The 115343-nt window shown below is 43.6% G+C and carries 89 protein-coding genes and 1 tRNA gene (1 of these 90 running past the window's edge); 10 read left to right on the plus strand and 80 right to left on the minus strand.

The genetic code is table 11. The annotated features are described in order from the left end of the window. The 8 genes from EBB54_RS12690 to EBB54_RS12725 form a co-directional block, all read right to left on the minus strand. Positions 1 to 845: the 5' portion of a GGGtGRT protein gene (locus EBB54_RS12690; protein WP_004081047.1), read on the minus strand. The gene continues 166 nt to the left of window position 1, outside the view; 845 of the gene's 1011 nt are visible here — the first part of the coding sequence; it begins with the start codon at positions 843 to 845; its stop codon lies beyond the left edge, outside the window. Between the two features lie 47 nt (positions 846 to 892). Further along, the gene (locus EBB54_RS12695; protein WP_004081053.1) at positions 893 to 1585 is read right to left on the minus strand and encodes an iron-sulfur cluster assembly scaffold protein; all 693 of its coding nucleotides are present in this window, start codon (positions 1583 to 1585) and stop codon (positions 893 to 895) included. Positions 1586 to 1821: 236 nt separating this feature from the next. Further along, positions 1822 to 2313, minus strand: coding sequence for a CinA family protein (locus tag EBB54_RS12700; RefSeq protein WP_004081054.1), 492 nt, complete (start codon positions 2311 to 2313; stop codon positions 1822 to 1824). Position 2314: 1 nt separating this feature from the next. Continuing rightward, complete coding sequence (pgsA, locus tag EBB54_RS12705) at positions 2315 to 2857, minus strand: CDP-diacylglycerol--glycerol-3-phosphate 3-phosphatidyltransferase (protein ID WP_004081055.1); 543 nt, start codon at positions 2855 to 2857, stop codon at positions 2315 to 2317. Further along, complete coding sequence (gene rimO, locus EBB54_RS12710) at positions 2854 to 4179, minus strand: 30S ribosomal protein S12 methylthiotransferase RimO (RefSeq protein ID WP_125127683.1); 1326 nt, start codon at positions 4177 to 4179, stop codon at positions 2854 to 2856. Before rimO ends, pgsA begins: the two co-directional genes overlap by 4 nt. 256 nt (positions 4180 to 4435) lie before the next feature. Then, positions 4436 to 4738 (minus strand): DNA-directed RNA polymerase subunit omega, encoded by a 303-nt coding sequence (gene rpoZ / locus EBB54_RS12715; protein ID WP_004081058.1) that lies wholly within the window; start codon positions 4736 to 4738, stop codon positions 4436 to 4438. Between the two features lie 5 nt (positions 4739 to 4743). Then, entirely contained in the window at positions 4744 to 5376 is a 633-nt protein-coding gene (gene gmk / locus EBB54_RS12720; RefSeq protein WP_044990963.1) for a guanylate kinase, read from the minus strand. Between the two features lie 75 nt (positions 5377 to 5451). Beyond that, on the minus strand, positions 5452 to 6330 hold the full coding sequence (locus EBB54_RS12725) for a YicC/YloC family endoribonuclease (RefSeq protein ID WP_125127684.1): 879 nt from the start codon (positions 6328 to 6330) through the stop codon (positions 5452 to 5454). Positions 6331 to 6521: 191 nt separating this feature from the next. Between EBB54_RS12725 and EBB54_RS12730 the strand changes: the two genes are divergently transcribed. From EBB54_RS12730 to EBB54_RS12740, 3 genes are all read left to right on the plus strand, one after another. Further along, positions 6522 to 6596: transfer RNA gene (locus EBB54_RS12730), tRNA-Pro, on the plus strand. Between the two features lie 544 nt (positions 6597 to 7140). Continuing rightward, on the plus strand, positions 7141 to 8190 hold the full coding sequence (locus tag EBB54_RS12735) for a site-specific integrase (protein ID WP_125127685.1): 1050 nt from the start codon (positions 7141 to 7143) through the stop codon (positions 8188 to 8190). Between the two features lie 38 nt (positions 8191 to 8228). Further along, entirely contained in the window at positions 8229 to 8984 is a 756-nt protein-coding gene (locus EBB54_RS12740; protein ID WP_243127649.1) for a hypothetical protein, read from the plus strand. 512 nt (positions 8985 to 9496) lie between these two features. Here the strand turns inward: EBB54_RS12740 and EBB54_RS12745 are convergent. Further along, positions 9497 to 10228 carry a hypothetical protein gene (locus EBB54_RS12745; protein WP_125130770.1) on the minus strand — a complete coding sequence of 244 codons (732 nt, stop codon included), beginning with the start codon at positions 10226 to 10228 and terminating at the stop codon, positions 9497 to 9499. 272 nt (positions 10229 to 10500) lie between these two features. On the opposite strand from EBB54_RS12745, the gene EBB54_RS12750 reads away from it, so the two are divergent. Together EBB54_RS12750 and EBB54_RS12755 are read left to right on the plus strand one after the other, a co-directional pair. Next, positions 10501 to 12084 carry an AAA family ATPase gene (locus EBB54_RS12750; protein ID WP_125127686.1) on the plus strand — a complete coding sequence of 528 codons (1584 nt, stop codon included), beginning with the start codon at positions 10501 to 10503 and terminating at the stop codon, positions 12082 to 12084. Between the two features lie 235 nt (positions 12085 to 12319). Next, positions 12320 to 12709: a helix-turn-helix transcriptional regulator gene (locus tag EBB54_RS12755; protein ID WP_004081089.1), complete on the plus strand. Its 390-nt coding sequence runs from the start codon at positions 12320 to 12322 to the stop codon at positions 12707 to 12709. A 36-nt stretch (positions 12710 to 12745) separates the two neighbouring features. Here EBB54_RS12755 and EBB54_RS12760 read toward each other — a convergent pair whose 3' ends face one another. Continuing rightward, positions 12746 to 14353, minus strand: a complete 1608-nt coding sequence (locus tag EBB54_RS12760; protein WP_125127687.1) for an AAA-like domain-containing protein — start codon at positions 14351 to 14353, stop codon at positions 12746 to 12748. 287 nt (positions 14354 to 14640) lie between these two features. On the opposite strand from EBB54_RS12760, the gene EBB54_RS12765 reads away from it, so the two are divergent. Further along, positions 14641 to 15399, plus strand: a complete 759-nt coding sequence (locus tag EBB54_RS12765) for a hypothetical protein (protein WP_243127651.1) — start codon at positions 14641 to 14643, stop codon at positions 15397 to 15399. 514 nt (positions 15400 to 15913) lie between these two features. Here EBB54_RS12765 and EBB54_RS12770 read toward each other — a convergent pair. The 3 genes from EBB54_RS12770 to EBB54_RS12785 form a co-directional block, all read right to left on the minus strand. Beyond that, positions 15914 to 16639 (minus strand): hypothetical protein, encoded by a 726-nt coding sequence (locus tag EBB54_RS12770; RefSeq protein ID WP_125127688.1) that lies wholly within the window; start codon positions 16637 to 16639, stop codon positions 15914 to 15916. A gap of 120 nt (positions 16640 to 16759) precedes the next feature. Beyond that, positions 16760 to 18232 (minus strand): RNA-binding domain-containing protein, encoded by a 1473-nt coding sequence (locus EBB54_RS12775; RefSeq protein ID WP_004081075.1) that lies wholly within the window; start codon positions 18230 to 18232, stop codon positions 16760 to 16762. Between the two features lie 256 nt (positions 18233 to 18488). Next, a complete protein-coding gene (locus EBB54_RS12785) occupies positions 18489 to 20045 on the minus strand; it encodes an AAA family ATPase (RefSeq protein WP_125127689.1) in 1557 nt (518 codons plus the stop codon). Between the two features lie 464 nt (positions 20046 to 20509). Here EBB54_RS12785 and EBB54_RS12790 point away from each other — a divergent pair, with 464 nt between their 5' ends. Further along, entirely contained in the window at positions 20510 to 21235 is a 726-nt protein-coding gene (locus EBB54_RS12790; protein WP_125127690.1) for a hypothetical protein, read from the plus strand. Positions 21236 to 21562: 327 nt separating this feature from the next. Here the strand turns inward: EBB54_RS12790 and EBB54_RS30165 are convergent, their stop codons facing one another. From EBB54_RS30165 to EBB54_RS30170, 7 genes are all read right to left on the minus strand, one after another. Beyond that, positions 21563 to 23410, minus strand: a complete 1848-nt coding sequence (locus tag EBB54_RS30165) for a hypothetical protein (protein ID WP_154677790.1) — start codon at positions 23408 to 23410, stop codon at positions 21563 to 21565. Positions 23411 to 23624: 214 nt separating this feature from the next. Further along, positions 23625 to 24377 carry a hypothetical protein gene (locus EBB54_RS12800; RefSeq protein ID WP_243127654.1) on the minus strand — a complete coding sequence of 251 codons (753 nt, stop codon included), beginning with the start codon at positions 24375 to 24377 and terminating at the stop codon, positions 23625 to 23627. Positions 24378 to 24440: 63 nt separating this feature from the next. After that, positions 24441 to 25217: a class B sortase gene (srtB, locus tag EBB54_RS12805; RefSeq protein WP_125127691.1), complete on the minus strand. Its 777-nt coding sequence runs from the start codon at positions 25215 to 25217 to the stop codon at positions 24441 to 24443. A 29-nt stretch (positions 25218 to 25246) separates the two neighbouring features. Next, the gene (locus tag EBB54_RS12810; RefSeq protein WP_162307126.1) at positions 25247 to 26368 is read right to left on the minus strand and encodes an LCP family protein; all 1122 of its coding nucleotides are present in this window, start codon (positions 26366 to 26368) and stop codon (positions 25247 to 25249) included. Between the two features lie 510 nt (positions 26369 to 26878). Next, positions 26879 to 28117, minus strand: a complete 1239-nt coding sequence (locus EBB54_RS12815) for a nucleotide sugar dehydrogenase (protein ID WP_004081100.1) — start codon at positions 28115 to 28117, stop codon at positions 26879 to 26881. A gap of 114 nt (positions 28118 to 28231) precedes the next feature. After that, complete coding sequence (locus EBB54_RS12820; protein WP_125127693.1) at positions 28232 to 29692, minus strand: hypothetical protein; 1461 nt, start codon at positions 29690 to 29692, stop codon at positions 28232 to 28234. Continuing rightward, positions 29685 to 29846, minus strand: coding sequence for a hypothetical protein (locus tag EBB54_RS30170; RefSeq protein WP_154677791.1), 162 nt, complete (start codon positions 29844 to 29846; stop codon positions 29685 to 29687). The genes EBB54_RS12820 and EBB54_RS30170 overlap by 8 nt, the downstream gene beginning before the upstream one ends. A 228-nt stretch (positions 29847 to 30074) precedes the next feature. Here EBB54_RS30170 and EBB54_RS12825 point away from each other — a divergent pair, with 228 nt between their 5' ends. Further along, positions 30075 to 31934, plus strand: a complete 1860-nt coding sequence (locus EBB54_RS12825) for an IS1634 family transposase (protein ID WP_125127523.1) — start codon at positions 30075 to 30077, stop codon at positions 31932 to 31934. 591 nt (positions 31935 to 32525) lie between these two features. Here the strand turns inward: EBB54_RS12825 and EBB54_RS12830 are convergent. From EBB54_RS12830 to EBB54_RS12955, 26 genes are all read right to left on the minus strand, one after another. Continuing rightward, a complete protein-coding gene (locus tag EBB54_RS12830) occupies positions 32526 to 33740 on the minus strand; it encodes a formyltransferase family protein (protein ID WP_125127694.1) in 1215 nt (404 codons plus the stop codon). A 173-nt stretch (positions 33741 to 33913) separates the two neighbouring features. Further along, positions 33914 to 34984, minus strand: a complete 1071-nt coding sequence (locus tag EBB54_RS12835) for a DegT/DnrJ/EryC1/StrS family aminotransferase (protein ID WP_330554506.1) — start codon at positions 34982 to 34984, stop codon at positions 33914 to 33916. A gap of 34 nt (positions 34985 to 35018) precedes the next feature. After that, positions 35019 to 35450 (minus strand): sugar 3,4-ketoisomerase, encoded by a 432-nt coding sequence (locus tag EBB54_RS12840; protein WP_330554507.1) that lies wholly within the window; start codon positions 35448 to 35450, stop codon positions 35019 to 35021. Between the two features lie 159 nt (positions 35451 to 35609). Beyond that, complete coding sequence (locus EBB54_RS12845) at positions 35610 to 37058, minus strand: lipopolysaccharide biosynthesis protein (protein ID WP_125127696.1); 1449 nt, start codon at positions 37056 to 37058, stop codon at positions 35610 to 35612. A gap of 2 nt (positions 37059 to 37060) precedes the next feature. Further along, complete coding sequence (locus tag EBB54_RS12850; protein WP_162307127.1) at positions 37061 to 38065, minus strand: glycosyltransferase family 2 protein; 1005 nt, start codon at positions 38063 to 38065, stop codon at positions 37061 to 37063. Between the two features lie 53 nt (positions 38066 to 38118). After that, positions 38119 to 39378 (minus strand): hypothetical protein, encoded by a 1260-nt coding sequence (locus tag EBB54_RS12855; RefSeq protein WP_125127698.1) that lies wholly within the window; start codon positions 39376 to 39378, stop codon positions 38119 to 38121. 50 nt (positions 39379 to 39428) lie between these two features. Continuing rightward, complete coding sequence (locus EBB54_RS12860; protein WP_004081140.1) at positions 39429 to 40898, minus strand: DUF362 domain-containing protein; 1470 nt, start codon at positions 40896 to 40898, stop codon at positions 39429 to 39431. A 17-nt stretch (positions 40899 to 40915) separates the two neighbouring features. Continuing rightward, positions 40916 to 42298, minus strand: coding sequence for a phenylacetate--CoA ligase family protein (locus EBB54_RS12865; protein ID WP_148099357.1), 1383 nt, complete (start codon positions 42296 to 42298; stop codon positions 40916 to 40918). A gap of 58 nt (positions 42299 to 42356) precedes the next feature. Then, positions 42357 to 43451: a glycosyltransferase gene (locus tag EBB54_RS12870; RefSeq protein ID WP_004081145.1), complete on the minus strand. Its 1095-nt coding sequence runs from the start codon at positions 43449 to 43451 to the stop codon at positions 42357 to 42359. 126 nt (positions 43452 to 43577) lie between these two features. Continuing rightward, on the minus strand, positions 43578 to 44570 hold the full coding sequence (locus tag EBB54_RS12875) for an SDR family oxidoreductase (protein WP_125127699.1): 993 nt from the start codon (positions 44568 to 44570) through the stop codon (positions 43578 to 43580). 1 nt (position 44571) lies between these two features. Then, a complete protein-coding gene (locus EBB54_RS12880; RefSeq protein WP_004081149.1) occupies positions 44572 to 45882 on the minus strand; it encodes a nucleotide sugar dehydrogenase in 1311 nt (436 codons plus the stop codon). A gap of 49 nt (positions 45883 to 45931) precedes the next feature. Continuing rightward, on the minus strand, positions 45932 to 47041 hold the full coding sequence (locus EBB54_RS12885) for a glycosyltransferase family 4 protein (protein WP_125127700.1): 1110 nt from the start codon (positions 47039 to 47041) through the stop codon (positions 45932 to 45934). 13 nt (positions 47042 to 47054) lie between these two features. Continuing rightward, positions 47055 to 47669: an acetyltransferase gene (locus tag EBB54_RS12890; protein ID WP_125127701.1), complete on the minus strand. Its 615-nt coding sequence runs from the start codon at positions 47667 to 47669 to the stop codon at positions 47055 to 47057. 57 nt (positions 47670 to 47726) lie between these two features. After that, positions 47727 to 48461, minus strand: coding sequence for a sugar transferase (locus EBB54_RS12895; RefSeq protein ID WP_279229965.1), 735 nt, complete (start codon positions 48459 to 48461; stop codon positions 47727 to 47729). 50 nt (positions 48462 to 48511) lie between these two features. Next, on the minus strand, positions 48512 to 49717 hold the full coding sequence (locus EBB54_RS12900; RefSeq protein ID WP_193554357.1) for a DegT/DnrJ/EryC1/StrS family aminotransferase: 1206 nt from the start codon (positions 49715 to 49717) through the stop codon (positions 48512 to 48514). A 318-nt stretch (positions 49718 to 50035) separates the two neighbouring features. Next, positions 50036 to 50542, minus strand: coding sequence for an antiterminator LoaP (gene loaP / locus EBB54_RS12905; protein ID WP_004081171.1), 507 nt, complete (start codon positions 50540 to 50542; stop codon positions 50036 to 50038). 527 nt (positions 50543 to 51069) lie between these two features. After that, the gene (locus tag EBB54_RS12910; protein ID WP_125127702.1) at positions 51070 to 52911 is read right to left on the minus strand and encodes a hypothetical protein; all 1842 of its coding nucleotides are present in this window, start codon (positions 52909 to 52911) and stop codon (positions 51070 to 51072) included. Positions 52912 to 53134: 223 nt separating this feature from the next. Continuing rightward, on the minus strand, positions 53135 to 55249 hold the full coding sequence (locus EBB54_RS12915) for a polysaccharide biosynthesis protein (RefSeq protein ID WP_125127703.1): 2115 nt from the start codon (positions 55247 to 55249) through the stop codon (positions 53135 to 53137). 14 nt (positions 55250 to 55263) lie between these two features. Beyond that, the gene (locus EBB54_RS12920) at positions 55264 to 55680 is read right to left on the minus strand and encodes a GtrA family protein (RefSeq protein WP_004081177.1); all 417 of its coding nucleotides are present in this window, start codon (positions 55678 to 55680) and stop codon (positions 55264 to 55266) included. A 5-nt stretch (positions 55681 to 55685) separates the two neighbouring features. Continuing rightward, complete coding sequence (gene glf, locus EBB54_RS12925) at positions 55686 to 56783, minus strand: UDP-galactopyranose mutase (RefSeq protein ID WP_125127704.1); 1098 nt, start codon at positions 56781 to 56783, stop codon at positions 55686 to 55688. 165 nt (positions 56784 to 56948) lie between these two features. After that, the gene (locus tag EBB54_RS12930) at positions 56949 to 58769 is read right to left on the minus strand and encodes a sulfatase-like hydrolase/transferase (RefSeq protein ID WP_170178092.1); all 1821 of its coding nucleotides are present in this window, start codon (positions 58767 to 58769) and stop codon (positions 56949 to 56951) included. 91 nt (positions 58770 to 58860) lie between these two features. After that, entirely contained in the window at positions 58861 to 60687 is a 1827-nt protein-coding gene (gene glmS, locus EBB54_RS12935) for a glutamine--fructose-6-phosphate transaminase (isomerizing) (RefSeq protein ID WP_125127706.1), read from the minus strand. 73 nt (positions 60688 to 60760) lie between these two features. After that, a complete protein-coding gene (locus tag EBB54_RS12940) occupies positions 60761 to 62197 on the minus strand; it encodes a cohesin domain-containing protein (RefSeq protein ID WP_125127707.1) in 1437 nt (478 codons plus the stop codon). A gap of 58 nt (positions 62198 to 62255) precedes the next feature. After that, entirely contained in the window at positions 62256 to 63770 is a 1515-nt protein-coding gene (locus tag EBB54_RS12945; protein WP_125127708.1) for an LCP family protein, read from the minus strand. A gap of 153 nt (positions 63771 to 63923) precedes the next feature. Beyond that, positions 63924 to 64865, minus strand: a complete 942-nt coding sequence (locus tag EBB54_RS12950; RefSeq protein WP_125127709.1) for a glycosyltransferase family 2 protein — start codon at positions 64863 to 64865, stop codon at positions 63924 to 63926. A gap of 201 nt (positions 64866 to 65066) precedes the next feature. Then, entirely contained in the window at positions 65067 to 66158 is a 1092-nt protein-coding gene (locus tag EBB54_RS12955; RefSeq protein WP_243127656.1) for an acyltransferase family protein, read from the minus strand. 190 nt (positions 66159 to 66348) lie between these two features. On the opposite strand from EBB54_RS12955, the gene EBB54_RS12960 reads away from it, so the two are divergent. Further along, positions 66349 to 67329: a glycosyltransferase family 2 protein gene (locus EBB54_RS12960; protein WP_125127711.1), complete on the plus strand. Its 981-nt coding sequence runs from the start codon at positions 66349 to 66351 to the stop codon at positions 67327 to 67329. A 224-nt stretch (positions 67330 to 67553) separates the two neighbouring features. Here the strand turns inward: EBB54_RS12960 and EBB54_RS12965 are convergent, their stop codons facing one another. The 12 genes from EBB54_RS12965 to EBB54_RS13020 all read right to left on the minus strand — a co-directional run bounded on the left by EBB54_RS12965 (position 67554) and on the right by EBB54_RS13020 (position 80523). Beyond that, entirely contained in the window at positions 67554 to 68162 is a 609-nt protein-coding gene (locus tag EBB54_RS12965) for a GerMN domain-containing protein (RefSeq protein WP_125127712.1), read from the minus strand. A gap of 39 nt (positions 68163 to 68201) precedes the next feature. Then, positions 68202 to 69047 (minus strand): dTDP-4-dehydrorhamnose reductase, encoded by an 846-nt coding sequence (gene rfbD / locus EBB54_RS12970; protein WP_004081195.1) that lies wholly within the window; start codon positions 69045 to 69047, stop codon positions 68202 to 68204. Between the two features lie 50 nt (positions 69048 to 69097). Then, entirely contained in the window at positions 69098 to 71566 is a 2469-nt protein-coding gene (locus tag EBB54_RS12975; RefSeq protein ID WP_004081197.1) for a glycosyltransferase family 2 protein, read from the minus strand. 19 nt (positions 71567 to 71585) lie between these two features. Beyond that, positions 71586 to 72191: a hypothetical protein gene (locus EBB54_RS12980; RefSeq protein ID WP_004081199.1), complete on the minus strand. Its 606-nt coding sequence runs from the start codon at positions 72189 to 72191 to the stop codon at positions 71586 to 71588. Between the two features lie 65 nt (positions 72192 to 72256). Continuing rightward, positions 72257 to 72991, minus strand: a complete 735-nt coding sequence (locus EBB54_RS12985; protein WP_125127713.1) for an ABC transporter ATP-binding protein — start codon at positions 72989 to 72991, stop codon at positions 72257 to 72259. A 13-nt stretch (positions 72992 to 73004) separates the two neighbouring features. Then, positions 73005 to 73781 (minus strand): ABC transporter permease, encoded by a 777-nt coding sequence (locus tag EBB54_RS12990; protein ID WP_125127714.1) that lies wholly within the window; start codon positions 73779 to 73781, stop codon positions 73005 to 73007. A gap of 18 nt (positions 73782 to 73799) precedes the next feature. After that, positions 73800 to 74345 (minus strand): dTDP-4-dehydrorhamnose 3,5-epimerase, encoded by a 546-nt coding sequence (gene rfbC, locus EBB54_RS12995; RefSeq protein WP_125127715.1) that lies wholly within the window; start codon positions 74343 to 74345, stop codon positions 73800 to 73802. A 66-nt stretch (positions 74346 to 74411) separates the two neighbouring features. Next, on the minus strand, positions 74412 to 75296 hold the full coding sequence (gene rfbA / locus EBB54_RS13000; RefSeq protein ID WP_004081205.1) for a glucose-1-phosphate thymidylyltransferase RfbA: 885 nt from the start codon (positions 75294 to 75296) through the stop codon (positions 74412 to 74414). Positions 75297 to 75318: 22 nt separating this feature from the next. Next, positions 75319 to 76542: a glycosyltransferase family 2 protein gene (locus EBB54_RS13005; protein WP_125127716.1), complete on the minus strand. Its 1224-nt coding sequence runs from the start codon at positions 76540 to 76542 to the stop codon at positions 75319 to 75321. Then, entirely contained in the window at positions 76535 to 77614 is a 1080-nt protein-coding gene (gene rfbB / locus EBB54_RS13010) for a dTDP-glucose 4,6-dehydratase (RefSeq protein WP_004081208.1), read from the minus strand. Before rfbB ends, EBB54_RS13005 begins: the two co-directional genes overlap by 8 nt. A gap of 123 nt (positions 77615 to 77737) precedes the next feature. Next, a complete protein-coding gene (locus tag EBB54_RS13015; RefSeq protein ID WP_125127717.1) occupies positions 77738 to 78682 on the minus strand; it encodes a glycosyltransferase family 2 protein in 945 nt (314 codons plus the stop codon). Beyond that, a complete protein-coding gene (locus EBB54_RS13020) occupies positions 78670 to 80523 on the minus strand; it encodes a hypothetical protein (RefSeq protein ID WP_148099358.1) in 1854 nt (617 codons plus the stop codon). The genes EBB54_RS13015 and EBB54_RS13020 overlap by 13 nt, the downstream gene beginning before the upstream one ends. Before the next feature lie 466 nt (positions 80524 to 80989). Here EBB54_RS13020 and EBB54_RS13025 point away from each other — a divergent pair, with 466 nt between their 5' ends. Continuing rightward, positions 80990 to 82885, plus strand: coding sequence for an LTA synthase family protein (locus EBB54_RS13025; protein ID WP_162307128.1), 1896 nt, complete (start codon positions 80990 to 80992; stop codon positions 82883 to 82885). A 95-nt stretch (positions 82886 to 82980) separates the two neighbouring features. On the opposite strand, the gene EBB54_RS13030 is transcribed toward EBB54_RS13025, so the two are convergent. The 22 genes from EBB54_RS13030 to EBB54_RS13140 form a co-directional block, all read right to left on the minus strand. Further along, positions 82981 to 84165: a glycosyltransferase gene (locus EBB54_RS13030; protein ID WP_125127720.1), complete on the minus strand. Its 1185-nt coding sequence runs from the start codon at positions 84163 to 84165 to the stop codon at positions 82981 to 82983. Between the two features lie 129 nt (positions 84166 to 84294). Beyond that, complete coding sequence (locus EBB54_RS13035) at positions 84295 to 85596, minus strand: O-antigen polymerase (RefSeq protein WP_125127721.1); 1302 nt, start codon at positions 85594 to 85596, stop codon at positions 84295 to 84297. A gap of 45 nt (positions 85597 to 85641) precedes the next feature. Then, positions 85642 to 87045 carry an undecaprenyl-phosphate glucose phosphotransferase gene (locus EBB54_RS13040; RefSeq protein ID WP_125127722.1) on the minus strand — a complete coding sequence of 468 codons (1404 nt, stop codon included), beginning with the start codon at positions 87043 to 87045 and terminating at the stop codon, positions 85642 to 85644. Positions 87046 to 87301: 256 nt separating this feature from the next. Then, the gene (locus EBB54_RS13045) at positions 87302 to 90790 is read right to left on the minus strand and encodes an N-acetylmuramoyl-L-alanine amidase (protein WP_125127723.1); all 3489 of its coding nucleotides are present in this window, start codon (positions 90788 to 90790) and stop codon (positions 87302 to 87304) included. A 557-nt stretch (positions 90791 to 91347) separates the two neighbouring features. Next, positions 91348 to 92262 carry a nucleotidyltransferase family protein gene (locus EBB54_RS13050; protein WP_125127724.1) on the minus strand — a complete coding sequence of 305 codons (915 nt, stop codon included), beginning with the start codon at positions 92260 to 92262 and terminating at the stop codon, positions 91348 to 91350. Positions 92263 to 92343: 81 nt separating this feature from the next. Continuing rightward, entirely contained in the window at positions 92344 to 92619 is a 276-nt protein-coding gene (locus EBB54_RS13055; protein ID WP_125130782.1) for an HPr family phosphocarrier protein, read from the minus strand. Positions 92620 to 92634: 15 nt separating this feature from the next. After that, positions 92635 to 93897 carry a CdaR family protein gene (locus EBB54_RS13060; protein WP_125127725.1) on the minus strand — a complete coding sequence of 421 codons (1263 nt, stop codon included), beginning with the start codon at positions 93895 to 93897 and terminating at the stop codon, positions 92635 to 92637. After that, positions 93887 to 94756, minus strand: a complete 870-nt coding sequence (gene cdaA, locus EBB54_RS13065; protein WP_125127726.1) for a diadenylate cyclase CdaA — start codon at positions 94754 to 94756, stop codon at positions 93887 to 93889. Before cdaA ends, EBB54_RS13060 begins: the two co-directional genes overlap by 11 nt. Positions 94757 to 94820: 64 nt before the next feature. Further along, positions 94821 to 95912, minus strand: coding sequence for a hypothetical protein (locus EBB54_RS13070; RefSeq protein ID WP_125127727.1), 1092 nt, complete (start codon positions 95910 to 95912; stop codon positions 94821 to 94823). Next, positions 95909 to 96310, minus strand: coding sequence for a hypothetical protein (locus EBB54_RS13075; RefSeq protein ID WP_004073914.1), 402 nt, complete (start codon positions 96308 to 96310; stop codon positions 95909 to 95911). Before EBB54_RS13075 ends, EBB54_RS13070 begins: the two co-directional genes overlap by 4 nt. Positions 96311 to 96401: 91 nt before the next feature. Beyond that, positions 96402 to 97091 carry a ComF family protein gene (locus EBB54_RS13080; protein WP_125127728.1) on the minus strand — a complete coding sequence of 230 codons (690 nt, stop codon included), beginning with the start codon at positions 97089 to 97091 and terminating at the stop codon, positions 96402 to 96404. Positions 97092 to 97096: 5 nt separating this feature from the next. Beyond that, positions 97097 to 99307 carry an SF1B family DNA helicase RecD2 gene (recD2, locus tag EBB54_RS13085; RefSeq protein WP_125127729.1) on the minus strand — a complete coding sequence of 737 codons (2211 nt, stop codon included), beginning with the start codon at positions 99305 to 99307 and terminating at the stop codon, positions 97097 to 97099. Positions 99308 to 99482: 175 nt separating this feature from the next. After that, entirely contained in the window at positions 99483 to 100472 is a 990-nt protein-coding gene (gene mreB / locus EBB54_RS13090) for a rod shape-determining protein (RefSeq protein ID WP_004073908.1), read from the minus strand. Positions 100473 to 100816: 344 nt separating this feature from the next. Then, complete coding sequence (gene uvrA / locus EBB54_RS13095; protein ID WP_004073906.1) at positions 100817 to 103663, minus strand: excinuclease ABC subunit UvrA; 2847 nt, start codon at positions 103661 to 103663, stop codon at positions 100817 to 100819. A 74-nt stretch (positions 103664 to 103737) separates the two neighbouring features. Then, positions 103738 to 105735 (minus strand): excinuclease ABC subunit UvrB, encoded by a 1998-nt coding sequence (gene uvrB / locus EBB54_RS13100; protein WP_193554358.1) that lies wholly within the window; start codon positions 105733 to 105735, stop codon positions 103738 to 103740. A gap of 319 nt (positions 105736 to 106054) precedes the next feature. After that, positions 106055 to 107377 carry a tyrosine-type recombinase/integrase gene (locus tag EBB54_RS13105; RefSeq protein WP_125127730.1) on the minus strand — a complete coding sequence of 441 codons (1323 nt, stop codon included), beginning with the start codon at positions 107375 to 107377 and terminating at the stop codon, positions 106055 to 106057. Next, positions 107377 to 108552, minus strand: a complete 1176-nt coding sequence (locus EBB54_RS13110; protein ID WP_125127731.1) for a site-specific integrase — start codon at positions 108550 to 108552, stop codon at positions 107377 to 107379. Before EBB54_RS13110 ends, EBB54_RS13105 begins: the two co-directional genes overlap by 1 nt. 406 nt (positions 108553 to 108958) lie before the next feature. Beyond that, complete coding sequence (locus EBB54_RS13120; RefSeq protein ID WP_125127733.1) at positions 108959 to 110005, minus strand: ATP-binding protein; 1047 nt, start codon at positions 110003 to 110005, stop codon at positions 108959 to 108961. Next, positions 109987 to 111102 carry a hypothetical protein gene (locus EBB54_RS13125; RefSeq protein ID WP_125127734.1) on the minus strand — a complete coding sequence of 372 codons (1116 nt, stop codon included), beginning with the start codon at positions 111100 to 111102 and terminating at the stop codon, positions 109987 to 109989. The genes EBB54_RS13120 and EBB54_RS13125 overlap by 19 nt, the downstream gene beginning before the upstream one ends. Beyond that, complete coding sequence (locus EBB54_RS13130) at positions 111072 to 111689, minus strand: hypothetical protein (RefSeq protein WP_125127735.1); 618 nt, start codon at positions 111687 to 111689, stop codon at positions 111072 to 111074. The genes EBB54_RS13125 and EBB54_RS13130 overlap by 31 nt, the downstream gene beginning before the upstream one ends. Before the next feature lie 335 nt (positions 111690 to 112024). After that, positions 112025 to 113740 (minus strand): hypothetical protein, encoded by a 1716-nt coding sequence (locus EBB54_RS13135; RefSeq protein WP_162307130.1) that lies wholly within the window; start codon positions 113738 to 113740, stop codon positions 112025 to 112027. A 40-nt stretch (positions 113741 to 113780) separates the two neighbouring features. Beyond that, positions 113781 to 115142: an AAA family ATPase gene (locus EBB54_RS13140; protein ID WP_125127737.1), complete on the minus strand. Its 1362-nt coding sequence runs from the start codon at positions 115140 to 115142 to the stop codon at positions 113781 to 113783. Positions 115143 to 115343 lie beyond the last annotated feature (201 nt).

A 115343-nucleotide genomic window follows, 5' to 3' on the forward strand; every position in this document is an offset into this window, starting at 1 on the left:
TCTGTCATACCATAGGAAGCCGGGCCTGCCGCCATGTTGTCCGGATGCAGTGTACGTCCTGTGCCGCCGCCGGATGCCACAGAGAAGTACTTCTTGCCCTGCTCCACGCATTCTTTCTTGTAAGTACCTGCTACCGGATGCTGGAAACGGGTCGGGTTGGTGGAATTTCCGGTGATGGAAACGTCTACACCTTCCTTGTGCATGATCGCAACGCCCTCGCGCACGTCGTTGGCGCCGTAGCAGTTTACCTTGGAACGAAGTCCGTCTGAGTATGCGATTCTCTGTACTTCCTTGAGTTCTCCTGTGAAGTAGTCATAATCTGTCTCTACATAGGTAAATCCGTTGATCCTGGAAATGATCTTCGCAGCGTCTTTTCCAAGTCCGTTCAGGATAACACGCAGTGGTTTTTTACGAACCTTGTTTGCTTTCTCAGCGATACCGATCGCGCCTTCTGCTGCCGCAAAGGACTCGTGGCCTGCCAAAAACGCGAAGCAGTCTGTCTCGTCTTCCAGAAGCATCTTGCCCAGGTTGCCGTGTCCCAAGCCTACCTTACGCTGATCCGCAACAGATCCCGGAATACAGAAAGCCTGAAGACCCTCTCCGATTGCTGCCGCCGCATCCGCCGCAGACTTGCATCCCTTTTTGATCGCGATTGCCGCGCCTACTGTGTATGCCCAGCATGCATTTTCAAAACAGATCGGCTGAATGCCCTTTACCTGGTTGTAAACGTCAAGCCCGGCATCCTTCGTGATCTTTTCTGCCTCTTCGATAGAAGCAATGCCATAGCTGTTTAAAACTTCATTGATTTTATCAATTCTTCTCTCATATGATTCAAATAAAGCCATCTCATTATCCTCCTGAATTATTTTAGAAACCTTTGACAGGCATGTGACTATTCTTTACGCGGGTCGATGATCTTAGCAGCGTCCGCAACACGTCCGTACTGTCCTTTTGCCTTCTCCCATGCTTCATTCGGCTCATCGCCTGCTTTGATGAAATCCGTAAACTTTCCGAGGTTGACAAACTGGTATCCGATGATCTCATCATTGCCGTCCAAAGCGATTCCTGTTACATAGCCTTCTGCCATCTCCAGATAACGAGGCCCTTTTGCCAGTGTTCCATACATAGTACCAACCTGAGAGCGAAGTCCCTTTCCAAGGTCCTCAAGTCCTGCGCCGATGGCAAGCCCGTCCTCTGAAAATGCGCTCTGGGTTCTTCCGTAAACAATCTGAAGGAATAATTCTCTCATTGCCGTATTGATGGCATCACATACAAGATCCGTATTCAATGCTTCAAGAATAGTCTTGCCCGGAAGGATCTCAGATGCCATAGCTGCGGAATGGGTCATTCCGGAACATCCGAGTGTCTCAACAAGCGCTTCCTGGATGATACCGTCCTTTACGTTGAGTGTCAGCTTACATGCACCCTGCTGCGGAGCACACCAGCCAACGCCATGTGTAAAGCCGGAAATATCTTTTACTTCTTTTGCTTTTACCCATTTTGCTTCTTCCGGGATCGGAGCTGGTCCGTGATTCGCACCCTGGGCTACCGGACACATCATTTCTACTTCATGTGAATAAATCATGTTAATACTCCTTTCAAATATGTATGATTTTTCTCTCGTATAATGCCGGATACCTTATAGAGCATCTACATTCCATAAAGTATGTTAAATTAACATCACACTACAGTTATTTTCGCACAAATTTTTCTGTACGTCAATTGTTAGTTTGTACAAGATTTTCCTATTTTTTTGTCTATATTATCGATTCAGACAGGCATCTGAGGAACATTCACAAAACCTCAGAAATCCCGGGCTTCTCAGCCGCCCAGCATCTCTGCCGCAAACCGGAGCGCTTCTTCCACCGTGCGGGTCCGGTTCTCCATCCTGCTGCCATAAAAACGCAGTTTACGAACCTGTACGCTGCCCTGTACACAGCAGCCGATATAGACCAGTCCCACCGGCTTTTGGGGCGTGCCCCCTCCCGGGCCTGCAATCCCGGTAGAGCTTAAGGCCACGTCCGCGCCTGCAGCACGGGCCGCGCCTGCAGCCATCTCCCAGGCGGTCTGCTCACTGACCGCGCCGAACTGCTCCAGCGTTTCCGTCCGAACCCCCACCAGGCGCTGCTTGGCCTCGTTGGAATAGGTCACATAGGATTCGCCGAATACGTCTGAGGCGCCGGCCACATTGACCAGCGCCCCGGCAATCATACCGCCGGTACAGGATTCTGCCGCGGTGATCCGCAGATTTTTCTCCTTCAGAAGGCGGACCACCCGCTCCTCCGGTGTCTCTTTTTGATTCCCGGCTTCCATCCTACATTCCCCCCTGGGTCAGAACCTGCCGGTTTTTCGCCACATAGTCCACCAGTGAAATGATGGTCAGAGCCAGGGAGATCCAGATCAGCGCCTCACAGACCAGATCGAACGCACCTCCGAAATCCGCAATCAGCAGGATCACCATTGCCATCTGGGAAACGGTCTTGAATTTCCCCCAGTAGCTGGCCGCAATCACCACCCCGTTGTCGGAAGCCACCAGCCGAAAGCCGCTGATGATAAACTCCCTGGCAATGATGATGATCACAAACGCTGCCGAAAGCTGGCCGGATTCAATCATACAGATCATCGCGGAGCAAACCAGCAGCTTGTCCGCCAGGGGATCCATAAATTTTCCGAAATTCGTGACCAGGTTGTATTTTCTGGCGATCTTGCCGTCCAGCAGATCTGTCAGGCTGGCTATACAGAACAGCACAAGGGCGATCCATTTATTAGCCGCTCCCCCTGTATCCGTCAGCATAAAAAACACAAAAAATGGCACCATAATAATCCTCAAAACCGTCAGTTTATTTGGTAAATTCATTCTACAAGTCCTCCTATCAAATCATATTCCAACGCTCCGGTGACTTTCACCCGGGCAAAATCGCCGGAGAGCAGCAGTTCTCCCGTCTCTACAAAAATCATTCCGTCCACACCGGGGGCATCCCGGTAAGTCCGCCCTACATAGGCATTTTCATCCGCTACCCGGCCCTCAATCAGAACCAGTACTTCCCTGCCTACCATCGCTTCCGCGTTTTCAAAGGCTATCTCCTGCTGCAGCTCCATGATCTCGGCCTGCCTCTCCTGCTTTACTTCTTCCTCGATCTGATCCGGCAGATCTGCCGCCGGCGTATCCTCCTCCGGCGAATAGGTAAACACGCCCAGCCGGTCAAATTCCATCTGATCCACAAAATCAACCAGTTCCTCGTGCTCCTCTGCAGTCTCCCCGGGGAATCCGGTGATCAGCGTCGTCCGAAGACAGATATCCGGAATCTCCCTGCGCAGCTTTTCCACCATCTCTGTCAACTGCTGTTTCGTCGTCCTGCGTCCCATCCGCTTTAATATCCTGTCATTGGCATGCTGGATCGGCAGATCCAGATAATGGCAGATCTTCGGCTCTTCTTTCATCACCCGGATCAGCTCGTCCGTGATCTCCTCCGGATAACAGTACAGGATGCGGACCCATCGAAGCCCCTGAATCCTGCAGAGCCGGCGCAGAAGTTCCGGAAGCTTTTTTTCTCCGTAAATGTCTTTTCCGTACAGGGTAGTCTCCTGGGCTACCAGGATCAGCTCCCTGACCCCCTCCTCTGCCAGTTCCTCCGCTTCGTCCAGAAGCCGTTCCATGGGCACGCTGCGGTAGTTCCCCCGAATCCGGGGAATGATGCAGTAGGTACAGTGCTTGTCACAGCCCTCGGCGATCTTTAAATATGCATAATGCCCTCCCGTCGTCACCAGCCGTTTTGTCTCCACCGCCGGAAGGGCCTGCAGATCTGCAAGCCGCACCTCCGGTTTTCCCGCAAGTGCCGCATCCATCGCTTCCAGGATCTGGTCATAAGCTGTGGTGCCAAGCACCGCGTCCACCTCCGGGATCTCGTCCAGAATCTCCTGCCGGTAACGCTGGGCCAGGCATCCGGTTACGATCAACGCTTTCAGGCTTCCCTTCTTTTTATATTCTGCCATCTCCAGGATGTTTTGGATGCTCTCCTCCTTGGCATCGTGGATAAAGCAGCAGGTATTGATGATGATCACCTCCGCCTTTGCTTCATCGTCCGTCATCTCATGGCCGCGGGATGCCAAAAGCCCCAGCATCACCTCCGTGTCCACAAGATTCTTGTCGCACCCCAGAGAGATCAATAAAATTTTCATATTCATTTCTCCATTCAGAATCACCTGATTGTAACGAAATACGGCTATCACCTATGCAAAAAGATAGGGATAGCCTTCCTAATACATCGTATGCCGAAAGGCTGCCGGCGGCTGGCTTTCTGTCTTAACTTCCTCTGCAGAACGTATGCCTACGGCTGGCCTTCTGTCTCAGCTTCCACTGCGGAACTTATGCCGGCGGCAAGCCTTCTGTCTTAACTTCCTCTGCGGAAAGCATACCGGCAACCGGCCTTCTGTCTTATTCCGCAGCCGCAGCTTCCTCCGTCAGAACCTCCGCTTCCGCTTCGATTTCCGTTTCCTCGGCGCCCGCATTTTCAGCGATGATCTTTAATTTTCCTTCGTTCAGCTCCTGGATCGCCAGAGAGAGGGGTTTTGCCTCGCCTCTTACATTGACCATCGGCAGCTCGCCGTCGATGATCTGTCTGGCCCTTTTAGACGTCGCAAGCACAATGGAATACCGGCTGTTGACGATCTTAGTCTCACCCTCTTCCACATCCTTGTTTACCACTTTCATCAAATCTGTATATGACGGATGCAACATACTTCTTACTCTCCTTTCAGTCTCTGCAAATCCTGCTTGATTCTCTCCATAAACTCCGTATTCCGGAAGCTCCGGCGGTGTTCTCCCTGGATGATATCATGCAGCTCCCTTGTGCATATCTCCAGGTCATCGTTGACGACCAGATAATCGTACCGGTCCATACCGTCCGCTTCCTCCACAGCGCGCCGGAGCCTGGAATCAATCACAGCCTCCGACTCCGTCCCCCTGCCCGTCAGCCGGTTTTTCAGCTCACATGCTGTCGGCGGAGTGACGAACAAAAGCACGGTCTCCGGAAATGCCTCCTTCACCTTCATGGCGCCCTGGATCTCGATCTCCAGGATGACATCCTTTCCTTCCTCCAGCTTCTGCTCCACATAGGCGCGGGGCGTCCCATAGTAATTGTCTACGTATCTAGCATACTCTATCAACTGATCTTCCGCAATCATTTTTTCAAATTCTTCTTTTGTAATGAAAAAATACTCTCTTCCGTGCGCTTCTCCGTCACGCGGCTGCCTTGTAGTCGCAGAAATCGACAAGGTATACTGCCCCGGATAATTTTTTAAAAGCTCCTTCATCAGCGTACCTTTTCCCGCTCCGGAAAACCCGGATACAACGATCAAAATCCCTTTGGAATCCATCATGTGCCTCACCTCATCCGAATCAATCTGTCATGGATTCAGCCCGCTTTTTCAATTTGCTGCTGTTCCGAACCGTTACTCAATATTCTGAATCTGTTCCCGTATCTTCTCGATCTCAGTCTTTAAGCTGATCGCCAGGTTCGAGATCTCCTGGTCGTTGGCCTTGGACAGGATCGTGTTGGCCTCCCGGTTCATCTCCTGTGCGATAAAATCCAGCTTCCGCCCGATCCCCTCGGACTCCTCCAGCGTATCGCGCATATGGGAAATGTGGCTCTTCAGGCGCACCACCTCTTCGTCCGTGCAGATCTTGTCCGCAAACAGGATGACCTCCGCCGCAATCCGGCTTTCCTCCAACTGCACGTCTCCCAGAAGCTCCCGCACCTTTTCCTCCAGCTTCGCCCGGTACTGCACCGCAATTTCCGGAGAATGCTCTTCGATCCCCGCGATCACGACCTCCATTCCGGAAAGCTTTGCAAGGATATCTTTTTTCAAGTTCTCCCCTTCGGTTGTTCTTGCCGATACAAACTGCGCAAATGCTCCTTCCAGGACGGTCCGTAAGCCCTTCCAGAGCTCCTCTTCATCCACGGACTGCTCTTCCATCGTCAGGACATCCGGACAGCGCGCCAGCGTAGTCAAACTCAAATGGTCATCCAGGCCAAATTCCTCCGCCATCTGCCGGAGATACTTCACATACTCTCCCGCAAGAGCCGCATTGTACTTTAAGCTCCCCTGCGCTTCGGATACATCTTCATACATGATGAAAATGTCAATCTTCCCGCGGCTTGCATAGTTCTTCAGCAGCGTCCGGATCGCGCCGTCAAAAAAATTCAGCTTCTTCGGCATCCGGATATTCACATCCAGATACCGATGGTTTACGCTCTTCAATTCGGCCGTAAACTTCCGGGAATCCTGCTGATACTCGCACCTTCCAAAACCCGTCATGCTTCTTATCATGATTCTCGCCCTCTATAGTCTGTCATATTTTACACTTATCAAATTCATGTATGCCCGTCTATTATAACCCTGAAATGATGATCCGGTCAACTCTTTGATCTTAACTTTTGCCGTAACTTTTCCAAATCTTGAAATTTTTTCAAATTTCTCTTTACATTTCCGCTCTTATCCAATATAATAGTATTCGTTGGCGGGGTGTGGCTCAGTTTGGTTAGAGCGCACGGCTGGGGGCCGTGAGGTCGCAGGTTCGAATCCTGTCACCCCGATTCGCTTTTACAGCAAAACCTGCCGCATCATATCCAATCAAAAACCTACAAGGCGGTTTCTTGATATATAATGTGGCCGGTACACTAATTTTTGTATTATATTGGTTATTCAGTTGATAGTATAGCATTTCATGTTATACTATTTTTTTGTGTTTAAGCGCGGCGTTCTCTCTGTCAGTCTGTTCCAGCGATTATTTTTTGAATCCCTGAACACAAAAAATGTGTGATCATGAACCTATTTCTCATATATGTGTATAAAAAAGATACAGATCTGGTAGTGGTATTTCTTTTTTAGATATGATATGCTGAAAAAGTCTATCAATAAGACTTCTCACTTCCTGAAACCTGGCATATGCATTTTTCTTAAAATAAACGTGTCTGGCAATTTCATATCTTTTGTATAAAAACATGTGTTTTTTCCTTCTTTGGAGTCAAAACATCGTCAAATTCATTTGTAATTACGTTTCTGATACAAACCACGCAGTAAATATGTTGTTCCGAACATGGACTGCGAACCTTTACCAGACAGGAGGGAAATGATCACATGACTTACAAAGACGAAAAACGAGGCACATGGTACTGCAAATTTTATTATATTGACTGGACCGGCATACGCCGTCAGAAAATGAAACGCGGCTTTAAGCTGCAGCGCGAAGCAAAGGAATGGGAACGTATTTTTCTTGAAAAACAATCTGGAAGTCCGAATATGACCTTCCAGGCGCTTTATCAATTATATCTGGAGGATATTCAATCACGTTTGAAGCGTTCTTCCGTAAATTCCAAAAGCCAATGCGTGGAAAGCCGGGTGCTTCCTTTTTTCAAGGACAAGCCCATCAACCAGATCACCGCGGCCGATGTGCGGAAATGGCAGAACCGTCTGATTGAGGACGGCTTAAAGCCTACCACTCAGCGCAATATCAACGGACAGTTGAACGCCATATTGAATTTTGCGGTGAAATATTACGGCCTTCCCCAGAATCCCTGCAAGGTAGCCGGCCTGATCGGGAGCAGCAAACCCAAGAGGATGCAGTTCTGGACTCATGAAGAATTTAAAACGCTGATTGCCTGTGTAAAAAATCCGACCCACCACATACTGTACAGTATCCTCTATTATGCAGGACTGCGCTGCGGTGAAGCCCTGGCCCTCACCCCGGCGGATATTGACCTGGAAAAGAAAGTCATACATGTGACAAAGACATTTCACAGGATTCACGGGGAGGATGTCATCACCTCCCCCAAAACTACCAACAGCATCCGGACCGTTCCAATCCCGGATTTTTTGTGTGACCAGATCCGGGTATACATCCAGGAAACCTATGGCCTGAAAAAATCGGACCGGCTGATCCCTCTGGTCAATACCTCCATCCGTATCCCCCTCAACAACGTTTGCGACCGCGCAGGGGTCAAACAGATCCGTGTACATGACATCCGCCACTCCCATGTTTCCCTGCTGATCGAGATGGGATTTCCTGCAATTCTGATCGCGGAACGGATCGGAGATACGGTCGATATGGTCAATAATATTTACGGCCATTTGTACCCAAATCGACACGAAGAAGTGGCGGATATGCTGCAGGCTTTAGTATCAAAATAGTTTCATGTGGGGATGGCGGATGGATGAGGAGGTACATTATGTATGGGCTTTCTGAGGATGGGCTAACATCAAAGAAGATTGTTGCAGTCGCTTTGACAGCAGCAATGTGCTTAGGATTAAGCATGACAGCTTTCGCAGCTAAGAGTGCAGGATGGAGCAATGATGATCTTTGGAGTCCGGATGTTCTTAATGACTTAGGACCTAGCGAAGACGGTGATTGGGTTTTAGGACCGAATGGTTATGAGAGTGCTTTTATTAGCGCAAAAGATGCTAAGGGTCATAGAGTAGATATTTCATGGAGAGAGCTTAGTGCTAAGACATTAAAGTCTATCGATGAAGAAGGAAAAGTTGCAGATATCTTCAAGAAGAATGGTTTTGAAGTTCCTGATGATACAGATTTTATTCCGCTTTTGACTGGTAATATTACCTTTGATGAAGGTGTACCGGCAAATGGTGGTACAGTATCTTTCCAGTTAGCAGATTTAGGTATTGATTCTGAAGGTGTTAAGCCTGGCGAAACTGTATATGTAATGCAGGAGACAAATCCGGGATCTGGCGTATGGGAAATCTATGCGGCTACAGTAGGTCAGGATCTTGATATCGTTGTTACTCTTCCGCGCAATGGCGCACTTGTTCTTGTTAAGACTTTATCTGATGGTACTGTTGTAACATTGAACAAAACTACTGGCGAAGTTGTTGATCGTAAGCCTGCAGATAATGTAGCTAACAACAATGCTAAGGGTACATCCACAAACGCTAGTGGAGCAACTTCTCCGAAGACAGGTGAATTCTAATTCATCCTATTAGGATAAGTTAAAGAAATAAGAAACACTCAAATTAATAAAATAATGTAATTTCAATAATATACGTTATTTTGTGTGATAGGTAGTTTTAGAGCCGTCTTCCTGGTAGTCAGGAAGGCGGTTCTTATTTTATTGATAAGGTATATATTTTAAGTATCAAATGCGTATCACGTAAATTTGTATACAATGCACAAATATAAATTCTTATTTTTGTGCATTGTATACAACAATAAGGCTTTGTTGTAGTATTTTCTTTCTTGTTAGGTAAAGTAATGTGAAATTGGGATAAATACCACATAGTTAATAACTTATAGAGACAGATGCATATTGAATAGCTAAAAGTTTTTAATACAAACTGTTAAGCATATAACAAGAACCGCCTTTCTATCACCAGAAAAGCGGTTCTTTAGCTACCTATCACACAAAATAACGTATATTATTGAAATTACATTATTTTATAAAATTGAATGTTTCTTACTTCTTTAACTTATCCTAAGGATGAATTAAAATTCACCTGTCTTCGGAGAAGTTGCTCCATTTGCATTAGTGGAAGTACCTTTTCCAGCATTGTCATTAGCTACATTATCTGCCGGCTTACGATCAATAACTTCACCAGTTGTCTGATCTAAAGTAATAACAGTACCGTCAGATAAAGTCTTAACAAGAACAATTGATCCATTGCGCGGAAGCGTAACTACGATATCAAGATTCTGTCCTACTGTAGCTGCATAAACTTCCCATACGCCAGATCCCGGAGCTGTTTCCTGCATAACATAAACAGTATCGCCAGCCTGAACGCCTTCAGAATTAACACCTAAGTCTGCCAACTGGAATGTTAATGTGCCGCCACCTGCCGGTACACCCTCATCAAATGTAATGTTGCCATTCATAATCGGAATAAAATCTGTATCATCAGGCACATTATAGCCATTTTTCTTGAAAATTTCAGCAACTTTTCCTTCTTCGTCAATAGACTTTAATGTCTTAGCACTAAGCTCTCTCCAAGAGATATCTACTTTATGTCCCTTAGCATCTCTTGCATCAACAAACTGGTTGGCATATACATGATACACATTGCCTGCTGAATCTGTCCAATATAAAATATTACCATCTGCGTCAGTTGCCGGAACCCATCCCAATCCTCCTGGACCGCCAGGTCCCTGCTCTTTTAACACATCCGGACTCCAAAGGTCGTCCTTACTCCATCCTTCATTCTTAGCTGCAAAAGCTGTCATGCTTAATCCTAAGCACATTGCTGCTGTCAAAGCGACTGCAACAATCTTCTTTTTTCTTTTAGCCCCTTTTTTCACCCTTTCATCAGCCTCCTTTGAAGGCGAATTTCCTGCTGAAATCCCCCCTCAAATCTTGAAATTATTACCGTTTATGAGTATACTAAAAATATAAGAAACAGGATCAAAATATAGGCTATTTAAACAACTCTCACGTATAATAAAAATCAGCCAAATCACACATTCAATTTTAGATACACAAAAAAGGAGTACAGCATATGGGAAGATTTTTGAATCCGGATAACAGTGCATTCCAGGTCGCACTAAATTCGGAGATCTATGTTGATAAAACCGGTTTACTCGAATACACGAACAAAGTAATGGATACGAATCAGGCATGGATATGCAACAGCAGACCGCGTCGTTTTGGAAAATCAATCACTGCAAATATGTTAACAGCATATTACAGCAAAGGCTGTGACTCTGAGCAGATGTTCGCTGCAAAGGCTATTGGAAACAGCAAGTTTTTTCGGCAGCATCTCAACAAATATGATGTGATCCATTTTGATGTACAGTGGTGCTTATCTCCTGCAAAATCTGCCAATGCAGTAGTATCCTACATCGAAAAAAGCGTCATTCAGGAGTTGGAGTCCGCATTCCCTGATATTGACCTTCAAGCTGTGAAATCTTTAGCGGAGGCTTTATCCTGCATCAACAATATAGCCGGCAGGAAATTTATTATTATCATAGATGAATGGGATGTGCTGATCCGTGACGAAGCTGCCAATACTGCAGTTCAGGAAGAATATATCAATTTTTTAAGCGGGCTGTTTAAAGGAACAGAACCCACAAAATTTCTTCATCTTGCATATCTTACCGGAATTTTACCAATCAAGAAATTGAGGACTCAGTCTGCATTGAATAATTTTGATGAGTTCACCATGCTGAATGCCAGCATACTTGCCCCCTATGTAGGTTTCACAGAAATTGAAGTAAAAGAATTGTGTGAAAAATATAAAAAAGATTTTGAAGAAACAGCACACTGGTACGATGGATATTTACTTTCCGATTGCCATGTATATAATCCAAAAGCGGTTGTAAGCGCATTGATACGAGGCGATTTTCAAAGCTATTGGTCACAGACAGGTACTTACGAATCGATCCTTCCGTTGATAAACATGGATTTTGATGGTTTAAAAACGTCAGTCCTGCAAATGATTGCCGGAGAATCCGTAAAGGTGAAAACAACATCATATCAGAATGATATGGTCACCTTTAAGAATAAAGATGACGTGCTTACTTTACTAATACATCTGGGATATTTCGCTTATGATGAAAAAAATAAAACTGCGTTTGTTCCGAATGAAGAAATCCGAAGCGAGCTTATAGATGCGGCAGAAGATACTCAATGGAATGAATTTGTGGAGCTGCGGTATAAGTCAGACGAGCTGGTTCGGGCTACTTTGGATATGGATTGCGCTGCTGTTGCGGAGATCGTAGAAGAAATACATTCCGGATATGCGTCTGCAATTGCTTATAATAATGAGAACTCACTGAGCAGTGTACTGAGTATTGCATATCTCGGTGCAATGCAGTATTATTTCAAGCCGGTTCGCGAATATCCTACGGGGCGAGGTTTTGCCGACCTGGTATTCCTTCCCAAAAAAGAATATACGAATATCCCGGCATTGATCATCGAACTCAAATGGAATGAATCTGCGAAAACAGCGCTCCAGCAAATTAAGGACAAAAACTATGTTGCTTCTATTAAAAACTATACAGGGGAAATTTTATTTGTTGGAATAAATTACAATAAGAAAAATAAAGTACATGAATGTTTAATTGAGAAGTTTATTAAATAAGATAATTTGATGTTCTTTCGGTTATCAACCTGCTGGAAAATACTGGCTTCACTTTTGCTTTTTTAAGCATCTTCAATTAAACGATGCATTTTTAATCAAAAAATATACTTTCTACAATATGTTGCATAATATACCATACATGGAAATAAATGTTATAATTTTATAAAAATATTACATTTTTTGACAGATATATCAAAATTTCCAGGAGTGTTGTCCTTATATACGGAGGTACATTATGGCGAACATACAGCTTACGTACAATTTGAAAAGATATCGAGAAGCCTACAATTTTACCCAGCAGAAATTAGCAGACAAAATCAGCATCTCCCGCCAGGCATATTCTAATTATGAGGTTGGAAAAAGGGCTCCGGATCTGGATTTACTGACAAAGCTGTGTGACGTATATTCTATCACGCTGGATCAATTGGTACGTCAGCCATTCTCTCATGATGAGTATAAGGAAAATCGGATTCCCTATCATATTTGCTACAGGCACAACATGGAGGATATTCTTTACCTGACAGATAAAGAGATTCAATTTGTGTTGGAATACCGTGGTGCCGAATGGGAAAAGCAGCATTTGATCGCATATGTGCTGAATCAGGTAAAAAGGCAGGACAGATGATCTCTGTCACCTGTTCTGCCTTTCTTACCAAATATTTTATACGACTGCTTCAATGATTTGTTTACTGCCGATCTTCCTGTCGAACACACCGGTCTCTTTTTTCTTGTTAAAGTTAAAGCTCAGCATATAACCTGTTTGTTTATGGTAAATATCCAAATACTCTGTAAGTTGGGCTTCTCCGCGTTCATGATATTCTTTTCCGTGCCATATCTTCATTTCGATTAAAAATTGCTCTCCTCGATAATCCACGATCACATCAGTACGCTTTTTATCTCGTGTCTGTGATTCAATATAATAATTTCCAGTTCCGTTAATGATTGGTCTGAGATATAACAGGAAAAATCTTCTGCCGTATTCCTCCACAAACTTTTGATCTTTATCCCCATATAATTCTTGAAAATGTAGAACAAATTTTTCGAGAATTTTTCTTAAATTCAGATGTCCATCTACCACAAAACCGCTCTTATCTAAAAAGGATGCTTGAGTAATACGATCTTCTTTCCATTCTTCAGAAGTCAGAAATCTGTTATAGAGGCGTGTCTCAAAAATGCGATTTGCAATCACAACAACAGCCTCTTCACGTTTTGCAAACCCAAACATGACAGCAATATCAATTTCTTCCAGATCAGGATTATATACAATCTTGTCACCATTAAACAGCAGCTTACAGATTGCTCTTTTCAATTCGGGATAGTCTTCTAACTTATGGTTCAGCGAATCAAATAACGTGTTTTTTTCCAGGAGCAGCATTCTAACTGCGGCAAGAAAACCTTCTCTATTCCAAGTATTAGCAGGATGATGTAAGGCTAATGTCCCTGGCAGTTCTTCGTCCATTATTTTACATAAACGGCATACCAGAAATGGATATCCGGATGTTTCATCATAAATCAGTCCTGCCATTTGGTCAATATCCATTCCTGTATGCACATCTGACTCGTATTCCTGCAGCATCCCGGCAATCTCAGTTTTTGAAAAACTCATGTCCATTTTAAAATCCACCGCAATGTTCCATGGGCTGTTCAACTTGTGTACTTCTTCCGGCCTTAGTTTTCTTTTCAGATTTTTTATATCATAAACGCCTGCCAATATAACAGAATGAAAAGTAACGGTTCCCTTCCGTTCTCTTTGAAGATAATAGTTCCGTAATTGAGAGAGGAAGTCTAAAAAGACCTGATTATTCGCAGCAGTGTCAACTTCATCAATCATAAGGACAATGGGTTTATCTGACAGCTCACATATGGCTGTCAAATGGCGAAAAAGCTGCATCAGATAAAACTCTTCCTGAAATTCGACGGATCTTTTAAGATCTAGTATCGCATTTTCTATGGATTCTGATCTGTTTTTATATTCTATATCGAACTCACTTAAAAAACAGTCTGCAAATGCACGGGAAAATGAATCTTCGTTTTCGTACATTGCACTCCCTATAATCTGAAAATCCAAAAATATCACTCTATATTCATTTTTCAAAAAATCTGCCAAGGCGGCAAGCATTGTTGTTTTCCCATACTGCCTTGCACGATTTACCGCAAAATAGCTCCCTTTATCTATCATCTTTTTCAGATGTTCCAGACGGCTGTTTAAGTTGACCATATAGTGTTTTTTGGGTACACATAACCCTGTAATATTAAATTCCTTCCGCATCCTTACCTGCCTTTCTGAACAATGGTTATTTGATGCTTTTTTATATTTGACACGCTAGCCCTAGATTAAAACCTAGAAATCGAACCTGAAATGTAATTCCTTTGGAATCATATCCCCTTTCTATGTTACTTTTCGAAAGGTATATATCTATTATACATAGAAAAGAAATATATATCAACGAAACAATGGTCTGTTTTTGGGGAATATTATTTTTAATCTTACGCGGGATTGTTCCGTAATATATCTTGTAAATATTTCAAATTTGAGGATAAAAAAAGTGTAGTCAGATGGTGAAATATACGCCTGAAAAAGCCGCTAAAAGAAAAAAGAAGATTGTTGCAGTCGCTTTGACAGCAGCAATGTGCTTAGGATTAAGCATGACAGCTTTTGCAGCTAGAAACGGATGGAGCAATGATGATCTTTGGAGCCCGGATACACTTAAGGCAGATGGACCTCACGATGGTGGTTACTGGGATGAAACACCTAATGGTATTGTTGGTTACTTTGCAAGTGCAAAGGATGCTAAAGGCCATAAAGTAGATATTTCCTGGAGACAGCTTAGCAATAAGACATTAGAGTCTATTAATAAAGAAGGCAAAGTAGCTGAAATCTTCGAGAAAAATGGTTACAATGTACCTGATGATACAGATTTTATTCCACTTTTGAATGGTGACATCGTATTTGATGAAGGTGTACCGGCAGGTGGCGGCACAGTTACGTTCCAGTTAATTGATCTTGGTGTTGATTCTACAGAAGTTAAGCCTGGTGATACACTGTATGTTATGCAGGAAACAAGACCTGGTTCAGGTGTATGGGAAGTTTATGCAGCTACAGTAGGACAGGGTCTTGACATTGTAGTTACTCTTCCGCGTAATGGAGCTCTTGTTCTTGTTAAGACTTTATCTGATGGTACAGTAATATCATTAGATAAGACAACTGGTGAAGTCATTGATCGTAAGCCTGCAGATAATGTAGCTAACAACAATGCTAAGGGTACATCCACAAACGCTAGTGGAGCAACTTCTCCGAAGACAGGTGAATTCTAATTCATCCTATTAGGATAAGTTAAAGAAATAAGAAACACTCAAATTAATAAAATAATGTAATTTCAATAATATACGTTATTTTGTGTGATAGGTAGTTTTAGAGCCGTCTTTCTGGTAGTCAGGAAGGCGGTTCTTATTTTATTGATAAGGTATATATTTTAAGTATCAAATGCGTATCACATAAATTTGTGTGTTATTTACAAATATAATCTCTTATTTTTGTGTATTATATACAATAATATTAAGTTTTTATTGTAGTATTTTCTTTCTTGTTAGGTAAAGTAATGTAAAATTGGGACAATACCACATAATTAATAACTTATAAAGACAGACGCATATTGAAAATTAAAATTTTTCACCATAAATTATTAAGCTTATAACAAGAACCGCTTTTCTATTACCAGAAAAGCGGTTCTATAGCTACCTATCACACAAAATAACGTATATTATTGAAATTACATTATTTTATAAAATTGAATGTTTCTTAACTACTTTAACTTATCCTAAGGATGAATTAGAATTCACCTGTTTTCGGAGAAGTTGCTCCACTTGCATTAGTGGAAGTACCTTTTCCAGCGTTGTCATTAGCTACATTATCTGCAGGCTTACGATCAATAACTTCACCGGTTGTCTGATCTAAAGAAATAACAGTACCATCAGATAAAGTCTTAACAAGAACGATTGATCCATTACGCGGAAGCGTAACTACGATATCAAGATTCTGTCCTACTGTAGCTGCATATACTTCCCATACGCCAGATCCCGGAGCTGTTTCCTGCATAACATAAATAGTATCGCCAGCCTGAACACCTTCAGAATTAACACCTAAATCTGCCATCTGGAATGTTAATGTGCCGCCACCTGCCGGTACACCTTCATCAAATGTAATATTACCATTCATAATCGGGATAAAATCTGTATCATCCGGTACATTATAGCCATTCTTCTTGAAAATTTCAGCAACTTTTCCTTCTTCATCAATAGACTTTAATGTCTTAGCGCTGAGCTCTCTCCAAGAAATATCTACTTTATGCCCCTTGGCATCTCTTGCATCAATAAACTCATTGGCATAAGTATAATGCTTATTGCCTTCTGCATCTGTCCAATATAAAATATTACCGTCTGCATCAGTTGCTGGAACCCATCCTAATCCTGCTGCAGGTCCCTGCGATTTCAGAACATTTGGGCTCCAAAGCTCATCCTTGCTCCATCCTTCATTCTTAGCTGCAAAAGCTGTCATGCTTAATCCTAAGCACATTGCTGCTGTCAAAGCGACTGCAACAATCTTCTTTTTTCTTTTAGCGGCTTTTTCTACCTCTCATATAGATGAATTTTGTGCTGAAATCTTAAGATAGAAAGTTTAAACTTTGATATATTTCTGCTTAGGACTATTTGGTTTTTCAGGGATTGTCCGCTTCAATATATTAAATTTTAACAAGGGTTTAATAATTTGCTCACGGAAATATTTTTCGGTTTTGATTTCACAAAATTCCTGCATTTCTGCGCGTGAGCGAGGACTTTTACAAAATTCCAATAAGGCCCCCAGCATTTCTGTATTTAGCTTAACTTCAGTACTAGCTTCGGTACTAACTTCAGTACTAGCTTCGGTTGTAGACTTCGTATCTGAAATTGTTGAGATTGGGCCGACAGTAGCCGTTGCAGCTTCGATCAACGGGATCATTGTTTTAAATATATCTCCCTCAATAAATTGAGGCTCTGTGCCAGAATATAGCCGAGTATATTTATAGGTATTTCTCATGCCGGAACCAAGCTCATCAGCAAGACCGATTTCACGAAACACCTTGGAGATAGGAGGATTTTTGGGGTACGGTTCAAATGATGCAAGTTCTAAATTGCCAAAACCATGTGAACGGTTGCTGTTTTCAGCATAAATTTGTTCTTTTTCAATTACCATTTTTGCAACATATGCACTTGAAAAGTCTCGATGTGCCAATATATTTGAAACAATTTCGCGAAGAATTTTGTCTCTTGCACTGACACTGATTATTCCATCCATAACGAATATATCGTTCAAGTGTTTCTTACCAAAATCAATCAATCGGTCATAGCTGTCTAAAAGGTTTGTCAGTATAACGTCTCGATCATCGTAGCGATCAAGATTAAATACACGAAAAATGGCATCTGTCTTATGATGAGCAAGCACAGAAAAAATCAAATCATCTGGGCCAAACAGCAGAATTGCCGCAAGCGTGATTCCTGGCTTTCCTGTATCGCTGTCACGCAAAAGCAGATTAGTGCTGCGCAGGAGTTCTTCATCAGACATACCTCTCCAAGGATGGTTCTGTCCGCGTACTTTAGTCATCTCACGAACACGCTCTATCAGGTCGTGACGTAAATCAGTAACCTTGAAGACAGGAAATACTTTATTTACATAATAGGCACCTTGTTTCCTGGCATAAAGTTGATAAACAAGGTTTTCATTATTGGTGATGTTAATATCTGCTTCATGATTCCGATCATATATTCTTCCATTGCAACGACATACATTTGGATGCTGCGGTACATGTATATAGATAATATATTTGCCATCTTCTTCATAGACAGAAGGTGTAAGGTAGAGAGGAGGGTATATTTTGTTTCCATTGTTTACCGAAGTTACAAAATCTTTTTTCATCTGTTCAATACAGTCTGGCTTTATACCTTGGATTATTCCATTGTCATTTATACCTAGAAATATATGTCCTCCATCTCGATTAGAAAAAGCACATACGCTTTCATAGACATCTTTGGTAATATTTGTTGTAGATTTTTTAAATTCTACGATATGATTTTCACCAATAGAAATTAAATTGAGCAACTCTTGTGGAATCATGTTCCTTGTCTCCTTCCCTTAATGAATGCATATAGCCATTATACATAAGATATATATATCAATGAAGCATTTCTAACTGTACGGTTGCTAATCCGAAGCCGCATTTTCATTGCAATAAATTGCATAAAAATGTGACTCTAATGAGTACAGACGACTCCTGCTCCCACATTTATATCTTATTGAAAGGGCGGCTCCAGGGCATTGAGGAGCGGGATTGTAAGATGTTATAGCGTCCTCCCTTTCAAGAAACGTTTCTCTACAATTTCTCAATTACACACTGATGTTCCTTACTGTGGGTATCATAACTGATTCCCACAGCAAGAATATTTTTGACATTTTCTTTCTTCAGTTTTTCATAATACTCTTTATTCCGAATCTGTGCAATAGCAGACTCTGGTGTATCATCAGCCTTTAATTCAAGAATAAGCCCTGCGAGATTTCTCCGAATTGGGTGAAAGATAAAATCCGCAAAACCTTTTCCGCTCTTTTCTTCCCGCTCCATTCTATATTTATTGCGGGCAGAAAGATAAGCCAGCGTCACCACACAGGACAAGCTGTTTTCATCATTGTATTTCAGAATAGGAAGCTCGCTGTTATGGATATTGTGAAGATATGCTGCGACAGCGTCTCCATTCATATCCAAAGTGGCATTCAAAATTTCTCCGGAATTGTGGACAAGTTCTGCCACATACCCGAAGTCCTCATCCTCCAGTGACGCTTCAAATTCCAGCATCAGTTCTTTATTTGGTATGCATAAGCTTCCATCATGATAGGATAGCAGGCCATAGATGATCATTGCGGAGTAAATTTCTTTTTTGTTATCCGGTTTTTCCTGTCCGGCTGAAAATTCTTTTTCAATCTCAATTCTGACAGGGATGCTATTTACCATTTTCACCACGTCATCCCGCACTTCACCGATATTATATTTCAGGAAAAATAACACTTCATCCATCTTACCGGTCCGTGTCCAGTAGCTTTGACATACCGCATCCTCCAATGCACATACGACAGACCTTGGATTGTACAGCTGAACCCCGCTTCTTGTCTGATAACCGTTGTACCAGTCCCTGATCTCGTCCATCGTCAATGCGGACTGCTTATCACATAGCGCTTTTACCTCATCTTCCGTAAACCCAAAATATTCCTCAAAAAAGGGGTCTTTGAGCATGGTATATTCTTTAAACATATTCAGCGCAGAACCCGTACTGTATTTTTTAATGGGAAGAACCCCTGTCATATAGGCAAGCGCCACATAGGGCCGGTCTTTGAGCAGATTCCTCAAAAATTCCAGGAAGTCGCTGTGATGTTCCGGAAACAGTTCATGACTGAATATATAATCCCATTCGTCAATGATAAAAATAAATTGATCCTTTGTAGCGGTCAGCAGATCTGATATATTGCGGAATTGCTTTTCTTTCAGTTCGGGATAAGCCGCTTTTATATCCTCCGTTATGGATGCCTTTATGAGACCGATATAGTCTTCATAAGTGTTTCCGGCATCTGGCAGATCATTTAGGCACAGATAGATTACATTATATTGATTTAAATGCGCAGCATATGATTCACTTTTACTGATCTTCAAATCCCCGAAAAGTGATTCTGAATGATATGATCTTCCATAATATGCCCCAAGCATGTTCGCGATCGAAGTCTTCCCGAAGCGGCGGGGTTTTGTGATACAGATATACCGGTTCATGGTATTGATCCTTGCATTCATTATCTCAATCATACCGCTCTTATCCACATAATATTTGTCATGAGCGAGTATATGAAACATTCTGTTTGCGGAATCCGTATTTAAACATACTGCCATTGCCGTCCTCCTTGTGCCAGATTCAGTGGTAAACCAATGTCCTTTTTTTCATTCTATCATGGTGCTGCAGGGATTTCCAGTATCTTTTGGAACTTGACTTGAACAAATTGAGTTTTTGCTACTGTTCACACGATCCGTTTCGACCGAGGAACATGATATTGCGCCTTCTTCTTTTCAAGAATATAAGTATAAATCAGAAAGTTTGTATTCCGGCTTTTATACGGAAAAAACAACAGCCCTCTCCTACCACAAAACGATAACAGAAAAAGGCTGTTAAAAAATTTTTATTTAATTCAAAAGCTATTTTTTTATCATAATTACAGCAATGTATCCTATAAAAACATTAGTATTTATAAGCAAAAAAATACAATTAGTAATGGAAATTTACACCTGAAAAAGCCTCTAAAAGAAAAAAGAAGATTGTTGCAGTCGCTTTGACAGCAGCAATGTGCTTAGGATTAAGCATGACAGCTTTTGCAGCTAAAGGAGGATGGACTAAGAATGACCTTTGGAGTCCTGATGTGTTGAAAGAGCAGGGACCTGGCGGCCCAGGAGGATTGGGATGGGTTCCAGCAACTGACGCAGATGGCAATATTTTATATTGGACAGACTCAGAAGGCAATAAGCATTATTCTTATATCAATGAGTTTGTTGATGCAAGAGATGCTAAGGGTCATAAAGTAGATATCTCTTGGAGAGAGCTTAGTGCTAAGACATTAAAGTCTATTGATGAAGAAGGAAAAGTTGCTGAAATTTTCAAGAAGAATGGCTATAATGTACCTGATGATACAGATTTTATCCCGATTATGAATGGTAATATTACATTCGATGAAGGTGTACCGGCAGGTGGCGGCACATTAACATTCCAGATGGCAGATTTAGGTGTTAACTCTGAAGGTGTTCAGGCTGGCGATACTATTTATGTTATGCAGGAAACAGCTCCGGGATCTGGTGTATGGGAAGTTTATGCAGCTAAAGTAGGTCAGAATCTTGATATCGTAGTTACGCTTCCGCGTAATGGATCAATCGTTCTTGTTAAGACTTTATCTGATGGTACTGTTATTTCTTTAGATCAGACAACTGGTGAAGTTATTGATCGTAAGCCTGCAGATAATGTAGCTAACAATAATGCAAAAGGTACTTCCACAAATGCAAGTGGAGCAACTTCTCCGAAGACAGGTGAATTTTAATTCATCCATAGGATAAGTTAAAGAAATTAGAAACACTCAAATTTATAAAATAATGTAATTTCATAATATACGTTATTTTGTGTGATAGGTAGTTTTAGAGCCGTCTTTCTGGTAGTCAGGAAGGCGGTTCTTCTTTTTTCATGCTTATAATCAGGTGATCATTATAAGTATCAAATAAGTATCACATGATTATTGATTCAAATAACTACCTGAAAAGCCCTAGAAATGGCGAATTTAAAGGCTTTTTCTATGCGTAAGTCCCATCACCGCTAACTGTTTTTCAAAAGAGGAGGGCGAATTTCCGCCCTCCTGTAATGGCATTAAAGCCTAATTTCTTTTCTGACGAACAACGTAGATACTCCCAACGGTACCCAGTGCTAAAAGCATAAGTACCATATAGAACATAATCGCATTGTGGTCACCTGTCTTAGGTGATGCGTTTGATGCCTGTGTACTTGATGTAGTTCCAGTGCCGTTGGAGGAGACATTGTTATTATCGGTATTTCCTGTGTTGTTTCCATTGTTTACACCCGTATTAACACCGCCATTTACCGCTCCACTGTTTGCATCGTCTGTAGAGGAACTTCCGCTGTTGTTCCTATCTGAGCTGACCGAACCAGATCCACTGGGAGTTAAGTTCTCATCAGTCCAATTAGGATCCATATCAGTATCTGGATTTGGATTTGAATCAGGGTTCATCCAATCAGGATTTAAATCATCACCAGGTAATGGTTTTCCATTCCAATCAGGATCTTTGTCCGGGCCCGGGCCCGGATCCGGGTTCGGAGTTGGAGTCGGATTCGGTTTTGGTGTTTCCGGTTTTGTGGTTGGAGGTGTGTTAGACAGTTTTAAAATAGAACTGTCTTTACCATATAATTTTAAAGTGTCGTCGTCATATTTGTAGAAAATAGTGTTTCCATTCGGAAGTTTAAATGTATATCCTTCTTCAACACTGCCGCTTGTCGGTATTGCCAGGAACAACGGTGTTGATCCGTTATTATATTCCGGGTCACCGGCAGAGCCTGCATCAGAATTTGTAACATCTACCAGATAACTCTTTCCATCAATTACGACAATATTCCACATATGTCCGCCAGCACCAATTCCACCGCTCATGGTTCCTGTTACCGTATAGCATTTTGTGTTTGACGGTAAATTTGACTTATCGCAAAGATACTGGAATGCTTTGGAATATCCTTCACATACAACTTCTGTATCCGCATTCTTATCAAATACATACAATGGCTGCCATGCATTCAGATCGAGAGTCGGATCTTTTGCATTTGCGTTATACTTATCTCTTTCAGCATGATTATAGGAGGTTAAATTGCAGATCTCTTCCTGATATGCTTTTAACATATCTTTTATATCCTTATTTTCATTGTCCTGTACAATAACATCCACATTTTTCTTTGATTCTGTAGCAGCTATAACTTTGTCCCTGTTCACCCTTGTAGGATCATTCTTATCCTTATATTCATCAGCAATAGCAAATGTAAATGTTATAGATCCATCTCCATTGCTACTAATGCCAAAAGCATTAGTAGCTTCTTGATCATTCCAGAATAAGTCATATGGGCAGTCCCTCAATACTGTCTGATAGACCAACTTAAACAACTCATCATCTAAATCTCCTAGATCTTTTATATCCAATTCCTTTAGATCTATGGTAATAGCTGCTGTTCCGATGTTATTTGTTATTTCTTCTATTATTTTCTTGGAAATACGTTGTTCCAGGCTATCTGCTTCTAATACATCCTCAACAATTGACAATAACGCAATTCCAGCATTTGCATTTTCTGGTATCTCCAGATCTACTATTTCATCATTTGCCTGCTTAGGATCTTCAATCTCGTTGATTTCACTTTCATCCAAATCAATCTCTGGCTCATCAATCTGATTCCAGGGTGCTCTATCCGAATCATTGTCGCTGGCTACGGTATTACCTCCTGTAGAGAATACCGGCTTTTGATCAGATTCTGTAACATTCTGTTCATCATTGGAATTATTCCATCCGGCAACCCCCTCGGAAGTAACAGTGGGATTAAATGCATCATCCTGCTTCACATCTGCAGCCAACACAGACATACCAGAAAGATTCATTCCGCTGCTAAACAAAGCAAGAGATAACGCTAATGCCACCCCCTCCCTAATCATACCTTTCCTTTTTCCCATAGTTTTCCTGCCCCTTTCTAAAAGTAATTATTCCCGTCAATATTCAGAACTATATATTTTGTCCTTTACATATTGACAAGAATCACTTTTCTAAACAACAGAAAAGTGATTCTTAACATTCCTATCACACAAAATAACGTATATTATTGATATTACATTATTTTATAAAATTAACATGTTTCTTAATAACTGCTTATCCTTTTACAAGTATGTCTTAAAACTCACCTGTCTTCGGAGAAGTTCCAGCAGATGTGGAAGCATTTGTTGATGTGCCGGTTGATCCGCTAGGATTTGTATTTGTATTTCCAGTATTGTTTCCGCCCGGTACACGGTCAACTACATTGCCTGTTGTCTTGTCTACTGTGATAACATCACCATTAGACATAACCTTAACGAGAACAAGAGAACCATTTCTTGAGACATTTACTGCGATATCATAATTCTCACCTACTTTAGCCGCATATACTTCCCATACGCCTGAACCAGGTTTTGTTTCCTGCATCAGATAAACTGTATCGCCAGGTTCGATTCCCTCAGAATCAACACCCAGAGAATTTAATGCGAAAGTAACAACACCGCCGCCTGCAGGTACACCGTCTTCAAATGTAATGCTTCCATCTAACAACGGGATAAAATCCATCTTATCTGTTACATCGTAACCATTCTTTTCGAAGATCTCTTTTACCTTCTTCTCACTGCTGATAGACTCAAGAGCACCTTTGCTCAGCTCTTTCCAGGTAATATCTACAACATGGCCTTCCTGATCCATAGCTCTTGTGTACATAGCCATGTTGCTTGCGAACTGTCCCTGATGGCTGGTAGGTCCAACGGATTTCAGATAATCAGGACTCCAAAGAGCATCGTTACTCCATGGTTCACCCTCTCTTGCTGCAAAAGTTGTCATGCTTAATCCTAAGCACATTGCTGCAGCTAACGCAACTGCAACAATCTTCTTTAATTTAATCATTTTACTGTTTCCTCCTGAACTTCATTATTTTGTGTGATTATATATTAAAACCCTAAAAGAGTTTTAATACCATTCTTCATCGACCAACACGGCATTTACAAGCCAACGCTGATCCGGATACTCATCAATGCAGGTAGATAATGTGATGATTTTCTGTCCAAAAGAAACATCTATACTCTCATCCACATTTCCTTCCATGCATGCCTTCAATTCTGAAATGTACTTGTTAAAATCTTCATCATATGTAAAAGCATAATTGCCCATCAGGTAGCGGTCATCAAATGCTACCGCTGCAAAAATCTGATATTTCTTTCTTCCTCCCGGAAGCTGGATATAAATATCTCTGTTCTCATCGAAGAACTCTTTATCTTTATACTTCTTCAATTCACTGAACATTGTTCCATCATGTAAAGTATGTCCATAAATCACCGTAACCGGATCTGTAAAACCTGTTGTATTATACTTTTCAGTATAAATAGATCCCGGCAATCCTGTCTGTCCATCCATTGTCCGATTCAGATAATAATCATCTGCTTCTTCTGCATTCTGCAAAATCGGATAATCTATATTTGTTCCAGGAATCCTGATCCAAGCATATACATCTTCGTTAGTTGCCTGAAGTCCTTCAAAATCTACCTTTGTATCATAAGGATCATCTGCTTCTTTAACATTTTTCTCCTTAGCCTCGTCATACGCTTTACCGGCAGTTTCCGCATATTCCTGCGTCGAATTTGAACTATTCTTGCCCTTATTGCCATTAAAAGCTAAGAAGCCGCCGACCCCTCCAACAACAAGCAACGCTGCAACGCCGATTATAATCAGCAACTTTTTATTATTCATCCTCTAGTTTCCTCACTTTCTTTTGCAATCTATTTTTTTGCCTTATCTACTTCTTCATAGAAAGTGCTTATGATCATTTCTTTCATTGCATTCGCATCGACATGAAATTCCACAAATTCTTCTCCCAAAGCACTTTCACCCGGCAACATCTCTATAATATCTTCTGAAAGAGACATCTCCAGAAGTTCCGGCACAAGATATGTGATATCTGCTATCGAAATATTGGTACTCATATTTTCCTGCAGGCTCTGAAATATTGTAACTGGTAATGTCATATCTTCAGCAACAACTGTTTTTGCTTTTTCCAGGAAAGCCAAAGCATATTGCTTCTGACGTTGTGTTCTCAACACAGTTGTGTCTACCAAATGCTTATTCCGCTTTCTCACATATTGAAGAGCAAGTTCTCCTTCCAGATGTACCTCGTTCCCGACAACAAACTCCGGTATCTCAGACGAAAAATCCTCCTGAACCACGAGATCCACACCGCCTATTGCATCATTCACTATCGGCAATGCTGTGAAATTAATTGCACAATACTTTTGGATCGGCACATTATATAACAACTTTGAAACCGTCTCCATGGTTAACTCACCGCTTTGCTCAGCACGTGTTCCATATGCATATTGATAGCAAAGCTGCATTCTTTCTTTCTCGGTCACCTCACCGGTCTCAGATGTCATTGTTACATCTGTCATAGTGTCACGTGGAATCGCAATTATCTTTAATGTATCTTTCTTTGTATCAATGCTGACGAGCAATATTGCGTCACACATTCCCAAGATTTGACGACGGTCTATTTTCTTTTCCATCGCCTCGCCTTTGTCAATTCCAAGACACAAAATATTAATTACATCTTCCCGGTACTGATACTCTTTTCCATTATATGTAATGCGATTCTCACTTGCTTCCGCTTTCAGGCTTTTTTCTCCAACAGTGCGAAAACCAAAATATAAACCAACACCACATACCAAGAGTACACACAATGTCGCAGCAACACCTATAAGTACCTTCTGCCAAGTCGGCAATCTTTTCTTTCTTCTTCTCTTCTTTCTTTTTTTCTTTACAGGGGCGGGTTCTTCATCGTACAAATCTTCTATTGATAAAACCTCTATATCATCTTCAAATTTTTTTAAGTTTTTTATATCATTCATAACTCTTTCTCTCGCTTTAATTGAGTTACGCAAGTTCCTGTAAGATGTTCTTCTACACTTCCTTGCAGATATCATTCTCAGTCAATTATGTATAGATTTATCAACCGATACTCAGTCTGAAAACTATGCTTCGACATCCTATTATATCTTCTGCATATCATCCATTCCCTGCATCTCTCTGACGCACAATCCCCCTCCATGCAAAGTCATTCTACTCTTATCTTTTTGAATTGTCAATACTTTTTACACAATTTAAAAATAAATTTTCAATAAAAATATGTGTCTGCAAGTTTATAAATCCAAAAATGATCTTCTAAATCTGGTAGCATGACGCAATAAAGTCGCACGACATGTTGTATTCATTTTTTTAATACTCCTGCCGAACTATAATTATCATACCACATCCGACAGAATATAACAATACCTTTTTTAACATTTTTGTAATATTTAGCTTTTACACTTTCATTTCCGGCGCGATAAAGGCAACTCCGTATTTTGTTACGAAAACCCTTAGTCCCTCCGGAACAGATCCCGGGTATATACTTTGGCTTCCACATCGTCCAGGCTTGAATCATAGCGGTTTGCTATGATAGCATCTGACTGTGCTTTAAATTCCTCCAGATCATTGACTACAAGGGAGCCGAAAAAGGTGCTGCCATTCTCCAAGGACGGCTCATACACAACCACTTCTGCCCCTTTTGCCTTAATCCGCTTCATAACCCCCTGAATTGAGGATTGACGGAAGTTATCCGAATTAGACTTCATGGTGAGACGATAAATGCCGATCACGCAGTGCCTCTCTTTTTCCGCACTATAATCTCCCTTATTATAATAGTCATAATATCCGGCCATATTCAACACCCGGTCTGCAATGAAATCCTTACGGGTACGGTTGCTTTCTACGATCGCTTCAATCAGATTTTCCGGTACATCTGCATAATTTGCCAAAAGCTGCTTCGTATCCTTCGGCAGACAATAACCGCCGTATCCGAAAGACGGATTATTGTAATGGTTCCCAATACGCGGATCAAGGCATACCCCATTGATGATTGCCTGCGTATCCAGCCCTTTCATTTCTGCATAGGTGTCCAGTTCATTAAAATAACTGACGCGGAGTGCCAGAAATGTATTTGCAAACAATTTCACAGCTTCTGCTTCGGTAAAGCCCATATACAAGGTATCAATTTCCTCCTTGAGGGCCCCCTCCTGCAGAAGCGACGCAAACATACGGGCTGCTTTTACCAGTCTCTCATCCTTCGGATCTGTCCCTACGATAATCCGGGACGGATACAAATTATCATACAGCGCTTTCGATTCCCTAAGAAACTCCGGGCTGAAAAGAATATTTCTGCTTCCGGTCTTTTTTCGGATATTCTCTGTAAAGCCTACCGGGATCGTAGATTTAATGACCATGATCGCTTCCGAATTATATTCCATTACCAGCCGGATCACTGCCTCTACTGCCGATGTATCAAAAAAATTCTTTCTGCTGTCGTAATTGGTTGGCGCGGCAATGACTACAAAGTCCGCATCCTGATATGCTGCTTTTGCATCCAGCGTGGCAGTCAGATCCAACTCCTTTTCTGCCAGATATTGTTCGATGTAGTCATCCTGGATCGGTGATTTTTTCTGATTGATCAGATCCACCTTCTCCGGAATTATATCTACAGCCGTCACCTGGTTATGCTGTGCCAGCAATGTAGCCATCGACAATCCAACGTATCCTGTTCCTGCAACTGCAATCTTCATAAATGTGTTTTCTCCTATTTTATATGTATCTTACTCCTTTTCAGTCAAATACCCCGCAGATGTCTGCGAGGTATCTATCCATATCCCTGTCAATCCTATTCCGGCAATGAGGAATCAATATAACACAATTGCTCCCAGTACGGTTACATTTCTATCGGAAGCGGACTTTCTCTCCTGCTGGATCATGGCCGAACTGGATGCCCCTTTCTTTTCCAGGAAAAGAACTCCGTCATAATTCTCCAGCTCCTTCAGCGCCGATGACTGATAAACGATCTGCATATAAGGCGACAAAGAAATCCCCTGCAGCTCCGAAGACAGCTTCGCACACAAAGCTGCTGCATCTTTCTCCGCCATAGTTCCAGCCAGCATGACCTTCTGCATTTCTTGATCCGAAGACATTCTGGCAATAGCCGCCTGGACATTGGACGCAGCCATCTTGATCTGTTCTTCAAATCCGATAGATGCGTAAGATCCTTCTTTCAGGCGGAACACCCAATTGTCAATAAAACCGAATAGCTTTTTCTTTTTCCCGGAATCCCGTACTACTCCGAGAAGCGGCATTCCAAACTCCATCTTGAAGTTATCCGTATTCTGCAGCTTACCGCCCATCATATACAGAAGCATCAATACGAAGCAGACTACAAACGCGCCAAGCACCAGACCGACTACCGCATATTTTACTGCTGCTGATTTCGGGTCTGCCAATACTACGGCGCCTGTCTCATCCGGCTCCTCAGGTATCTCTGCCGTGTTCCGTAAAGTCTCTAACTCCGTGCGCAACGCCTGCAGATTTCTGACAGCAGTCAGATAAGCTGTCCGAGTGTTGTCCTGATAGTTTTTGATATCCGTGTCCATCATATCCGACTGGGTGGAAGACAACAGCGTCAATTTGTGCTCTCCCACCTCCGACTGCAGCTTAGCCGAATAGGATACCAACGCCTCGTCTGCAGACTTCAGATATGCCCTGCAGGAAGTTTCCTCAGGCATCCGGATCTCAATCTGGAAAACTGTACTTTCCGGCGCTGCGGTTCTGATCGTCTGATTACTTGTCACCTGATAGATTGCATCAAAACTGTTTGAAAAGGATGTCAGATATCTCAGATCCTCCACAGAAACCGTGGCATCTGCACTGTGCATCCTCTCTGCCAGCCTTCCGTCAGATACATATGCGCCAAATGCTGCAAGAAGGCTGTCCACATGCTCTCCACCCTCTAAATAATAGCTCAGTGTTCCCGTCGAAATATGGTAGGAATCCATATCCATCACAACCGAATTTTCCAGATATTCCTTCTGTCTTTCCAAGGCATTCGTATTCTCCGCAATGGCCTGCTCATAGTAGGAAACGGACTGAAGGTCAACCTTGACGATATTTACCTCATCCTCATCTTCCTCCGCGGAAATAGCAGCCTCCTGCTTGGCCTGATTCTCCTTCACCACGCCCCTGTACTTGTACGCTCCTGCTGCAACTGCCAGGATCAGCATAAATGCTACGATCCATCTCCACTTCTCCAGACAGTAAAATATCAGATCCATCAAGTTGATCTCTTCCTGTCTAAATTCCTGATTTTCATCCATTGTAAAATCTCCTCTCAACTGCTTGTCCCAAAAAGAATGCTTCCATTGCAGCCTCCCCAACCAAGTATAGGCTGTAATATCCTGCACGCTCTATCATTGTATAAAACCCTGCCGGAAATGTCAATAAAATTTTGGAGCTTCCAAAGTTTTTCACAAATTTTTAGTGGGCAAAATTTGATATATACTCTCTTTCGTTTTCTCTGGCTCAGATTACGATATTATAGGTGTAGTGTGTCATTATTGCCCCCGGGTTTTCGACAGTTTCAAGTATGAAAAATTGTTCTAAAGCCTTATGGTAGGCGTATTTTTTTGTCAAATTTTTCTTGTTTTTATGTTGTATGTGCTGTATGTTTGTGATATAATGTTTTTGAGGTGATGTTCTATGAAGCTTTACTTTGATAAACGTCTCAAGGATCCTACCTATTACGCACAGCAGGGAATCCGAAATGGGAAAAAAACTACCACTCGAAATGTCAAAAACTTCGGGAAGCATTCTGAACTTCTCAAAATAACAGACGATCCGGAAGCATATGTCAGAGAAGAAATCAGAAAAATGAATGAAGAGTACCGCGTTGGTAAAGTCACTTTTAATCTGACTGCCGATTTTAACGAAAAGGTGAAATCTACAGAGCTTGAAGCCTCTTCCTCCAACTGGGTCAACATCGGATATTTCTTTCTTCAGAATATTATGAAACATCTCAGCCTTAAAGAATTCTTTCGCCAGAAAACGGACACCCGGAGAGTTACATATGACTGTTTTACAATCTCACGTTTCCTTACCTACGCGAGAATCCTGGATCCCAGCTCTAAGCTTGCCACCTGGAACCGCCGGGATTCCTACTACGAGCAGCCGGATTTCGATTACCAGCACATCCTCCGGTTTATGGATCTTTTAGAAAATAATTATGACGATTACCTGATGTGGCTTTTTAAGTATAGCAATTCGATCGTCAAACGTGATACTTCTGTCCTTTATTATGACTGTACGAATTTCTACTTCGAGTGCGAACAGCCCGACGAAGATATCGTGGATGAAGTGACCGGTGAGGTGATCCATGGATTGAGAAAATATGGCCTGAGCAAAGAACACCGCCCGAACCCGATTGTAGAGATGGGACTTTTCATGGACAGCAGGGGCATTCCCATCACCATGTGCCTCCATTCCGGTAATACCAGTGAACAGCTTACGGCAATCCCTTTAGAAAAAGAAGTCCTTAAAATGATAGATGGTTCCAAATTCATTTATTGTGCGGATGCCGGCCTGGGTTCCTATAACATCCGCAAATTTAACAGTATGGGGGGCCGGGCCTTTATTGTGACCCAGTCCATCAAAAAACTTAGTAATGCACTCAAACAGGCGGTATTCAATGACTGCGATTACCGGCTGCTGTCCAACGACACCTTGATAAAAATAGAAGATATGAAGGGCTTTGACAGACACAAGAAAGAAAACCTGAAACTATATAATGATTTCGCGTATAAGGTAGTCCTTGCAGATAAGGTCATTGATCTTGGGCTGTACGAAGAAAAAATATTAAAAAATGGCAAAGTCAAACGCGTGAAAGCAACCGGCACTCTCAAACAGCGCCTGATCATAACGTTTTCAAGAAAAATGATGGAATATCAGAGAACTGTACGTGACCGCCAAATCGAACGTGCACGAAAGCTGTTAGAGAAAAAAGATCCGGAAGAAATAAAAAAAGGGCCAAATGATGTAAAACGATTTTTGAAGCGGGTCGCTCATACAAAATCTGGCGAAAAAGCAACCATTGAATATGTTCTCGACGAATCGAAGATTGCAGAAGAAGAGAAATATGACGGATATTATGCCGCAGCAACAAACCTTTGTGACCCGGCCAAGGAAATTCTGGCAGTTTCACACAAGAGATATCAGATAGAGGATTGTTTCAGGATCATGAAAACGAATTTCACCGGGAGACCTGTAAACCATCGATTGCCGAATCGTATCAGGGCGCACTTTCTGATATGCTATACGGCATTGCTGGTATATCGCTTGCTTGAGGCCAGGCTGGATGATCAGGGGACACATGTCACTCCGGAGAATCTGATCACCACATTGAAAAACATGAATGTAACGAATATACATGATGTCGAGTATATGGCACTCTACAATGGCAGCAAAGCACTTGATGCACTGAACCAATTAACATCTTTAGATTTGGATAGACTTCATTACAAACCAACGGAACTGAATAAAAAAATAAAAAAAATTTTAGGATAGCGATTACATACAACATTTTTTGCCAAAGAAAACTCCGGCAATCCCAGTATTTATAAGGATTATCGGAGTTTTTAAATTTTCAAAGTGTCGAAAACGGGATCATTGTATAAAACCCTGCCGGAAATGTCAATAAAATTTTGGAGCTTCCAAAGTTTTTCACAAATTTTTAGTGGGCAAAATTTGATATATACTCTCTTTCGTTTTCTCTGGCTCAGATTACGATATTATAGGTGTAGTGTGTCATTATTGCCCCCTGTCAAAAGCATACTGGCTTATCTGTGGATAAAATCTTGATATGGTGAAAAATAAATAGAGAAGTAGATGAAAAATACTGAAAAGAAAGAAACAGATTATAATAAGGAAGGATTCCCGACGTGAAGAACGTGATTAGAATGTAATTGGAGCATCTGGAAAGGCGGAATTTGGATTTATTTAAGGATGACATGTATGACGGATATCCCTTTCACAGGGAAGCATCCGTCTACAAATCTAATTTCTGTTATGCAAGAAGAAAAAGAAGAAATGATCTGTTATAGAAGTTACCATGACGGCTCATTTTTGCAATACGGTTTCTTTTGCATCGCTTACGTATTAAAATACCGTATATTTTTGCAATAACAGCTTAACCTTATCAGGTATTTTTTGCATATTACATTTATCTATATCATCACTCAAATGCTTACCTGAATAATCCGTATCCTTAATGGATAATCCACTATCAAGCAATTTATAAAATATAGACCAATCGCCTGTTCTGATCCCTGTATCTTTTGCATACATTAGCAAAGTTGTTCCGTTATTATTTAAGATATGTATATCAAGTCCTTTATTTATTAAATAGTCAACCATTAGCTTGTTATTATTGTATACTGCAACTGTTAGAGCTGACCAGCCATGTTCTTCAACCGAATTAATCACTTTACTTGATACGCTTAATTTTTTTGCCAAATCATTATTACCACTACTTATTGCTTCAATTAATTTGCTCAAAACATCCTTATACAAAATTATATCGTAATCTATAGTAGCGATTTTCGTATAAGTTTCTACATCCTTGATTATTTTACCGGGCTTATATATTGAAATTTCGTCAGTAATTTCACATTCAATATAAGCATTTCCATTCCAGTGTAAAAGTTGATATGGTCTAAATGAAAAAGCTCTAATTTGATTTCTTATTTCCCATGCTGTCTTATTAGTATCAAGCTTCAAATTTTTATAATCAATTGTTGCCAATGAATAGTACGTAGATTTATCCTTTGACTGTTGGTGAAGCGTTACTTTTCCGCTTAATAAAGCTTCTAAATTTTTAATCACAATTTTAGTACCCGCTTGAATCAACTTTTTATATAAATCCAATGAACTGTCATTTTCTTCAATTATTATTTTTTCCTGATCTATTATTTCCCCTGTGTCAATTCCAGCGCGAATTTTGTGTAATGTAACACCGGTTTCTTTCTCGCCATAAAGTATGGGAAGTACAGATGTGTGACAGCCTTTATATTGGGGAAGTAATGAAAAATGAATATTATATAATTTTTCACTTTGAAATTTACTAGGATTAATAATTTGATCAAATTCAATTGATAAAAACAGTAAATCTTTAATAAAATATATATCTTTCAGTGAAATAATATCAATATTATTCTTTCTTGCAAACCATTCTAATGATTTTTGCCAATCATTAACACCCTTTTCAGTTCTATTTGTAATACAAACCATTTTACAATTCTTATAATTCTCTATACAAAACAATAAAATATCTACTGCAATACTATTTTTTCCGGCAATACATATCGTTTTCATAACATCCTTCCTTCATTAAAAATCTAATCTGTAAATAAAAATTTAAAGACTAGATAAAGAACTTTATTCATTTTTAAAAAGACTCTTTCTATGTATTTTATGATAAAATTCACTTTGTAATATAAGAAATAAACTTTGTAATTGCTCCTCGTATTTGTCCAAATCTGCCTTTCTTAGACAGTGAATTCATTTATTGTATTAATGACATACTTTATTTCTAAATCAGTCATTCCATAATATATTGGAATACTTAGTTCTGTAGCACTAATTTCTTCAGCGATCGGAAGCGTCCCCTGCCGAACCTCTAAGTCCTTATAGCACTCCTGCATATGTATAGGTATCGGATAATGTTTATTAGTTTCAATTCCTTTATCATTCAAGTGTTTTTCTAAAGCATCCCTTTTATCACATCTAATTCCATAAATATGCCAAACAGGCATACACTCATCTAAAACCATGGGAGTTATTACTTTAGAATTTATAATTCCTTCTGTATATAAACGGGCTATTCTGCGTCTCTCCGCATTCATCTTTTCAAGATACGGAAGTTTTACAGTTAAAAATGCAGCCTGCATCTCATCTAACCTACTATTCTTCCCCTTATAAATATGATGATATTTATAATCAGATCCATAGTTGCTTAATGCTCTAATTTTATCAGCTAATTCTTTCTTACTTGTCACAGTAGCCCCTGCATCACCAAGTGCTCCAAGATTTTTTCCTGGATAAAAACTGAATCCGGCTGCATCACCAAAAGAACCAACTTTCTTACCTTTATACGTTGCTCCATGTGCCTGTGCACAGTCCTCAACAATATAGAGATTGTACTTTTTGGCAATTTTCAAGATTGAATCCATATCGCAGGATTGACCATAAAGATGTACTGGCATAACAGCCTTTGTTTTACAAGAAATCTTCTTTTCAATGAGATCTGGGTTCATATTAAATGTATTAATATCTGGCTCTACAAATACAGGCGTTGCACCGACATAACTAACTGCGAGTGCTGTAGCGATATATGTATTAGAAGGAACTAGTACTTCATCCCCCTTACCAACACCAAGTGCTTTTAAAGCAAGCATAAGTGCATCTAAACCATTACCGGTTCCAACACAATAATCGATTCCACAATACTCGGCAAATTTTTTTTCAAAAGTTTGGTCTTCACTTCCCTCTATATACCAAGATCTAGACAATACACGATCAAAAGCCTCTCTCAGCTCATAATTCAGTTCTTTCTCCATTGGAAGAAACGAAACGAAAGGTATTTTCATAACCTTATTCTCCATCTAACGCCGTAATTTTTCCACATTTTTTCACATGTTCAAGGAACTCATCATAGTTACGTATATAATCTGACTCATCATATAAATCAGAAGCTAAAACCATCAATACTGCGTCCGGAGAAAACTCAAACATTTCTCTCCACATAGCATTAGGGACATAAAGTCCCTCATATGGTTTTTCTAGTGGTATAACCTTCTTTTCTTTTCCGTTATCTAGTCGTATCTTACAACTTCCGTGAATACAGACAAGTATCTGTTGGAGTGATTTATGTGCATGAAACCCTCTTGTGACATTTGATACTGTATCATACATATAATAAACACGCCTAATGCTAAACGGAATATCCTTAAATTCCTCTAATGCCACGAGCTGCCCTCTATCGTCTCCATGTGGTTGAAAAACATACTTTATAACTCGCATCATAAATACTCCTTTAGAATTTATAATAATAAGCAACTCAAACTTCCTATATTAAAATAGGAAGTTCATGTATAAATTTAAAATAATATATTAAAATAAATTTACATTGCATAAAAATACAAGTACGCCAAAGTCCTTGAAAATTTTTTATCTTTTGGCTTTCTATTCTTTTGCATTCTTTTCTTCAATTATCATCATTCTTGTCATTATAAAAAACTTTCTTATATCATTCCTATATAAACTAGAAAACAAGCCAATCGCCAAAAAAGCCATTATAATTCCCCAAACTATCATCTCATATAGAAATAATCTCCATATAACAAAATATACCACAGTTCCTATAGTGACTATAACAAATCTTTTATAAATCACAATTTTATGAATTTTTAAAAGAACTATTAAGCATATAATATCTGCAAACAAATATCCTATTAATGTTCCTATAGCAGCTCCTTCAATTCCAATTTGAGGTATCAATGAAAAGTTAAGTACAATATTTGCAACTGCACCAAATGACAAAATAAGAACATTTGGCCATGATTTTTTCATAATTATAAATTGATTTCCTGCAACTTGAAAAAGCATTTGTAATAACGGAGCAAGAAAAAGATATGGAGCAATTATATATCCTGCTAAATATTCATCTGTAAATACAGACTTATATATCAAATAGGAAAATGCACATATTAAAACAAATACTGAAAATGAAATAATTCCTAAATATTCAAATATTCTGGAATTATTTTCCACCTGTCTTTCTTCTTTCATCGTAGAAAACGAAAAATATAACCATCCACCAGTAAATGCTGTATAAATCAAGTTGCTCACCTGACCTAGTTTGGAAGCAATAGCATAAAGTCCTACATCTTGAGTGCCTAATAAGTGTTGTATTATCAATCGATCTGCCGAATTATATATCCAATATACAAGAAAACTGGGCATTAATGGAACTGCAATTTTTAATAATGGTTTTATAAAATTCCAGTTAATATTACAGAAAGAAAACCATATTTTATTTCGACAAACAAAAAAAACTTCTATCATAATTGAAGTAATCAGGCTTGCTAAAGGCAAGGCTATAGCATAAAATCCAGATAATAACAACGGAATTGCTATGAAATATGCTATAATAGGTGATATTGTATTTACTAAAATAAAAATTATACTTTCATTTTTTATTTTAGTTGGTGCGGCAACTATATTATTCGTAGAACCTATCAATACAGAAAATGCAGCTAAATATACAAGATATCTATATTGAATATTATTATAAATCACGGTTGCTAGAATCTCATTAAATCCAATAATAAATACAAAAACGATTATACTAGTTATCGAAGTAATCAAAAGAGCGGTAGAGCATATCTGTTTCCGATATTTTTCATCTTCTCTATCAAAAAACAACCGAAACATAGCATCATACATACCGAAAACTGACGTTGCTTGTCCAACTGATATTAAAGTCGTACTTAAATCATTAAGACCATAATAACTTGAATCAGGCATCATTCGAGTTATTATAGGAAGCATAATAAAAGGAATCATTTTTCCAATAATACTTCCAAATCCATATATAAAAATATTATCAATGAAAATCTTAAATTTTTTCATCCTTATATTTCCTGTTCAATCTCTTTCAAAAATTTCATTGCATATTGATCAATCATCTCTAAATATTGAAGAGACCTTGTTGCATCATCTATTATCGCTTTTTTATAATACTGTCTTATTCTCTTACTGAAAAATTTTTGTCTAATTACCAGAAAATGATTAGTAGGTAAAAAAAAGGCAATCCAACGATTTCCATTAATCATCTGTTTTCTAAGCCACGCAAGATACTTATAAAACCAATTTTTTTCATTAAAATAATATGTACATAATTTTTCTAAGTCTTTTTTTGCTGCAGATTTAATAATCAAATTATTTGTATGCGATATAGAATTTGGATTAATCCTATATATCACATATGTATAATCCAAATATTTCATCTTAATTTTATATTTTTTAAAAAGTTGATATATCATTGGTTGATCTTCTATCAGCTTAAATTGATACACAAAATCTAATATCTCTTTGTCTAATAATTCCTTTCGAAAAACTGTCGATGGTGCTTCTGTCAAACAGCCAGTAATTGTAAATGCCCGTCGCATAAACCATGGACACAGTCCATTAGATATATTAGTTTTATATTTATTATAATCTTTTTCAATATGATAACCGGATTCATAATTATCATAAAACGCCAAACAAGGTGCCGTGACTAACTCATATTGACTAAGCTCTTTAATAACTTTTTTTAAACTCCTAAAACCGTATACATCGTCTCCAGCAAGCCAAAAAAAACGATCCGTTTTTAAATGTTTAAATGCATTCACAATATTTTTGCAAGTTCCTCTATTTTTACTATCTCCTAAAATAGACATCTCTGCAAAAAGTCCTCTATTTTTCTCTAACCATTTTTTGCATAAAGGCACCGTCTTATCTGATGACCCATCGTCAGAAATAATTATTGCAACCTTAATTCCTTTAAAATGATTATAAATCTGATATTTAATACTTTCCAAATGTAAGATTATAAACTGCTCATGATTATAAGTACACGTTATAAATGTAAACACAAAATTTTTAATACCACCTTTCTATAATAAGAATATATACCGATACTCAAATTCTAAAATATATCTGCACATTTTCTCCTAGAATACACGTGTCGAGTATCTTGCTTTACTTCTATCATCAACATGCAGGATAAAATAATAGTAAGTGGAGTTTTTGCCAAAAAAGGCTCTTTCATTTCTCCAATTATTATGACAACTAAAAAGAGTCGATAAATCCATTTACTATTTCTTGATTTTACCTTATTAATTAATGAAAGATAAAAACTATAAATCAAGCTATAGTATAATAAACATCCCAAAACTCCTATTGATGTATATAACTGTATATATCCTGCATCATGGCTAATTATCAATCCGGACTTTGTTATTCCTCTTCTAAGTCCTGTACCCAAAAAAGTCTCAATTGTAAGCGGCGGGATGTTCATATTTCTAATGGCATTTATAGTATTATCTTTACCAAACAAATCCCCTATCTCAGTAACCCATTGTACCCATCTCTGAAGCCCCCATGAATCAGGTGATATGTATATGTAAATGAGAACTGATATGAAAATAATCACACCACCTAGCACTATATAATATATTGTCTTATCTAATCTTCGAATCATATCTGCTATTACTATAAGTAATACAGCTCCACCGAAATATAGACCCGTTCTACCCATAAACAGAAGTGCAGATATAATGACCATCCACCCGATAATAATATTCTTCTTTTCCTTTTTTTCGTCCATATGATAGTAAAGATATATACCGCATATCAATCCTGCAAAAAGCACCATAGATCCTGCCGCTCCAGAAAGATCCACACCGATTGAACGCACGCCGCTATACACACCTTCATATAATCGGCCATCTCCATATGAGAAGTGCTCGAAAACATACATCCTTACTGGAAGACTCGCTCGTCCAATAATTGTAATCGCCGCCTGAAGCAAAATCACTCTCCACTGACAGCAAATAAATTCATCGACAGTCTCAAACATCCGCATCAAAAGAACTGGAAACCAAATCATATCAAGGAACAGAAACAACGGCTCTTTGATATTATATATTCCATCTGGCAATGAAGCATGTCCACCAAACCTTAGATTCAAAACAAACATCGCATATAGAAATAATATGCCTATTGCAGTCGTAACTAAATAGATATTTTTTAATATTCTTATTCTAATACCAGTGTGAATAAACAAAATAAATAACAACACAAACGCTATTTTTCGTAGAGATATAATTCCTACAATTGGAACATTAAACTCCATACCAAAAAGTAAAAGAAATTGCAGATATTTATTATTTTTTTTTAATTTCATCTACATTTCCATCCATTCCTCATTCAATCTAGCTTCATATTGCCCACCGTTTATGTATCCCTCTCAATATGACCTTTCCATCCCAATGTTGGTTCGAATTTCAAAAAATCTCCCCATATAATATCAGATACTTTCTTTTTATTAAAATCTATTTTATTCGATTTCAATATAATGTCTTCTGGATTCGTATTACCAATGGAATATAAATGTTTTTCATTTTTAATAACACATTGTAATGTTGGAATCTTGCGTGGTTCAAACCCCATTAACTCACATACTACATAATCAAGATAGATTGGATTTTGACTTGCAATAATCATTCCAACCTCCTTGGGAGATGGAGCAACAGGTCCCTCTTTTTCACCCGAAATAATCATATCCGCAACATTCAGAATTTTTCTTTGTTCTGTCTTCTGCATTTTTCCTTCTTTATCTGCATATAAAACAATCTTATTTAAATCAGTTATTGTACGACTGATAGTATGATTTCCATACCAACTTCCTTCTGAATAATTACTTTTCTTCCGAAGTAATCTACAGACCGATACACCTATATCAAAAAATCTTGAATATCTATAATTATGTTCACTTATCGCCATATTTTTTTTATCAAGCAAAATTCCTTCTATCTTTTGTACCGATGAATATTTCCTATACTCATCCCCTCCGTGAGCAGAATCTCCTTCTGTATGATGCGGCAAATACTCTTTTCTAACATTGATACCCACAAAATTCTTTAAAGCCGCTGTGAAGCCCGCTTTTCTATGAGTTTTAGGTTTTGGCATGTTAATTATCACATCTGCATTTAACACAGTTTTTGAAATAAAATATTCTTGAACAGCTCCATTATGATGTTGTGGAAGAATTCTTGGATCATAGCTGGTAACACGTAAACGTTGAGAAGTGTTCTCATCAATCCCATAAAATTCACTATTGATCCCCAGATCCACCACACATCCTATAGAACTATCAATTATTTTTTCCTCTCTGATCCCTTTTCTCTGTGTTGAAATCAATCCTCTAAAATCCACAAGTGAAATGTCAATATCTTTTTTTTGATAATACCGTATCATATCATCATATCCGCTGTCTTTACACAGCTTCGTAAAATCACATGACTGCATCGGTGCATCCCCGATTACAATTTTTCCTGTTCCATTTAAAGCAATGCATATATAATCAACAATAGCTGCAACCACACTCGGCTGTGTATAAAGGCATAAAGTCCCCCCTGTATTATTATGATTGATGTCCATCACCATATTCGGTTTGATTAAAACATTATCTCCCTGGTGTATGATATCACCTAATGGATTCCAATTTTTGCTGCCATACTGATCAACATCTAATTCAAGCATATACAAGGTATTTCGAACAGCATCGTAAATCTCATTGCTTTTTTTAGATATTTCCGAAAATGGATATTCCGGGTAAAACTGAGATGGACGAAATAGTGTACTTGAATCTGGATACGTTATTTTTTTTACATGACTGATTGTAACTATATTACTATTTATCAATGCCTATTCCTCTTCTTTCAGATTTCTGATATTGTATAAATAAATTTCCCAGATGGAGAGGGTTCGATATTTTGTTCATAGAAAAATTCTACATTACAATCTTCTCCCATAACAAGTTGTATACACTTTTCAATTTCTACAATATCTTCCTTATTTTTTTCTACATCTCTACTCACTATATGTATCTCTATTCTATTAAAACTTTTCTGAACTACTTGAAATTTTTTAATCCATTCCTTTCCATAGAATAGATGTGTAAAATACTCTCCATCCACTTTCTTTCCAGATGCAGTTTTGAATATATTGACAGTTCTTCCTGTCACATTCTTCAAAGTCGTAGTATGTCTTTTACATGAACAGTTTATATTTTCTCCAAGAGTCCCCATATCCCCAATCTGATATCTAATGATTGGCATTGCACGATCTAATAAATTTGTAACGATAATTTGGCCCTCTTCTCCCTTTTCAGTCTGTTCATAATTATCATCTAATATTTCTACATAATTGGAGAACATATTTATATGTAAGGTTCCCTCTTCTTTGCAGCCAATAGCAATCCCTCCTACTTCCCTTGAACCATATTGGTTGCAAACAGGACAGTGAAAAACTTTTTCAATATACTCTTTCCAATCACTATATAAAGTTCCTGCGCTTACGATTATTCCTGTTGGTGAAAAAATGTTTATTCGATTTCGTTCAATATATTGAGCTATTTCATAAATAGACTGTACATATGCTCGGATAACCTTTGGTTTCCATGTATTAATAATCTCGACACATTTTTTGAAATCGTTTTCATCCATTGAAAATGAGTTAATCATCCTGTATCTCAGGGCATATTTGCCCACAAGTGCTTTTATTCCTTGGCTGCCTTGTATTATATCTCTTTCTGAGCCCCATATTATTAAATACTTATCTCCTAAATCATATCCTGCATATGTCATAAAATATGCTGAATCGTCGAATTGTAAGCGTCTCTTGTCCTGTCGAAAGGCTACCGGCTCACCCGTAGACCCCCCCGATGTGTTGATATAGTAAGGAGTCTGTTCGTCACTATATAGCAGGCTGCCCTTTGTTCGAATAATATCCTTTGTGAGAATAGGAAATTGTATTATATCTTGTTCTACAGTTTCTTCGCTCAGATGAATATCCTTGGCTAATTCTTTATAAAACGGAACATGATTCAATGCGTACAAAAGTGTTTCATACAATAAATGATTTCTTTCCTTGATATTATGATCATAGTTTTTGAATGTTTTTTTTATCCTATCTTCATATATATTTTTATACGACAGTCCCCTCCCTTGTATCATTCTAACTATAGGAATTGTTCCATATTTGCATATTCCCTTAATTATGTCCATATTTTTCACCACCACACATATTAATACCTTTGGCATAGTTAATATTTCTGTATTCACTATGTTCTGTTTATAATCAGTATCTATATAACTGTCCCTAGATTTTCATGTCCTTGCCTTCTTTGTATATCTCACGGGCATACATTAAATAATCATCCACGATTTTATCTTCGGAGTATATTTCGGTAATCTTTCTTGCTTCCTGCATTATTTTCATTCTCATCTCCTTGTTATTTATTAATTCTAAAATCCGATCCGCCATAATTACATCATTACTAACTGGAACGAGATATCCGTTATATCCGTCCTGAATCAAATCAGAAGGTCCAAATCTGCAATCTGTTGCCACACAAGCTAATCCTCCCGCCATGGCTTCTATGAGTGCATTAGGCATCCCTTCTGCCTTACTGGAGAAAACAAAGATATCGTACTTATTTAATTCTTCTGAAATATTGGTCACAAATCCTTCAAATATAATATTGTCTTTTACATTCAGCATTTCTGCCAATGTGATCAGCGCAGTTTTCCTCGGCCCTTCTCCATAGATATGTAGTTTTACTTCTGGCTTATTACGCAAAATCCTAGCCATAGCTTTAATGACTGTCTCAAAATCTTTATCCTCATGCAATCTCCCTACCGAACATATATCCATCTGATCTATGTTTGCTTCATGTATGCCACAATTATCAGGTGCGATATTCCCTATGACTACACTTTTTCGTTTTAACCATTCCGGATAACAATCTCTGGCTCCTTTTGTTTGAAACACAAAACCGTCGCACATACGTAAAAAAGGATTAACAATCGCCCTATAATGCCACGGAATATTTCCAGGATTTGTTCTCTGAGAACCAATGATTTTGCAGCTATGTCCCAATCCAATATTTGCTATGATAGCGAATGGCAAGGTAGTTATTATATAGCAGAATACCACATCCGGATGATTGTTTTTAATATACTTTCGAATCGCCAAAATCTGAACTAGTTTCCGAACCTGTTTGCCCTTAATATCTCCATAACAAAAATCATGAATGCTAACCCTTTCATCAATATCGTAGGATATATTTGTACTATCAAATAGGAGTAGGATATCAACGCTCACTCCCTTATTAACAAAAGCGTTTGATAATCTTGATACCATCCTCTCTGCGCCACCGCCTCTTAAACTGAAGATAACAAATGCAATTTTCATACCAGCACTCTTTCCCCTTCTGTCTCTTGCAGCAAGAAGACAATCTTTGTTTTCTACTTGACCGCAATATCAAAAATGACATTGTGGCAATGTTCTTCCTAGATGCCCATTGTACATCCATGTCGTTTACAGCTTCTCCCTGTACCAGTCAATAGCCGCCTTTATTCCTCTTTCAAATGACCATTCCGGATCGTATCCAAGCATTTCCTTTGCTTTTGATATATCTGCATTAGAATGCTTAATATCCCCCGCCCGATCTGGTCCAAAGTTCGGTTCAAGGTGTTTGCTTTCTTTGTCCTTGATTCCCAATGCATCTACTAACCCGTAATAGATGTCCAGTAAATATTCTCTGCCCCCATATGCAATGTTATAGGCTTCGCCTGCAGCTTTATGTTCCGCAAGACATGCCTTCAAATTTGCCTCAATCACATTCTCTATATATGTGAAGTCCCGGCTCTGCTTACCATCTCCATTTATGGTTGGAGTTTCTCCGTTTATAAGCTGCTTGATAAACTTTGGAATAACTGCAGCATATGCTCCATCGGGGTCTTGCCGACGTCCAAATACATTAAAATACCGCAATCCATATGTATCTAATCCATAGTGTTTTGTGTATTGCTTTGCCCATTCTTCATCGGTCCGTTTACTTACTGCATAAGGAGACAGCAGATTCCCCTCTCGTCCCTCTCTCTTGGGGAGGTTCGGCTCATCGCCGTAAACACTGGAGCTTGACGCATAAACAAATTTCTTCACACCATTTTGTCTTGACGCCTCCAGCATATTCAATGTTCCTGTAATATTATTGGCGCAATAAAAAAGCGGCATTTCAATCGATCTCGGCACCGATCCCCATGCTGCTTGATTTAATACATAATTCACACCTCTGCACGCATCCATGCATGTTTGAAAGTCTTTGATGTCGCCTTTCATAAATTCATAATTCGGATTATCGAAAAATAAATCTACATTCTCCTGCTTTCCTGTGGACAGGTCATCCAGACATCTGACCTTATATCCAAGATTGAGAACAGCTTCACAAAGGTTAGAACCAATGAATCCTGCTCCTCCGGTTACAAGGAAAAGGCTATTGTCAGGAAATTTCAGATTACTATAACTCATTTTATAATCTCCAATACTCATATCCAGTAGTTTCGTACTCTTTACGGTTTAAAACACCCTTAATATCAAGCAGAACTTTCTTTCCTCTGCCAAACAGCTTATCGATACTGTCCATTTGCAAATTCTCAAATTCTTTGTGGGCTACTGCAAGGATAACTGCATCCATATCTTTGATACAACTGATCTCTGTAAATTCCACGCCATAAAGCTTCTTTGCCTCTTCCGCATCAGCTTCAGGGTCTGCAATCACCGGATCAATACCGTATTCTTTCAGTTCATGAACAATATCAATGATCTTCGTATTTCTTGTATCCGGGCAATTTTCTTTGAATGTAAAACCTAAAATTGCAATTTTAGCATTTCTCACAGCCTTATCGACCTTAATCAGGTTCTTCACACAATTTTCGGCTACATATTTCCCCATATCATCATTAATACGGCGGCCAGAAAGGATAATCTGACTGTGATAACCGAGTTCTTCTGCTTTATAGGTTAAATAATATGGATCAACACCGATACAATGGCCGCCGACAAGTCCCGGATAGAAGTTTAAAAAATTCCATTTAGTACCTGCAGCGTTAAGTACTGCCTGCGTATCAATCCCCATTTTATTAAATATTATGGATAATTCATTCATGAAAGCTATATTGATATCACGCTGGGAGTTTTCTATAACCTTGGCTGCTTCTGCGACCTTGATGCTCTCTGCCCTGTGTACGCCTGCTTCAACAACGAGCTCATATACTTTTGCAACCGTATCCAGCGTTTCTTCATCCATACCAGACACAATCTTTTTTATTGTTTCAAGCCTATGTATCCTGTCGCCAGGATTGATACGCTCCGGGCTATATCCAATTTTAAAATCCACACCACATTTTAGACCTGATTCCTTTTCCAAAATCGGCACGCATACTTCTTCCGTAACACCTGGATAAACTGTACTTTCAAATACAACCACAGATCCTTTTACGAGATTCCTCCCAAGAATAGACGATGCTCCTTTTACTGGGGAGAGATCCGGTGTGTGATCCTCGTTGACCGGTGTCGGAACCGCTACAATATGGAATTTTGCCTCACGAAGCTCCGATTCATTTGATGTGAAATGGACCGTCGTATTTTGTATCGCCTCATCTCCAACTTCTTTTGTGGGATCAACACCACTTTTATATAAATCAATCTTTGCCGTATTTAAGTCAAAACCAATAACCTCTATTTTCTTTGCAAAAGCAACTGCTATAGGCATTCCAACATATCCGAGTCCAATTAATGACAGCTTTTCTTCACGATTTACAATTTTTTCATACAATCCCATACCCTTATGCTCCTTTAGTTTTGTCAAAATATATTTGCTGCTTTTGACATCAAATTTTATAATATGTACAGCTTTTCTTGATTTCGGTCATATATTTATCAATTACAATTTTACGGTCAAATTCTTGAACCATCTTCTTCCGACCTGCTCTCCCCATCTCCACTTTTTCTTCCTGTGATAATGATAAAAATTTCTCCACCGCTCTTATCAAGCTGTCTGTATTCTTTGGTTCAAAAGGTATTCCCGTTATATCCGGTTCAAAAGTTTCAATGCAGCCATGCACATTCGTAGCGATTACAGGTCTTCCTGTAGATGCAGCTTCCAGCAGAACATTACTCATCCCCTCATGATATGACGCATGAATCATCGCATGACTGTCAGCCACAAAGGAATGTATATCTTTCTGGAATCCCAGATACTCTATTATTCCTTTCTTCTGCAGCCCTTTTACCTTATTCTCATATTCCTCATCAAAATCACCGATAAGGCGGAAGACAACCTTCGGATGCCTTTCCTTTATCTCACTCGCTGCATTCAGCAGCTCATCAATTCCTTTGTCCCTCATAATTCGGCCTATTGTAGTGAATACAATTTTTTTATCACTTTCCGGATACGGTTCATAGCCATGCTGATCTGTATTTACTCCGGAACCTGGAAGTATATCTATCTTAGTGTTATTTACAGCCTTGTGTCTGAACATATATTTGAAATTCTCTTCATTTTGGAAAAAAATCCTTTGTGCTTTCCTCAATCCCATTCTATAAAGCAGCAGTGTTAATACCTGCAATGCTCCTCCATTCTGAATTGATGTTCCCAACCCGGTTATATTGGCTATATATGGTATCCCCATCATTCCACATAAGCAGCCTCCATATATATTAGGTTTTATCGTATATGTCAGAACCACATCCGGCCTGATTTTTCTAATTAACCACCGATAATAATTCAGCAATATTAAATCATGAATCGGATTCGTTCCTCTGCGCTCCATATATTTATTATGGATAACCACTATACCGATATTTTTCAGTTCCTGTGTAAATTCATCTTTCGGAACTGATACATATACCTTGTACTTCTCTGCCATCATGGCTTCGAGTAATTCCTTCCGGAATTTATAAAGTCCAAGCTGGTGATTTGTCAAAATAAGTATCTTCATACGTCATCAATGCCTAACTGCTTTTCCTTGCTGGAATTCCTATGTATGTCCCCGGTTCTATTATATCTTTAACCACTACTGCTCCTGCTCCGATCATGCAGCCGCTGCAGATTTTAATGTTATTATTTACAGATACCCCTGCCCCAATCCAACTTCCCTCTCCAACGAACACACCTCCGCACAGGTGAGAACCTACAGCAACATGGCTATATGGACCCACAATACAATCATGATCTATGGAACTGGATGTATTGACTATGGTTCCTTCACCGACAGACGTACCCGGATTGATGACTGCTCCTGCCATTATTACTGTACCGGCACCAATCTCCACATCCCTGCTCACAATTGCTTCCGGATGAACTAATGTAGCAATATTCCCCCCGGAAGATTTTATCCGTTCCTGTATCCTCTGACGAACTTTACAGTTGCCTATACTAATAAAAAAATCAGTAGTACTATCTACAAACTTCCTGAAATCATCTTCCACTCCAATAACTCTATGTCCGCCGCATCCCGTCAGTTCTTTATTGTCGTCCAAAAATAATATAGTATCATACCTCGTCAGTTCCGCAATCTCAGCACACACTTTACCATGTCCAGAGGCTCCAACAAAAAAGATTCTCATTCCGTCCTCCCATTTTTGTACAATATCACATCTGCTATTTTATTGTGTTTCTATTATTCATTCGTGATTCCCCATAAACAGTTCCATTGTCGCTGATGTTTTCGAGTTGATTCCTGTTCTGCAGAATACAACTGCAATTGTCTTCAATATGATTCTGAAATCCCTAAAAAATGTAATCTTCTCTATGTACTTTACATCCTCCTCTAGTTTCTCATTCCAGGATAAATTATTCCGTCCCGATATCTGTGCCAAACCGGTAAGTCCCGGCCGGACATCATGACGAGTTTTCTGTCGCTCATCATATCTTGGCAAATATTCTACGAGTAATGGTCTGGGACCTACGATTGCCATATCGCCCTTTATTATATTTATTAATTCAGGAAGTTCATCCAAGGACGTACTTCTGAGCACTTTTCCAAAACTCGTCAGTCTTTTTTCATCTGGGAGCAGCTCGCCATCCTCTCCCCTCTGGTCAGTCATCGTACGATATTTAAAAATGGTAAAAATTTTTCCATTCAATCCTGGACGCGGCTGCCTGAATAGTAACGGACTTCCAAGTTTAACCCTTACCATTACAGCCACAATCGCCATAACAGGGCTGAGCAGTATGAATGCCAGTAATGCCAATATTAAATCAAGAGGTCTTTTGATGGCTGCTTCATATATTCCATAAGGAATATGAGTGGATGTTTTTCTTGCTTTTTCCTGTTTTTTATCTGTAGTTCTATATACCGCGGCACGTATGAATACTCCAATAATTGCAGAAATAACAATAATTACTCTTTTTTTCATAGATTCCTCCAGATAAACCTCCAAAATTCCTTTAGAAAAACAGTTTCTTCCTATTTAAAACACCTATGTACAATCTCAATCACCACATCCTGTTCCCCCGCCGTCATCTTATTATCACTGGGCAGGCACAGTCCTCTCTCGAATATATCCGCCCCCACATCCCCATTCACAGCCACAAATGGATTCATCCGGTAAATCGGCTGAAGATGCATCGGCTTCCAGATCGGCCGTCCTTCAGCGTTATACTTGGCCAGTGTTTCCAGAATTTCCGTCGGGCAGCTCTTTCCGGGCTCGCTTACGTAGAGCACGTCCTTCTCGCTGCGCACCTGGCGGCACATTGCCTCTGAATCAATCAACAGGCAGCTCAGCCAGAAGTTGGGCTCCATGCTGTCCGGCTGGTAGGGATTCATCGTAACAGGCAGCCCCTTCAAGCCTTCTTTATAGCGCATATAGATTGCCTTCTTCTGAGCAATATGCTCTTCCAGGTGCAGCAGCTGCCCCCGGCCGATGCCGCCAATGATATTGCTCATGCGGTAATTGTATCCAAGCTCTTCGTGCTGATACCAGGGAGCGTTTTCACGGCTTTGTGTAGACCACTTGCGGACCTTGTCAGCCGCCGCTTTGTCATCCGTCAGCAGCATTCCTCCGCTGGAGGCTGTGACGATTTTGTTTCCGTTCAGGCTGATCACATTGTAGTCTCCAAAAGTACCGGTCTGAATATGTTTGTAGGTCGCTCCCAGGGATTCGGCCGCATCCTCGATCAATATTGCATGATGCTTTCTGCAGATCTGTGAGATCTGATCCAGCTTGGCCGGGGTGCCGTAGAGGTTTGCGATAATCACGGCCCTCACATCCGGATATAAATCAAACGCTCTTTCCAGGGCGTCCGGATCCATATTCCAGGTATCACGCTCGGAATCAATGAATATCTGCTCGCCTTTTTCGTAGGCTACAGGATTGACTGTTGCGTCAAATGTCATGTCTGAGCAGAATACTCTGTCTCCCGGTCGGATTCCGGCCAGTTTGACCGCCATATGCAGGGCCGCCGTTCCGCTGGAAAGGGCCACCGCATATTGGCAGCCCACTCTCCTGCAGATCTCCTTTTCCAGTTGGTTCAAATTTTCTCCCACTGTGGAAACCCAGTTTGTATCAAAAGCCTCCTGAACGAATTTCTGTTCATCCCCGTGCATTGTGGGTGAAGACAGCCACAATTTTCTTGTAAATGGTTTGATCTCCTTGTACTCCATAGTTTCCATAATCTGCACAATTCCTTATTTATTATTCTATAGTTAATTTATATTTAAAAAATATCATGCCAAATTCATCATGACATACAATAGAGTATTTTCAGAAAAGCAGCAGACACAGGATCTGTATCTCCTCTGAAATATGCTATAGGAATCATGATAGAATTTGGCATGATCTTTCAATTGAATTTAAAATTTCTTAAAATATCCGCCTGCACATCTGTAAAATTTGTACGGCTGCTCTCCTTCGTTTTCTGAAGCAGCCGTATTTTACCGATGAATGAGCAGGTCTTCAATCTGGCAGGATGTATCTCTTCCTGACCCAGATCATGTTTTTGATACAATCTCCAGCCCCACCTGTATCCTCTGTATTCTGCCGAACATCGGAAGTTCCAGATATGCTTTTCGCTTATGCCGGTCGATTTTTTTTATATACCCCTCTTTTCCGGTAAGGGGACCTGACATGACGATCACTTTGGAATTTTCTATAATTCCTTCCGAGATCGGAACTACCTGGTCTTCTCCTCCGAAACTTGTGAGAAATTCAACCTCTTCCTCCGTAAGCGGGACTACGTCATCACCGATTCCAAGGAGTTTTGTAAGGCCCGACACTTGTTTCAGGTTCATAAACAGACGTTCCCATTCTTCAGAATCCAGAAATACATATCCGGGAAACAGGATTTTTTTCAGAGTCCTCCACTCCCCCTTCAAATGTTTTCTTTCTTCATAATATGGGATAAAACAATCCTTTAGGATATTCGTCGAAATATTCTTTTCACACTGCAGCCGGATATTATCCTCCGAACCTGTACGCACCTGTATGACGTACCACATATATAAACTCCTTAAAATTTATTTTTACGAGTATGGTTGCCCCCCCCCTGTGAAAATGGAACAAAGGAGTTTCGTCTGCGAAACTCGCGCCTGCGACGGTCACATTGCGACATCTGCCTTGTATGCCGGAGCGGGGCTGCAACAACAGTCATTTTCCTTATACGCGCAGTGCGCATCCCCAGGAGGATTTTTGTTCTATAGGAAAATTCGGAAATTTTCTTATAGAATAAAAAAATGCGTGCTTCGCCATTCCGTCTTTCTATAGGCGGACTGACACACGCAATATCACAACTGAAACTCCCAAACGCGGCGAAGCGACGATTTGGAAGCTTTAGAATTTTTCTTTTATATACTCACTTATTATAAAATACTCTATCCAATTAGATTTGTCAAGATATTTCAGAATTTGGCATTTCTGGTTATAATCCATTACCAGTCCCCTCCCAGCCATAGAACATACAGACACCGGCTTCCGTCCTCCTGCCGCGAAGCCGCCCAACAGAGTCCGAAAGCCGTCATGATACCTTTTACTTCGTAAGCGTTACCGCATATCCCGACAAAATTTCTGCATACAGCGCCAATTCCGGCTCCCTTACCGCAACCTCAATCCCGCATCCTCCGGAGCTGCCGAATACATTTTCTCCAAATGAGAGGGCGCTGCACTCCCGGAGATCCAGCCTGTATATAGATGTCCCGTCAAATGCTCTGTCCGCAATCCTTGTCACATATGAAGGAACAGAATAAATGTCCATCCATGCGGGCGGAAATGCCAGCAGAACCGACATCGTGCTGTCGAACAGAACTCCGCTGTCACTGACGCAGCCGGAGTTTCCGCTTTCTACGTCAATCCATTCCAGAGACACCAGGTCAGCGAGGGCTCCTTCCTCAATCGTAACTGCGCCTGCAGGAATATATAATTCCAGGATTCCTGCACCGCACCCGGAAAATGCGCCTCTTCGGATTCCGGTGCACTCTGCCGGAAGTGTCAGACATCCATCCGGAATCTCGGCATATTCAGGAAGAAATCCGTAGAGCATTCCCATTTCATCCAGTAAGAAGCAGGAAACCGAAGGCTGCTCCTCCTTATCTCCTTCCCCGGTATCCGGTACTGAAGGGTCTGCTGCCGTCCCGCCTCCGGACGGATTTTCAGGCACTGACGGCTCTACAATCCCTCCTGCGATTGGTCCCTCCGGCTCCGCCGGATCTACAACTGTTCCATCTCCAGAAGGATTCCCCGGGACTGACGGTTCTACTACCGTTCCCCCTTCCGATGGAATATCCGGCACTGTCGGTTCCATTACTGTTCCGTCTCCTGACGGATTCCCTGGCACTGAAGGCTCTACTGCTGTTCCCCCTCCTGACGGGTTTTCCGGTACTGTCGGTTCCATTACTGTTCCGTCTCCTGACGGATTCCCTGGCACTGAAGGCTCTACTACCGTTCCCCCTCCTGATGGATTCTCCGGCACTGTCGGTTCCACTGTCGCTCCCCCTCCTACAGAATTCCCCGGCACTGTCGGCTCTACCAGTGGTCCGTCTCCGGAAGTTTTCCCTGGCACTGAAGGCTCCGCTGCCGCTCCTCCTCCTACAGAGTTCCCTGGCACTGTCGGCTCTACCAAGGTTCCATCTCCCGAAGGACTCCCTGGCACTGACGGTTCCACTGCCGCTCCCCCTCCTACAGAGTTCCCTGGCACTGTCGGTTCTACCAGGGTTCCGTCTCCAGACGGTTTCCCTGGAACAACCGGTTCCACTGCCGCTCCCCCTCCTACAGAGTTCCCTGGCACTGTCGGCTCTACCAGGGTTCCGCCTCCAGAAGGATTCCCCGGTATCACCGGCTCCGCCGCATTGCCGATGCCTGACGGATTTCCCGGTACAACCGGCTCCGCCAATGTACCGCTATCCGAAGGATTTCCAGGCTCACCCGGTTTCCACACGTACTGATTCCCATATGACCTGTCCTTTATACCCGGCTCCTGCTCCACAATATCAGGTATCGCCGGAGGGCAGGTTCCCGCATCCCACACGTTTCCCTCTGATACATCCGGGAGAACCAGCGTCTGTTCCGGCACTGCCCTTTCTGTAAGGCACAGCTTCGGCGCGGAGCGCTCCTCCAAAAGCAGCTTTTTCAAGATCAGATATTCTCCATCCCCCGCGGCTCCGTTACTGCCGTCCGGATTCCATGCATGAATCTTGCTGCCGACGATATCCACATTTCTGAACTGCTCCTCTCCCATACGGTTCTCCGGCATGCTTGAAAACACCTGGCTTATAAGCAAAGCAACTCCAAGCAGAATTACCAGAATCCCTTCTGCCGCCTGCTTCGTAAGCAGCCATCCGGCTCCGCCGGATTCTGTCCTGATTGTCTCTTCCATCAATAGGTCACCTGTCCTTTCTCATAATCAAAAACCGACACTTTCCACTAACATTTCCATTGTACACCCAAAAAAAGGAATGCCGCAATTCAATGCAACATTCCTTTGCAACTTTTTCTGTTACAACTCACAGCCTGACCGGCCGTAAATTGTAATACATCCATCCCATTGCACAATTGCCTGACGGCAAGGTGCCGTAGATGCCTGTAGCCGTTGTTTTTTCTCATTTTCCAACCGCCTGCGCCCTCCGTTTGGGCTCTGCCTTTTTCACATCGTCAATCATATACACCTGACGGTGCGTATTCTCCGGCTGTCCCGGCTGGTTTTGATCTGTTTTGGACTCTGCGTTTCCCTGGTTTACGTCCATATCCGCAATTCCCCGGTTCAGGAACGCGTCGGGGAGATTGGAGCTGGTATCCTGGAAATCCTTTTTCCACTCGGACTGGATCTTTTTGTCCCGGATGATATCTGCCTTGCGCAGGTTGTACGTGGGCACTAGCTTCTTCACGATCTTCTTCATATGGTCTGTCTCCGCATAGGCGGACTGATACAATTCCTCCAGATCCTTCAAAAACTCCTCTTCGTTCATTTCAATCGGACGTCCGATATGAATCCGTTCATTTTCCGTACTGCGCAGTCCTTCCTCTTCCATGAGCAGCTCTTCGTACAGCTTCTCACCCGGACGGAGTCCGGTATACTTAATCTCAATATCCACACCCGCTTCAAAACCAGACAGTTGGATCAGGTTCTTTGCCAGATCCGCGATCTTCACAGGCTGTCCCATGTCCAGCACAAAGATCTCGCCGCCGTCCGCGCTGGCGCCTGCCTGGAGCACCAGAGATACCGCCTCGGGAATCGTCATAAAGTAACGGACAATATCCGGGTGGGTCACGGTGACAGGACCGCCTGCCGCAATCTGCTTTTTAAAGAGCGGAATGACGCTCCCGTTGCTCCCAAGCACATTTCCAAAGCGAACCGCCACATATTCCGTGTCGGAGCGGTTGTTGAACACCTGAATGATCATTTCACAGATCCGTTTGGAGGCTCCCATAATATTGGTGGGATTGACCGCTTTGTCCGTAGAGATCAGCACGAACTTCTTGGCGCCGTATTTATCCGCAGCCAGTGCAACCTTGTATGTACCGAATACATTGTTTTTGATCGCTTCGTTGGGGCTGTCCTCCATCAGAGGCACATGCTTATGCGCCGCCGCATGATATACGATATCCGGCCTGTAGCGTGAAAACACGCTGTTGACCTTGCGTCCGTTGCGCACGGAGCCGATCAGCACCACCAGATCCAGATACGGGTATTTCCGCTTCAATTCCTGCTGGATATCGTATGCATTGTTTTCATAAATGTCAAATATAATCAACTGTCTCGGACCGTTCGCCGCAATCTGCCGGCAGAGCTCGCTTCCGATGCTTCCGCCGCCTCCGGTCACCAGCACCACTTTGTCCGATACATAGCGTCCGATCTTTTTCGTCATGACCCGGATGGGCTCCCGGCCCAGCAGATCCTCAATCTCTACATTGCGCAGCTTGGATACACTCACCTCGCCCTTCACAAGCTGGTATACCCCCGGCAGGATCTTAAACTCACAGTTGGGCACATTCTGGCAGATCGACAGGATCTTACGCTGCTCCTTTTTGCTTGCGCTTGGAATGGCCATAATGATCTCGTTGATCGCGTATTTCTGGGCGTAGTCCAGGATTCGATCCCGGCCGCCCACGACCCGGATACCATGGATATAGGTGCCGTGCTTTCTTGTATCGTCATCAATGATACAGCAGATATTGGCGTCAAGCTCCTTGCTCATCTCCAGTTCCCGCATGACTACATTGCATGCCTCCCCGGCGCCGATGATCATGGTATTGCGCATATGGCTCCCGTGAACCTGCCCCCGGTACAAAAGCTTGATCAGCCGGTAGGAAAACCGGGTTGCACAGGTCAGCAAAAACAGGGCGGTTCCGTACAGCAGGAAATAGCTCCTGAAAATTTTCTTATATGTGAAAAAGTAATACAGCGCGTTGAATGTCGTGGAAGCCAGACACCCTTCCAGTATATACACCAGCTCCTTCATGCTTGCAAACCGCCACAGGCTGGAATAGAGACGCACCCCCGCGAAGATCAGCACGGTAACCACCGTATTAAGCGGGATCATGTCCACCACAGAATTCATATACGGAAAATCCACATTGGCCAGATCATTGAACCTGAGCCAGAGCGCAAGATAGGAACTCAGATTAATACATGCAATATCCAGCGCTACGAAGAACAGCTTGGACATAAGAGAAAACATCTGCTTCTCCTTCACTCCATCTACTATACGCTTCATACCTATATCCTCCCTTATGCCTTTTTAAAAATGACCCATTTACTGAACAGATAGTTCACGATGATCACAAAGATCCCTGCAATGATCTTGATGATCGAATCGGAATACCCCATCATGTCCACCAAAACAAGAAGCATGAGCGTCTCTGCCGCGCCGGAAAAAACACGCGCCGCCACAAACTGCCAGATTTCTTTTAGAAGTGTCCTCCTGCTCCAATCCAGGGAAGCGAACACAAACACCTTATTTACCAGATAGGCAAATATCACCGAAAAAATCCATGCTATGACATTACTTACAAGATAATGGATCGAAAATATTTTCGTACAGGCAAAATATATCGCATAGTTTACTACGGTTGTCAGAACACCGCAGATGATATACACGATCGGTTCTTTATACTGCATCAGCAGCCGCTGCATAAGCTTTTTCATTCTGATCACCCAATCTCCCGGACTTTCTGGAGAGCCGCCTCCACGACCTTGTCCATATCATAATACTGGTAATTGCCCAGCCGTCCTCCGAAGATCACATTCCCTTCTGCCTCTGCAAGCTTTTTATATTCCTCGTACAGCCTGCTGTTTTTCGCGTCATTGACCGGATAGTAGGGCTCCATCCCCACCTTCCACTCCGAGGAATATTCTCTGGAGATGACCGTCTTCTCCTGGGTTCCAAATTCAAAGTGCTTATGTTCAATGATTCTCGTAAAGGGAACTTCCTTTTCCGTATAGTTTACCACCGCGTTGCCCTGATAGTTATCACAGTCCAGCACCTCTGTCTCAAACCGTACGGAACGATACTGCAGTGCTCCCAGCCGGTAGCCGAAATATTCGTCGATCATTCCCGTAAAGATGATCTTCTTTGCAATGTCCGGGTGCTCCTTCTTATACGCGAAATAATCCGTATTCGTCCGAACCTCGATCCCCTCCAGCATCCGCTCCACAACAGCCGTATATCCGCCGATGGGAATCCCCTGATAACGGTCATTGAAGTAGTTATTGTCATAGGTGAACCGAACCGGCAGGCGCCGGATGATAAAGGCCGGAAGGTCCCTGCAGTCCCTTCCCCACTGCTTTTCCGTATATCCTTTCACCAGCTTTTCAAAGACGTCCCTGCCCACCAGGGAAAGGCACTGCTCCTCCAGGTTTCCTGGCTCTCCGATGCCTGCCTCCTGAACCTGCTTCGCGATCATATCCCGGGCCTCCTTCGGCGTGCGGATTCCCCACATCCTGCTGAAGGTATTCATATTGAAAGGCAGGTTGTACAGCTCATCTTTGTACACCGCCACCGGCGAATTGATATAATGGTTGAACTCCGCAAACTGGTTCATATAGTCCCAGACCTGCCTGTTGGATGTATGGAAAATATGCGCGCCGTATTTGTGCACATGGATTCCCTCCATATCCTCACAGTAAATATTTCCTGCGATGTGGTTCCGCCGGTCGATGACCAGGCAGCTTTTTCCCCTTTTATGCAGTTCATGTGCCATAACCGCACCATACAGCCCTGCCCCTACGATCAGATAATCATATTTCATAGCTTATCTCCATATTTTGTAAAATTAAGATGCATCCATACATCCTTTGCCCAATATATTGTATTCCTTAAACTCCATTTTAACCTTTATGCAATACTTTTGTCAATATTTGTTCACACTTTAACAAAACTTGCTATCTTTATCTGACTGGAAATAGTAACAGCTTTATTCGATTTCCATAGAAATTCCTGTCAAAAATTGCGAGCTTCCGTCTTCCAGAATCGCATATACATCAATCCGGTAATTCTCCTTCCTGTAACCAAAGCTGGCAATATTGATATCCATCGTATAATCCCCTTCCGGATTTTGCGCAGCCTGCATCCACTGGAGGTCTTCCTGACCCGGCAATGTCCATACGGCAACATTCATCCCCATAATTTTTTGATCCACATTTTTGATATCCGTAATCACCAGCGGCAGGATTCCGGCGGCAGCATCAAATTCCCGCAATAAGAGCCTTGCTTCTGGAAGCTCCGTATTAATATAAGAAGTAAGGTCTTCCATAAATTTGGATTTTCTATTTAGCTCTGCCGCCATCCTCTCACGCTGGTAGCGCTCTGACAATGTCAATTCACCGGAAAACAGATTTGTGCCCAGGCCAAGCCTGTTTCCCTCAATCTGAGCTCCTAAGCTGGCCAGCGTAGTCGGAAAGTGGTCAAACGTGGTATAGTCCCTGTACAGCTCCGGCTTTTCCGGCTGTACGGCAGAGTTGATGAAAGCCGTATACACCTTCCGCGTATAGTCCAGCGGCACCTCATTGCAGAAATCGCTGTCCATCGTAGGATGGTCTCCTGCAATCACAATGGTCGTATTCTCATAAAAGTCCTGTCTCTGAACCCATTCGATGAACTCGGAGACTTTCCTGCTGGAACATGCAACCACATTGGCATACTGGTCGTCTCCATACTGGTTTTCGCAGTCTACACAGACATAGCCGTCTTCCTTGTGGGTGTCCACCGTAAGGATTGTCAGGTTGAAGGGCTCCTCCTGCCGCGACAGGGTGCGCAGTTCCCTCTTGGCAAATTCAAACAGCCGTTTATCTTCATATCCCCACCATACCCGGTATCCTTCCGGAATCAAGCCCTCCTCGGCCGCATAATTATAATCATGAATTGTAAAATCTCCATGACCTGAAAACAGCAGCCTGCGCCCTCCAAAAGTTGCGTCCGATCCGATCAGCAGCGTCTGTGAGTACCCTTCCCTCTGCAGGATATCCCCCAACGCATTGGTTCCGTAAAAGAAAGAATCCTGCGTGTTCATCTCATTATTTTCCAGTGGAATCGACAGCGGAAGTCCCGCCGACTGGGCAAACATAGCCGCAACGGTCCAGGTCGTCTGGGGCATGGAATATCCCCCGTTGAGTACCGTCTCCGAACCGGAAAAATCTTCATTCTCCTGTGCAATCTTCGTCAGCTCCGGAATGTAGCTGATTTCAAAAGCGCCTCCGTTCTCCACATCTGCATAGGTAATTTCCATGGATTCCAGGAAAATATAGATCAGGTTTCTCTTTTTCCCCGGAAAACGGATCATCACATCATCCGCGTTTACATAATTATCATCAATAAATGTTGAATACGTACTCTTGTTCTCCGAATAATTCGCAATATCCAGCCGAACCCATGTCATATTCACGTAATAGCCTGCAAGCGCAATGGAACACACCAGGATTCCCGCCATGACAGTGTGATAGATCCATTTCCTCTTGCGCAGGACAATGATCAGAATGAAAATAAGCAGCAGCGTCAAAACCGCCGCAGGAACACAATACTCCACATATTCCAGGATGATCTCTTTACTGGTCCCTTCCATGGGAGAATTTAGAAGATACACCACTTCATCCATGGTCAGATAGCTCCATGTCTCAAACATCCATCTGACGCTGTTGCTCAAAAGGACTGAGGCAACGCCCAGCACAATGACAATCAATGCCTCTAAAAAATATAAAATACCCTTGATCGTTTTAACAAACACACTCTTCGTATTCATCTTTTCTCTCAATTTCTACCTATTTGTATTTTTTGTAAACATACAGAACAGCAGACGGATCTGCGGTCTTGGGATTTCATTCTCATACATACTACTCCACTGTCACAGATTTTGCCAGATTCCTCGGCTTATCCACATCGCAGCCTTTGCCTACAGATATATAATACCCAAATAACTGCAAGGGTATAATCGCAAGGGAATTGGTAAAATATGGATTTGTTTCCGGGATGTAGATCACATAGTCTGCCGCCCGTTTGACCTCCCCGTTGCCTTCATTGGTCACGGCCAGCACAAACGCGCCCCTTGTCCTGACCTCCACCATGTTGCTGATCATCTTCTGATACAGCTTTTCCTGCGTCAGGACGGCCGCCACCAAAGTTCCCTCCTCAATCAGGGATATTGTTCCGTGCTTTAGCTCTCCCGCCGCATAAGCTTCAGAATGGATATAGGAAATCTCTTTGAGCTTTAAGGAGCCTTCCAGAGAAATGGCGTAGTCGATTCCCCGGCCGATGAAAAAGACGTCCCGCGCCGCCAAATACCGTGTGGCAAACTTCTGAATACGGTTTTTGTTGTTCAAAAGCATCTCCACCTGCTCCGGAATCCGCTTCAAGTCTTCAATGTATCCTTCCAGCTCTTGGTCAGTGACGGTCCCCCGTACCTTTGCAAACTTCATGGCAAGCAGGTACAGTGCGATCAACTGGCAGGAATACGCCTTCGTCGTGGCCACCGCAATCTCCGGGCCTGCCCATGTATACATCACATTGTCCGCTTCCCTGGCAATGGAGCTTCCTACTACATTCACGATCCCAAGCACTTTTGCCCCCCTGCTCCTGGAATCCCGCAGCGCAGCAAGGGAATCTGCCGTTTCCCCGGACTGGCTGATGATGATCATCAGAGTGCCTTCCTCGATGAGCGGATCGCGGTACCTGTATTCCGAAGCCAGATCCACCTCCACCGGAATCCGGGCCATTCCTTCCAGGACATATTTTCCCGTGACCCCTGCATGGTACGCAGACCCACAGGCTACGATCATCATCTTTTTCACGCTGAGTATATCCTCATCCGACATCCCCAGTTCCTCAATCACAATCTCTTTCCCTTTCAGCCGCGGAGAGAATGTATCCGTGATCGCCTTGGGCTGCTCATACATTTCTTTCAGCATAAAATGCTCGCAGCCGCCCTTTTCCGCCGCATCCACATCCCAGTCGATGTGAGTGGATTCCTTTTCAATGGATTCCTCGTCCACATTGAAAAACTCCATGGAGTCCTGTTTCATACGGACGATCTCTTCATTTTCAATGAAATATACATCCCTGGTATACTTCAATACCGCAGGCACATCCGACGCGATGATGCATCCGTCCTTTGTGTGCCCGACGATCAGCGGGCTGTCCTTGCGGACCGCATAGAGCTCCTTTGGATGATCTTTGAACATAATCCCAAGGGCATAAGACCCCTCCATACGATGCATGATCTTGATAATCGCCTGAAGGGGATTGCCCTGATAATAGTGATCCAGAAGATGGGCGATCACTTCCGTGTCCGTATCCGACACAAACTCATATCCCTTCGCCGTCAGCTTCTTTTTCAGCTTCAGATAATTTTCGATAATTCCGTTATGTACTACGACAATGCTTTGATCCGCGTTAAAATGCGGATGTGCATTCACATCCGAAGGCTCCCCGTGTGTTGCCCAGCGGGTATGGCCGATTCCCATATGCCCCGGAAATATCTCCCCGTCATGGGTCAATTCACTGAGTACTTTTAGCCTGCCCTTGGACTTTTTCATCTGGATCCTCTCACCGTCATATACTGCAATCCCGGCTGAATCATATCCCCGGTATTCCAGCTTTCCCAGGCCATCCAATAAGATCGGGGCTGCCGGCCTTTCCCCCACATATCCAACTATTCCGCACATAAAATTCTCCTTTTACCAAAAAAATCCCGGACAGCAAAGCAAGCTTTGCTGTCCCGGTATACATCATTGTCTATCAGATATCTATAAAGTCAACATCTTCATAGGAATCTTTTTTTTCAGAGAAGTCCTTTTTTCCCGGAGTATATTCTTTGATGTCATCGTCATCCTCATAATCGTCATCATAATACTCGTCGTCATCATCAAACCCGTCATCATAATGATCGTCAGAATCTGAAAATTCATCGTCAAAGTCGGAATCATCAAAGTCATCTTCCAGATAGTCGTCATCGTCATCATCGTCGTCATCATCATATCCTACAAACTGCTGACGGGATTTCTTTTTCACGTTTGGTTTGTTCTCACCCTCGTCCCCCATATACATGTCCTCCAGCTCCGCATTGCGCCGTCCAAGCTTGACGGACAAAATCAGGATGATGATAAACAGGATCACTACGATCACCGCAACCGCAGCCGCAAGAATCAGCAGGTTATCGGTAATGATCTTCTCCACCTTGCCCAGAGCTGAATCATCCTCTTCCTCTTCCGGCTCAACGGCAGTATCGGTCTGAGCCATATATCTCTGATAGGTTCCGTCTACGGAATCATACTGGTAAAACCCTTCCACACCTGTGCTGCTCAGGGCATAGATCAGATAGAACTCCATGGAATCCATATTCTGCCATGCCGGATAGCTCATATCACGCAGGGACAGCGACGTCTCCACAAATTGCTCCGGAAGTGTGCTGCCGTCTCCCGACGACAGGATAAAAATGTAAAAGTTCTCCGACACATCTACCCGTTCTGCCCGCATGAATGTACTGTCACTTTCATTGTACAGTACCATGATCGGATCTGATTCCCCGGAAATCATAAACAAAAATACCTTTCCGGAGCTGTCCTGCCGTACCGCGGAATGCTCCGCCCCCGCATACTGTACGGTACTTCTGGTAAATCCGGCCGGAATCAGCGCATCCGTAAAGTTCTCATAGATATTGTAATACACGCCGCCGATGTCAATACTCTCCTGTCCCAGAACACGCTCCGTCGGTTCCGCTGAACCTGCGGTGCCGTCTCCGGGTTCGATGGTCACGGCCGCCTCCCCTGCTGACAGATTAAGCGTCTCGTCCGAAAACAGATACGCCGTAGACTCTGTCACCTGGATTGCCGCCGTTCCCTCTGCCAGTCCTTTGAATGACAGTTCAAACGCCAGCTCTGTCTCCGTCCCTGTACCGGACCCCGACAGCGTAACCGTCCCTTCGCCGCCCTGTGCATTGGTCCCGCTTACAAATTCCAGCATGGCCGGATCATAGGACAACGTCACATTGGCATCGCCGATGGGCTGGCCGCCGGCATCTATCCTGACAGTAACTGGAATCTCTGCCCCTACGCTTCCCGTAGGGTCTGAAAGCATCAGTGTTCCGTCCGCAGCATACCCGGTAAGCGCCGGGCACAGCATCATACTGCATACTGCGGCAATCATCACGATCCATCTGGTCACTCGTTTCTTCATATTTTATAACCTCTTCTCCTGTATTTGTCGGTACACCTTCTGCTGCACCGTCCAGTCACTAGTAATACGAATCCTGATACTCCCCGCCGGTGTCCGTATAGCCTCCTCCGCCGGAATTGGTATCGTCTGTACCGTAGCCCGGATCATAGCTTCCACCACCGGGATCATACTCGCCGCCTCCATAACCGGAATTGTCGGTATCGCCGTAACCGCTTCCGTCACCGGAACCCGTACTGTCTCCGTAGCTGCTTCCGCCGGAACCCGCACCGTCTCCATAGCCGCTTCCTCCGGAACCTGTACCGTCCCCATAACCGCTGTCGCCGCTGCCGTAATCTCCGCTGTAGGAACTGCCGTCCGAGCCGCCGTAGGTACTGGTATAGCCTCCGTCGTCATACGTTCCCGTTCCTACCACGCCGGTCAAAAATGAGATCTCATCGCTGATATCACATACTTTTTGGGAAGGCGTATATCCGTTCTCGCCGAACAGGAATTTGTGAAGTTCTATTACATTCTCTTTCAGATTGGCCGGAATGACGGAATCGCCTACATCCGGATATACCATAGTATCCAGATTAAACGGGAAACCTTCCGACTTGCCGATCTGGTACTTCTTCACATCCTTTGCATAGGCAAGGATCTCCGGAAGCGTAAAGTTCGTCCGAACCTTCGGCAGCACCCGGTCGATGATATTATTCAATGTACCCAGGCTTGCTGCCTGTGCTTTCTCCGCAATCTTGGAGATCACAAGCCTCTGCCGCTCGGCACGACGGAAATCGTCTCCTTCCGTATACCGGATGCGGGCATATGCCGTGGCCTGGACGCCTGTCAGATGCTGGTATCCCGGTTCTTTCAACCCCCAGGTATCTACTCCTGTATTCTTAATGATCTCAACCGAATAGTTGTTCAGGTAAGGGATCTCCTCCTCCGTGACCTCAAGATCAATCCCGCCCAGGGCGTCGATCACATCAACCATGGCCGCAAAATCCACCGTAATATAACGGTCAATGTCCATATCCAGATTCCGGTTCAGCATGGCAACCGCTTCCTCTTCCTCCCCGAAGGAATAGGCGGCGTTCGCCTTATTGTAAGTCCCATTGTCCATCTGCAGGAAGGTATCTCTGAATATGGAGGACATGGTCACCTCTTTTGTCTCCCGGTTCAGGCTGGCGATGATGATCGTATCACTCCTGCTTCCCATCTCTTCCTCATTGGCACGGGTATCCAGGCCGAACAGCGCCACATTGAGATATCCCGTTTCATCGTATTCATAACCGTCGTTAATGCTGAGCTTATCCGGATCCAATTCCTGAAAGTCCAGCTTCTGCAGCTTTGCATATACAACCGCAATGGCCGCGAAAACAATCAGAAGAAGGAATACACACAGGCCGATCGCAATCTTCCCTAATAAGGACATACCGCCCTTCTTCTTTCTCTTCACCCTGGCAGGCCCCTTTCCGGAAGGCGGATGCTTACCTGCACCCCTGCTCCTTTTTCCATTGCCGCCGGATGAAGCCCTTACCGACTGTCTCTGTGTCCTGCCCATCGTAGCGGTTCTTGGTGCTTTATTTGCCATATTATATCCTTTCCCTGTATATCTATCCATAACACAACTGCATCTCTGCAAATACTCTTAAGCTACAAAGGTATGATTTTCTCTATAGAATGAATATCAAATTAACCGCCATTACATATAGTACAATATTTTATTCAAAACATCAATCTATTTTTATGTTTTTTCATATGCTCCATGCGACCAGTATCCCGGATTCATCGTGCACCGCATGACCAGGCGCTTCGGCAGGCGCCGGTAATTCCTTCCCAGCCGGTATCCGGCATACTTAAACCCGCTCTGCAGTACCAGGGGCACGATCTCCCACGGCCTGCCTGTCTTTAAAAGAAATCCCGCTGTCTGCTTCACAAGCCGAAGCCCTTCTGTCTCGGAACGCACGTTCTCAAAAATCTCCGGATGATCTACCTGCGATACCGCCAGGTCAAAATTCCGCTTAAACAGCCGGAAACACCGGTCATGATGTGAATGGATGACCTGCGCGTCCGCAGTGTACGCGATCTTGCAGCCTGACTGGATGATCCGCCCCGCCATGATCATATCTTCATTGAAGATCACCCTGGTTTCAAAGCCGCCAAGCGACATATATACAGACTTTCGATAAGCTGCGCATGCATTGGAACAAAAATAGGTCTTGATCCCCAGCTCCGGAAGATCTGCCTCCGACTTCACCCTGCTCTTGGGCGGATAGTTGAACGTTCGGGTAAACCGCTCGATACTGCTGCTGTCCGCTGCCGGAAGCTGCCTTGCGTAAGCAGCCCCTACCCTTTCATCCTCAAATGCCGCCATCAGGTTCTCCACCAGCTTCTCGTTGACCGGCAGCGCATCCTGTGTCATGTAAATCAGGAACTCCGCACGGGACATCATGGCCCCCTGGTGCCTGGTGCCCCCGTGATCAAACTGCTCCGGACGAATATGCGTGATGTGGATCTTCTCTGATAATGTCTCCAATTCTCCGGGAAACATACCCTTCTCCGTGTGGATCAGATAAATTCGATTCAGCGGATAGGTCTGCTTCAAAAGACGCTTCACGGACTGGACCGTCCTCTCATCCGGCATGCATATCGGTATGATCACGTCAACGATTTTCAATTCTGCCATAGATCCAACTCCCACTTATCAGTCATTCCCTTTCGCTTTTTCGTTCTAATATCATACAATATCTTCCTGTAAAGGACAAGTAAAAACATAAATTTTACACAAATTTATTAATTTTTATTAATATTTCCGTGATTCTTTCGTAACAACCCGGCAAGATATAGAACCGCTGTAAACCAATGGATTTCCGAAGGCTTTTTTCTGTCAGCGGCTTCCCATCCAGATTTTCCAGAGAATCCATGTCCCGTTCCCGCAGATTCGTTTCGCAAGCTGCACGACGCCGAAACAGACCGCCGGAAGGATCAGAAACAGGAAAAACCCGACCCACATGGACTGGGAAATATACCTGCCTGCCAGTGCATTGACTCCCTGCACAATCATGAAATGGGTCATGTAGACCGCAAATGTATTCTTCTGCCAGCCGCGTGCACGGGGCATGGTTCCGGCCCCGTCCTTTTCCCATGCGGTCAGGCACCACAGGGCCGCGGAAAAGGAAAACGAGTAGAATAAGACTCCGAATACCGACGGATACTTTTTATAGATCCAGAACGAAGCCGCCGCCAGAATCAGCGTTCCCATCAGCATCCGGGTGCTGGTTCTGCCCTTCTCGACAATTCCTTTCAGATGAATCCCGATGTAGCCGCCCAGCATATACAGCGTCATCCAGTTCGTGACTGCCGCTGCCTGTTCATTTTTTATTATATTCGTACAGGCTGTAAAAAATACCACCAGAATCGCTGCCGCGCCAAAATACCGGCTGCGGATCAGAAGATAGATCGCCGGTGAAAACGCCGCGTACAGGATCAGAAACTGCAAAAACCAGAGAAAGGCGCAGTAACGGTAATGGAGCACCGCATCCGCCATGGACTTCCATGTGATCTGAATGGGAGCTTCCCGGAACACTGCTGCCAGCACCGGAATGCGCGAAATGGCCGCATGGATAAAAAAATAGAGCAGCGTCCATAATATGTAAGGGATCACCAGGCTTTTTACACGGCTTTTATATTTGGAAAATACCCGCTTCCAGGAATAATTGCGGAAAAAAAGGTATCCCGAGCCCAGATAAAAGCCTCCCACGGCGGCGCCTGCCACATCCGACGCCAGGAAAGCTTCCAGTTCGTTGAAAACAGGAAAGCCCGATATCTGCACCGGAAGCGTAAATATACTGTCGTTGCGGGCATGGATCAAGATCACCAGAATGCACAATATAAAATTATACCAGATCACATTGTTGGAAAAATTGTCTTCCTGCTCCGTCCGGCCCATCACTCTTCTTCCCTGCCTCCTTACGATCACGTACCTGTTCTGAAAATTACTCTAACAGTTTAGCATAAGGACACCGCCATTGCAAGATAAAGGGTGGAAAGTCGATTTTGTATCTGGTATAATGGGGTTACTGGTCGGATGCGTTGCAGTTCGCGGCCGGCCGGGCCGTGAACTGTAACATAATAAGCGAGTTATATAAACAAAAGAATCGAGGACATTTATGAACGTTACGATTATCATACCAAATTACAACGGAAAACATTTTCTCGGACCCTGCCTGGAGTCTCTTTCAAAGCAAAGCTGCCGCGATTTTGAAATCCTGGTGGTGGACAACCACTCCACGGACGGCAGCATCGAATTTCTGAATGAGCACTACCCGGAAGTCCGCACGATCCTCCTGGATAAAAACCGCGGATTCAGCGCAGCGGTGAATGCAGGAATCCGAAAAGCCCGGACGCCTTATGTCATCCTGCTCAACAACGATACCGCCGCAGACCCTCATTTTGTGGAGGAACTGCTGGGTGCCGTCCGACAGTCTCCCAGGATTTTTTCTGTCAGCAGCAAAATGATCCAGCTCCACCACCCGGAGCTCATCGACAGCGCCGGGGATCTGTATACACTGGTCGGATGGGGGATCTGCCGGGGCATCGGACGGCCCGTGCAGAATTATACAAAACCGGATGAGATCTTTTCTGCCTGCGCCGGCGCTTCCATCTACCGCCGCAGTGTATTCCGGAGGATCGGATATTTCGACGAATCGCATTTTGCCTATCTGGAGGATATGGATATCGGATACCGTGCCAGGATCTACGGTTATAAAAACAGATACTGTCCCTCGGCCGTCGTACGCCACGTAGGCAGCGGGACAAGCGGCTCCAAGTACAACAGCTTCAAGGTCCGGCTGTCGGCCAGAAACAGCGTATGGCTGGTCTGGAAAAATATGCCCCTGCCGCAGATTGTACTGAACAGTCTTCCGCTGTCAGCCGGGTATCTGGTAAAGGCACTTTTTTTCTATAAGATTGGTTTTGGAAAGGATTATATCCAGGGCCTGCGGGAGGGCCTGCAGAACCTAAGGCACTGCCGCAGGGTACCGTTCCGGTTCCGGCATCTCGTTTCCTATATCAGGATTGAGGCGGATCTGGCCAGATATACCGCGGACTATGCCCGGGACTGGTTCAGCCGGAAACTGCTGCATCGTTAAAGAACCGGTCTGCCCCGCCCGGGATGCAGGCGAAATACAGAGACAGGGGGCTGTCAGGAAATGACGCCTGCCCTCACCGATATATGGTTGTGATCTTAATAGAATCACATCCTGTTCGGTGGAAGTACGGTCTTTTCCGACAGCCCCCTGTCTGTATCAGGAATGAATTTTCAGTAAAATCAATGCTGCTTGTCTTCTATCCCTCAGATACGGGTCAACACCCGTTATTCGAAATACCCGTTGTATCCCTTATATTCCTTGTGTCCGGTCGTGAGCACGCCGCCCTCTACCGTGATCTTTACCTTCTCACATCCATAGGCGTTGAGGAAGGTGTTGCAGACGCTTCCCATGATCGTCCACTCTCCCGCGGTGCCCATGCTTCCTACATAAGTTCCAAATTCCTGTGAAAAGTCAATATTCAGTACTCTTGTTCCGTTATCCTCTGCCTGTTCAAAGCCCAGTATCCGGATATCCCCCTGCAGACCCCCGCGTTCGATCAATACTGCCAGCACATTTTCCGGAGTCAAGGCAGCAACCTCAACCGTCTCCTGCACCAGCCCTGTGGCGTCGTCGTTGCTGCTGTAAAGCGAGAAGGAAACCGCATTGCTTTCCCCTGCCTGACCTTCTGTATCCGATTGCGCAGCAGCATTTTCCTGGGACCCGGTTCCAGTCGTAACCTGGCCCGGTTCTTCCTTCTGTTCCGCCTCTGTCGTCACGGTAGTCGTTCCCTCTGCCTCTGCCGGAGGCGGAGTCTCTTCCTTCGAACATCCGGAAATTCCTGCCAGCATTGCCATAAGAATCCATACCGCCGTTATCTTTTTCATTTTCTTCATACTCCATCTCCTCCTATCTTTCTTATCCTGCGCTTCACTTTAAGCTCTGATAATTTCAAGGTAACGTTTTAACGCATCCTGCCAGGTCGGCAGCGGACGGAATCCGTTTTGCACCAGCTTGCTCTTGTCCATCCGGCTGTTGTGCGGACGCTTTGCCTTCGCCGGGAACTCGTCGCTGGATACCGGATTCACCTTCACGTCTGCCCCTGCCTGACGGAAGATCTCTTTTGCAAATTCATACCAGGTACACAGGCCCTCGTTGGTTGCATGATATCTTCCGTATTTTTCCGTCTCCACCATATCCGCCAGCAGGACAGCCAGGTCATAGGTGTAGGTCGGAGAACCGATCTGGTCGTTTACCACATTGATCTCTTTCTGGCTTTCGGCGAGCCTGAGCATGGTTTTGATAAAATTTTTGCCGTTTACGCCGAATACCCATGCAATCCTCACAGTAAAATACTTTTCCAGATATTCCTCTACCGCAAGCTCTCCCTGGTATTTGCTCTCCCCGTAGACATTCAGCGGCTCCCTCGGGTCGTCAGGTTCCCAGGGCCTCTCCCCTTCTCCGTCAAACACATAGTCCGTACTGATATATACCATCTTCAGGTCCAGCTCCCTGCAGACCCGGGCAATGTTTCTTGTCCCTTCCGCATTCACCCGCATACAGAGCTCCCGGTTGTCCTCCGCGGCATCCACCGCCGTGTATGCGGCGCAGTGAATGACCGCATCCAGCGGCTCTTTCTTTATCTCCTTTTCCACTGCGGATGCATCCGTGATGTCCATCTCTTCCACATCCACACCGATGGGGGTATGGCCCCGCTTCTTCAGCTCATTGACCACATCGTAGCCAAGCTGGCCTTTTACCCCTGTTACCAATATGCGCATCATGTCCTCCTCCCTTCTTGCTTCTATGTTTCTGTTTTAAGAAAGCTGATTTAATAAAGCTGCTTTGAAACACCTTCCATGTCCAACCCAAAATTTGCTTCCTGCAGCGTCAGGTTCGGATTGTAGTTGGGATCTCCATCGCGCAGGATTTTCTCCCATCTCCTGCGGAAGATCTCCCTTTCCGCCTGGAAACGCTCTTCCTTCTCTTTTGTATCTTCGTAGCCCCTTGTCTTTGATTCGTAGTGGTACAGCTCCGCATAAGGATTGTAGACGATCCGGTAGCCCGCTTCCCCTGCTTTCAGGCAGAGATCCACATCATTATACGCGACTGCAAGCTGTTCGTCAAAACCGCCCACCTGTTGGAAAACGGATTTTTTCATCATCATACACGCCGCGGTAACCGCGCTGTAGTTCTGTGCGATCACAACTCTTCCGAAATATCCGACATCCTCAGAGGGGAACCCATAAAACGGATGTCCCGCGATTCCGCCCAGGCCGATCACGACTCCTGCGTGCTGAAGCGTACCGTCTCCGTAATACAGTCTGGCCCCTACTGCCCCCACGTCGCTGCGCTGGCAGGGCCCCAGCAGTTCCTCTATGCAGTCTTTGGTAATAAACTCAACATCGTTGTTCAAAAACAGCAGATAATCTCCGGACGCATGCTTGACTCCAAAATTATTAATCGCAGAGTAATTAAACGCTTTTTCTTTCCAGAATACTACTTTCACCCGGGAATGCTTCTCTTCCAGTTCTTTATAATATGCAAATGTCTCCTCTTCTTCACTGTTATTCTCAACAATGATGATCTCCAGGTTTTCGTATGCATTTTTCTTCTCTAATGAGGAAATACACGTTTTCAGTTCCTGCACGTGATCCTTATTCGGAATAATGACCGACACCATCGGATTTCCCTGGATCGTGTATCTGCTGCGGTAGAGCCCGGTGTGCTCCGTCATCCCCACTTTGGCCTGGATTCCAAGCCTGTCATAGTGGGCCTGGATTGCTCTCGTAGCCGCATCATAGGCGTAAGACTTACATCCGGAATTTCCGGCCGTAGAGTTTTTATGGGCACGCCAGTGGTATAATATCTTCGGAATGTGCCTGATTTTGGAGCTGTTTTCCACGCAGCGCAGCACAAAATCATAGTCCTGGGAGCCGTCAAATTCGGAATTAAGCATCCCCACTTCTTCATAAACATTTCGTTTTACTACAAACAAATGGCAGATGTAGTTGTCACTGTACAGCATATCCGGATTGAAGTCCGGTTTAAAATGGGGCGCGAAATATTCTTTGCCGCTCATGTTCACCTTGTCTTCGTCCGTATATATGATCTCTGTTGACGGTTCTTCGTTCAGCAATTTCACACATTCATACAGCGCGTCCGGCGCCAGCATATCGTCGTGGTCTGTAAACGCAATATAGTCTCCTGTGGAGATCTTCAGCGCTTCATTGGTATTGTCCGAAATCTGAAGCTGATTTCTGTTATACACCACTTTGATCCTGCTGTCCTTCTTTTCGTACTTTCTCAGTATGCCCTCGATCGGAGAACCCTCGCCGCTTCCGTCAGACAGGCAAAGTTCCCAGTTCTCATAGGACTGCTTCCTGACAGATTCGATCATCTCAACAAGGTACTTTTTCGGTGTTTTGTAGAGAGGCACAACAATGGAAATCTTAGGTGAAAACGCAAACTTATGGGTTCTCTGCGCTTCCAGTTCGGCTCCGGAAGGACTGTGCTCCTCCAGCCAGGTATTGTATTCGGATTCCTCACGCCCTGTCAGCTTCTCTACCGCCCGCACGGCCGTAGCGCTGATGCCGAACTGCTGATAATAAACCCGTACTTTCTTATAAGCCGTCCCTACAAATGAAACGCCCTTCCCAACGGGGCTGCGCAACAGCGTCGCCGTATCCTCCGCATGCCTGTCCGGCCCCTCAAAGCGAATCCGGATCTTCTTAGGCACATCGCCGGTATAGCAGGCTGTAAATCCAATCACCTCTTCCGGTGCGTTCTCCGGGTACTGCTTTCTCACATCGCTTCTGCTCTTCCGGAGAATATCGACAGGGTATTCCTTTCCTGTATCATCCAGAAAACGGAGTTCAATCCCTCCCTGGTCAATGTACCAGCCTGAAATCTGAAAGCTGTCCTTCTCAGCCTCCACGCTGTCGATATATTTTTGTACATAAAACTCATATTTTTTTAAAGTGGATACGGGAATGGAATATGCCGTATTCCCAACACCATTATAAAAATTCTTCACTTCCAGGCATTTACAATCCCTCCAGCTCCTGGGCAGGTCCACCCACAGATAATACTGTCTGTTGACCGTTACGCCTTTCCTCGTCCTCAGGCTGGTGCCTCCGATCTTGATCTCTTCCATGGAAAAAGGCAGTTTCTTTTTGTCCAGGCATACAAGCAGTTGGTTGCCCCCGATCTCGTTCTGGTTGAACCAGCCGATAATCAGCAGCTTATTTTTTGCTTTTGTATGGAACCTGCATATTGTCACATTAAATTGATTCTCCATGATTACTTCTTTTCCTCCTTTATTGGAACATTCTGTAAAGAACATTCATAAATCCAGCGATAAATGCCAAAATCCCCAATAAAACAACAAATGTCTCCAGGTCAAACCGGTGGGTCAGTGTGCGGACTGCAAGATCTCCGCCGACCTCCTGCCCTTTCACCACCAGCTTCCCCTGAAAGCCTTCTCTCTCACTCAGGTAAAAACTGATCCCGGCATAATCGCCGGACCCGGATTCTGACAGCCTCAGTATATAGTTCTTTCCTTTCGTGCCCTTCAAAGTCTGAAATTTCAATATATTAAACTTATTATTTTTAATCTCTGATCCCGGCACAGTCTCTGTCCGGACTGCTTCGCCGCTCTCTCCATCAAGAATCGAATATTCCAATCCTACATTCCCGACGTCGCCGATGACCGTGGCTTTCAGATTGATTCCGTCTATGGAATCCTCAGCGCATGTAAAAGACTGTGTAATCTCTTCTCCCGCAGCCGGAATCCCGGTTCCGATCAACTCGGCGGAATCCGTATTCCGGTCATACAGATACGTATTTTTATCAATATGAGCATAAAAATATGCAAAAACCAGCACTCCAATGCCCAGTATGACAATTCCCAATTTCTTTTTCATATTCTGTAAACCCTCTGTTCTGATCATTTCCTGCTTTTATTATACTATAAAAGCAAAAGAAACTGTTAAGATTCCGCATAAATTTTACATATATTTTTCGCGTCACCGAACATTTTTAAACGGCCTTTTTCCAGCCAGACAATTTTATTGCAGATTTTCTCGACCTGTTCCAGGCTGTGGGATACAAAAAGTATGGTGGTTCCTTTCTTCTGCATATTCCCGATTCGTTCCTCGCATTTTTCCTGAAATCGAAAATCCCCCACCGACAGAACCTCATCACAAATCAAGATGTCCGGCACTCCGATCGTAGCAATCGCAAAAGCCAATCTGGAAACCATACCGGAAGAAAAATTCTTGACCGGAACATTCATAAAATCTCCCAGTTCCGAAAACTTCACAATATCTTCATATTGCGCCTCCATCTGGGAACGGTTATATCCTAAAAGCGCACCATTTAAAAAAACGTTTTCTTTCGCCGTCAGATCCATGTCAAATCCGGCCCCCAACTCGATCAGGGGCGCCATATTGCCCCTCACCGACACTGTTCCTTTTGTGGGCTTCAACACACCGGCTATGATCTTTAGCATGGTGCTCTTCCCGCTCCCGTTGAGCCCCACCAGCCCCAGGGACTCTCCCCGCCTGACTTCAAAAGAGATATCCTGCAGCGCCCAGAACTCATCATAAGAAACCTGTCTTTTTATACTTTTAATGACATATTCCTTGAAGCTGTCAAATTTTTCCGAAGACAGGTTGAACCTCATTGACACATGGTCAACCGTCACAATCAGATCATTTTCCATATGCTAACTGCTCCTATATATTTAGTATAAACTCATCCTGGTTCTTATAGAATACATAGATTCCCAGGACGACCGCAGCCGCGCCTTCCAAAACCCCAATCACCACTGCGCCGAAGGACGGCAATGTATTATAAAAAGCCAGATTCCGAAACATCTCCAGATAGTTCGTCAAAGGGTTCATCTGCACGATGAACCGAATCCTGTCCGGAAGCATGGACATCGGGTAAATCACCGGCGTCAGATACATCAGACCTGTCGTAAACACGGAATACAGATGCATGATATCTCTGAACCGTACGGTCAGTGCCGCCAGAAGCATCCCCACGCCCAAAGAAAATAAAACCACCATCAAAAGCGGAAACCACGACAAAAACAGCGTCCAGTGCAGCTCGGCCCTGACCGCAACCATCACGAGAAGCAATGCCGTGTAGGATGCCATCAGGTTGATAAAGCTGGAAAATATCCTTGCAAGCACAAACAGATATTTTGGAACATAAATTTTTTTAAGCAGAGCCGCATTATTGATGATGGCAGTCATAGAACTTGTAGTCGCGTCGTTAAAAAAATTGAATATAACCTGGCCGCTCAGCACGTATAACGGAAAATTCTCGATATCAAATTTGAAAATATTCGAAAACACCACCGAAAGTATGATCATCATACAGAGGGGATTCAGCAGCGTCCACAAAACCCCCAGTACGGACCTTCTGTATTTGATCTTTACATCCCGTGCAACCAGCTCAGACAATAACGGTTGAAATTTCAAAAAATTTTTTATATAATTTGACACAATCGCCTCCGAACACTTTTATAAATCCTTGATTCCGCCCCAATGCTGGTCTTTTTCTGAAATTGTCAGTTCCATGCCTTCCGGGATCGGCCATTTAACCCCGATCTGGGGATCGTTCCAAAAGAGCCCTCCCTCATCGTTGGGATGATAAAAATCCGTACATTTGTACGCAAATTCCGCAAAATCAGACAGCACCAAAAATCCATGGGCAAAATTTTTCGGAATAAAAAACTGCTTTTTATTCTCAGCAGAAAGAATCACTCCATGCCATTGCCCATAGGTAGGGGAACCTTTCCTTAAGTCTACCGCCACATCAAATACCTCGCCGTTGATCACGCGCACCAGCTTGTCCTGGGGATAGTTGATCTGAAAATGCAGTCCCCGCAGCACCCCTTTTTTAGAACCGGACTGGTTATCCTGTACAAATTTCATATCAATCCCTGCAGCCTGATAGTCCTGGTAGTTGTAGGTTTCTGTAAAGTATCCCCTTTCGTCTCCGAACACTGCCGGCGTAATGATCTTTAACCCTTCTATATTACATGTCTCTACTGTGATTTTTCCCATAATGTCATCCTCTCTGTCTCCTGGAAATATGCACAAACCGAACTTCGGTACCAAACGCGCTTCAAACTATATCTGGTCGATGTATTTTCCGTCTAAAACGTCCTTTAAATATCTGCCGTATTGATTTTTCTGGTACAGCTTGCATGCCTCTCCCAGCTTCTGCTCATCAATCCATCCGTTATTATACGCGATCTCTTCCAGACAGGCAATCTTTCGATTCTGATGCGTCTCCACGGTCTTGACAAAATTCGTGGCGTCTACAAGGGACTCATGAGTTCCTGTATCCAGCCATGTAAAGCCCTGTCCCAGAAGGGTTACATCCAGATTGCCTTTTTCCAGATAGATGCGGTTCAGGTCGGTAATCTCCAGTTCCCCTCTGGCGCTTGGGCGGATCTGCTTCGCGTAATCCACAACCCGTCTGTCGTAAAAATACAGACCGGTGACTGCATAGTTGGATTTTGGAGCCGACGGTTTTTCTTCCAAGGAAACTGCTTTTCCCTCCTTATCAAACTCCACCACGCCGAAACGTTCCGGATCATCCACATAATAACCGAATATGGTCGCACCTTCTTCTTTTCCTGCCGCTGCTTTCAGTCTTTTGCGCAGTCCGTGTCCGTGGAAGATATTGTCGCCGAGGATCATAGCGCAGCTATCTCCTGCAATAAACTCTTCTCCAAGAAGAAATGCCTGCGCCAGGCCGTCCGGAGAAGGCTGAATTTTATATTCCAGATGAATCCCGAACTGATTCCCGTCGCCTAAAAGCTCTTCAAAACGCGGGGTATCCTCCGGTGTGGAAATAATCAGTATTTCCCGAATCCCGGCTTCCATAAGGATACTAAGCGGATAATAAACCATTGGCTTGTCATAGATCGGCAATAGCTGCTTACTGGTTACCTGCGTCAAAGGATACAGCCTTGTCCCTGATCCTCCTGCCAATATAATTCCTTTCATAAGAACCTCCCAATGCTTATCTTCAATGTCTTATCCCGGAAACCACTCTCTTCGCCGCCCGCAGCGGCTGTGTGATCTTCCAGGAAATTGTCTGGCTCATGCCCTGAATTTCCCTGATCAGCCTTCTGACTTCTTTCCTGTAGCTTTCGTTTTCCTGAAGCAGGGCCTGATTTGCATGTTCCGTATGCACAGCTCTCTCTGACAGTTCCCGGTAGTCCTGATAGAAATCCAACGGGTATAGCTGCCATGTCTTTTCCATCTCTTTATAATAGTCCTGCCATGAATACTGATAGTCCTTCTGCAGGGTTTCTATCACGCCCTCGTCCATAAATTCGTGGAAAAAGCGAAGCGCCACCTGTCGGTTATTTACTGTTCCAAGCATTGTCCAGTGCAAAAGCACAAAATACTTTTCACAGAGCAGCCGCGTGTCATTTGTCACTTCCTTTTTCAGCAGATCCTTAAAAGCGTCGCAGAAGATCTGCTGATCCATCTCTTTGATCATTGTATAGACGATCATCTGATGCTCATTCAGGACTCTGGTTACGTTTTTTATATTTACCGCGCTGAGGCTGTTGTTGTCCACGCTGACCCGCCGATACCACAGAAGCGGTTTTTGAAAGAGATATACCGGATGCTTCTGAATCAGCCTTACCCAATACTCATAGTCATGCAGCACTCTGAATCTGGGATCAAATCCCCCGATCTCGTCTATCACATCAGAGCGCAGAACAACACTTGACCGGCAGAAATAATTGTCATTGTCAAAAAAGTAACGCAAACACTGTGCCTGCGTACGGTTTTCATGCATAAAGATTCGGATATCACAGTCGCATACTTTTTTTGTAGCGGAATACAGCGCGCCTTCCTCATCAATAAATTCTGCCCATGAAAAACACGCAGCTATCTCTTTGTGCTGCTCCAGATATGCGATCTGCTCTTCCAGCTTATTGTCATACCATATATCATCGGAATCCAAAGAGGCAATGTATTCTCCCGATGCTTTTTTCAGCAGTTCATTGAAGGTCAGGATCGCCCCTTTGTTTTCTTCCAGACGGTAAAACTGTATTCTCTCATCCTTATACTGTCTGGCCACATCGGGAGAACGGTCCTGGGAACAGTCATCTATGATGATGAGCTCCCAGTCCTGATACGTCTGTCTGAGCACGCTTTCAATCGCCGGCCCTACGTAGTTTTCATGATTATGAACAGAAAGAAGCACAGATACTTTCGGTCCGTTTTTATTCATGATACATCTCCTCATAGTACTTCTGGTAATCTCCGCTTGTGACATTCTTCATCCATTCTTCGTGTTCGAAAAACCACTTGATCGTAAGCCGGATTCCCTCTTCAAACCGGGTCTCCGGATACCATCCAATCTCTTTCTTTATCTTATCCGGCGCGATGGCATAACGCCTGTCATGACCCTTCCGGTCTTCCACATAGGTGATCAGGTTTTCGCTTACCAGTTCTCTTCTCGGATCCCCTTCCGGGAGCATCTCCTGCAGGGTGTCCAGAATGATGTGGATGATCTGGATATTCTGCTTTTCATTGTGTCCGCCGATATTGTAAGTCTCAAAAAGACGGCCCTTTTCCTGTACCATGTCGATGCCCTTCGCGTGGTCCTCCACGTACAGCCAGTCCCGGACATTTTTCCCGTCGCCGTATACCGGAAGCTTCTTGCCCTGAAGCGCATTGTTGATAATCAGCGGAATCAGCTTTTCCGGGAACTGGTACGGGCCGTAATTGTTGCTGCAGTTCGTAATATTCGCCGGGAACCGGTAAGTATCCATATAGGACTTTACCAGCATGTCCGAAGAAGCCTTGCTTGCGGAATAAGGGCTGTGTGGATCGTAGGGCGTGGTCTCATAGAAATATGCGTTCTCGTCCTCCAGCGAACCGTAGACCTCATCTGTGGATACGTGCAGGAACTTTTTGCCTTCCTGAAACGTCCCGTCCGGCAGCTCCCAGGCTTCCTTGGCCGCGTTGAGCATGACCAGGGTTCCCAGTACATTGGTGCGCACAAACACCTCCGGGTCCTTGATACTCCTGTCCACATGGCTCTCCGCCGCAAAATGAACGACCCGGTCAATGTCATTCTCCTGAAAGATCCGGCGGATGGCGGCGGAATCACAGATATCTGCCTTGATAAATGTGTAGTTGCCGCGGCTCTCGATGCTCTTCAGATTCTCCAGATTGCCCGCATAGGTCAGCTTGTCCACATTGATAATCCGAATCTCGTCCCCATACTTCCGAAACATGTAATGTATATAGTTAGAACCAATAAAACCGGCCCCGCCGGTTACAAGGTATGTCCGCATGATTTTTCCTCCATCTGTCTATTTTCCTGTGACTATTTTCCAATTATAGCATTAGTGTTCCACAAAATCAACCATTGTAGTCTTTAATTCTCCTTAAACCGTCTGTTTGCAGCCATTGATTTTCTATCTATCTGTCCTTAATTTTTTTAGCTGATCATTGATTCTGTGCAATTCCATTTCAAAGTCCTGTCTGTTTTTCTGATTTATAGTCTGCAGAATCATTCCCGCAAAAAAAGATTGGATCGCCGCAAGCATGATAAAACCGCTTACGATTAGCGTAGGGAATCTCGGCACAGTTCCAATTTGAAGATAGGTCGCAACAATCGGTATAAACAATACTGCCGATATGGCTCCGAGGACAAATGACAGTCCTCCGAAGAAAGCCATCGGCTTGTAAGTCCTATAAAGTTTCACGATCGTAGAAAGCACCTTGAACCCATCGGAATAGGTATTGAGTTTTGACTGGCTTCCCTGCGGCCTGTCACGATAATCTATAATTACATTCTCTACACGCATATTTTTATCTGCCGCATGGATACTCATCTCTGTCTCAATCTCAAATCCTTTGGACAGCACCGAAAAGCTTTTCACAAATTGATAACTGAAGGCTCTATAGCCTGTCATAATATCCTGAATATTTGTATGAAAGAAAAAATTAATACTTTTCCTGACAAGCGCATTGCCAAAATTATGGAACCGTCTTTTATTCTCTGTAAAGTATGTAGAGGACAGCCTGTCCCCTACAACCATATCCGCATTTCTTTCAACGATCCTTTCTATCATTTCCGCTGCAGCCTCAGCCGGATAAGTATCATCCCCGTCTGTTATAACATAGCATTCCGCGTCTATATCCCGGAACATGCGCCGGATCACATTTCCTTTCCCCTGTTGATATTCATATCTTACGATTGCTCCGGCTTGTCCGGCAATTTTATCTGTACCGTCTGTTGAATTGTTATCATACACATAAATCACAGCATCCGGAAGCTCTTTTTTATAATCAGATACCACTTTTTCTATTGTTTTACTTTCGTTATAACAAGGGATTAAAACCGCTATTTTATCCATGACTTTCTCCTATCTGATAATACGGATTTCAATACATTTTTTATGCCAAAACAGATTCCGAATATTTGGAACATCTGAAGGACTGCGATAACTCCGGCTGTATAAAAAAATGTATACCATCTATACTGAAATTGCTGCATCCATGCCGTAAACCAGGAAACACCCAGCATACATACTAAAATGCTGATTCCAAATCCCGTCATAATTAAAAACACCGGAACACATTCATATCTTTTTTTCCTGAGATCTGTGAGCATCTTGACGAAAATCCCCAGATATCCTAAAAAAGAGAATCCCAAAAAGAGAATGGATGTTTTTTGATATATTTTTATAAATATATTTGATATTTTTATAACCGGTTCGCTTTTTTTGATCAATGGGTCTTCTGATACAACTTTTTCGATGTTATAAACTTCTATTTTGCAATATGCATTTTTTCCTGTTTTGAGTTCCATTGTATCCTTCAGATCCCCATTTTCATAAATCTGAAACTGAGCCGCTTCTATACGGTCCACATCCTCTATTTCTACAGAGAATCCATTTTCTATAGACAACTCCGTCATTCTGCTGCCCGCCTTTATATATACCTCCAATTTTTCAGCATTTTTTGCCGGCTGTATCATACCTCCTATTTTCAGGCTAACCCTGTTGGGATATACCAGCATGGCGCCGGTAACCGCCTCCATCTTCCTAAGCTGCTCCCAGTTGCCGTTCCCCGGCTGAGCCTCTGATTTACATAATTCATATGTGAAAACGCTTTTCATATTTTCGGCCATACGCCGCAGTAAGAACGGAATATCTTCCTTCGTCAGCCCTTTTCCCATGGAAGATAGATATATAGCCTCACGCCTTTTCAACGTGCCCTGATTTAAAGCTGCCGTCAGTTCTTCATTCAGCGTCTTATAGAACTGGTCTGTATCTGCTGCAGATTGATATTGTCCTGACCAGGCAACTGCGTCTCTAAGAGCCCAGAAAATGATATCACCTTCTATCTCACCATCAATGCACCATGCGCTTTCATAAATCTGCTTTAACTGAGGTTCTATACTTTTTAATGTCGGACAGGCATCTATCATTTTTTCCATCTGCTTTTTTGTGATCCATACCCGGTCATCCGCTCTAACTGTACCTTCGCGTTCTACTTTCAGCATATTGGATACCACTTTAGAAAAATTCGTATCTGTCCTGTCACTGACCGTATAGATACCATAATGACTCTCATTTTTTAATGAGAGTATATGATTCGTCAAAAGCAGCGTTAAAATAGGCAGCGTATAAACAATTAATTTTTTTGCGGCAAGTACGCCCCTTTCATTCTGAAAAGCGATCCCTCCAATCGCAGTACACAACAGTGCCCCCAACACAAAGGGAAGCAGCCAGATAGAATCCTCTCTTATATACCAGAAAAAACTGAGACCAACCCCAGCCCCCAATGCCCATCGTACTTGTATACTGATCTTTTCATCTCTGCGAAAAAACAAACCGATCAGGCACGCAGCCACAAAAACCACGGCTGCCGGAACCACTGCCATTCTATAAATCTGCTGTGAATAGGAGCTGGCAAATGTAGCCGGTGAATACAGCAGGAACAAGTACATTAGCAATAAAGCTTCTCTATTTCCAACAACATTCTTGACTGCAGCTATCAAAATCAACAGCGACAGTATCCAAAACAATATCAGCCCTAGTGGATATGGGATCAAGAGCAGGTTGCAGATATACAGAAAAAACGAAAATGAAATCCCCTTTGCTAATGTCAGATTATTATATTCCAGCCCAAGCCATTCCGAATTTTGCAGCGAGTCAGCATAATTTACAAGCAGATAATCATCATGCATCATTGTCCCCAACCCATATAAAGGCGTTTTTAGCGCAAAAAAAACTCTTAGAATCGTCAAAACCACAGCAAATAAAATCATCCAGTTTTTGTTATCCCATATATTTTTATATCTCATCAGCATGTCCATCCTCCTCAGGCCGCAAGCGCCTTCCCTCACGGCAGGTTTTCACCTGTGACCATTTTCCGATTATAGCATTAGTATTTCACAAAATCAATATTGTAGTCTCCAACTATTCAAACAGTCAGCGGAAACTGTTCCTAATTCCATCAATTCTACTTGACAAACCCCGATTTTGAAATCATAATATGGTCTGTTAACATTTAATTGAAGGAGAAAAAGTATGATACAGCTGCCCAAGAAAAGTTTTCTGATTATCCGGACTATTTTTCTTCAAATCACCTGGTTTTTGTTTGTATATTTATTTAGTGAAATCTATCTACATGCTGTTATATTCGGAAATGTCAGTTTGTTTTTTCCAATATTATTATGCATCCCTGCCGCATTCTTTGCAGCATTTTTGTGCTCCCGCTTTTCCAGAAAGATCAATCTCCTGATCGGCGGGCTCATTACATTTGCGGTTTGTGCCTTCTGTGTCATGGAGCTGATCTATTATGGAATCTTCCATACCATGCTGGCTCCTTTCAGCAGTCTCGAGATGGCGGGAAACGCAGTAGACTTCCGTACTGTTTTGTTTACATTTATCAAAAAAAACACCGGACAATTAGCCATTGCCCTGCTTCCCTGCTTCGTATATCCTTTTTTATGTTTCGTAAAACCATTCGGGCACAGGCTTCTTAAAAAACGGGTAAGAAAAGGATGGGCCGCTGCTTTTTGCATCTATATACTGGGACTGATTTGTATGCTGCCTTTCGGAAATGGTTTGAAGACCCCCTTATATACTTATTTCTACAGTACTCAGATCAATTATAATATAGAAACTCTCGGACTTTTTACCGGGATCTCCCAAGATTTTGTAAGAATGGTATTAACTCGTACCACAGGTTTTGATACTCTTTTTTATAAGCCGATTGACAACATAAAAATTATAGACCGCGGGGAAGGTCCCGGGGAGCCTAATATAGTAAATTATGATTTTGAGAAACTGATCAGTCACATAGACAATCCGAAAATACAGTCGATTCATGAATATGTGTCGAATGAAGATCCGACTTACAAAAACGACTATACAGGAATGTTCAAAAACTATAACCTGATCTTTATTACAGCAGAAGGATGGTGGAAATATGCTGTTCGAAAGGATTTGACCCCCACCTTGTACAGCATGCTAAACGAAGGCTTCGTATTCGAAAACTACTATACGCCTCTCTGGTACGGAAGTACCATCGGCGGGGAGTTTGCGAACCTGACAGGGCAGATTCCAAAGGAAAGCGGCAAATTCAGTATGGCAGTCACCGGTGAGAACAGAAATAATATGCAGTTTACCTTGAGCCGCATGCTGCAGAGAAAGGGATACGGCATAAGGGCTTTCCACAGTTATCTCTATGATTTTTATATCCGTCATATCTCTCACCCTAACATGGGATTTGAATGGTATGCGGCTGGCAACGATTGGTTTGAATTTGAAACCCATGAGAATGGGGACATGCTCTGGCCTCAGTCTGACTTAAAGCTGGTATCTGACAGTTTTGATATGTACGCCGATGATACGCCGTTTTATACAAATTATATGAGTTTCAGCGGACATGCAAATTATGATTCAACAAACGAAATGTCAAAACGCCACTGGGATCTCGTAAAAGATCTCCCTTATTCCGATTCTGCCAAGGCATACCTGGCTTGTAATTATGAGCTTGAATTGGCTGTAGAATATCTGCTGCAGCGTTTGGAAGAAAAAGGGCTGCTGGAAAATACTTTATTTGTAATCGGGCCAGACCATATTCCTTATGGATTTCCGGATATGTGCAGTGAACTGGCAGGAGAGGATCTGGAAGACAGCCTGGAATGGTATCACAGTTCCCTGGTTATCTGGTCAGCTTCTATGCAGGAGCCTGTCAATGTGTCAAAATACTGCAGCAGCATTGATGTTCTTCCGACAGTAGCCAATCTGATGGGCCTGGAGTATGACTCACGCGTTCTGGCAGGTCAGGACATCCTCTCGGATGCAGAACAGTTTGTAATCTTTCCCGACAGGAGCTGGATCACAGGAAGGGGAACTTATACAAGCAGTACCGGAGAATTTGAGCCTTTTGGGGATATGGACGATCTGTTCGAGGATGAAGAATCCTTAAACGAATATATCAATAATGTAAGTGAAATCGTAGAAAATAAAATTCAGCTTTCTGCGGATGTCGTTGACAATGATTACTATGCATATCTGCCGGGAGTCTTGTATCTTGATTAGATAGATGTTAGGAGAAGGGTCATCCCCCTTCTCCTGCTTTTTTAGAATCCAATGATTCCCTGTTTCATCCCTGAGATGCAAGACATATGTCCCTTTTATTTAAACTCTATGTCTCCCTCGACATGGAAACTTCCCATTCGTTTCATCTGTTTCCTGGGAACCTGCAAAATAAATATTGGATCTTTTGTATCAAAAACAATCCTGTCATTTTTCTCAATACCATTTTCAGCTGTCATTTCGATCTCTATTCCGTCTAAAATTGCCTGCATCCCCCACATATCGCAGGCATATCCTTCCTCAGGATCATACCGCAGAGCTTTTACACGTTTCGGAAGGATACTCAAATCCGCATCCACTGTAAAATGCGATTTATTCTCAAACATAATATACACCGCAAGACTTTGCTCTTCTTTAAAACCCGTACCGATGTCATAATATATCTTCCCGCGCATGGGAATTTTAGCCCAATGTTCTGAAAATGCCGCTAATTCCGCAATATATTTTCCCGGATAATGCTGATGTATAAAACGAATCCTCTGCGAAATTGTATTTTCCTCCTGACCTTCTTCTGATACATTTTGATTCCCATTCCAAACACCTTCTGGATGAATCCGGTATACACTAATCGGTTCCTTTATGGAAGCAACTTTTCCATGCATTGCCATCAGCAGATTAACAAACCAATCGTCTACATAAGGCTGTTCTAAAAAAGACTGTGGTATTTCGTTTAATGAAGAAATACGGTATAAATTTGATGAAAAATTGCCTGTATAATTATCTTCCGCCTGCATTTCCGGTAAAATATATTTACTTTCCTGAACCTTCACAGGATACTGACGCACCGCAAAACAATTGGATTCCTGATTATATAACAGTAAATAATTATTGGACATAGATATACCGTGTTCCTCGTCCAATGGCTCCATATGCTTTTTCAGCCAAAATGGACTAATCCAATAATCGTCACCTTCAAGTATACATCCATAATCAGCTCCTGAATCCATAAGTAGCCTTATGATACGTTTTGTATTCTTCGGCATTCCCATGTTTTGCCTGTTAGAATGATCTTCTATGTGCCAATTTCCGTTTAAATCCTTTTTTTCAATCACATCCACTATGATTTCTTTCGTCCGATCAGTAGAAGCATCATCACAAATCAGAATCTTAACTTGAATGTTACTCTCCAATTGCTGAGCCAAGAGGTGTTCTATACACTGGCCAATATACTTTTCCTGATTATAGCATGAGATTGCAATACATACACTTTTTCCCGACTTCATATTTCTCCTTTCACATTAGTACACTATGATTGTCTTAGAGTTCTCTCCTTTTCTTTTTTAAAGTACACCCAGACGCCGATCTTTTTTACATTTCACTATAAGAACACAACAAATGAAAAATCCAAAAAGTCACTTTTTTCTTTCATACCCAACCAGCAGATACATCGCAAATGTCAGCGCCAGCCAAAACCAGGTGGTCGGATTGCTGAACCAGGTGGTAAAAAAGGAGAGTCCCAGGTAAATCGTAAACTGTCCGTAAAATAAGTAGGAAACCGGATTTCTGTTTCTTTCCACCCATCCGGTCAGCCATACCGCCGCACCGCCCAGAACCAGTGCCAGCAGGATCACCCCGAAGATGCCGAAATCATAATATGAATCATAAAATATGGTCAATGTGGTCAATTCTTCTTTCGTAATATACAACGGGTATGCCGCCACCTGCGGAAATACAAATTTTAATCCCGTAAGTGCGAAAACCGGAAACAGCATGCGGATCCCCAGCGTAAACTCCGGAAGCTCGCAGACCATACGGTTAAAGTTCTCGTAATTATTCGCCACATACATATACGGCTGTGTAATAAAGATCGGCATTTGGCTGTATTTCATCTCAAAAATACCATTTAAGTAAGGGATATCGTGTCTTCGGGCAACCGTCAGAAGCACGTATACCGGAATCAGTATCACCGCCGCCGTCACCACCATCTTCCAGGTAATATGCCTGTAGAGCATCAGATACACGACTGCCGCAAATCCCACTGCAAACAAAAGCTGAAACCTGGACACGCATAAAATAGGAATCGCCGCTGCCAGCAGGTTTCCCAATGCCAGCACTGCGATCCGCAAAAGAGTCCATTTCTCCGTCAGTTTGACATACAGAACACTTAAGGCCGGGATCAGGATACAGCTAACCGTAAAATAATGTACCCCGGAAATATGAAAATATGAATACGCATGCGGCTCCGGAGAAAACAGCGGTATAAATCCAAGCACCGTCGCCTCCAGCAGGAAACAGCCCAGAGAAGCAGCGCCCAGAAATATGATACAGATCAGAATCCGCCGTGCCTGAACCGCGTTTTTCCGCAGGGACGCCTTCCCTTCAAACATACACTTTTTTGCCCAAAAGTCGTATCCCAGCATAAAGCATAGATATGCCAGGAAAAAACACAGCCACGTAACTGTCTCCCAAGGACTGGAAAGATGGCTCAGCTTTAAGCAGGCAATCCCTTCCCCTCCGATCCAGGATAAAGAAAAAATGCCTCTTAAGTCCACCAGATTCCCGGATTTTCTAAAATTTGATATATACAGGAACAAAGCCTCCAGCAGGAATACGATCCCTGCCACATATTCGGCGCCGATTCTTGAAAAAATAAAGGCCAGCATAGAGCTGGCACAGTAGGAAATATACTCTGCTCTTCTGTCTGCCTGCAGCATAACACCTTTCCTTCCCGGTCCTGCAAACCCAGGGCCTGTCTTATCTCAATATGCGTTTTTATTGATAAACCCTTTAAAAAATGTGAGCACAATGATCTTGAGATCCAGCCCCAGGGTCCAGTTTTCTATATAATACAGGTCGCATTCAATCCGTTTTCGAATGGAAGTATCCCCCCGGAATCCATTGATCTGCGCCCAGCCGGTCAGCCCCGGACGTACTTGGTGCTTGATCATATATCTGGGAATCTCCTCCTTAAACTTCTCGACAAACTGGGGACGCTCCGGCCTGGGGCCTACCAGGCTCATATCCCCTTTCAGGATATTGAACAACTGGGGCAGTTCGTCAATGCTGGTCCGCCGGATAAAATGTCCGATGGGGGTGACGCGCGGGTCGTCCTTCCTGGTCCATCCCTTCTCCTCGTCCGATTCCTTCTGCATAATCATGGAGCGGAACTTATACATATAGAAGGGCTTATTCTTCAGTCCAATCCGCTCCTGCTTAAAAATGAGCGGGCCCGGATCTGTAAACTTGATAATCAGCACAACTCCCAGCATGACAGGTGAAAACAGGATGATCGCAAACAAAGAACCGAAGATATCCATCGTCCTCTTGACGATTCTGTTCAGCATATTATTCAATGGGACATGCCGGATATTGACCACCGGAAGCCCCTGAATGTCCTCGGTGTACGGCTTCGTCGGGATAATATTATTATAATCCGGAATGAACTTTGTGTGCACTCCTGACTTTTCACACATGCCTACGATTCGTTCCAGTTTGTTGTATTCACTCAGTCCAAGAGTTATGACGATCTCGTCCAGCCTGTTCTGGGGGAGGATGATGGTCAGGTTATCAATGGTTCCAAGAACCTTGATCCCTTTGTATTCTGCACCATGGGGCATGGAATCATCCAGAATCCCTCTGACATAATACCCCCATTCCGGGTTCACAAGGATTCGGTCGATATACTGCTCTGCAGCCCTGCTGTATCCTACCAGGATAATATGCTTGAGATTATGTCCGTTCTTTCTGATGCGCCGGAGGATATATCGGACGATATTGCGCTCCAGCACCTCGCCGAAAATATCTACACAGGCAAATACAAACAGCATTGTCCTGGAAATATCTATCTGTCTGAACAGATATAAGAGCAGGATCAACGCCATGACGCCCAATACGTTAGCCTGCATTACACGCCAGGCTTCCAGCCTTCTGCCCAGCACCCTTTTCGGTGCATATAAGTGAAATACATAATATAAGAGCAGATAACCTGGTACGATCCCGATCAAAAGCTGCATATAGAAGCCCAGCGAAAGAGCCCATGGGTCCTGCTCAAAAACACCGGTTTTAAAACGAATATACCAGGCCAGTACATAAGAGGCAATAATCACAAGTCCGTCCAGTACTACCTGCAGCCGATTCAAAAGTTTTTGATTTTCTTTTATCACTGCTTATTTTCCTTCTTCCAAATATCTCCGACAAAATTTTCCAATCTGTGTAATATCATATAATATTTTTCCCAAAAGAACAAGACTAAACACGAATTTAAAAGGTGAAATTACTATGAATTTTAATTGTTTTGTAATATTTTTGAAATACAATCTATATCCGCATCAGTATTACACTTCCAAAGAAAAATGCCGGCGGCATTCGGACATGTGTCCGCTGCCGCTGGCATTTTAATTAAATCTTGAATGCGTATGATTAATACGTTGATAACACATTCATATAGTCATTGATGATACTGTTGCCATATCCCGGGTCTGATGCCCAGCCACAGCCTGGAATCGGATTTTCCTGGATTCCCAACCATTCTACATATGGAGCGCTGCCTCTCTGCACATAAGTAAATCTCGGGTCTACACAAGGATTCTTCAATCCAATCTCTTCTTTAGTTGCGTATGCCTTCAGATGCTGTACATGTGCCCTGATGCCTGTCCTGATATCCGAAAAGCTTAAGCCCGAAGCCCCATTTCCAGTTGCACCAAGTCCTGCAAAGTTAAACTGCGTAATCTTTACATCGCCTGTAAACTTCAGGAACTTCGTCTCCTTCATTGCCTGACAAAAAGCAACCGCCAGGTCAATTTTTTCCGCCTCGCATTCCTCTTTATATATCTGGCAAAACTCTCCAATGGTACGTACATTCGTATTATTCGCATAATATGTAGGATAGGAAGCATTTGCAAGGAAGTATGTTACCATCTGATTCACTGTTGGGCTCTTATTAGCAAGTCCCTCAGTTTCAAACATATAAATCCGATGATAATCAAAGTTCTTGGCGCTTCTATTTTCCGTTATACCATAACTGATATAATGATCTACATATGCCTTATTATTTTCTCCAAAAGCCGCTCTCAAATCACTATAATTATTTTTATAGGCCAATACATTAAAGTTCTCGTGAGCCTGACGGCCTTCCTTAATTCCATAAGTCAAAAAGTGCTGCAGCGCACCGGCAGGATCGCTTTCAAATGCCGCTTTCAGATCCGAGTATTTTCCGATGTAATATTCAAAACTATATACTGCGGAATAATCTACCCCCTGGTATGTAGTCACTGCAACCAATGCACATTCACGTCCTTCTTCGATACCATGCATGAGATAATGGATATAGTATTTCTCCAGATCATTCCCAAACGCTGCCCGAAGGTCGCTGTAGTTATTCTTATACGCATGTACGTTAAAGTCTGCATTACCAGACCTTCCTTCTTCCATACCATGCTTCACAAAATGTTCCAGCGCTTTTTCCGGATTATTTCCAAATACCTGTTTAATATCCGGATACTTTTCAATATAATAGTTAAAATTGTATACCTGCTTAAACTCCAGGCCGCGATATTTAGTCACACCTTCAATTTTGCTGTCCGAATCTACAGATGAATTATCATCTGTTGCAGTTCGTCCTTCTTTCTTACCATATTCAATATAATGTAAGAAGTAAGACTTCCAGGAACTTCCGAACGCTTTCTGCAGATCAATATATTTATTTTTGTAGACAGCTACATTAAATGTACCTCTCGCCTGCCTGCCTTCTGACATGCCGTATACGACAAAATGCTCCAGCGCACCAATCCGGTTATTGCCAAATGCTGCTTTCAAATCCGGGTAATGCTCTACATAGTAATCAAAATCATAGACATCTGCGTAGTTTACTCCGTCAAAGATAGCATCCGCATCTACGTTAGGGGTCTTATCCGGATCTTTCTCTTCCTCTTCTCGTCCGTTTCTTCCCTCTGCTTTGCCGTAATTGATATAGTGCATATAATAGCGTTTATATTCATTACCAAATGCAATCCTAAGGTCCTGATACCGATTCCGGTAAGCAATAACATTAAATTCCTCACTTGCCTGATGACCTTTGTCCATACCCTTGGAAATAAAATACTCCATAGCCGCCTCTTTAGTAGAGACATCTATTTTATCTTGTTCAAATAAGTCTGCATACTTATCTTTATAATAAGCATAATTGAATACCGCACTATAATCCGTACCCTCTGTAGCACAGTACTTCAGGATTCCTTTGGCATCTGCTTCTCCCAGCGCCTTTAGGCCCTCTTCTTTTTTCAGATTTGCCGCATCATTTGGATTTGATATAAACGCATGCTCTACAATAATGCCCGGGAAACCATTTTTCTTACTATTTCGAATCACGCTATAGTAGTCTGATGCCTTGCCGTCATCATATAAGCATTCTTCTTCATCATCTTTATCGTAACCCGAATCTTTCGTCTTCACCCCGCGGTTAACCAGACCAAGGTTTACTAATTCGTCTAAAATATTCTGAGCTACTTCTTTTCCCTCTTCTGAGATGCTTGCGCCATCATATCCATTTGCACCATTTGCATTCGGATAATATACTTCTGCTCCCTTTGCCGCTTCTGTAGTGGCTGAGTTCATATGTATACTCACAAAAAGGGTTGCACCTTTCTTCTTTGCAAATTCTACCCTTTCTTCAAGCCCCATGTAAACATCAGTCTCTCGGGTCATATATACTTTTATACTGGTGTCCTTAGCCAACGCATCTCTGCAGTATTTAGCAACTTTTAAGTTTAACTCTTTTTCTATCAGTCCATACTCTTTTTTGCTGCTTCCTTCATCCTTGCCGCCATGCCCCGGATCCAGAACAATTACCATTGTTTTTGGATCATCCGATGCCCTCGTATATGCCTTCGCCGCACTATAAGAACCTAAATTCACTGCCTGATCCGTCATCGCCGTCAATTCCGCACTGACTCCTGCACGGCTGTAAGACCTGTCTGTGCTGGAAGACCCCAGGGCAACAGATCCTTCATTTACATTATCTACTGCTTCCTGCGCAGCTTCCTGGATGGTATTCTCAATCTCATAGGTCAGATCTGTGGAAATATCATCTGATGTAAGCGCTGTAACCGATATACCTGTTTCATCCGCACAATCGCCTTCTTCTCCATTGCTCACGGTAAAATCTGCAAAAATACCCGTGTTTTTAAGATCAATACGCTTTTTATGTCCGTCTAATTCATATATAAAAGAAGTCAGACGATAGGTCCCTGCTTCCTGGCTCTCATAAGTCTTTGTAAACTGATAATAATGGAGTACTTTCTGTGTAAGTGGAATCTCACTCTGCCTGCCGTCGTCTCCTGTAAGTATCAGCTTCACGGATTCTAACTGTTCTTCGCCTTCTCCGAATGAAAGGATGGCATTTAATTCTCCTGGTGCTTGTAACGCGTGTTCTTCAATAAACACGTTATTGATTACTCCGCCATCTTCATATTCCGGCTCGGCCGGCTCTTCCTCAGCCGCTTCTTCTTCCGCTGTAGGCTGTTCTGCTTCCGGATCAGCCTGTTCGTCTCCGGCTGCAGGCTCTCCCGTAACTGCCTGTTCATCGCCATTCACCGGTTCCTGCGGTTCCTCCGCACCTGCCGGCTCATTGCCATCGACCGGTTCCTGCGGCTCTCCCTCTGCCGCCGGATTGTTCTGATCTGCTGTCGTTTCCTGATCCGTTACCGGATTCGCACTATCGTCTGTGCTGTCCTGGCCTTCTGACACGGCCGCTTCATCGCCTGCAGTCGGATCATCTGCAGTCGTACTCACGGCAGCCTCCTGTGTCCCATCCCCGTCTTCCGCAAATGCACGGAAGCCTGTAGTCGGACTCATCAGGAGAGCAAACGCAAGCAGCCATGCTACAAGTTTCTTGCTTTTCCCTTTCTTCATAACGTCCACCTCATATTTTTATGTAATTGTACAAGCATCGTTCATATTATACATCAATCCCACCTTACTTTCAAGGCAGAAATTTCCTATCCTTCGACATTGCCCGTTCTGGTAAACTATTTTATTTACAAAAACCGACAAATTTTCAGATTGTATTTCCCGCTAAATATAGGGATTCACTTCCAATTCCATACACGATCTTGTGGTATTTTTCCTCCGAAAAATAATTGTAAAAAATTTGTAAATTTTTTCCTGTCGATATATGCGTTACGATTTCATCACTTTTTTTACACTTTATTTACAAAATATTATATATTTTTTACATTTAAGCAGTCTGCCACCGACAGCTTTTCCGTATATGAGGATATAAAAGCTGTGCGTCCCGCAGAGGATTTTTAAGGACGGAGTTTCTTAAATTAAGGTAAAAAACAGGAAACCTGCCGCGTTTCTCTCCGCCAGATTCCCTGTCTTTGTGTCAAATATTTGAATATCTACATGCAGCCGCCGGGCCAATAGACACGCGGCGCATCCAGCCTGTTCCGCTTTTTCCGGGTATCTTAAAATAACTTTTCCGGATAGATTCCATCCCCGACTAGCTTCCGGATCGATGCGGCCACACCGTCCTTATCTTCCTTATATGTAACTCCGAACCATTTGTCTGAAGACTGCAGCACCTTCACGGAAACCCTGCCTTCTTCCAGAAGTCCCCCAATAATTGTGGGAAGCAGATATTCGGCCTTTAAGTCTCCCGGCTCCAGGCTGTCCAGAAATTCCACAAATCCTTTTTCCAAAATCGAAAAGAATCCCGGCTGCAGCCCCCACATATTCATAGATACCAGAGAATCCGCATCCAGCCTTACATCCCCGCTTTCACTGCGTACGATTGCAGCGCCTTCCTTTTTTTCGATATTTTTAGTCTCTACAATCTTCTCCAGCATACCGTCCGTGCCTGCACGGCACAGCCCGCGGGTCACGGCTCCGTTGTCGCTGAGTGTATTTTTCAATACGAATCCTACCATACAGAGCTTTGTTCCCGAAGCCTCCGAATGGCGGGTCAGATACTGATAGGCTTCCGTGTAAGCGTGCCTGCCGTAAAAATCATCTGCATTGATCACTAAAAACGGACAGTCCACCGCACCCCTGCAGCACATGATTGCCTGGCCGGTTCCCCAGGGCTTTGTCCGACCTGCAAACCGGTCTCCATATCCCGGAGGGATCTCTTCCACTTCCTGGTATACGTAGGATGCTTCCACGATCCGCTCGATCTTTTTTCCGATGATCTCCCGGAACGCATTCTCAATGTCCCGGCGTATCACAAACACGACCTTATCAAAGCCTGCCTCTATCGCATCATAGATGGAATACTCCATGATGATCTCCCCATTGGGGCCTACAGGCTCCAACTGCTTGATTCCCCCTCCAAAACGGCTTCCCAGCCCAGCCGCCATTACTACCAGCGCTGCCCTGCTCATATCAAATTCCTCCTGTACACATTAACATAGTAATGCCACGGTCTGACTGCTGCTCCATCCCGTGACAATCCTGTTCCTTCATTACTCGCCGAGTCCGTCCTTCACGATCTGAACCATCTCTTTTAACGCGTCATCTTCGTCCTCGCCGTCACAAACTATGGTAATCTCATCCCCGCTCTTGATGCATGCCCCAAGGACGCTGAGCACGCTTTTCGCATTGGCAGAAACCATACCCGGCCTGGCTGCCTTCTCAATGGTGATCTTGCAGCCAAACTGCATTGCCGTCTTGCAGAACAGCCCCGCCGGTCTCAGATGAAGGCCGGTGGGATTTTTAATAATCACGCTTTCTCTTACCATATCCAATCGCACATCCTATCCCCCGTCTTTTTCTGTCAGAATAATCTTGACAGTCGGGTTTTTCATTAATTCCACACCGGAGGGAGTCTCGATATTTACTGTCACTTCATAAGTTCCGGCTGTTTTATAGTTCTTCAGATCAATGGAGGCGGCATAGCGGACATCCAGCACTTCCAAAGCCTCCTCTGTCCCTGTAAACTGCAGTTCAATGTCCAGGTCAGACTCAAAGGACAGCTTTAAGTCTTCTTTCAGGTTATTGATCTGGATCGCCCCCACCGGGAGCTCAATTGTCTTTCTTCCTTCCTGTTCTATTATAACGGTTACTACAACATTATTGGAGGCATTTGCCGACAGGCTGATCCCCTCCGGAAGATAGGGCAGGACATCCACCGTTACTTCCTCTCTGGCCTGCTTTCCTTCGATGCTGACCGCCGAATCCGGGATCTCGATTGCGCTTACCTCATCCAGCGCCTCCTTGGTGCCGCAGATCACGATCCGCGACGGTTCTGTCGTGCAGCCGTTGTAAATATAGCCTTCCGCCGGATTTCCCGATACGCCGTTGATCCGTAAGGGAACCGTCTTTTCCCGGAGAATCTGCACGTTGACACTGAGCCCCCGTTCTCCCAGGTTGTTCGTCAGCTGGCTCTGGTCCATAACATTGTCGTTGCCGTCGTGCAGCACCAGCTCCGCACTCAGAGTCGTGCTCTCGGAAAGGCCGTTTGCTGCATCCACCTTGGCCACCACCCGATGAATATTCCGAATCGTCGATTCCGCCCCGGAGATAGAGATCATTTCCGGATTCACAGACACTTCGCCTATGGCGTATCCGTTTCTGGTGGTGATGTTGCTTGTGTTGACAGAAATCGGGAACGTATGCTTGTCCGTAGCCTCAATCTTAACCTCCAGGTTTCCGGGAGAGACCTGTGTAGTCACGTTTTCTCCTTCCAGCCCGCGCACCTCCGCACTAATCGGCACCAGATACGTGTTTACCTCCATCTGGCTCAGATCCGCAGTTGCCACGATGTTGCTGCTGCGGACTTTGGAAAGGACAGAGCGCTTTCCTGATACGGTCACCCGCACTGGCTGCTGCTCCCCTACCAGATCATAGGTCTTGCCCTTATTCGTAACCACCTCGCCGTTGATGAACTCAACCGGAATATTGGCATAAGTCACATTGTCCACAGGATCGTTGATATTGATCACAATGATCCAGAAAAATACGGAAAAAATCAAAGCTGCTATTTTCAGGCCTAAGTTCCGGGTTATTTTAAACTTCATTTCTCTGCCGTCCTTTCCGTATTGTAAATTTCTTTCCGTCGGAAAGACGATTCTGGATCTGCCCCAGCTTTTCCCTCAGATACTCCGGAGTCACATTGCGCACAAGCTGACCGTCCATGGCCATGGACACGAAACCAGTCTCCTCTGACACCACCAGAATGAGCGCGTCGCTGACCTCGCTCATGCCAAGAGCAGCGCGGTGCCTCGTCCCCAATGATTTGCTGATCTGCATATTGTCTGACAGCGGCAGGTAGCAGGTGGCCGACGTGATCCTGTCACCGCGGATGATCACAGCCCCGTCGTGAAGCGGTGTATTATGCTCAAAAATATTCAGAATTACCTGCTCCGAGACCTTGCAGTCCAGCTCGATGCCCGTCATCTCGTACTCCGTCAGATGGATGGCGCGCTCCACCACGATCAGGGCGCCTGTCTTGACGCTTCCCATACTGAAGCATGCATCCACCAGCGCTTCCCTGGTCCTGTCTGAAAAACGCAGGTTCTCCCTGCCTCTGTCAAACAGGTAAAAACTGCTGAACAGATTTTTTTCTCCCAGCTTCTCCAATGCCCGCCGCAGCTCCGGCTGGAATACGACCAGCGCCGCGAATGCCAGGATACCGATGGATTCTCTTGCCAGATACAGGATCGCGTGCATCCGAAACACATAGGCCACCAGGATGAACAGCCCCAGCATCAGCAGTCCTCTCAGCAGCATCCATGCTTTCGTGTTCTTGATCCACAGCATGATCTCATACACAATCACCGCAATGATCAGGATCTCCACAATATCTGTAATACGGAGCTCGGGAATATACGGATCGCCGATTAATTTGTGAAGAATCTGTTTTATCTCTTGCTGCATCAGCTCACCTCCCACTCCGGGCAAAACGGATGTATGTACCCGAAGACCTTACTGTCCTACTCTGTTATTTTTTGCCTTTGCCGTCCAGTCCAAGTTCTTTGTTCAGGCTTCGCTCCAGCAGGATCTCATCCGCGCTCTTCGGCCTGTCCAGATAACCTGTCCCATAGGACGGAGGCGCCTGGGTGTTGTTGTCAACCCAGTTTTTTTTACCGCCTTCATTTCCCGTATTCTGCCGTTCATTGATATGCTTCACACTTTTCTGAGGAACCGTAACGCCGATCTTCGGGACTGCTTTCACGTAGTAATGGTATTCATCGTCTTCAAACTCCAGATATTCTGTCCTGGCGTAGTCCACGGAAAGGAACACCACCTCCAGCAGGAGCCCAACCAGCACCCCGATCACTCCGCTGATCACCAGGGGAGACAGGGAGATATGCAGATTCAGCGCTACATTGCCGGCCGTACAGAGCACTACCGCCATTACCGCACCGGCCGCGGACGCGATCTTCCACGCGTGATCCACGGAACGGGTACGTATGGAATACACAAACAGAATGCAGATCGCAACTGCCGCAATCATGATCCACATCTCCTGGTTCATCAGGGACTGCTTCGTAAAGCTGATCAGCGTCTCCACCAGTTCCACTCCGTCCCCTGACTTAAAGGTACTCGAGGAGCCTTTTACCAGATGGATCAGATAGTAGGAAAATGTGCCGCACGCCACAGGAACCGCACATGCCGGCGTCCCGAGAAGCCCTACCGCAATGGGCAGCACAAAGGGAATGTTCATTGCCATGGAGCAGGCCATCAGAAGAACCAGCCATGACTTTCCGGTGGAAAACCGGAAGTAAAAAATGTACATCAGCAGGAACAGCAGCGCCGCCACGATGGCAACCGGCAGAGACAATGTATAGAAATGCAGCAGCACCAGCGCTGTTGCAGCCATAACCATGACAATCAGCGGCAAAAAGGCACAGACCGCGGACAATCCCAGCGTACACGGCGTCTTGGATGCCGCTTTCATGAACCCGATGTTGGAATTGATCTGGTTAAATACCAAAAACCCCAGAGCGAACTGAAGCCCGATTCTGATAAATATGGAATACTTTGCGTAGAATATCTGCAATTGCTCTCTCCAGACAAGTAATGTGCTCATACTTTCTTTTTCTCCTTCACTTCCATCTTACCCAGCCGGGATAGATCTCTATAGTACTTTTTGACGCGCTGCTTCGCCCGGTTGTGCCGTCCCCTGTAAAACACGCTTGCACCGACCACATAGAGGATCAGCATCAGTACATATCCGCCCACCGCAGCCCCTCCCAGAAAAGTAATCTTGGAAATGGTCAGGTTCTCCAGCAGTTCGTCCATGTAGCAAACTGCAAGCAGAGCCGCCAGTATCCCGTAGCCTACCGTCATCCACAGAACCGTGATCAGCGTATTCAGACTGGCATAGTCCTTTTTGTAATAGGTGCTGATCTTCATATCTTTTCTGATGTCATTCTTCTCATACTGGGCCATCCTTGCCATCAGTCTGATTCGTTTTACATCCAGCATACGCTTCCTCCAGAAATGTAAACCCAGGGGCATCCCATCATGTCCCTTCGGGTGTAAGATTAATAGCCGTCAGTTTTAGTATAGCATATAGTCAGAGCCCTTGTCCAATGCTTATAGTTAAAAAATAAACTTTTTGCGCTCCTGCCTTTTTCAGCACTTTCGAAATTCTGTGGATCGTGCTGCCCGTGGTATAAATATCATCTATAATCAGCACGTTCCGGGGCGCCTTCCACTGTGCGGAGACGCCGAATGCCTGCTTTAAATTCCGTTCGCGCCCCCTGTCGTCCAAAAGTCTCTGGGGCCTGGTCTTACGAATCCGGTATACCACATTCTTTCCCACCGGGATCTGCAGTTCCCTGGAAAGCCCTTCCGCCAGCAGGCATGCCTGGTTGAAGCCCCGGGCTCTGAGGCGGGACGGATGGAGGGGCACCGGGAGGATCTCCCCGATCTCACGCGCGCGAATCCAGCCCCCATACCGGCGCGCCATTTCCCCGGCAAATATATCCGCATAATACCGCTTGTTGTGGAACTTAAACTGATAGATCGCCTGGGTCACGGGAGGGACATGCAGCCAAAGGCTCCTTCCCTGATCGTAGGCATAGTCACGCCCTGCACAATCGCGGCAGTACTCCTGTTCTTCGTACCTGACCGGTTTTCCGCACCTCATGCAGCGCGGCTCATTTATAATAGGAAGTTTCTCTCTGCAGGAATCACAAATTCCTTTCCCCGGTTTCTGCACCTCCCCGCAGAACGGGCAGACCGGCGGGTAAAGCAGATCCAGCAGCTTTAAAATTCCTGTATGCGCTCTGCCAGGCTTGTATATCTGTTTTGTTCGCTTTTGTTTCTGATCATTTCCTGAAATACGCTTTCACTCCCTACAATTGTCAGACATTTTTTCGCCCTGGTCACGGCCGTATAGAGCAGGTTGCGGTTATACAAAAGTCTGGGGCCGGAAAGCAGCGGCAGAATGACCGCGGGGTACTCGCTTCCCTGAGATTTATGTACGGTGATGGCATAGGCCAGCTCCAGTTCTTCCGTGGATTCGAAGGGATACGTCACCTTCCGGTGCTCGTCATATTCGACTTCCAGTGTTTCGTCATATAGGTTCACTTCCGTGATGCAGCCCATGTCTCCGTTAAACACGCCCATCCCCTGGTCTACGGCCACCCCGTACTTTGTGCGCACCTCCCAGGCCAGTTGATAATTGTTCTTGATCTGCATGACCTTGTCCCCTTTTCGGAAGATCCGTCCGTTGATCTCCTTCTCTTCCTTTCCCGGTTCCGGCGGATTCAGATATCGCTGCAGTACGGTATTCAAGCGTTCTACCCCCAGAAGCCCTTTTCGTGTCGGGGTCATCACCTGAATCTCACTGGGAGGGGCATCCACATACCTGGGAAGCTTTTTCTGAATCAGGGTAATGACCACGCCGATGATCACATCCGCCTCCTGTCTTCTCAGGAAAAAGAAATCCCGGCTCTGATTGTCCAGAACCACCGGCTCTCCCGCGTTGATCTTATGCGCATTGACTACAATGTCGCTCTCTCCCGCCTGGCGGAAAATCCTGGTCAGCGTCACCACAGGAAAGCATTCTGACAAAATGATGTCCTTCAATACACTCCCCGGCCCTACGGAAGGAAGCTGGTTCACGTCCCCCACCAGGATCAGGCGGGTGCCCGGCATCACCGCCGAGAGAAGGGCATGCATCAGGGAAAGGTCTACCATGGACATCTCGTCGATGATCAGAATATCGGTTTCCAGCGGATGATCCCGGTTGCGCTGAAAGCCGCTCACACTTCCTTCTTCCTCCGGGCTGCCGCTGACTTCCAGCAGCCGGTGGATCGTCTGGGACTTATATCCGGTAGCCTCTGTCATGCGCTTCGCGGCCCGGCCTGTAGGCGCGGCCAGCAAAATACTCATGCCCTCGCTTTCAAAAAAACGGATCATGGTATTGATGGTTGTGGTCTTTCCGGTGCCCGGGCCTCCGGTCAGCACCAGGAGACCGTGCCGGATCGACTCCACCACCGCGCGGTGCTGCATGGCATCCAGCTTGAGCTGCTCCCGCTCCTCCACCTTTCGAAGCCGCTGCTCCATCATTTCCTCGGGCATCTCGCAGTCAATGTCCAGATCATGGAGCATGCGAGCCGTGTTCAGCTCCAGATAATAGTAATGGGACGGATAGATGCGGATCTCCCCGTTTTCCTCTTTCCGCACAGTCCTCCGGTCAATGCAGAGATCCATGATGTACTTCTCAATCTCGGGAAGCTGTACTCCCAAAAGCTGTTCTGCACGGGAAGCAAGCACCTCCTGGGGCAGGTAAATATGCCCTTCCCCGGCCGCCTGCTGCAGCACATAGACCAGGCCGCTGCGGATGCGGAAATCCGAATCTGCATGGATTCCGATTCTGGAGGCGATCTCATCCGCCGTCTTAAACCCTACGCCGGAAATGTTGTCTGCCAGCTGGTATGGGTTTTCCTGAAGCACCTCGTACAGCTTGGAACCATAATATTCATAGATCTTAACCCCCAGCGCGGTGGAAATCCCGTATTTCTGCAGAAAGAGCATTGCCTTGCGCATGTCCCTTTTTTCTTCCACCTGCACCGCAATTTCCTGGGCCTTCCGTTTGCTGATCCCCTTGATCTCTGCCAGACGCTCAGGCTCCTCCTCCATGATCCGGAACGTGTCCTCTTTAAACCTGCGCACGATACGCCCTGCAAGGGCTGCGCCGATTCCCTTGACCGCGCCGGAGCCAAGATATCGTTCAATGGATACCAGATCTTCCGGCTCCTTGACTTTATGAGAAAGCACTTTCAACTGCGTGCCGTATACGCTGTGGTTTACATATTCCCCTTCCAGCTCCAGGAGTTCTCCTTCTGTTATATAATGAAAGCTTCCCACACAGGTCACTTCTCCGTCGTCGCTTTCCAGGTTGAATACGGTATATCCATTTTCGTCATTACGATACACGACATGCTCTACATATCCTGTTACTGTCTCCAAAGCGTCCTCCTCTTTTGCTTCTCTTCATACGCCGAAAGATACCTGAGAGTATCTCCATAGTATGGCGGTCACTCCAAAAAGACAGGCATCCCCTGAAACCTGTCTTTTTCCCTGAAATCCGGCAAAACACGCCGCTCATGCAAATGCGTCGGCTGAAAGCGTTTCCAAACGGACTTTAAAAATCTTTTCTTCCGCTCATAAACTCTACAAACTGACCTGTGCCAATGGCAACTACCTTCATCGGGTCCTCTGCCGTCATGGTGTGAATCCCGGTCCGCTCCTCGATCAGCTCTTCCAGGCCGCGCAGCATGGAACCGCCGCCTGTAAGCACAATCCCCCGATCCAGTATATCGGCGGAAAGCTCCGGCGGAGTCTGCTCCAACACAGCGATAACCGCCTCCACAATCTGGCTGGTAGTCTCCCGGAGCGCTTCCTCCGTCTCCGTGGAAGTCACCGTAACGGTCTTCGGAAGCCCTGTCACCAGGTTCCTTCCCCGTACCTCCAGCCGCTCTTCCTCGACCAGCGGATAGGTCGTCCCGATCTTGATCTTAATGTCCTCTGCTGTCATATCCCCGATCAGGAGGTTGTGTTTTTTGCGCATATATCTTACGATGGCCTCGTCAAAATCATCCCCTGCCAGCTTGATGGAGGTGTTCACGACCGCGCCGCCGAGAGAGATCACGGCAATATCCGAAGTTCCTCCGCCCACGTCCACGATCATATTCCCGCAGGGTTTGGAAATATCAATCCCCGCGCCGATGGCCGCGGCCACCGGCTCTTCGATGAGGTGCACCTCTCTTGCCCCTGCCGCAAATGTAGCTTCCTCTACTGCTTTTTTCTCCACCTCAGTTACGCCGCTGGGCACGCAGATACTGATCCTCGGCTTCTTAAACATCCGCCTGCCCACCGCCTTCTGCACGAAGTACTTAATCATCTTCTCCGTGACGGTATAATCCGAGATCACTCCCTGCCGCAGGGGGCGGACCGCAATGATATTCCCCGGGGTCCTGCCCAGCATCAGCCTTGCTTCCTCGCCGATCGCCTTAATCACATTGGTATCCCTGTCAAACGCTACAACTGAGGGTTCCTTCAATATGACCCCTTTTCCCCTCAAATAAACAAGAACACTGGCTGTCCCCAGATCTATTCCGATATCAACAGACATATAAACTCTCCCTTCTAAAAATCCTTCTCTTAAGAGATGCCCTTATCACTTCTCTTCCTTCGTACTTTCCTGCCGGTCCGAAAGGACAGGTCCCACCGGCCCCTGCATCCTTTTGTTCTGCGGCAGTCTCCCTCATACGCAGCATTTTTATAGTCTGTTTATCTGATGTTACAGTTCACGGCCTGACCGGACGCGAACTGCAACGCATCCTTTCCGGCGCGTCTCTGCGCCTCCACAGATGCGGACATTCATTAGTATAATCAATTTTCACCAAATTGGAAAGCCCTTTTTTATATTTTAAGAAAAAATTCGGAAAATCCTGTTTTCGGCCAAATCTGTTTCTATTATTTTTTGTTAAGCATCGCGGCAATATACTTCCCCGTGTAGGATTTTTCATTTTCTGCCACTTCCTCCGGAGTTCCGGCCGTCACCACGGTGCCGCCTTTGTCTCCGCCTTCCGGCCCGATATCAATAATATAATCCGCCGTCTTGATCACGTCCAGATTGTGCTCAATGACGATCACCGTGTTGCCGTCGTCCGCCAGCCTGCGCAGGATCTCGGTCAGCTTGTGCACATCTGCAAAGTGCAGACCCGTGGTGGGTTCATCCAGAATGTATACCGTCCTTCCGGTGCTGCGCTTGCTCAGCTCCGACGCCAGCTTGATCCGCTGCGCCTCCCCGCCGGACAGCTCCGTGGAGGGCTGGCCCAGCCTGATATAGGACAAGCCCACGTCATAGAGAGTCTGCATCTTCCGGCTGATGCTGGGTACGTTTTCAAAAAACTTCACGGCTTCTTCCACCGTCATATCCAGGACGTCATAGATGCTCTTGCCCTTGTACTTCACTTCCAGCGTCTCCCGGTTGTACCGCCTGCCGCCGCAGACCTCGCAGGGCACGTACACATCCGGCAGGAAATGCATCTCGATCTTGATGATCCCGTCTCCGGAGCAGGCCTCGCACCTTCCGCCTTTTACATTGAAACTGAACCGGCCCTTTTTGTAGCCTCTCGCCTTGGCATCCGCCGTGGCCGCAAACAGATCCCGGATCAGGTCAAAGACGCCCGTGTAGGTGGCGGGGTTGGATCTGGGCGTCCTCCCGATGGGAGACTGGTCAATGCTGATGACCTTGTCCACCTGATCCAGCCCTTCGATCCGGCGGTGTTTTCCCGGGATCGTCCTGGCCCGGTTCAGCTCCTTGGCAAGCTTTTTATACAGGATCTCGTTCACCAGGGAGCTTTTGCCTGAACCGGACACACCGGTGACGCAGGTCATCACTCCCAGAGGAAAGTTGACGTTGATATTCTTCAGATTGTTTTCCTGTGCCCCTATCACCTTTAAATACCCGGAGGGCTGCTTCCGCATTTCTGGCACCGGGATCTTCGTTCTGCCGCTGAGGTAATCTCCGGTTATGGATTTTTCGCAGGCCATGATCTCCTGAGCCGTCCCGACGGCAATCACCTGGCCGCCGTGCTCGCCTGCGCCGGGGCCGATGTCCACTACACAGTCCGCAGCCAGCATGGTGTCCTCGTCATGCTCCACCACGATCAGGGAATTGCCCAGATCCCGGAGGCGTTTCAGCGTTGCCAGCAGCTTGTCATTGTCCCGCTGATGCAGGCCGATGCTGGGCTCGTCCAGAATATAGGCCACGCCCACCAGTCCGGAACCGATCTGAGTGGCCAGACGTATCCGCTGCGCTTCCCCGCCGGAGAGTGATCCGGTGGCCCGGGACAGGGTCAGATAATCCAGCCCTACGTCCATCAAAAACCGAATCCTGGCCCGGATCTCCTTGAGGATCTGGTTCCCGATCATTTCCTGGGTCCTGGTCAGCTTCAGATTCTGCAGAAATTCCTGGAGCCTGTCGATGGAAAACGCCGTGACCTCCGCAATATTTTTGTCTCCCACCGTCACCGCCAGAGAGCCTTGCTTGAGCCGCTGTCCTTTGCATTCGGAACAGGGGGTGATATTCATGAAGGTCTCATATTCTGCCTTGGAAGACTCCGAATGGGTCTCCCGGTAACGCCGCTCCACGCTCCGGATCAATCCCTCAAAGACCACATCGTACACGCCTTCCCCACGCTGGCCTTTGTAGTAGACTTTGACAGATTTTCCGTTGGTCCCGTAAACCAGGATATCATGGATCTTCTTGGGATATTCCTCAAACGGTGTATCCAGGTCAAATCCATACTCCTCGCAGAGGGCTGTCAGGATCGCATTGGTAAAGCTGCCTTTGTCCGAACAGGACTGCCATCCCAGCACCGCAATGGCGCCCTCACTGATACTCAGCGATGGGTTCGGGATCATCAGTTCTTCCGAAAATTCCATTTTATAGCCCAGCCCGAAGCAGGACGGACAGGCCCCGAAGGGGTTGTTGAACGAAAAACTCCGTGGTTCGATCTCCTCAATACTGATCCCGCAGTCCGGGCAGGAAAAGCTCTGGCTGAAATTCATGGGTTCCCCGCCGATCACATCCACGACCAGAAGTCCCTCCGCCAGACTCAGCACGCTTTCAATGGAATCTGCCAGCCGTTTTTCAATGCCGGGCTTTACGATCAGACGATCCACAATGATCTCAATATTGTGTTTGATATTTTTATCCAGCACGATCTCTTCAGATAATTCATACAGGTTGCCGTCCACCCTCACCCGCACATATCCGCTCCGCTTGGCCCGCTCCAGCAGCTTGGCGTGGGTCCCTTTCCGTCCCCGGACAACCGGCGCGAGTAGCTGGATCTTGCTGCCTTCCGGCATGGACATGACCTGATCTGTCATCTCGTCCACAGACTGCTTTTTGATCTCCTTCCCGCACTTCGGACAGTGGGGAATCCCCACCCGTGCATAGAGCAGACGGAAATAGTCGTAAATCTCCGTCACCGTCCCTACGGTGGAACGTGGGTTGTGGTTGGTGGACTTCTGGTCAATGGAAATAGCCGGGGACAGTCCCTCGATGCTCTCCACATCCGGCTTCTCCATCTGGCCCAGGAACTGGCGGGCATAGGAAGACAGCGATTCCATATATCTGCGCTGTCCTTCCGCGTAGATGGTGTCAAAGGCAAGAGAGGACTTGCCCGAACCGCTCAGCCCGGTCAGAACCACCAGCTCATTCCTTGGGATGTCCACGTCAATATTTTTCAGATTGTTTTCATTTGCACCGCGTATCTTGATATACTTTCTGGCATCTATCTTAACTCCCATATCGTGTCTCCTGTCTTTTCTCAATCATAAATTTTTCAAACAACGGACCACGGACCTGTATGCTGCACCGGTCATCATTCCATATCATTGAGCGCTTTTTTCAGCTCCACCAACTGGTCACGCAGCTCGGCCGCCGCCTCGAAGTTCAGTTCCGCCGCTGCTTTCTTCATCTTCTTCGTGACCTTTTCCACCGTCTTCTCCAGTTCTTCCCGGCTCATGGACTCCACATCCTTCTCCATCAGCATTTCCCCTGTATCTACCTTCTGAGAAATGCTGATCAGGTCGCGTACCGCTTTCTGAATCGTCTGCGGTGTGATCCCATGTTCCTGGTTGTATGCCATCTGGATCTCCCGGCGGCGCATGGTCTCGTCAATGGCCATCTGCATAGAGTCGGTCATCTTATCCGCATACATGATCACATGTCCTTCGGAATTGCGGGCCGCACGGCCGATGGTCTGGATCAGGGAGGTGCCCGAACGCAGGAAGCCTTCTTTGTCTGCATCCAGAATGGCCACCAGCGTGATCTCCGGAATGTCCAACCCTTCACGAAGCAGGTTGATCCCCACCAGTACGTCAAAGACGTCCAGACGCATATCCCGGATGATCTCCGTCCGCTCCAGGGTATCCACATCGGAATGCAGATACTTGACCCGGATGCCTACCTCCCGCATATAATCCGTCAGGTCCTCGGCCATCCGCTTGGTCAGCGTGGTCACCAGCACTTTGTTTTTCTTTGCCACTTCTTTGTTCACTTCGCTGATCAGGTCGTCGATCTGGCCCTCCACCGGACGCACCTCCACCTCCGGATCTAAAAGCCCTGTGGGCCTTAAGACCTGCTCGGCGCGGAGAAGCTCATGCTCTTCTTCATAGACGCCCGGAGTGGCGGAAACGAAAAGCATCTGGTTTATTTTACTTTCAAATTCTTCAAAGTTCAAGGGGCGGTTGTCCTTTGCTGAGGGCAGACGGAATCCATAGTCTACCAGCGTCGATTTTCTGGACTGATCCCCATTGTACATCCCGCCGATCTGCGGCACCGTCTTGTGGGACTCATCAATCATGATGATAAAATCATCGGGAAAATAGTCGATCAGCGTGTAGGGCGCCTGTCCCGGGGCCAGCCCTGCCAGATGCCGGGAATAGTTCTCGATCCCGGAGCAGAACCCGGTCTCCTTGAGCATCTCGATATCGAAGTTGGTCCGCTCCGCGATCCGCTGCGCCTCCAGAAGCTTGTCCTGACGCTTAAATTCCTTGACACGCTCTTCCAGTTCTTTTTCTATATCCTGCACGGCGCGCTTAATATTGTCCTTATCGACTACATAGTGGGATGCTGGGAAGATAGCTACATGCTTTAGTTCATCCCGGATCTCCCCGGTCAGGATGTCAATCTCCGTGATCCGGTCGATCTCGTCCCCGAAAAATTCCACCCGGACGGCAGTGTCCGACTCATAAGCAGGAATCACCTCCAGCACATCCCCCCGGACCCGGAAGGTTCCGCGGTGGAAATCCATGTCGTTGCGGTCGTATTGGATCTCGATCAGCTTCGCCATCAGCTCGTCCCGCTCCTTTGTCATGCCGGGACGCAGGGAGATCACCATGTTCTGGTAGTCTACCGGGCTTCCCAGGCCGTAGATACAGGACACGCTGGCAACAATAACCACATCGCGCCGCTCGGCAAGGGCCATGGTGGCGGAGAGACGGAGCTTGTCGATCTCGTCGTTGATGGCGGAATCTTTGGCGATGTAGGTGTCCGAAGAAGGGACGTAGGCTTCGGGCTGGTAGTAGTCGTAGTAGGACACAAAATACTCCACCGCGTTCTCCGGGAAATATTCCTTGAACTCGCCGTACAGTTGGGCAGCAAGTGTCTTATTGTGCGCTATTACTAAAGTAGGTTTCCCTAACTGCTGTATGACATTTGCCATGGTAAATGTCTTTCCGGAACCCGTGACCCCTAGTAAAGTCTGGAATTGGTTGCCTTCCTTGAAGCCTTTCACAAGGGCTTCTATGGCCTGCGGCTGGTCCCCTGTGGGTTGGTATTCACTGTGAAGCTTGAATATATTTTGTGCAGTCTGCACAAATACCACCTCCTAAATCTATAGTAAAAAAGTTCGACATTTCGCCAGAAATTCGTCGAGGCACATAGTCCGTTTTCTGAAAAATACCCCTTCGACGAATTTTGGTTACTAAACTCAATTTTCCGAACTATACGAAAGCAACAAACTGCTGCGGACAAATCGAGAAGTAAAACCAAGATTGATCATACTATGCCATCACCCGTTAAGGTAATAATAAGCGATACGGTTTCTTATTATAACATGCCGCCTCTCATTTGTCCACATAAAAACAAACATTTGTTCTTTTTATTTTGTATTTGTTTCCTTTCCATAATTTAAATTAATCCGAGCTTTTTTCTGCCCCTGTTTCCTTTTCAGGCAAATATCCATCCACATCAATCAATATATCCTGTACATTTCTCTCAGCATCTTTATGACTGGATTTATTCGGCATAACCTCATTCATATAAGAAAGCAGCTCAGGTATTTCTTCTGGAATGATATTAGCATTATCTGCATACACATCCATTGTGATAAGTTCTTTGGCATGACCCATCAGTTTCGATACCGCTTTCGGATTGAAATCCTTGCTCAATAACAGCGTACAATAAGTGCTGCGTAAATCATGCCAGCGAATATCAGGTAATCCCGTTTTCTTCAAAAGTTCTTTGTAATGCCGCCAATGAAAATCTTTTGATCTTGGTTTACCGCTGTAGCTGGAGCAGCAAATATAGCTATTATCCTGAAAAATAGTACGTCTGCGGCTTTTGTACTTCTCATACTTCTTTCTCTCTTCCAAAATCGCTTCAAATACATAATCAGGTATAGGCAATACTCTCTTGCTGGATGGCGTTTTCAGCGGCAGTTCCTTCTTCGTCATACTCTCCTTCCTGCTGTTTGGAACTCTGTCCAATTCCTTTCCAAGCTGTCTTTCTACCGTCAATGTACGGTTAATATAATCCACATCTGAATACTTTACCGCATTGATTTCCTGCCGCCGCAAGCCCATCAATACATTGAAAAGCACCTGCATATGAATCGGCGTATTTTTACTTGCTTCAAGAAGCAAAAGAATCTGCTCCATATTCAAAGTTTTTGCTACATCAATATTTCTCGTATGGTAAGGTTTTGAATCCACTGTTTTTGGCAGATCGATTCCTTCTGCCGGATTCACAGGAATCAGTTTACAGCTTACTGCAAAATGAAAAGAGACATTCATTACCGTTTTAACCTGCCTCACAATAGATTTTGAATATCCGGCACGGTCTTTATACAGCCTTTGGATGTCTCCCTTATTTACCTCTGTCAATTTCTTGTTCCCGATTGCCGGAATAATGTGATGACGGACGATACTGGAATAGGAGTCATAGGTATTGCTGCTCTGCACCCTTTTTCTGATGTCATACTCAAGCCAGTAGCTCAAAAAGTCTCTTACTTTCACACTGTCATTGACTACATATGTTCCACCGGCAAGCTCCCTTATTGTAATTTTTCTTGCATTTTCCGCTTCCTTCTTCGTTCCAAATCCAGAATACATTCTTGTATGCTTCGTGCCGTCCATAAACTGCAGGACGACACGATAAGCAAATTTGTTACGGTCATTTCTTTTAAATACCGGTTTCACATCCCAGTCAATATAATTCTGTAACTTCATGTTAAACATTATTTCTCTCCTCCTTCCGGTACAAATGAATCATTCATAAAACTTATGATTCTCTCCTGTTCATCCATAACTTCACAGTAATATTCAAAAGTCGTATGAATACTGCTATGACCCAGAAGGGCGCTGACCTTCATAAGCGGAACACCCTGCTCCGTAAGGATCGTTGCATACATATGCCGCAAACTATGTACTGTCAAATGCGGCAGCCCATTTCTGCTGCACAGCTTCGATAACGCATTATTGAATGCTGACGCTGAATGTGGCAGGCCATTTACAGCGCAGGAAATATAGTCATTGTCTATATACTTCCTGCCAAGCTGCTCCTTCCGTAAATCATTCTGCCGTTTTCTTTCCAGCACCTCATCCATAATAGCCACTGGTACACGAAGCGTCCGATAACTGTTTTCTGTTTTCGGAGCTTTCTCCACAAGCTGATACTTCGTTATTTTGAAATCTCCGTTTAACACAATCGGATTAGCCGTTACCTGTCTTGAAATTCTCACTGTCCTGTTTTCTGCATCAAAGTCACTAAATTTCAATCCACTGATTTCACCTTTCCGCAATCCCATGAACAAACCTAATAGTATTTCCAAATACCAGTTATTTTCCGATGCTCTTTCCAGAAAGAACTTCATCCGCTCTTTGCTGAGTACAATAATTTTCGATTTCCGTCTCATGTAAGGTTTTGTATCCGGCACAGGGTTACGATGCAAGTATCCCTGTGCCACTGCATCTTTCAGGGCAATGTTCAAAATTTCTCTCCCTTTATTTCCAGCAGATTCACAAACTTTTGAAACCGTTTCCAATAATGCGTTCAAATACTCCACGTTCACATAACGCAGTTTCATTCCCTGATTCATATTTGGGATAAGTAGATCATGCACTACATAAGAAGCAAGCATTCTTGTCGTATTTTCAATTCTCGCACTATAGATTTCTTCCAGCCAATAAATCAGATATTCCTTTAAATCAAAATCTGTAGAAGAAGAAAAATGGTAAGCCCGATATTCTTTTTTGTATATGTCTACACATTTATAATAACTTTCTTCCGCTTCTTTGGCTGTTGCAAATCCACCCTTTTTAGAATATTTTGTAGTGCCATCTTTCTGCAACAACTTAGTGCGATGATACCAACTACCGGCTTCGAAAAAAGCAACACTTTTCTTATTTGCCATCAGGCTTACCTCCTCTCTTCAATTTTCGATATTTTTAATTTGCGGCTGTATTCAACCAGTTGTCAAACGACTGCTTATGCACTCTAACGGAACTCCCTACCTTAATCACTCGAAATGGCGGATTTCCTCCCTGTTGCTTGTATACCTGATTTAGGAAATCATAGGTCTTCGTCTTGCCAAGTCCCAATGCCCTTTGAATGTCTGATGCCATATACACTTGTCTTTCCACTTTTTATTTCCTCCTAATAAAATTAATTTTTCATGCTATGCCCATGAACATTAAAATCTGCAAATTACCACCTTTATTGCAACGATTTCCATTCAGCACTACAGCAAACTTTAAAGTTCATGAGTGTAATCGCAGAGTGTGTTTGTACAGATTGCAAATTTAATGACCCAGCAATTTTTATATTTTTAACATCAAATTTCCCATTTCTCCATAATGCGAACTCGTGATAATCGGATGATTAACAGGACGTCCTGCAATCTCCAAACTTCCAACAGTAACCGCTTTTCCAACCTTCAAATGCGAAAGTTCGTCAGTCCATTTTTCTTTATTCTTAGTCTCGATTAAGCCGGCCATTTTTTTGGCATCAGTTACATCATGCGCAAAAAATAGTTTCGTCGCAGCCTGATTAATCACGGCCAGTTGCCTTTTGTTAAAAATAGATAAAGTTTGTGTTGACAGAATTAACTGTACTCCATATTTTCGGATTTCTGTCAACATTTGGAACAATATTGTTCCCTGCTGAAAATCAAAATTTTGAAATTCATCCAACACCAACGTGAATCTCTGTTTTGCAGTTCCCTCTATCCGCATTTTTCTCCACAGTATACTAAGCATGATTTCGACTACACGCTTCTGCGTTTTTGGATTAATCCCTTGAAGCGATATTATATTTATTTTATTTGCTTCAATTTTTTTTGTACTATACCGAAAAATATTGCTTTCTAAAATCGGACATAAGTGGTTGTACGCCCCTACTGCCGCAGGGCCATCTTGCTCTTTCAAACCATCTAAAATGGCCTCCATATCCGATACATATCTATCGCGATTATGGATTGCAAACTGGATGGCTTTTCGGACTATACCAAGCTGTACCGCACCGTGCATTTCCCTCGGACAGATTGTCTCCATGATATATTGTACCAAATTTATTGTTGTCTCCTTTTTCGCTTCCACCAAGGTCGTATCAAGCAATTTAATCTCCAATCCGTCCTCTTGTGCAGATATGAAATGGCAGATATCATGGCTAATTTCCAAATGCGTCCCATCCATATCAAAGGCTAATATAGTCCCTCCTTGTTCAATGATATTACTTTCCAAATCTGCAATACGAACTGATTTTCCGGAACCGCTAATTCCCGTAATTATGATATGCTGATTCGGCGAATCTTTCCTTATAAAAACATCTTTTTCTCCTAAAATTTGACCTACATAACTTCTATACATCCTTCTTTTTCTCCTTCATTTCTTATTGCAAAAACATCCTCTAACATAAGGTTATCCAGCGATAACAATGCTTCCTTTTTAACCAATATGAAACGTGGTCTTTCTTTCGCTCCATATACGTTTACAATCTCCTTTTTGACCGTATAATCGGCACTGTTGCAATAAATGATTCCTTCATCTCGCAACCGCCTTTTTAGTTCGGGTTCGGAAGCAGTTTCAAGAAGAGGCTGGCATATATTTATTAATAACTTAGGCGGAAAATAGTAAAATTTTTCATCGAAAAGTACCGCTGAATTTTCCCTCAATGCGTCATATATAGCAATATTAATTTTCTCAATATCCGCCACAAAAATATCTTCGTTATCATACAAATTTCCCCAAACCAACGATGAAAGTATTTCAAGAAGTTCCATACCACTTGCAAATTCTGAAATATCTTGCAAACGTTTTTTTGTTTCATCAATGTACTTTACCAGGAAATCTACCACATAACGCTCAGGATATTTTTTCCGCAAATAGGCTGCATAAATTGCTCCAATTCCGGCCAAAACAGAAAAAATTATTTTTTCATTTCCTTTATATTCCGTCAAGAAAATGCTGCTGCTATTTTTTTCTAAAACAGCACAAACTTCTTTCACATTCTCGATAATATAATCTGTAAATTCCACAATTTTTGAAATCATTTTTTCATCATAAATCTCGTCCACATCTTTCTCTTTTAGCCGAAAAATGTACCTATCGGATTTGAGAGACTCTGGAAGTATTCCACCAACCATAAGAATCGGTAAAAAAGATTTTTGAAACATAAAATTGTCAACATTTTCCTCCTTTAATCCTTTCTGCATAATCATAAAACCGGCCTGAAAATTTTCAATAAATTTTGCATCTTTTGCCTTTTCGACATAGACTCCATTTCCATTCATTTTGGCACAATATTGGGTAATAAATCTCCTGGACATCTTCTCATTATCCGCCACTAAAATTAGACCATCCTCTAGTTCATACCCATAATTTTTTAGCAAAACCCGTAGGAATGAACTTCCATATACTGTCAACGTCATCCATCCTATTTCGCCATTTCCACATATTCTTTCCATAATCTTGTCCCCCTTTTTACAAATTTAAACTCATTTTTTCCAAATTCTACCCAGCCAAAATGTGTAGGAATTATTACAGGATCTGTGTGTATCGGATGGACTGAAACCCAAATTTTTCTCAGCAATTCAATTTGTGCATTTCTCGAATTTGCAAAAATCACTCCACCGCAAGATGTGATTTTTTTCAGAAGATAGTCACCAATTCCGACCCTTGCATTATTTAAATAAATATTTTTTTCAGCACCTGCAATTTCCAGTAAAAATACAGTTAATCCATTATCACCGTCTGAACTTACCAGAGGAAAATTTCCCAGAAATTTGAAATTTGCCACCGGTCGTCCTGGTATGTTTGCCCACGAATTTCTTGTATCCACTCTTAATTCTCCGCTCCTCAATATTGTGATTTCATCATACTGAGCCTTCCGTGCTGCTCGTTGAAATTCATGTCTAACTTCCCTTCTTTGAGCATACGCATCCTTTATCTCATTCATTTGAAATTCCTTTTCAATCGCAGCTTGGTTCTTAATTACCTCCTTTTGATATAAACTATTCAAATTATTTTTTTGCATGTTCAATATCTCGTTCATATTTCTCCCTTCTGCGCCCGGATTTTTTGATCTTTCACAATTTTTCAAAACAAATCTTGATAATCTCATTCATATTTCAAAAAAAATTCCCGACCTTTTATCAAAAATCCGGGCACACTCTGATTTTTTTCCTCTGCGCATTGGATGTTGAACATTTTATCACATATTAAAAAATTTGAATATTTCATAAATTTCTTCGTTATTTTTTTATCAATATTGCTATTATATATTTTATATGGTATAATAAATTTTTTTACAATAAAAACCACCTCGTAGCATCAACCGAGCCACGGGGTGGTTTTTCTATATCTATAACATTCCTGTTTTTCATAAAATCAAAGTTCATATTTTCTAGTTGTAATATCTGGTTCATGTAAATCAAAAGAAGAATAGCTTAATAAACAATTCATTATCGTTTTAAATAATTCATCATCCTCTATTTCTGTATTTTCAAATATAATATTTTTGTAATCTGACAGCAAGCAATATTTAATATTTCTATTTATATTTTCGGATAAATCATCCCATTGTATAAATCTCTCATCATTTTCCCCTTCTTTTATTTTTTCTAAGCATCCATCTATAGTACCCCATTCTTCTTCATAAAGTTCTTCTGCTAATTCTTCACTATTTCCACTATATTTTTTATCCTTAAATTTGTTCAGCAATTCACATTTTTTTTTGAACTTAATATAATTGGATATCTTTTGGTAATCTGTAGTCGGATGTCCGTATTCCATAACCAAACACCTATATTCTTTATTGTTTAAATCTATCTCTTCTTGTTTATGCTCCTTCCATGGAGTTCTGATTTGCAAATCATCATTTAGGTTTAAAGAAAGATATAATGTTTCGAATAAATCCATAGAATACTCTTTTTCTAATTCAGAAATCCACTTTTCCTTACTTTTCTTATCTATATGCCAACGCAAAATAGTTGCTAGGGGTAGTAAATGTTCCTGTAATCGTTTATAGCGATTATTAAGCCCACTTAAAAACCATACAAACTCATCTGATGAAATAGCAATCAAATAATCTAAATTTTCCAATTCTCCTTTACTTCTTCTAGGATTGAAATTTAAGGAAATAAGATATTCCCCTATATAATTAAAAACCGTTTTAATTACCAACAGTTTTGTTAATACATTTGGCATAAATCTAATTGCATAAAACAATTCGCAGGAAATAACTCTTTTCACAATAGCCTCTATTTCATTATTAGAAATCTTATGTTTTTTCTTTTCCTCATTTATTAACGTTATTAAAAACTTTGCCATCGCATTAACAGTATTAAAATTAGTTGATTTTTCCCATACATATTGCAATGGAGCTGTGTCCTTATCATTTAATATCTGTATCTGCTCCATTAACATTTCAAAGTACTTCCTGCTCTTTCCTTGATCGCAGATATAATTCCTAAATTGTTCGTTTCCAATAAACAGTACATTTAAAGGCAAAAAGTCAAGTTCCAAAGTAATACGTTTTCCGTCTATTTTCATTGGAAAATAGACGGGTGGTTCTTGTTCTGTGCTATTTTTCCAAAGTTTCTCTAAATCTTCAATCAAATCATCCGCAATATTTTTATCCCTTCCATATTTTTTTCTGCCAATATATAACAGTTCATTTATATTTTCATCATTAATTAAATATTCTATATCCTCTTCATCATCCATATTATATGTTTCTTTTTTACCTAGCCGATATAAATTATATGTTATTGTTTGAGCGATATCGTAAGTTATAATAAAAGGATCATCATAAAATTCCAATATCAGTTTTCTTAATACTCTTTCCGGTTCTGACAGACAAACATTGTCTGAATTACATTCATGCCACCCCTTAAAGCCTTTCGGGAACAGTTCCTTAATCAATATTTCAAATATACAATGCCAAATCCCACTGTTTTCCTGCTTTAGTAACATTTTAACTTTATCTGATAATTTCATAATAAATGATTCAAGTTCTTTATTTTCACTCATACATTTTTCAAAAAATTCATCTGTAAGTTCTGTAATAAAAAGCCCCTCTTTTGTACAAGAGTTTTTTTCCATATCCATTCCTCTCCTTCTTCCTCTGACCTTTTGGGTCTTTTCACCCCTTTATCTCACTCTCGAACCGAATCCTCCCCATCAGATAAATCGGAACCGTTATCTTTTTTCCTTCCACCCCGCCAAAGGTCTCCCCTTTCAGCAAATATAGATATTGTATCTTCCCATCCGCCAGCATCTGGTTTGCTGTCTTTCCTGCAGCGCGTCCGGCTTTCACTTCAATCCCATAGTTCTGGTAATCCTTCCTGCTGTTTACAAAAAAATCCAGTTCCCCATCCTTATATAAAGCATACAGAGGAGTCAGCCCGGCTATTTCCTGATTATCTGCCTTTTTCTTCAAATAGAGATAAACAAAATTTTCATTTATTATTCCTGAAATTGTATCTGGCCGTGCTCCTGCCATATCAAGAAAATATCCGGCAACTCCCAAATCCCGGAAATAGAACCTGCAGTTTGGTGTGACATCCAGTACGTTTCCTTCATTTACCTGACCGCAGTATCCAATCACATTGGAACGGTAAAACCATGCGATTGCCTGATTGATGCTCTTTTTTGTGATCCGGTTGCTGTCATCCCGAAAGACTATGGCAGACAGCTCCCGGATCAGGTTTGGTGATCCCTTCTTTTCTCGGATCATGGTTTGTGCGATTGCCGGAAGGAGCTGCTCTAAAAGGTTCATTTCCAAAATATCATTAAAATACCGTTCGGATTCTTCTATGAAAATGTGGATAATATGGATGACTTCTTTTCTGCACGCCTCAACATCTCCTGTTTCAAAATATTTTTGTACCACTGCAGGATAACCTCCGATCCTGCAGTATATATCGTACATTTCTTTCAGGCTGTAATAATCCTCATGGCTGCTGTTTCCGAATAAATCTATCCTCTCATACAGCTCCCTTTTTCCTGCAGCTTCCAAAAATTCTTCATAGGACATGGTATCCAGAATCATTGTCTCAATATCTCCGGCCGGAAGAAAATATTCTTTTTGCATTGTCTTTCCAAGGTAACTGCCTGCAACAATGAAATGCGTCTGAAATTCCCTTGCAAACTGCCGGATAAGCGAATATACCCTTGCAGATTCCTGTATTTCATCAATCAGAACTACAGTATCTTCTTCGTCCTGAAATCTACAGTCAAAAAGCGCAAACGCTTTATGGATTGGCTGCTTAACCCGCTCTTCTCCAGGCTCCCATCTGGAAGCCTTGTCCAGACAGGCTATAAACTCCTGTCCGGAGGTCTGCATCATATTGATATATATGAATTTTTTGTAATTCTCTTTTGCAAACTTCGTCAATATATAAGTCTTGCCTACCTGCCGCGCTCCGCTTACTTCAAGGACTTTTCCAAAATTATTTTTCTTCCACTGCAGCAGGCTGGCGTAAATATCTCTTTTGAAATCCATTTTATACCGCCTTTCCAATCCAAGTAACTAATTGGCCGAAATCCAGATGGCCGATACCTATGGTTCTCATCATAGCCACACATCCCAAATCTTAAACCCAAATGATGAATACATCTTTTTTGTATTCTATCATCATTATAGCCGGAATACAAGGAAGCGGGGCATTTATCATTATCATTATATTTTAGCAACCTATATCAG

Origin of the sequence: Schaedlerella arabinosiphila (assembly GCF_003885045.1) — a bacterium.
In the GTDB taxonomy this organism is placed as follows: domain Bacteria; phylum Bacillota; class Clostridia; order Lachnospirales; family Lachnospiraceae; genus Schaedlerella; species Schaedlerella arabinosiphila.

Excerpts from the sequence above, each read along its gene's own strand:
- EBB54_RS12695 (WP_004081053.1), bottom strand. The coding sequence starts at position 1,585 with ATGATTTATTCACATGAAGTAGAAATGATGTGTCCGGTAGCCCAGGGT.
- EBB54_RS12700 (WP_004081054.1), bottom strand. The coding sequence starts at position 2,313 with ATGGAAGCCGGGAATCAAAAAGAGACACCGGAGGAGCGGGTGGTCCGC.
- pgsA (WP_004081055.1), bottom strand. The coding sequence starts at position 2,857 with ATGAATTTACCAAATAAACTGACGGTTTTGAGGATTATTATGGTGCCA.
- rimO (WP_125127683.1), bottom strand. The coding sequence starts at position 4,179 with ATGAAAATTTTATTGATCTCTCTGGGGTGCGACAAGAATCTTGTGGAC.
- rpoZ (WP_004081058.1), bottom strand. The coding sequence starts at position 4,738 with ATGTTGCATCCGTCATATACAGATTTGATGAAAGTGGTAAACAAGGAT.
- gmk (WP_044990963.1), bottom strand. The coding sequence starts at position 5,376 with ATGGATTCCAAAGGGATTTTGATCGTTGTATCCGGGTTTTCCGGAGCG.
- EBB54_RS12725 (WP_125127684.1), bottom strand. The coding sequence starts at position 6,330 with ATGATAAGAAGCATGACGGGTTTTGGAAGGTGCGAGTATCAGCAGGAT.
- EBB54_RS12735 (WP_125127685.1), top strand. The coding sequence starts at position 7,141 with ATGACTTACAAAGACGAAAAACGAGGCACATGGTACTGCAAATTTTAT.
- EBB54_RS12740 (WP_243127649.1), top strand. The coding sequence starts at position 8,229 with ATGTATGGGCTTTCTGAGGATGGGCTAACATCAAAGAAGATTGTTGCA.
- EBB54_RS12745 (WP_125130770.1), bottom strand. The coding sequence starts at position 10,228 with ATGACAGCTTTTGCAGCTAAGAATGAAGGATGGAGTAAGGACGACCTT.
- EBB54_RS12750 (WP_125127686.1), top strand. The coding sequence starts at position 10,501 with ATGGGAAGATTTTTGAATCCGGATAACAGTGCATTCCAGGTCGCACTA.
- EBB54_RS12755 (WP_004081089.1), top strand. The coding sequence starts at position 12,320 with ATGGCGAACATACAGCTTACGTACAATTTGAAAAGATATCGAGAAGCC.
- EBB54_RS12760 (WP_125127687.1), bottom strand. The coding sequence starts at position 14,353 with ATGCGGAAGGAATTTAATATTACAGGGTTATGTGTACCCAAAAAACAC.
- EBB54_RS12765 (WP_243127651.1), top strand. The coding sequence starts at position 14,641 with ATGGTGAAATATACGCCTGAAAAAGCCGCTAAAAGAAAAAAGAAGATT.
- EBB54_RS12770 (WP_125127688.1), bottom strand. The coding sequence starts at position 16,639 with ATGACAGCTTTTGCAGCTAAGAATGAAGGATGGAGCAAGGATGAGCTT.
- EBB54_RS12775 (WP_004081075.1), bottom strand. The coding sequence starts at position 18,232 with ATGATTCCACAAGAGTTGCTCAATTTAATTTCTATTGGTGAAAATCAT.
- EBB54_RS12785 (WP_125127689.1), bottom strand. The coding sequence starts at position 20,045 with ATGGCAGTATGTTTAAATACGGATTCCGCAAACAGAATGTTTCATATA.
- EBB54_RS12790 (WP_125127690.1), top strand. The coding sequence starts at position 20,510 with ATGACAGCTTTTGCAGCTAAAGGAGGATGGACTAAGAATGACCTTTGG.
- EBB54_RS30165 (WP_154677790.1), bottom strand. The coding sequence starts at position 23,410 with ATGGGAAAAAGGAAAGGTATGATTAGGGAGGGGGTGGCATTAGCGTTA.
- EBB54_RS12800 (WP_243127654.1), bottom strand. The coding sequence starts at position 24,377 with ATGATTAAATTAAAGAAGATTGTTGCAGTTGCGTTAGCTGCAGCAATG.
- srtB (WP_125127691.1), bottom strand. The coding sequence starts at position 25,217 with ATGAATAATAAAAAGTTGCTGATTATAATCGGCGTTGCAGCGTTGCTT.
- EBB54_RS12810 (WP_162307126.1), bottom strand. The coding sequence starts at position 26,368 with ATGAATGATATAAAAAACTTAAAAAAATTTGAAGATGATATAGAGGTT.
- EBB54_RS12815 (WP_004081100.1), bottom strand. The coding sequence starts at position 28,117 with ATGAAGATTGCAGTTGCAGGAACAGGATACGTTGGATTGTCGATGGCT.
- EBB54_RS12820 (WP_125127693.1), bottom strand. The coding sequence starts at position 29,692 with ATGGATGAAAATCAGGAATTTAGACAGGAAGAGATCAACTTGATGGAT.
- EBB54_RS12825 (WP_125127523.1), top strand. The coding sequence starts at position 30,075 with ATGAAGCTTTACTTTGATAAACGTCTCAAGGATCCTACCTATTACGCA.
- EBB54_RS12830 (WP_125127694.1), bottom strand. The coding sequence starts at position 33,740 with ATGAAAACGATATGTATTGCCGGAAAAAATAGTATTGCAGTAGATATT.
- EBB54_RS12835 (WP_330554506.1), bottom strand. The coding sequence starts at position 34,984 with ATGGAGAAAGAACTGAATTATGAGCTGAGAGAGGCTTTTGATCGTGTA.
- EBB54_RS12840 (WP_330554507.1), bottom strand. The coding sequence starts at position 35,450 with ATGATGCGAGTTATAAAGTATGTTTTTCAACCACATGGAGACGATAGA.
- EBB54_RS12845 (WP_125127696.1), bottom strand. The coding sequence starts at position 37,058 with ATGAAAAAATTTAAGATTTTCATTGATAATATTTTTATATATGGATTT.
- EBB54_RS12855 (WP_125127698.1), bottom strand. The coding sequence starts at position 39,378 with ATGAAATTAAAAAAAAATAATAAATATCTGCAATTTCTTTTACTTTTT.
- EBB54_RS12865 (WP_148099357.1), bottom strand. The coding sequence starts at position 42,298 with ATGCCAAAGGTATTAATATGTGTGGTGGTGAAAAATATGGACATAATT.
- EBB54_RS12870 (WP_004081145.1), bottom strand. The coding sequence starts at position 43,451 with ATGAAAATTGCATTTGTTATCTTCAGTTTAAGAGGCGGTGGCGCAGAG.
- EBB54_RS12875 (WP_125127699.1), bottom strand. The coding sequence starts at position 44,570 with ATGAGTTATAGTAATCTGAAATTTCCTGACAATAGCCTTTTCCTTGTA.
- EBB54_RS12880 (WP_004081149.1), bottom strand. The coding sequence starts at position 45,882 with ATGGGATTGTATGAAAAAATTGTAAATCGTGAAGAAAAGCTGTCATTA.
- EBB54_RS12885 (WP_125127700.1), bottom strand. The coding sequence starts at position 47,041 with ATGAAGATACTTATTTTGACAAATCACCAGCTTGGACTTTATAAATTC.
- EBB54_RS12890 (WP_125127701.1), bottom strand. The coding sequence starts at position 47,669 with ATGAGAATCTTTTTTGTTGGAGCCTCTGGACATGGTAAAGTGTGTGCT.
- EBB54_RS12895 (WP_279229965.1), bottom strand. The coding sequence starts at position 48,461 with ATGAAAAAAAGAGTAATTATTGTTATTTCTGCAATTATTGGAGTATTC.
- EBB54_RS12900 (WP_193554357.1), bottom strand. The coding sequence starts at position 49,717 with ATGGAAACTATGGAGTACAAGGAGATCAAACCATTTACAAGAAAATTG.
- loaP (WP_004081171.1), bottom strand. The coding sequence starts at position 50,542 with ATGTGGTACGTCATACAGGTGCGTACAGGTTCGGAGGATAATATCCGG.
- EBB54_RS12910 (WP_125127702.1), bottom strand. The coding sequence starts at position 52,911 with ATGGAAGAGACAATCAGGACAGAATCCGGCGGAGCCGGATGGCTGCTT.
- EBB54_RS12915 (WP_125127703.1), bottom strand. The coding sequence starts at position 55,249 with ATGAAGCGTATAGTAGATGGAGTGAAGGAGAAGCAGATGTTTTCTCTT.
- EBB54_RS12920 (WP_004081177.1), bottom strand. The coding sequence starts at position 55,680 with ATGAAAAAGCTTATGCAGCGGCTGCTGATGCAGTATAAAGAACCGATC.
- glf (WP_125127704.1), bottom strand. The coding sequence starts at position 56,783 with ATGAAATATGATTATCTGATCGTAGGGGCAGGGCTGTATGGTGCGGTT.
- EBB54_RS12930 (WP_170178092.1), bottom strand. The coding sequence starts at position 58,769 with ATGAATACGAAGAGTGTGTTTGTTAAAACGATCAAGGGTATTTTATAT.
- glmS (WP_125127706.1), bottom strand. The coding sequence starts at position 60,687 with ATGTGCGGAATAGTTGGATATGTGGGGGAAAGGCCGGCAGCCCCGATC.
- EBB54_RS12940 (WP_125127707.1), bottom strand. The coding sequence starts at position 62,197 with ATGAAGAAACGAGTGACCAGATGGATCGTGATGATTGCCGCAGTATGC.
- EBB54_RS12945 (WP_125127708.1), bottom strand. The coding sequence starts at position 63,770 with ATGGCAAATAAAGCACCAAGAACCGCTACGATGGGCAGGACACAGAGA.
- EBB54_RS12950 (WP_125127709.1), bottom strand. The coding sequence starts at position 64,865 with ATGGCAGAATTGAAAATCGTTGACGTGATCATACCGATATGCATGCCG.
- EBB54_RS12960 (WP_125127711.1), top strand. The coding sequence starts at position 66,349 with ATGAACGTTACGATTATCATACCAAATTACAACGGAAAACATTTTCTC.
- EBB54_RS12965 (WP_125127712.1), bottom strand. The coding sequence starts at position 68,162 with ATGAAGAAAATGAAAAAGATAACGGCGGTATGGATTCTTATGGCAATG.
- rfbD (WP_004081195.1), bottom strand. The coding sequence starts at position 69,047 with ATGCGCATATTGGTAACAGGGGTAAAAGGCCAGCTTGGCTACGATGTG.
- EBB54_RS12975 (WP_004081197.1), bottom strand. The coding sequence starts at position 71,566 with ATGGAGAATCAATTTAATGTGACAATATGCAGGTTCCATACAAAAGCA.
- EBB54_RS12980 (WP_004081199.1), bottom strand. The coding sequence starts at position 72,191 with ATGAAAAAGAAATTGGGAATTGTCATACTGGGCATTGGAGTGCTGGTT.
- EBB54_RS12985 (WP_125127713.1), bottom strand. The coding sequence starts at position 72,991 with ATGGAAAATGATCTGATTGTGACGGTTGACCATGTGTCAATGAGGTTC.
- rfbC (WP_125127715.1), bottom strand. The coding sequence starts at position 74,345 with ATGGGAAAAATCACAGTAGAGACATGTAATATAGAAGGGTTAAAGATC.
- rfbA (WP_004081205.1), bottom strand. The coding sequence starts at position 75,296 with ATGAAAGGAATTATATTGGCAGGAGGATCAGGGACAAGGCTGTATCCT.
- EBB54_RS13005 (WP_125127716.1), bottom strand. The coding sequence starts at position 76,542 with ATGAATAAAAACGGACCGAAAGTATCTGTGCTTCTTTCTGTTCATAAT.
- rfbB (WP_004081208.1), bottom strand. The coding sequence starts at position 77,614 with ATGCGGACATACCTTGTAACCGGCGGGGCCGGTTTTATTGGTTCTAAC.
- EBB54_RS13015 (WP_125127717.1), bottom strand. The coding sequence starts at position 78,682 with ATGGATAAAATAGCGGTTTTAATCCCTTGTTATAACGAAAGTAAAACA.
- EBB54_RS13020 (WP_148099358.1), bottom strand. The coding sequence starts at position 80,523 with ATGATGCATGATGATTATCTGCTTGTAAATTATGCTGACTCGCTGCAA.
- EBB54_RS13030 (WP_125127720.1), bottom strand. The coding sequence starts at position 84,165 with ATGAAGTCGGGAAAAAGTGTATGTATTGCAATCTCATGCTATAATCAG.
- EBB54_RS13035 (WP_125127721.1), bottom strand. The coding sequence starts at position 85,596 with ATGCTGCAGGCAGACAGAAGAGCAGAGTATATTTCCTACTGTGCCAGC.
- EBB54_RS13045 (WP_125127723.1), bottom strand. The coding sequence starts at position 90,790 with ATGAAGAAAGGGAAAAGCAAGAAACTTGTAGCATGGCTGCTTGCGTTT.
- EBB54_RS13050 (WP_125127724.1), bottom strand. The coding sequence starts at position 92,262 with ATGAGCAGGGCAGCGCTGGTAGTAATGGCGGCTGGGCTGGGAAGCCGT.
- EBB54_RS13055 (WP_125130782.1), bottom strand. The coding sequence starts at position 92,619 with ATGGTAAGAGAAAGCGTGATTATTAAAAATCCCACCGGCCTTCATCTG.
- EBB54_RS13060 (WP_125127725.1), bottom strand. The coding sequence starts at position 93,897 with ATGAAGTTTAAAATAACCCGGAACTTAGGCCTGAAAATAGCAGCTTTG.
- cdaA (WP_125127726.1), bottom strand. The coding sequence starts at position 94,756 with ATGCAGCAAGAGATAAAACAGATTCTTCACAAATTAATCGGCGATCCG.
- EBB54_RS13070 (WP_125127727.1), bottom strand. The coding sequence starts at position 95,912 with ATGAGCACATTACTTGTCTGGAGAGAGCAATTGCAGATATTCTACGCA.
- EBB54_RS13075 (WP_004073914.1), bottom strand. The coding sequence starts at position 96,310 with ATGCTGGATGTAAAACGAATCAGACTGATGGCAAGGATGGCCCAGTAT.
- mreB (WP_004073908.1), bottom strand. The coding sequence starts at position 100,472 with ATGTCTGTTGATATCGGAATAGATCTGGGGACAGCCAGTGTTCTTGTT.
- uvrA (WP_004073906.1), bottom strand. The coding sequence starts at position 103,663 with ATGGGAGTTAAGATAGATGCCAGAAAGTATATCAAGATACGCGGTGCA.
- EBB54_RS13105 (WP_125127730.1), bottom strand. The coding sequence starts at position 107,377 with ATGTTTAACATGAAGTTACAGAATTATATTGACTGGGATGTGAAACCG.
- EBB54_RS13110 (WP_125127731.1), bottom strand. The coding sequence starts at position 108,552 with ATGGCAAATAAGAAAAGTGTTGCTTTTTTCGAAGCCGGTAGTTGGTAT.
- EBB54_RS13120 (WP_125127733.1), bottom strand. The coding sequence starts at position 110,005 with ATGTATAGAAGTTATGTAGGTCAAATTTTAGGAGAAAAAGATGTTTTT.
- EBB54_RS13125 (WP_125127734.1), bottom strand. The coding sequence starts at position 111,102 with ATGGAAAGAATATGTGGAAATGGCGAAATAGGATGGATGACGTTGACA.
- EBB54_RS13130 (WP_125127735.1), bottom strand. The coding sequence starts at position 111,689 with ATGAACGAGATATTGAACATGCAAAAAAATAATTTGAATAGTTTATAT.
- EBB54_RS13135 (WP_162307130.1), bottom strand. The coding sequence starts at position 113,740 with ATGGAAAAAAACTCTTGTACAAAAGAGGGGCTTTTTATTACAGAACTT.
- EBB54_RS13140 (WP_125127737.1), bottom strand. The coding sequence starts at position 115,142 with ATGGATTTCAAAAGAGATATTTACGCCAGCCTGCTGCAGTGGAAGAAA.